Source organism: Leptolyngbya sp. CALU 1928 (assembly GCF_056784215.1).
Genome location: NZ_JBXBCE010000002.1, coordinates 337006 through 452348, shown reverse-complemented (window position 1 = coordinate 452348; position 115343 = coordinate 337006). Strand labels below are relative to the sequence as shown.

Annotated in this window: 108 protein-coding genes and 6 pseudogenes (2 of these 114 only partly in view); 48 read left to right on the top strand and 66 right to left on the bottom strand. The window is 48.6% G+C overall.

The features are described 5' to 3' along the window. The 5 genes from AC1S5B_RS17960 to AC1S5B_RS17940 form a co-directional block, all read right to left on the bottom strand. Window positions 1-129: the 5' portion of a hypothetical protein gene (locus AC1S5B_RS17960; protein ID WP_482037069.1), read on the bottom strand. 108 nt of this gene lie to the left of the window's left edge; 129 of the gene's 237 nt are visible here — the first part of the coding sequence; it begins with the start codon at window positions 127-129; the stop codon falls past the left edge of the window. Window positions 130-611: 482 nt separating this feature from the next. Next, window positions 612-1805, bottom strand: a complete 1194-nt coding sequence (locus tag AC1S5B_RS17955) for a YeeE/YedE family protein (RefSeq protein ID WP_482037068.1) — start codon at window positions 1803-1805, stop codon at window positions 612-614. A gap of 4 nt (window positions 1806-1809) precedes the next feature. Beyond that, entirely contained in the window at window positions 1810-1953 is a 144-nt protein-coding gene (locus AC1S5B_RS17950; protein WP_482037067.1) for a hypothetical protein, read from the bottom strand. A gap of 23 nt (window positions 1954-1976) precedes the next feature. Next, window positions 1977-2963, bottom strand: a complete 987-nt coding sequence (locus AC1S5B_RS17945; RefSeq protein WP_482037066.1) for a sulfurtransferase — start codon at window positions 2961-2963, stop codon at window positions 1977-1979. A 116-nt stretch (window positions 2964-3079) separates the two neighbouring features. Further along, window positions 3080-3667 carry a Crp/Fnr family transcriptional regulator gene (locus AC1S5B_RS17940; RefSeq protein ID WP_482037065.1) on the bottom strand — a complete coding sequence of 196 codons (588 nt, stop codon included), beginning with the start codon at window positions 3665-3667 and terminating at the stop codon, window positions 3080-3082. Window positions 3668-3893: 226 nt separating this feature from the next. On the opposite strand from AC1S5B_RS17940, the gene AC1S5B_RS17935 reads away from it, so the two are divergent. From AC1S5B_RS17935 to AC1S5B_RS17925, 3 genes are all read left to right on the top strand, one after another. Further along, on the top strand, window positions 3894-4382 hold the full coding sequence (locus AC1S5B_RS17935) for an RrF2 family transcriptional regulator (protein WP_482037064.1): 489 nt from the start codon (window positions 3894-3896) through the stop codon (window positions 4380-4382). A gap of 70 nt (window positions 4383-4452) precedes the next feature. Further along, entirely contained in the window at window positions 4453-5424 is a 972-nt protein-coding gene (gene cysK, locus AC1S5B_RS17930) for a cysteine synthase A (protein WP_482037063.1), read from the top strand. Window positions 5425-5538: 114 nt separating this feature from the next. Further along, entirely contained in the window at window positions 5539-6543 is a 1005-nt protein-coding gene (locus tag AC1S5B_RS17925; protein WP_482037062.1) for a sulfate/molybdate ABC transporter ATP-binding protein, read from the top strand. Window positions 6544-6634: 91 nt separating this feature from the next. Here AC1S5B_RS17925 and AC1S5B_RS17920 read toward each other — a convergent pair whose 3' ends face one another. Then, a complete protein-coding gene (locus tag AC1S5B_RS17920) occupies window positions 6635-7057 on the bottom strand; it encodes a YidH family protein (protein WP_482037061.1) in 423 nt (140 codons plus the stop codon). Between the two features lie 466 nt (window positions 7058-7523). On the opposite strand from AC1S5B_RS17920, the gene AC1S5B_RS17915 reads away from it, so the two are divergent. Then, a complete protein-coding gene (locus tag AC1S5B_RS17915; protein ID WP_482037060.1) occupies window positions 7524-8084 on the top strand; it encodes a cupin domain-containing protein in 561 nt (186 codons plus the stop codon). Here the strand turns inward: AC1S5B_RS17915 and AC1S5B_RS17910 are convergent. Further along, window positions 8072-8323 carry a hypothetical protein gene (locus AC1S5B_RS17910; protein WP_482037059.1) on the bottom strand — a complete coding sequence of 84 codons (252 nt, stop codon included), beginning with the start codon at window positions 8321-8323 and terminating at the stop codon, window positions 8072-8074. The two genes, AC1S5B_RS17915 and AC1S5B_RS17910, sit on opposite strands and share 13 nt — an antisense overlap. 268 nt (window positions 8324-8591) lie before the next feature. Between AC1S5B_RS17910 and AC1S5B_RS17905 the strand changes: the two genes are divergently transcribed. From AC1S5B_RS17905 to pstB, 6 genes are all read left to right on the top strand, one after another. After that, window positions 8592-9137 carry a Crp/Fnr family transcriptional regulator gene (locus AC1S5B_RS17905; RefSeq protein ID WP_482037058.1) on the top strand — a complete coding sequence of 182 codons (546 nt, stop codon included), beginning with the start codon at window positions 8592-8594 and terminating at the stop codon, window positions 9135-9137. 301 nt (window positions 9138-9438) lie between these two features. After that, window positions 9439-10599: a sulfate ABC transporter substrate-binding protein gene (locus AC1S5B_RS17900; RefSeq protein WP_482037057.1), complete on the top strand. Its 1161-nt coding sequence runs from the start codon at window positions 9439-9441 to the stop codon at window positions 10597-10599. Window positions 10600-10640: 41 nt separating this feature from the next. Then, window positions 10641-11633, top strand: a complete 993-nt coding sequence (locus AC1S5B_RS17895) for a phosphate ABC transporter substrate-binding protein PstS family protein (RefSeq protein WP_482037056.1) — start codon at window positions 10641-10643, stop codon at window positions 11631-11633. An 18-nt stretch (window positions 11634-11651) separates the two neighbouring features. Beyond that, the gene (pstC, locus tag AC1S5B_RS17890; protein WP_482037055.1) at window positions 11652-12596 is read left to right on the top strand and encodes a phosphate ABC transporter permease subunit PstC; all 945 of its coding nucleotides are present in this window, start codon (window positions 11652-11654) and stop codon (window positions 12594-12596) included. Between the two features lie 5 nt (window positions 12597-12601). Next, entirely contained in the window at window positions 12602-13501 is a 900-nt protein-coding gene (pstA, locus tag AC1S5B_RS17885; RefSeq protein WP_482037054.1) for a phosphate ABC transporter permease PstA, read from the top strand. A 39-nt stretch (window positions 13502-13540) separates the two neighbouring features. Next, a complete protein-coding gene (gene pstB / locus AC1S5B_RS17880) occupies window positions 13541-14347 on the top strand; it encodes a phosphate ABC transporter ATP-binding protein PstB (RefSeq protein ID WP_482037053.1) in 807 nt (268 codons plus the stop codon). Between the two features lie 372 nt (window positions 14348-14719). Here pstB and AC1S5B_RS17875 read toward each other — a convergent pair whose 3' ends face one another. Further along, window positions 14720-15361: an MgtC/SapB family protein gene (locus AC1S5B_RS17875; RefSeq protein ID WP_482037052.1), complete on the bottom strand. Its 642-nt coding sequence runs from the start codon at window positions 15359-15361 to the stop codon at window positions 14720-14722. 197 nt (window positions 15362-15558) lie between these two features. On the opposite strand from AC1S5B_RS17875, the gene AC1S5B_RS17870 reads away from it, so the two are divergent. From AC1S5B_RS17870 to AC1S5B_RS17860, 3 genes are read left to right on the top strand one after another with little or no spacing between them, the layout of a single operon-like run. Next, window positions 15559-16059 carry a DUF7980 family protein gene (locus tag AC1S5B_RS17870; protein ID WP_482037051.1) on the top strand — a complete coding sequence of 167 codons (501 nt, stop codon included), beginning with the start codon at window positions 15559-15561 and terminating at the stop codon, window positions 16057-16059. 13 nt (window positions 16060-16072) lie between these two features. Then, window positions 16073-16870 (top strand): sulfite exporter TauE/SafE family protein, encoded by a 798-nt coding sequence (locus AC1S5B_RS17865; RefSeq protein ID WP_482037050.1) that lies wholly within the window; start codon window positions 16073-16075, stop codon window positions 16868-16870. Next, window positions 16846-17526, top strand: coding sequence for a phosphatase PAP2 family protein (locus AC1S5B_RS17860; RefSeq protein ID WP_482037049.1), 681 nt, complete (start codon window positions 16846-16848; stop codon window positions 17524-17526). The genes AC1S5B_RS17865 and AC1S5B_RS17860 overlap by 25 nt, the downstream gene beginning before the upstream one ends. On the opposite strand, the gene AC1S5B_RS17855 is transcribed toward AC1S5B_RS17860, so the two are convergent. The 4 genes from AC1S5B_RS17855 to AC1S5B_RS17840 all read right to left on the bottom strand — a co-directional run bounded on the left by AC1S5B_RS17855 (window position 17475) and on the right by AC1S5B_RS17840 (window position 20208). After that, a complete protein-coding gene (locus tag AC1S5B_RS17855; RefSeq protein ID WP_482037048.1) occupies window positions 17475-17897 on the bottom strand; it encodes a YidH family protein in 423 nt (140 codons plus the stop codon). The genes AC1S5B_RS17860 and AC1S5B_RS17855 overlap by 52 nt on opposite strands. 176 nt (window positions 17898-18073) lie before the next feature. Beyond that, complete coding sequence (locus AC1S5B_RS17850) at window positions 18074-18691, bottom strand: hypothetical protein (protein ID WP_482037047.1); 618 nt, start codon at window positions 18689-18691, stop codon at window positions 18074-18076. A 13-nt stretch (window positions 18692-18704) separates the two neighbouring features. Further along, window positions 18705-19400, bottom strand: a complete 696-nt coding sequence (locus AC1S5B_RS17845; RefSeq protein ID WP_482037046.1) for a cadmium resistance transporter — start codon at window positions 19398-19400, stop codon at window positions 18705-18707. Window positions 19401-19482: 82 nt separating this feature from the next. After that, window positions 19483-20208: a cadmium resistance transporter gene (locus AC1S5B_RS17840; protein ID WP_482037045.1), complete on the bottom strand. Its 726-nt coding sequence runs from the start codon at window positions 20206-20208 to the stop codon at window positions 19483-19485. Between the two features lie 561 nt (window positions 20209-20769). Between AC1S5B_RS17840 and AC1S5B_RS17835 the strand changes: the two genes are divergently transcribed. Further along, window positions 20770-21438: a cadmium resistance transporter gene (locus tag AC1S5B_RS17835; protein WP_482037044.1), complete on the top strand. Its 669-nt coding sequence runs from the start codon at window positions 20770-20772 to the stop codon at window positions 21436-21438. A 35-nt stretch (window positions 21439-21473) separates the two neighbouring features. After that, window positions 21474-22427 carry a LysR substrate-binding domain-containing protein gene (locus AC1S5B_RS17830; RefSeq protein ID WP_482037043.1) on the top strand — a complete coding sequence of 318 codons (954 nt, stop codon included), beginning with the start codon at window positions 21474-21476 and terminating at the stop codon, window positions 22425-22427. A 27-nt stretch (window positions 22428-22454) separates the two neighbouring features. On the opposite strand, the gene AC1S5B_RS17825 is transcribed toward AC1S5B_RS17830, so the two are convergent. From AC1S5B_RS17825 to AC1S5B_RS17805, 5 genes are all read right to left on the bottom strand, one after another. Next, window positions 22455-23318, bottom strand: a complete 864-nt coding sequence (locus tag AC1S5B_RS17825) for a prohibitin family protein (protein ID WP_482037042.1) — start codon at window positions 23316-23318, stop codon at window positions 22455-22457. Window positions 23319-23390: 72 nt separating this feature from the next. Further along, window positions 23391-23708 (bottom strand): 2Fe-2S iron-sulfur cluster-binding protein, encoded by a 318-nt coding sequence (locus tag AC1S5B_RS17820; protein WP_482037041.1) that lies wholly within the window; start codon window positions 23706-23708, stop codon window positions 23391-23393. 2 nt (window positions 23709-23710) lie between these two features. Then, window positions 23711-25060 (bottom strand): selenium-binding family protein, encoded by a 1350-nt coding sequence (locus AC1S5B_RS17815; RefSeq protein ID WP_482037040.1) that lies wholly within the window; start codon window positions 25058-25060, stop codon window positions 23711-23713. 29 nt (window positions 25061-25089) lie between these two features. Further along, complete coding sequence (locus tag AC1S5B_RS17810) at window positions 25090-25683, bottom strand: beta-class carbonic anhydrase (RefSeq protein WP_482037039.1); 594 nt, start codon at window positions 25681-25683, stop codon at window positions 25090-25092. Window positions 25684-25822: 139 nt separating this feature from the next. Continuing rightward, window positions 25823-26269 (bottom strand): protein tyrosine phosphatase family protein, encoded by a 447-nt coding sequence (locus tag AC1S5B_RS17805; RefSeq protein WP_482037038.1) that lies wholly within the window; start codon window positions 26267-26269, stop codon window positions 25823-25825. Between the two features lie 121 nt (window positions 26270-26390). On the opposite strand from AC1S5B_RS17805, the gene AC1S5B_RS17800 reads away from it, so the two are divergent. Then, window positions 26391-26666 carry a hypothetical protein gene (locus AC1S5B_RS17800; RefSeq protein WP_482037037.1) on the top strand — a complete coding sequence of 92 codons (276 nt, stop codon included), beginning with the start codon at window positions 26391-26393 and terminating at the stop codon, window positions 26664-26666. Further along, window positions 26603-27478, top strand: coding sequence for a PhnD/SsuA/transferrin family substrate-binding protein (locus AC1S5B_RS17795; protein ID WP_482037036.1), 876 nt, complete (start codon window positions 26603-26605; stop codon window positions 27476-27478). The genes AC1S5B_RS17800 and AC1S5B_RS17795 overlap by 64 nt, the downstream gene beginning before the upstream one ends. Window positions 27479-27489: 11 nt before the next feature. On the opposite strand, the gene AC1S5B_RS17790 is transcribed toward AC1S5B_RS17795, so the two are convergent. The 4 genes and pseudogenes from AC1S5B_RS17790 to AC1S5B_RS17775 all read right to left on the bottom strand — a co-directional run bounded on the left by AC1S5B_RS17790 (window position 27490) and on the right by AC1S5B_RS17775 (window position 30490). Next, window positions 27490-28791, bottom strand: coding sequence for a tetratricopeptide repeat protein (locus AC1S5B_RS17790; RefSeq protein ID WP_482037035.1), 1302 nt, complete (start codon window positions 28789-28791; stop codon window positions 27490-27492). Between the two features lie 163 nt (window positions 28792-28954). Then, window positions 28955-29356: pseudogene (locus AC1S5B_RS17785) on the bottom strand (IS1 family transposase); the annotation flags it as partial. A 360-nt stretch (window positions 29357-29716) separates the two neighbouring features. After that, window positions 29717-29947, bottom strand: a complete 231-nt coding sequence (locus AC1S5B_RS17780; RefSeq protein ID WP_482037034.1) for an IS1 family transposase — start codon at window positions 29945-29947, stop codon at window positions 29717-29719. After that, window positions 29899-30490, bottom strand: a pseudogene (locus AC1S5B_RS17775) (IS1 family transposase). The gene AC1S5B_RS17780 and the pseudogene AC1S5B_RS17775 overlap by 49 nt, the downstream one beginning before the upstream one ends. A gap of 346 nt (window positions 30491-30836) precedes the next feature. On the opposite strand from AC1S5B_RS17775, the pseudogene AC1S5B_RS17770 reads away from it, so the two are divergent. After that, a pseudogene (locus tag AC1S5B_RS17770) lies at window positions 30837-31602 on the top strand (IS1 family transposase). Between the two features lie 45 nt (window positions 31603-31647). Beyond that, window positions 31648-32010 (top strand): transposase, encoded by a 363-nt coding sequence (locus AC1S5B_RS17765; RefSeq protein ID WP_482037033.1) that lies wholly within the window; start codon window positions 31648-31650, stop codon window positions 32008-32010. A gap of 74 nt (window positions 32011-32084) precedes the next feature. On the opposite strand, the gene AC1S5B_RS17760 is transcribed toward AC1S5B_RS17765, so the two are convergent. Both AC1S5B_RS17760 and AC1S5B_RS17755 read right to left on the bottom strand, forming a co-directional pair. Beyond that, entirely contained in the window at window positions 32085-32519 is a 435-nt protein-coding gene (locus AC1S5B_RS17760) for a PDDEXK nuclease domain-containing protein (RefSeq protein ID WP_482037032.1), read from the bottom strand. After that, a complete protein-coding gene (locus AC1S5B_RS17755; RefSeq protein ID WP_482037031.1) occupies window positions 32519-33148 on the bottom strand; it encodes a DUF1016 N-terminal domain-containing protein in 630 nt (209 codons plus the stop codon). The genes AC1S5B_RS17760 and AC1S5B_RS17755 overlap by 1 nt, the downstream gene beginning before the upstream one ends. Before the next feature lie 236 nt (window positions 33149-33384). Here AC1S5B_RS17755 and AC1S5B_RS17750 point away from each other — a divergent pair, with 236 nt between their 5' ends. Together AC1S5B_RS17750 and AC1S5B_RS17745 are read left to right on the top strand one after the other, a co-directional pair. Next, window positions 33385-33993, top strand: coding sequence for a nucleotide-binding protein (locus tag AC1S5B_RS17750; protein ID WP_482037030.1), 609 nt, complete (start codon window positions 33385-33387; stop codon window positions 33991-33993). Continuing rightward, the gene (locus AC1S5B_RS17745) at window positions 33986-34993 is read left to right on the top strand and encodes a ParB/RepB/Spo0J family partition protein (RefSeq protein ID WP_482037029.1); all 1008 of its coding nucleotides are present in this window, start codon (window positions 33986-33988) and stop codon (window positions 34991-34993) included. The genes AC1S5B_RS17750 and AC1S5B_RS17745 overlap by 8 nt, the downstream gene beginning before the upstream one ends. A 147-nt stretch (window positions 34994-35140) precedes the next feature. Here AC1S5B_RS17745 and AC1S5B_RS17740 read toward each other — a convergent pair whose 3' ends face one another. Beyond that, window positions 35141-35473, bottom strand: a complete 333-nt coding sequence (locus AC1S5B_RS17740) for a hypothetical protein (protein WP_482037028.1) — start codon at window positions 35471-35473, stop codon at window positions 35141-35143. A gap of 400 nt (window positions 35474-35873) precedes the next feature. Between AC1S5B_RS17740 and AC1S5B_RS17735 the strand changes: the two genes are divergently transcribed. Together AC1S5B_RS17735 and AC1S5B_RS17730 are read left to right on the top strand one after the other, a co-directional pair. Continuing rightward, complete coding sequence (locus tag AC1S5B_RS17735) at window positions 35874-42629, top strand: HAMP domain-containing protein (RefSeq protein WP_482037027.1); 6756 nt, start codon at window positions 35874-35876, stop codon at window positions 42627-42629. 94 nt (window positions 42630-42723) lie between these two features. Next, entirely contained in the window at window positions 42724-44421 is a 1698-nt protein-coding gene (locus AC1S5B_RS17730; RefSeq protein ID WP_482037026.1) for a response regulator, read from the top strand. A 388-nt stretch (window positions 44422-44809) separates the two neighbouring features. Here the strand turns inward: AC1S5B_RS17730 and AC1S5B_RS17725 are convergent, their stop codons facing one another. The 5 genes and pseudogenes from AC1S5B_RS17725 to AC1S5B_RS17705 form a co-directional block, all read right to left on the bottom strand. After that, window positions 44810-45022 (bottom strand): hypothetical protein, encoded by a 213-nt coding sequence (locus tag AC1S5B_RS17725; protein WP_482037025.1) that lies wholly within the window; start codon window positions 45020-45022, stop codon window positions 44810-44812. A 197-nt stretch (window positions 45023-45219) separates the two neighbouring features. Then, window positions 45220-46297 (bottom strand): annotated as a pseudogene (locus AC1S5B_RS17720) (ISAs1 family transposase). Between the two features lie 277 nt (window positions 46298-46574). Beyond that, window positions 46575-46955 (bottom strand): tyrosine-type recombinase/integrase, encoded by a 381-nt coding sequence (locus AC1S5B_RS17715; protein WP_482037024.1) that lies wholly within the window; start codon window positions 46953-46955, stop codon window positions 46575-46577. Beyond that, window positions 46952-47781 (bottom strand): IS1 family transposase gene (locus AC1S5B_RS17710; protein WP_482037023.1). Its coding sequence is split into 2 segments (ribosomal slippage): window positions 46952-47424 and window positions 47424-47781, totalling 831 coding nucleotides; the frame shifts between segments, so codons are not numbered across the junction. Before AC1S5B_RS17710 ends, AC1S5B_RS17715 begins: the two co-directional genes overlap by 4 nt. 295 nt (window positions 47782-48076) lie before the next feature. Continuing rightward, window positions 48077-48733, bottom strand: coding sequence for a LysR family transcriptional regulator (locus tag AC1S5B_RS17705; RefSeq protein ID WP_482037022.1), 657 nt, complete (start codon window positions 48731-48733; stop codon window positions 48077-48079). 188 nt (window positions 48734-48921) lie between these two features. Between AC1S5B_RS17705 and AC1S5B_RS17700 the strand changes: the two genes are divergently transcribed. The 4 genes from AC1S5B_RS17700 to AC1S5B_RS17685 all read left to right on the top strand — a co-directional run bounded on the left by AC1S5B_RS17700 (window position 48922) and on the right by AC1S5B_RS17685 (window position 51001). Beyond that, entirely contained in the window at window positions 48922-49269 is a 348-nt protein-coding gene (locus tag AC1S5B_RS17700; RefSeq protein WP_482037021.1) for a glutathione S-transferase N-terminal domain-containing protein, read from the top strand. A 61-nt stretch (window positions 49270-49330) separates the two neighbouring features. Then, window positions 49331-50095 carry an IS1 family transposase gene (locus AC1S5B_RS17695; RefSeq protein ID WP_482037020.1) on the top strand — a complete coding sequence of 255 codons (765 nt, stop codon included), beginning with the start codon at window positions 49331-49333 and terminating at the stop codon, window positions 50093-50095. 31 nt (window positions 50096-50126) lie between these two features. Beyond that, window positions 50127-50459 carry a glutathione binding-like protein gene (locus AC1S5B_RS17690; protein ID WP_482037019.1) on the top strand — a complete coding sequence of 111 codons (333 nt, stop codon included), beginning with the start codon at window positions 50127-50129 and terminating at the stop codon, window positions 50457-50459. Between the two features lie 125 nt (window positions 50460-50584). After that, window positions 50585-51001: a glutathione S-transferase family protein gene (locus AC1S5B_RS17685; protein WP_482037018.1), complete on the top strand. Its 417-nt coding sequence runs from the start codon at window positions 50585-50587 to the stop codon at window positions 50999-51001. A 64-nt stretch (window positions 51002-51065) separates the two neighbouring features. Here the strand turns inward: AC1S5B_RS17685 and AC1S5B_RS17680 are convergent. Beyond that, a protein-coding gene (locus AC1S5B_RS17680; protein WP_482037017.1) for an IS630 family transposase occupies window positions 51066-51949 on the bottom strand; the annotation gives its coding sequence in 2 pieces (ribosomal slippage) (window positions 51066-51620 and window positions 51623-51949; 882 coding nt in all). Window positions 51950-52213: 264 nt separating this feature from the next. Between AC1S5B_RS17680 and AC1S5B_RS17675 the strand changes: the two genes are divergently transcribed. From AC1S5B_RS17675 to AC1S5B_RS17665, 3 genes and pseudogenes are all read left to right on the top strand, one after another. Further along, window positions 52214-52486 (top strand): NAD(P)-binding domain-containing protein, encoded by a 273-nt coding sequence (locus tag AC1S5B_RS17675; protein ID WP_482037016.1) that lies wholly within the window; start codon window positions 52214-52216, stop codon window positions 52484-52486. A 46-nt stretch (window positions 52487-52532) separates the two neighbouring features. Further along, window positions 52533-52796, top strand: a pseudogene (locus AC1S5B_RS17670) (IS1-like element transposase); the annotation flags it as partial. A gap of 134 nt (window positions 52797-52930) precedes the next feature. Next, window positions 52931-54145 (top strand): annotated as a pseudogene (locus tag AC1S5B_RS17665) (ISNCY family transposase); the annotation flags it as partial. 351 nt (window positions 54146-54496) lie between these two features. Here the strand turns inward: AC1S5B_RS17665 and rppB are convergent. From rppB to AC1S5B_RS17635, 6 genes are all read right to left on the bottom strand, one after another. After that, window positions 54497-55864 (bottom strand): two-component system sensor histidine kinase RppB, encoded by a 1368-nt coding sequence (gene rppB, locus AC1S5B_RS17660; protein ID WP_482037015.1) that lies wholly within the window; start codon window positions 55862-55864, stop codon window positions 54497-54499. Then, the gene (gene rppA / locus AC1S5B_RS17655) at window positions 55851-56591 is read right to left on the bottom strand and encodes a two-component system response regulator RppA (protein ID WP_482037014.1); all 741 of its coding nucleotides are present in this window, start codon (window positions 56589-56591) and stop codon (window positions 55851-55853) included. Before rppA ends, rppB begins: the two co-directional genes overlap by 14 nt. A gap of 360 nt (window positions 56592-56951) precedes the next feature. After that, complete coding sequence (locus AC1S5B_RS17650) at window positions 56952-57446, bottom strand: hypothetical protein (RefSeq protein ID WP_482037013.1); 495 nt, start codon at window positions 57444-57446, stop codon at window positions 56952-56954. 46 nt (window positions 57447-57492) lie between these two features. After that, entirely contained in the window at window positions 57493-60627 is a 3135-nt protein-coding gene (locus tag AC1S5B_RS17645; protein ID WP_482037012.1) for an efflux RND transporter permease subunit, read from the bottom strand. A gap of 10 nt (window positions 60628-60637) precedes the next feature. Next, on the bottom strand, window positions 60638-62302 hold the full coding sequence (locus AC1S5B_RS17640; protein ID WP_482037011.1) for an efflux RND transporter periplasmic adaptor subunit: 1665 nt from the start codon (window positions 62300-62302) through the stop codon (window positions 60638-60640). A gap of 79 nt (window positions 62303-62381) precedes the next feature. Continuing rightward, a complete protein-coding gene (locus AC1S5B_RS17635) occupies window positions 62382-63074 on the bottom strand; it encodes a DUF305 domain-containing protein (protein WP_482037010.1) in 693 nt (230 codons plus the stop codon). A 417-nt stretch (window positions 63075-63491) separates the two neighbouring features. Between AC1S5B_RS17635 and AC1S5B_RS17630 the strand changes: the two genes are divergently transcribed. From AC1S5B_RS17630 to AC1S5B_RS17615, 4 genes are all read left to right on the top strand, one after another. Then, the gene (locus AC1S5B_RS17630; RefSeq protein WP_482037009.1) at window positions 63492-63971 is read left to right on the top strand and encodes a heavy metal-responsive transcriptional regulator; all 480 of its coding nucleotides are present in this window, start codon (window positions 63492-63494) and stop codon (window positions 63969-63971) included. Window positions 63972-64064: 93 nt separating this feature from the next. Further along, window positions 64065-64262: a heavy-metal-associated domain-containing protein gene (locus AC1S5B_RS17625; RefSeq protein WP_482037008.1), complete on the top strand. Its 198-nt coding sequence runs from the start codon at window positions 64065-64067 to the stop codon at window positions 64260-64262. An 11-nt stretch (window positions 64263-64273) separates the two neighbouring features. Further along, a complete protein-coding gene (locus AC1S5B_RS17620; RefSeq protein WP_482037007.1) occupies window positions 64274-66535 on the top strand; it encodes a heavy metal translocating P-type ATPase in 2262 nt (753 codons plus the stop codon). A 27-nt stretch (window positions 66536-66562) separates the two neighbouring features. Further along, a complete protein-coding gene (locus AC1S5B_RS17615; protein WP_482037006.1) occupies window positions 66563-67072 on the top strand; it encodes a cupredoxin domain-containing protein in 510 nt (169 codons plus the stop codon). A gap of 561 nt (window positions 67073-67633) precedes the next feature. Here AC1S5B_RS17615 and AC1S5B_RS17610 read toward each other — a convergent pair. The 11 genes from AC1S5B_RS17610 to AC1S5B_RS17560 all read right to left on the bottom strand — a co-directional run bounded on the left by AC1S5B_RS17610 (window position 67634) and on the right by AC1S5B_RS17560 (window position 80757). Beyond that, window positions 67634-68476 carry a DUF4388 domain-containing protein gene (locus AC1S5B_RS17610; protein WP_482037005.1) on the bottom strand — a complete coding sequence of 281 codons (843 nt, stop codon included), beginning with the start codon at window positions 68474-68476 and terminating at the stop codon, window positions 67634-67636. Window positions 68477-68538: 62 nt separating this feature from the next. Next, window positions 68539-69078 (bottom strand): GTP-binding protein, encoded by a 540-nt coding sequence (locus AC1S5B_RS17605; RefSeq protein WP_482037004.1) that lies wholly within the window; start codon window positions 69076-69078, stop codon window positions 68539-68541. Window positions 69079-69199: 121 nt separating this feature from the next. Further along, window positions 69200-69571 carry a roadblock/LC7 domain-containing protein gene (locus AC1S5B_RS17600; protein ID WP_482037003.1) on the bottom strand — a complete coding sequence of 124 codons (372 nt, stop codon included), beginning with the start codon at window positions 69569-69571 and terminating at the stop codon, window positions 69200-69202. 61 nt (window positions 69572-69632) lie between these two features. Further along, a complete protein-coding gene (locus tag AC1S5B_RS17595; RefSeq protein WP_482037002.1) occupies window positions 69633-70124 on the bottom strand; it encodes a hypothetical protein in 492 nt (163 codons plus the stop codon). 192 nt (window positions 70125-70316) lie between these two features. Beyond that, entirely contained in the window at window positions 70317-70469 is a 153-nt protein-coding gene (locus AC1S5B_RS17590; protein ID WP_482037001.1) for a hypothetical protein, read from the bottom strand. A 71-nt stretch (window positions 70470-70540) separates the two neighbouring features. Further along, entirely contained in the window at window positions 70541-71095 is a 555-nt protein-coding gene (locus tag AC1S5B_RS17585) for a protoglobin domain-containing protein (protein WP_482037000.1), read from the bottom strand. A 1258-nt stretch (window positions 71096-72353) separates the two neighbouring features. Next, on the bottom strand, window positions 72354-74924 hold the full coding sequence (locus AC1S5B_RS17580) for a GAF domain-containing protein (protein WP_482036999.1): 2571 nt from the start codon (window positions 74922-74924) through the stop codon (window positions 72354-72356). A 53-nt stretch (window positions 74925-74977) separates the two neighbouring features. Further along, window positions 74978-75379 (bottom strand): response regulator, encoded by a 402-nt coding sequence (locus tag AC1S5B_RS17575; RefSeq protein ID WP_482036998.1) that lies wholly within the window; start codon window positions 75377-75379, stop codon window positions 74978-74980. Window positions 75380-75466: 87 nt separating this feature from the next. Continuing rightward, a complete protein-coding gene (locus tag AC1S5B_RS17570) occupies window positions 75467-75847 on the bottom strand; it encodes a response regulator (protein ID WP_482036997.1) in 381 nt (126 codons plus the stop codon). Then, window positions 75823-78912 (bottom strand): PAS domain S-box protein, encoded by a 3090-nt coding sequence (locus tag AC1S5B_RS17565; RefSeq protein ID WP_482036996.1) that lies wholly within the window; start codon window positions 78910-78912, stop codon window positions 75823-75825. The genes AC1S5B_RS17570 and AC1S5B_RS17565 overlap by 25 nt, the downstream gene beginning before the upstream one ends. Before the next feature lie 15 nt (window positions 78913-78927). Continuing rightward, complete coding sequence (locus AC1S5B_RS17560; protein ID WP_482036995.1) at window positions 78928-80757, bottom strand: response regulator; 1830 nt, start codon at window positions 80755-80757, stop codon at window positions 78928-78930. Between the two features lie 600 nt (window positions 80758-81357). Here AC1S5B_RS17560 and AC1S5B_RS17555 point away from each other — a divergent pair. The 3 genes from AC1S5B_RS17555 (at window position 81358) to AC1S5B_RS17545 (ending at window position 83096) form a co-directional block, all read left to right on the top strand. Next, window positions 81358-82123 (top strand): IS1 family transposase gene (locus AC1S5B_RS17555; protein WP_482036994.1). Its coding sequence is split into 2 segments (ribosomal slippage): window positions 81358-81615 and window positions 81617-82123, totalling 765 coding nucleotides; the frame shifts between segments, so codons are not numbered across the junction. Between the two features lie 5 nt (window positions 82124-82128). Beyond that, window positions 82129-82647 carry a WD40 repeat domain-containing protein gene (locus AC1S5B_RS17550; RefSeq protein WP_482037107.1) on the top strand — a complete coding sequence of 173 codons (519 nt, stop codon included), beginning with the start codon at window positions 82129-82131 and terminating at the stop codon, window positions 82645-82647. A gap of 59 nt (window positions 82648-82706) precedes the next feature. Next, the gene (locus tag AC1S5B_RS17545; RefSeq protein WP_482036993.1) at window positions 82707-83096 is read left to right on the top strand and encodes a hypothetical protein; all 390 of its coding nucleotides are present in this window, start codon (window positions 82707-82709) and stop codon (window positions 83094-83096) included. Window positions 83097-83191: 95 nt separating this feature from the next. Here AC1S5B_RS17545 and AC1S5B_RS17540 read toward each other — a convergent pair whose 3' ends face one another. Next, entirely contained in the window at window positions 83192-83653 is a 462-nt protein-coding gene (locus tag AC1S5B_RS17540; protein WP_482036992.1) for a hypothetical protein, read from the bottom strand. A 132-nt stretch (window positions 83654-83785) separates the two neighbouring features. Then, window positions 83786-84205 (bottom strand): hypothetical protein, encoded by a 420-nt coding sequence (locus AC1S5B_RS17535; protein ID WP_482036991.1) that lies wholly within the window; start codon window positions 84203-84205, stop codon window positions 83786-83788. Window positions 84206-84635: 430 nt separating this feature from the next. Between AC1S5B_RS17535 and AC1S5B_RS17530 the strand changes: the two genes are divergently transcribed. Beyond that, on the top strand, window positions 84636-86303 hold the full coding sequence (locus AC1S5B_RS17530) for a hypothetical protein (RefSeq protein WP_482036990.1): 1668 nt from the start codon (window positions 84636-84638) through the stop codon (window positions 86301-86303). Here the strand turns inward: AC1S5B_RS17530 and AC1S5B_RS17525 are convergent. From AC1S5B_RS17525 to AC1S5B_RS17510, 4 genes are all read right to left on the bottom strand, one after another. Further along, window positions 86280-86843 carry a Uma2 family endonuclease gene (locus AC1S5B_RS17525; protein ID WP_482036989.1) on the bottom strand — a complete coding sequence of 188 codons (564 nt, stop codon included), beginning with the start codon at window positions 86841-86843 and terminating at the stop codon, window positions 86280-86282. The genes AC1S5B_RS17530 and AC1S5B_RS17525 overlap by 24 nt on opposite strands. Before the next feature lie 110 nt (window positions 86844-86953). Beyond that, the gene (locus AC1S5B_RS17520) at window positions 86954-87889 is read right to left on the bottom strand and encodes an Rpn family recombination-promoting nuclease/putative transposase (RefSeq protein WP_482036988.1); all 936 of its coding nucleotides are present in this window, start codon (window positions 87887-87889) and stop codon (window positions 86954-86956) included. Between the two features lie 120 nt (window positions 87890-88009). Then, window positions 88010-89104, bottom strand: a complete 1095-nt coding sequence (locus AC1S5B_RS17515; protein WP_482036987.1) for a sensor histidine kinase — start codon at window positions 89102-89104, stop codon at window positions 88010-88012. Window positions 89105-89121: 17 nt separating this feature from the next. Continuing rightward, entirely contained in the window at window positions 89122-89826 is a 705-nt protein-coding gene (locus tag AC1S5B_RS17510; RefSeq protein ID WP_482036986.1) for a response regulator, read from the bottom strand. 128 nt (window positions 89827-89954) lie between these two features. Here AC1S5B_RS17510 and AC1S5B_RS17505 point away from each other — a divergent pair, with 128 nt between their 5' ends. Together AC1S5B_RS17505 and AC1S5B_RS17500 are read left to right on the top strand one after the other, a co-directional pair. Further along, window positions 89955-91826, top strand: coding sequence for a hypothetical protein (locus AC1S5B_RS17505; protein ID WP_482036985.1), 1872 nt, complete (start codon window positions 89955-89957; stop codon window positions 91824-91826). Between the two features lie 45 nt (window positions 91827-91871). Further along, the gene (locus AC1S5B_RS17500) at window positions 91872-92159 is read left to right on the top strand and encodes an MSMEG_0570 family nitrogen starvation response protein (RefSeq protein WP_482036984.1); all 288 of its coding nucleotides are present in this window, start codon (window positions 91872-91874) and stop codon (window positions 92157-92159) included. Here AC1S5B_RS17500 and AC1S5B_RS17495 read toward each other — a convergent pair. From AC1S5B_RS17495 to hpxO, 3 genes are read right to left on the bottom strand one after another with little or no spacing between them, the layout of a single operon-like run. Next, window positions 92140-92595, bottom strand: coding sequence for a GFA family protein (locus AC1S5B_RS17495; RefSeq protein WP_482036983.1), 456 nt, complete (start codon window positions 92593-92595; stop codon window positions 92140-92142). The genes AC1S5B_RS17500 and AC1S5B_RS17495 overlap by 20 nt on opposite strands. A gap of 3 nt (window positions 92596-92598) precedes the next feature. Next, a complete protein-coding gene (gene uraH / locus AC1S5B_RS17490; RefSeq protein ID WP_482036982.1) occupies window positions 92599-92961 on the bottom strand; it encodes a hydroxyisourate hydrolase in 363 nt (120 codons plus the stop codon). Window position 92962: 1 nt separating this feature from the next. Continuing rightward, on the bottom strand, window positions 92963-94123 hold the full coding sequence (gene hpxO / locus AC1S5B_RS17485) for an FAD-dependent urate hydroxylase HpxO (protein WP_482036981.1): 1161 nt from the start codon (window positions 94121-94123) through the stop codon (window positions 92963-92965). Window positions 94124-94304: 181 nt separating this feature from the next. Between hpxO and AC1S5B_RS17480 the strand changes: the two genes are divergently transcribed. Next, window positions 94305-94733 carry a YidH family protein gene (locus tag AC1S5B_RS17480; protein WP_482036980.1) on the top strand — a complete coding sequence of 143 codons (429 nt, stop codon included), beginning with the start codon at window positions 94305-94307 and terminating at the stop codon, window positions 94731-94733. Between the two features lie 264 nt (window positions 94734-94997). Beyond that, window positions 94998-95624, top strand: a complete 627-nt coding sequence (locus tag AC1S5B_RS17475) for a DUF922 domain-containing Zn-dependent protease (protein WP_482036979.1) — start codon at window positions 94998-95000, stop codon at window positions 95622-95624. Window positions 95625-95873: 249 nt separating this feature from the next. Here AC1S5B_RS17475 and AC1S5B_RS17470 read toward each other — a convergent pair whose 3' ends face one another. Further along, the gene (locus tag AC1S5B_RS17470; protein ID WP_482036978.1) at window positions 95874-96731 is read right to left on the bottom strand and encodes a hypothetical protein; all 858 of its coding nucleotides are present in this window, start codon (window positions 96729-96731) and stop codon (window positions 95874-95876) included. Between the two features lie 260 nt (window positions 96732-96991). On the opposite strand from AC1S5B_RS17470, the gene AC1S5B_RS17465 reads away from it, so the two are divergent. Together AC1S5B_RS17465 and leuS are read left to right on the top strand one after the other, a co-directional pair. Continuing rightward, a complete protein-coding gene (locus AC1S5B_RS17465) occupies window positions 96992-97336 on the top strand; it encodes a hypothetical protein (protein WP_482036977.1) in 345 nt (114 codons plus the stop codon). A gap of 91 nt (window positions 97337-97427) precedes the next feature. Next, a complete protein-coding gene (leuS, locus tag AC1S5B_RS17460; RefSeq protein ID WP_482036976.1) occupies window positions 97428-100013 on the top strand; it encodes a leucine--tRNA ligase in 2586 nt (861 codons plus the stop codon). Between the two features lie 16 nt (window positions 100014-100029). On the opposite strand, the gene AC1S5B_RS17455 is transcribed toward leuS, so the two are convergent. The 3 genes from AC1S5B_RS17455 to AC1S5B_RS17445 all read right to left on the bottom strand — a co-directional run bounded on the left by AC1S5B_RS17455 (window position 100030) and on the right by AC1S5B_RS17445 (window position 103816). Beyond that, window positions 100030-100473: a DUF1622 domain-containing protein gene (locus AC1S5B_RS17455; protein ID WP_482036975.1), complete on the bottom strand. Its 444-nt coding sequence runs from the start codon at window positions 100471-100473 to the stop codon at window positions 100030-100032. Between the two features lie 162 nt (window positions 100474-100635). Further along, entirely contained in the window at window positions 100636-102036 is a 1401-nt protein-coding gene (locus tag AC1S5B_RS17450; RefSeq protein WP_482036974.1) for a chloride channel protein, read from the bottom strand. A 268-nt stretch (window positions 102037-102304) separates the two neighbouring features. Further along, complete coding sequence (locus AC1S5B_RS17445; RefSeq protein WP_482036973.1) at window positions 102305-103816, bottom strand: NarK family nitrate/nitrite MFS transporter; 1512 nt, start codon at window positions 103814-103816, stop codon at window positions 102305-102307. A 919-nt stretch (window positions 103817-104735) separates the two neighbouring features. Between AC1S5B_RS17445 and AC1S5B_RS17440 the strand changes: the two genes are divergently transcribed. Both AC1S5B_RS17440 and AC1S5B_RS17435 read left to right on the top strand, forming a co-directional pair. Then, entirely contained in the window at window positions 104736-105146 is a 411-nt protein-coding gene (locus AC1S5B_RS17440; RefSeq protein WP_482036972.1) for a hypothetical protein, read from the top strand. Window positions 105147-105413: 267 nt separating this feature from the next. After that, window positions 105414-106145: a hypothetical protein gene (locus tag AC1S5B_RS17435; protein ID WP_482036971.1), complete on the top strand. Its 732-nt coding sequence runs from the start codon at window positions 105414-105416 to the stop codon at window positions 106143-106145. Window positions 106146-106264: 119 nt separating this feature from the next. Here AC1S5B_RS17435 and AC1S5B_RS17430 read toward each other — a convergent pair whose 3' ends face one another. From AC1S5B_RS17430 to AC1S5B_RS17420, 3 genes are all read right to left on the bottom strand, one after another. Next, window positions 106265-109336 carry a right-handed parallel beta-helix repeat-containing protein gene (locus tag AC1S5B_RS17430; RefSeq protein WP_482036970.1) on the bottom strand — a complete coding sequence of 1024 codons (3072 nt, stop codon included), beginning with the start codon at window positions 109334-109336 and terminating at the stop codon, window positions 106265-106267. A 128-nt stretch (window positions 109337-109464) separates the two neighbouring features. Beyond that, the gene (trpE, locus tag AC1S5B_RS17425) at window positions 109465-110994 is read right to left on the bottom strand and encodes an anthranilate synthase component I (protein WP_482036969.1); all 1530 of its coding nucleotides are present in this window, start codon (window positions 110992-110994) and stop codon (window positions 109465-109467) included. A 122-nt stretch (window positions 110995-111116) separates the two neighbouring features. Next, complete coding sequence (locus AC1S5B_RS17420; protein WP_482036968.1) at window positions 111117-111422, bottom strand: DUF6464 family protein; 306 nt, start codon at window positions 111420-111422, stop codon at window positions 111117-111119. A 264-nt stretch (window positions 111423-111686) separates the two neighbouring features. Here AC1S5B_RS17420 and AC1S5B_RS17415 point away from each other — a divergent pair, with 264 nt between their 5' ends. Then, window positions 111687-111908, top strand: coding sequence for a hypothetical protein (locus AC1S5B_RS17415; protein ID WP_482036967.1), 222 nt, complete (start codon window positions 111687-111689; stop codon window positions 111906-111908). A 187-nt stretch (window positions 111909-112095) separates the two neighbouring features. After that, the gene (locus tag AC1S5B_RS17410) at window positions 112096-113253 is read left to right on the top strand and encodes a hypothetical protein (RefSeq protein ID WP_482036966.1); all 1158 of its coding nucleotides are present in this window, start codon (window positions 112096-112098) and stop codon (window positions 113251-113253) included. 61 nt (window positions 113254-113314) lie between these two features. On the opposite strand, the gene AC1S5B_RS17405 is transcribed toward AC1S5B_RS17410, so the two are convergent. The 3 genes from AC1S5B_RS17405 to AC1S5B_RS17395 form a co-directional block, all read right to left on the bottom strand. Then, the gene (locus AC1S5B_RS17405) at window positions 113315-113614 is read right to left on the bottom strand and encodes a hypothetical protein (RefSeq protein ID WP_482036965.1); all 300 of its coding nucleotides are present in this window, start codon (window positions 113612-113614) and stop codon (window positions 113315-113317) included. A 539-nt stretch (window positions 113615-114153) separates the two neighbouring features. Then, on the bottom strand, window positions 114154-115287 hold the full coding sequence (locus tag AC1S5B_RS17400) for a glycosyltransferase family 4 protein (protein ID WP_482036964.1): 1134 nt from the start codon (window positions 115285-115287) through the stop codon (window positions 114154-114156). Window positions 115288-115316: 29 nt separating this feature from the next. Further along, window positions 115317-115343: the 3' portion of a hypothetical protein gene (locus tag AC1S5B_RS17395; RefSeq protein WP_482036963.1), read on the bottom strand. 261 nt of this gene lie beyond the right edge of the window; the window shows 27 of its 288 coding nt (coding positions 262-288); its start codon lies beyond the right edge, outside the window — the gene reads right to left on this strand; the stop codon is at window positions 115317-115319.

Here is a 115343-nt window from a genome sequence, read left to right as displayed (position 1 = left end):
TGCTTTCTGATACCCAATCCGTACTGTCGTCGCACTTGCAGGCGCACTCACGGAGGAACTAGCCGCTGGAGCCGCTGAGGGAGAATTTGCCGTATTAGTGGGTGATTGGGGGGTACAAGATGCAATCACTAAACTCGCACTAAACGCGATTGCGCACAGCAATGCAAACGTTTTTGAAGACCGTTTTAATGAATTAAAAAATAATCTTAGACTTGCCGAAAACACACTTATCTTAGCTTGAATAGACATGATTAACTCCTAAAAAATCACCAATATTTCAATCAGAAAAGTATGATTATCAATAAAGCAAACTGATCTTTCAACTTTCAGGGAACGTAAAGCCTCCTTAAAGGAATAGTTGTGAACCAACTTGACTCAGTACTTTCCTTCATTGAGCCTAGAACTGTTGCTTAATTCCTGGCTCATGTCCACTACTTAAAATGCTTGGTGCCAAATGATTGAATGCAAACTGTATTTCGCTGCAAAATACTAATTATCAATCGATAAACCGTAGATTAACTGTATGAGAGTTGAGTCATCCTGTCAAGACAAAGACGCTGACGTTTATAACCCTTTTGAACCGATGGTGTGGTGGTTGCAGCTATCTACGCTTAATTGGGCAGTCGAAACAGCCATCGCAGCCGTACGCCGATGATAGTTCCGAGCAGGGCAGAACCGAGCCACACCCAACCGTGCAAACTGGTTGAGGCGATCGCGCCAAAGAATCCACTGACGTTGCATCCATACGCAAGAAAAGCACTGTAGCCCATTAGCAACCCGCCAATTGTGGCAGCCGCCAGCGTCAGTTTGGATAGTTTGAAGGTCGGCGTTAATCGTCCTGCCAACGCGGAAGCGAGCAACGCCCCCAAAATAATGCCCACATTCATCACCGAACTCGCATCCGCCCACACTCCATTCTTCAAGGCTGTTTGTGCCGTAGGAGTATTCCAAAAAGGGCTACTAGCAGGATTCCAGCCTAAAGATGCCGCAACTTGGGCTGACCACAAGGCAAATCCCCAGGTGATGCGCCAAGGCTGCCCGGAAAGCAGGAGAGTCAACCCATTTAAAACTGCTAACGCGATCGCGCCTGCCCACAGCGACCAAGGACCGCGAATCACTTGGGTAAAGGTGATTGGAAATGGGATAGAACGGTCGGAAGCATTCACTTGATGGGGTTTCAGCTTTTGCAACGCCCAGATTAAAAGTGCGATCACGGTAAGTTGAAGAACAACTGCCCAAAACCAACCTAAACTGTTACCCAAAGAAATTGCAGGCAAAGCAGGCAAACCGCTCCACAGTTGGCGCGTCAGACTTGCCCCAAAAGCACCTAAGCAAAAGGTCACTAGGGTAATGAGTAAGGTGAGACTACCAGAGCCAACGGTGTAAAGTGTGCCGCATCCACAAGCACCCCCAAGCTGCATTCCAATGCCAAATAGAAATGCCCCGATCGCACCCTGCACTCCAATCGGTGAAATAGATCCGCGCACGTCTTGACCAAAGGCTGTCCCGTTCGCCAAAATCGGTGCAAATAGTAGAGTGGCGATCGCGATCATCACCAGTTGTGCAACCAACCCGCGACTATCACGGTACAGAATCAGCTTACGGTAGCTGCTGGCAAACCCAAAACTGGAGTGATAAAGCGTGATTCCTAACAATCCACCAATCAGAAACAAACCGCTTTGTCGCCAACCATAAGGCATCAGCAGGATCATGCCACACGCAAACAGCGCAAGGGCGATCGCCACCGCTAACCGCTGTGGGCGCAGAGGCGAAAACACTGGGTCAGAAGATATTGACGGACTCATAACTCTACTTCTTAGGTGGTTTTTTAGGCTGTTCTGGCGGCGGATCGCAACTGTCTAAATGAGGCTGAGTTGCCTGTGCAATGTTGCTCCCAAACGATATGCTTAACACCGCAAATAAACTCAACCCCAACCAAAAAATGTACTTCATTTGAAAAACCTGTAATAGATAAGTTAAGCCTTTTCAGGACCTGTTTCAACAGGCAGATCTGTCGTGCTGTACTCTGTCCAAGAGCCTTCATATACGCGCACTTTTGGATAACCCAACAAATGTTTTAGCACAATGTATTGGAGTGTCGCTTCACGCCCCGTACTGCACGTTACAATCACATCATCAGACGGTTTAATATTTTTGTCTGCCAATATCTTACGAATCGCATCCAAAGACTTTAACTTGTGAGGATTCTTGAGATCTTCTTGAGGATTTTCAGCCTCAGTAAAGGTTGGCCAGGGGATATTTTTTGCACCTGGAATATGCCCATTCCGCACCCAAATATTCTTTTCGCCTCGAAACAAATCACCGGGTCTCGGATCAACAAACGTAACGCCCGGTTTGCCAATTAAAGTTTTTACTTGATTTAACGAAACACGAATTGAAGGGTTATCTTGCAGAGAAAACTGCGTGAATTTGTACTGAGGATATTCCTTTGTGATGGGCTGCCCAGACGCTTTGTATCCTGCAAATCCACCATCTAGAACAGAGACATCTTTCACGCCCGATCGCTCTAATAAATAGGCGACCATGGTTGCACCCAAAACATCTCGTGCATCGGAATAGACCAATACCCGACTTTTGCTATCTACACCAGATTTTGAAAAAAGCGAAGATAACTTTTGGGTATCCCAATATTGCACCGGTAAAAATCCATTGGGACCCCGGAATGCAGTATCGGCAATGTTTACGGCTCCTGGTATATGTCCTGCAATATATTCCAGGGGTGCAGTTCGCACATCTAAAATTCGCAGCGTTGAACTATTGACATTCGCTGCCACCCAATTGGGGGCAACAAACTTGATGCTAGCGGTTTGGGCGATTGAGGGTGCTGCTGTGAGTGAAAGAATTGAAATTAGAGTGGCGATCGCTACAGTCACCAAAGCGATCGGTTTAGATGGACGAAACTGAAATCTTCCTAAGCGCGTCCTAAAAAAGCTTAAGTTCATGGTGGAAAAGCTCCTAATTATCATGAATTGATTGAACATGAACCTCAATATTTATCGCTAAATACACGGCAAACTTTAAGGCTCTGAAAACACATGAAAACACCGCAGAAAAATCGTTAAATCTCGTAGTGCCAGAGTTCTTCATCCTTCACCACAATCCGGTGCAATGGTAAACGCTGAATTAAGCCCTGTTGTTCTAACTGGCTTAATGTGCGCGTAATCGTGACGCGAGTCGTGTTAAGAATTTCGGCAATATCTTGATGAGTCAAGCGAACATCAATCAGCAATCCAGTTTCTACCGTTTGACCAAACTTTTTGGCTGTCCAAGCCAGAAACTTCAGCAACATGAGATCGATCTTGCGATAGCTGCGAATCAACAAAAACTCTTCCGATTGACGAATATGGCTGAGTAAATCATCGGTCTGTTGCATCCAGCGATCGCCCGATAGTAGAGAAGCTTCTACCCTAGTCAAACACTCCACTTGATAAGGATTGATGTTCGATAACGGTTGACCCACAATATCGCCTGCGCCCCATAAACCGAGGGTAATCATCGTGCCATCCTCTAACCCAGTCACACTTCGCGCAACTCCCGCCTCAACTTTCCAAAGACAGTTGGACTTGGAAGGCAAAATCGCACGAGGCTCAAACCGTAGTTCATTTGCAATCCCAGCGAGGGATAAGGCTAATAAGGTAACGGACATGATTATAGAAAGAACGGTATTTCGGTAGACTATACGTAATTTGGCGCAGTGTCAATGTGCAATTATCCAAATAAAGTCAATAAAAGTGATGTGGGGGGATAGGAACAGGAAAAACTGTATTATAAAGTACGATAAAACGGTAAGAATACCGTACTTTAATTGGTATCACTGCTTGTCGCTCGGTTCTTCCATGTTTTGCGAGAAACCCTCATTCAAGGATTGCTTTATGCCTGGTGCAGATCTAAACGGCAATAATAATGGAGACACCCACAGCCACGCGCTGTTTTACCTCTCTTCTAAAGTGGAATACGCACTGTTGGCGTTGTTGGAATTAGCCAGTTCTTCTACGGGTCAGCAACCGTTAACAATTAGCCAAATTGCCGCAAAGCAACCAGTACCTGAACGATATTTAGAGCAAATCTTGACGAATCTCCGGCGTGGCGGTGTAGTTCATAGTCAACGCGGGGCACGGGGCGGATACACCTTAGTGCGTGAGCCTTGGCAAATCACATTGCTTGAAATCGTGCAATTAGTGCAGGGCGATCGCCGCGAGAAGAATTCCAGTGACTCTTGTACGGTCGAACAGGAATTGATCCATGAGGTCTGGCATCAATCTAGCGGGGCATTTGAAGCTATTTTGAACCAGTGTACGCTTCAAGATCTTTGTCAAAAGCGAGATGCTCAAAAACAAAAATATCCGATGTATTACATCTAAAAGAGAGGCAAATGGCAAGGGGCAAATACCAAACTCAAAAACTCAAAACTTAAAACTAGAGGTTAGATTCATGCGGATTGCAAAAGACATTACTCAATTAGTGGGGCGGACTCCTCTAGTTCAGTTAAATCAGATTCCTTTAGCGGAAGGGGCAGTTGCCAGAGTGGTGGTGAAACTAGAGGGAATGAACCCGGCAAGTTCAGTAAAAGACCGCATTGGGGTCAGCATGGTGGCAACAGCGGAAGCTGCGGGATTGATTCATCCAGAAAAAACAATTTTGGTTGAGCCAACCTCTGGCAACACGGGGATTTCACTGGCAATGGTGGCAGCCGCAAAAGGCTATCGCTTGATTTTGACCATGCCCGATACCATGAGCCTAGAGCGGCGTTCGATGCTGAAGGCATATGGTGCCCAGTTGGAGCTAACGCCTGGTGCGGAAGGCATGCGAGGGGCGATCGCCCGTGCCCAGCAAATTGTTGGACATACGCCCAATGCCTATATGTTGCAACAATTTCGTAACCCGGCGAACCCCAAAGTGCATCGAGAAACCACGGCTGAGGAAATTTGGCAAGACACGGATGGTCAAGTTGATATTTTGATTGCAGGTGTTGGCACGGGTGGCACGATTACCGGGATTGCAGAAGCGATTAAGCCGCGTAAGCCCAGCTTTCAGGCGATCGCGGTGGAACCTGAAAATAGCCCAGTGCTGGCGGGTGGCAATTCGGGTGCCCATCGAATTCAAGGGATTGGAGCAGGGTTTGTGCCGGATAACTATCGTGCCGATCTGGTAGACGAGGTGATTGCTGTTTCCGATGATGACGCGATCATCTTTGGACGGCGACTCGCACGAGAAGAAGGGTTGCTGTCTGGGATTTCCACCGGGGCTGCAATCTGCGCGGCCATGCAAGTGGCAAAACGCCCAGAAAATGCTGGCAAGCTGATTGTGGTGATTCAACCCAGCTTTGGAGAACGCTACCTGAGCACGCCCATGTTCAAAGACTTGGAGTTCATTGAGCAATCTATGTTTAGCCAGGTGCGCTAACTAAAAGATTGATTTTCGTCTAGCCTAATAGGCTTAAAACTAAGTACTGTACTTTGATCGACTAACCGTATATTCTGGACATATTTACACTAGCTATCTTGGAGAATCAATAGCGTGGGGATCACAGTCGATAATGTCTCAAAGAAATTCGGCAGCTTTCAAGCTGTTGATCAGGTCAGCGTTGATATCGAAACTGGATCACTGGTTGCCTTATTGGGACCATCGGGTTCGGGTAAATCTACCCTGCTACGCCTGATTGCGGGATTAGAAAACCCCGATTCGGGCAGAATTTTTCTGACCGGTAGAGATGCAACCTATGAAAGTGTGCAAAACCGTCGTATTGGCTTTGTGTTTCAACACTATGCTTTGTTCAAACACTTGACCATTCGGCAAAATGTGGCATTTGGCATGGAGGTCGCAAAATGGCAAAAACCCCGCATCCGAAATCGCACCGAAGAACTATTGGGCTTGGTGCAGTTGGTGGGATTAGGCGATCGCTATCCTTCTCAACTATCCGGTGGACAACGCCAGCGGGTTGCTTTGGCAAGAGCGCTTGCTTTAGAACCGCAAGTGTTGCTGCTAGACGAACCCTTTGGCGCACTGGATGCCAAGGTGAGAAAGGAGTTACGAAGCTGGTTGCGCCATTTGCACGATGAAGTGAATGTCACCACAGTATTTGTCACCCATGACCAAGAAGAGGCAATGGAAGTCTCTGATCAATTAGTCGTGATGAATAAAGGAAAAGTAGAGCAAATTGGCAGTGCCGCAGACTTGTATGACAATCCAGCATCGCCCTTTGTGATGGGTTTTATTGGTCCTGTGAATGTGTTGCCTAGTGATGCTTCTATTTTTCAGGCAACTGGATTAGAGGCGGTTAATCCGAATGTGTTTTTGCGTCCCCATGATATTTCGGTGTCCCATTCTCCTGATGCTTCTGCCGCACCTGCGACCGTGGATCGGTTAATTCATTTGGGCTGGGAACTGCAAGCTGAATTGCGGTTTGCAGATGGACGACTAGTCAATGTAAATTTGACGCGAGAAGAGGGCGATCGCCTCAACTTGCAGCCAAAACAACAAGTGTTTGTGAAGCCCAAAAAAGCCAAGTCCTTCGCAATGTAATTTCATTTCCAGTCCATAACCTCTAACCAAGTTTTTTCAGTGTTTTCTTCACGAGAAGGCACTGTTTTTATTTGAGTTTTTATTGAAGTAATTACTCAAGCAAAAACTGACTGGATAGTTCAGGAATTGCAAAGACATAATAAATGACTGCACCTCCTAATAGCAGCACTACCATGCTAAAAGCAACAATCCAAAAATCAGGTGGTTGATAGGTGTCATCTTCAATCCTGTTGCGAACCGCAAAATAATGAGGTGCTGATAATAATATGGTCAGCAATCCAACTAGGGAAAACAGCAGCCCAAGCTTCCAACCATTACCCGGCATTTGAGGGAGATCCAGTCGAAGCATTCGCAGTCGGACAATCACAACCCCAAACCCTAACAAAGCGATCGCGCTTCGCATCCAAGCTAGATAAGTTCTCTCGTTGGCTAAATGCTCCCGAATACGATTTGGGTTTAAAGCAGTGAGATTGTTTGGGCTTGTTTTCGTAAACTTGGAAAATAGCTGCGTCATAAAATGCATCAGGTGACTGATCAAAACTGTTATTAGAGAAAATGATAGAGAAAAAATTCTCAATGCTTGAGTCAGTTTCCGAGCACTATTCTGACTAAAACTAGGAAGTCTTTTGTCTAAATTACGATAGTGCATTTGTAATTCAAATAATGTAGTCATCAGAACGTCTGAAGTAACAACACTTTATGCACTTTGACTGATAGGAGCAACTGTTATTTATTGTCTAAACGATAAGGTGCAGTGATTAATCACTGCACGATTAACAGCTTGTCAGATGAAAACTAAATCTTGCAACCCGCTTAACTGGTGGCTGTATCGATAGGCGGATCAATAGAAGGCAATCGTTACTATTTTTAGTAATACTACGGTATCTTTACCGACTTTTAGTATTTTAGAGTATTCTTATAAGAAATGCTGGTTCAGTTTCTGCTTTTGACCAACTGTCATTTTAGGCTTGAGAAATGCCATGGCTATTCTTAAACTCGGTAACGGTAAGGTTTACAGCGATCGCCTGATGATCGCTCAAACATTGGCTTCTCTCAAAACTGACATCAAGCACTATCCCCTTAACTCGCCAACTTGGTTAGTTGATTTACTAGATCTAGACATTTTAGAAGCGCATCAAAAACAGCAGCTTCTCGCAATGCATAAAAAACAATTGATCGCTCAATCGCGAGAAGAAAGGTACGCTTGGTGTGATTTACTGCTGATTCATCCAGGGTTACCCAGCCTACAATCGCTTATTTTTAACTATGGTCGCTATCACGTTCACGCCGCTTCGGAGGCTTGGTATGTCTTATCGGGAAGCGCAATTTTTGGGTTAAAGCGATCGGATGATAGCCAGGTAGAAGTTCTTGTGCAGCCAGGGGATTACATCCATATTCCTAGTCAAGTAGAGCATTGGTTTAGCCCCTCTGGCTTGCTAAACTTCAAAGCAATTCGCTATTTTGTGACCGCTGATAGTTGGATTCCCTACTATAGCGAAACAGAGATAACTGACGTTCTGCAAAGTCATCAAGATGAGTAAGATTCCACCTCGTTCATGTGAAAGTAAAACAGCATTTCTTCGCCTGACTCATCTTGATATTCCACGAATGTTTGAGGATTGTATAAGTGGAGAACAATCCCTACAACTTCAGATTGACCTACTTTTGATAATGCTTGAATGAGTCCAATGATAATCCCACAGTGATATTCTTCGGAACTATATAAATTGGGTCTAAAAGGCTGTTTTAAGCGCACGCGATCGCCTTCTTGGAACGGCACTCTCTCTGGTTCCAATTGATGAATGTTCTCGTTAATGGTAGATTCAGCCTCAGTAATCAGTTTTTTCCTTGACGGTCATTTGCCAATTTCTAAATCCTTATTTTTACATTGAATTTAGCTCAATCCAAGCATGACTCAAAGTGCGGATGTTGAAAGGAATCGATTCTCTAAGAAAGCAGGTGATTTGCATTTTGACAAAGAGTTACGATAAGTCTATCAAGTTAAAGTACATTTTTAGAATAGCCGCTTCGTAGCTTGCTGCCTCCAAATGACCCAACGAAAATTTGCCAGACGGACTTTTTTGCCAAACATCCAAACCTGCATTTGGAAAATTGAGTCGGGAGTCGTCCGAACACTCACTTGGCTAGAAGATGGAACCGCGATCGGGTTGGGGCTATGGGGGATAGGAGACATCGTTGGGGCAATGCCGCATATTAATGCTCATCAAATTGAATGTTTAAGCAATGTTATTGTCAGTGGTCTTCCTCAAGATTACTGGGAGCAAAATCCCCAAGCGCTCTTTACCCACATTCAACAAACTCAAGAATTGCTGGTAATACGGAGCCACAGACGCGCCGAAACCATGATTGCGGAATTGCTGTCGTGGATCGCAAAAAAGTTTGGGCAACAGAGTGATGCTGGACAAGTATTAGACTTGCATATGACTCATCAAGACATTGCCGAAATGGTCGGTAGTACACGAGTCACCGTCACCCGAATCCTGAGCCAGTTTGAACAGCAAGGGTTGATCTTACGTGTTTCTAAGCGCCGGATTGTGCTGAGCGAAGTAGATTTTTGGCACTACGAAATCTGAGTCAGGTTGGCGGAGAGACATTCTCTTCAACAATACCTAATGCTTCATTTACTTGCATTTAATGATTGAGCATGATAATTTTCTGTTCTAGCAACTAATCTACTTAATCCAGATCGATTTACCGTATTAAATACTAAGGTGATTTGGATTCAGTTATTTTGTTGACCATCCCCTTTACTGGATTGCTTGTTTGGTTTTACGGTTTTAAGCCCAAATGCTGAGCTTGACTGTGCTTTGCAATCCATGCTCAATCGTTTGTGATGATCCATAAATCAATTTACGCAATTTCGCTAGAAGTACCGTGACTATTGAGAAGAGCTTCGTGAATCAACAGCAGTTTTTGCCGAAATTATCAAATTCAATCATTCAATCCATTAAACGTGCGATCGCCTCTTCTTCTCAGTGGCTGCGATCGCTGAATGAGTCTTTGGGGCGATCGGGGCAACTATTTATTAGTTTATTTTTGCTGGGGGCAATCTTAACGACATCCTTGGCGGCTTGCTCAGGAGTCAGTGCAGCGAACCAAGGCGATGTCAAGATTAAACTCGTCTCTTTTTCAGTAACGAAAGCGGCTCATGACGCAATTATTCCCAAGTTTATTGAAAAATGGAAAAAAGAATATAACGAAGATGTCGTGATTGAACGCACTTATGGCGGGTCGCTGGCACAAACCGACGAAGTCCTTGCGGGCAAACAAGAAGCCGATGTGGTTCATCTTGCCCTACCCTTGGATGTGCTTAGATTGGCAGAAGCCGGGTTGGTTAATCGAGATTGGCAAGACCGATTTCCCAGACGGGGCGTGTTGAGCCAGTCGGTCGCGACCATCGTTACCCGTGCAGGCAATCCCAAAAAGATTAAAGATTGGGCAGATTTAGCGAGAGAGGATGTAAAGGTTGTTTCAGCCGATCCACAAACCTCCGGTATTGCCGTCTGGCAGTTTTTAGGGCTATGGGGATCGATAACCCAAGCTGGAGGTGAACCAGAAGCAGCTAAGGAGTTTGTCAGCAAAGTCTACAAAAACATCCCGACTCTCGTTAAAGATGCACGGGCAGCCAGTGACTTATTCTTCAAAGAGAAGCAGGGCGATGTCCTGGTTACTTACGAAAATGAGTTGATTTTGGCGGGGGCGGATCGACCCGATACTGACTTTTTTATTCCACCCCTGAATATTTCGATCGACAATCCCGTAGCGGTGGTGAGTAAAAACGTGGATAAGCACCGAAACCGAAAAGTTGTCGAAGCCTTTATGGATTTTCTTTACTCGCAAGAGGCTCAAGAAGAATTTACTAAATTCGGCTACCGTTCGGTTAATCCCTTTGTTGCTACCACCACAGAGTCAAAATTTCCGCCCATTAAAACCCTGTTCAATGCTCAAGATTTAGGCGGTTGGCAATTGATCAAAAAGGAGTTTTTTGACAAAGGGGCTATTTTTGACCAAATCAGAGCGAACCCTCCTGCCTAAGCTCTTCATTATCTACATTTTTCTCAATTCACCTCAAGTCTATGAAACTGTCCCGTTTTTTCAACTTTATTCCCCTCCTGATTCTGGCTCATCTCCTGATCAGTTGCGGCACCTCTGGCAATGAGGAACAGCAAGTCAGTGTGGATGGCGGGGCTGTGGGCTTTTCCCTATCTCTTGCCGTCGCTGAAGAATACCAAAAAGTGAATCCCAACGCCAAGTTAGGTGTGGCGGGTAGTGGCACTGGCGGGGGTTTTGCGCGGCTTTGCAATGGCGCGATTGATATCGCAGGTGCCTCCCGCGTGATCCGAGAGTCAGAAACCAAAGCTTGTAAAAAGAGTGGCATTGAATATATTGAACTACCCATGGCTCTTGATGGTTTGGCGCTCGTCGCCAACCGGGAAAATAAGTTTGCCAAATGCCTCACCCTGAAAGAGCTTAAAAAAGTCTGGGAGGCTGGCGCGGAAGGCAAAATCACCAGTTGGAAACAAGTCAACTCCTCCTTTCCGGACGAGAGGCTTTTGTTGTTTGCGCCTCCAGTAGATTCGGGTACGACGGATTATTTTACCCAGTCCATTACCAAGAAAAGAGGCAATATTCGCAGTGACTTTACCCCCAGCTATAACCAAAACACCCTAATTCAAGGGGTGATTGGTAATAAGTTTGGCTTTGCCTTTGCGGGGATTGCCTTTTTTATCCAAAGCCAAGACAAGGTGAATGGGGTGGGGCTAGAAAATTTAGAAGGGACAGGATGTGTTAAACCGGTTCCCCTAGAGAATGTCAAGCGCAATATCTATAGCCCCCTCACTCGTCCGCTGTTTATCTACGTCAGTAAAAAAGCCCTGGATACCAAGCCTTCTGTAGGACGATTCGTGCAGTTTTATCTGGAAAATTCCTGGAAATATGTCGATGGCGTGGGCTATGTGCCGTTACCTGACATTGCCTATGTCAAGACTCTGCAACGATTTGAGCAGCGCAAAACCGGATCGACCTTCAAGGATGCGAAGCCCGGTGAACCGATTACGAACTTTCTTTAAGGAGGAACCCTTCAGATCATGACTCTAAGTCCTAGTTCCTTGGATGATGCTCTTTTTGTTGGGGATGATTCCCTGCTCAAGCAGGCATCGGATGATGTTCCTGAAAAGATTATTGGGGCGATCTTGTTTGCCTGTGCTTTTGTGTCTGTGGTCACGACCTTTGGCATTGTCGCCATTATTTTCACAGAAACCCTTTCTTTTTTCCAAGAGGTGACCCTAGCACAGTTCTTTTTGGATACCCAATGGACACCTCTGTTTGCCACTCCCCGGTTTGGCATCTGGCCCCTGATTAACGGAACGTTGTTAACCTCGGCGATCGCGATGGCGGTTGCAGTGCCGTTGGGGTTGTCTTCCGCCATTTACTTGGCTGAATATGCCACCCCAAAAGTAGCCTCAATTCTGCGCCCAGGCGTGGAAGTCTTAGCGGGAATTCCGACCGTGGTGTATGGCTACTTCGCCTTACTGTTTATCACGCCGGTGCTACGGAACGTTTTCTCGATCGAAGTTTTTAACGCCCTCAGCGCTGGATTAATGATGGGAATTATGATCACGCCGACGGTGGGTTCGATCAGCTTAGATGCGATTAAAGCGGTGCCCCGTTCTCTGCGGGAAGGTTCCTTTGCCTTAGGAATTACCAAGTTAGAAACCATCTTTAAGGTGGTTCTGCCCGCAGCCCTATCTGGGATTATGGCTTCGATTATCTTAGGCGTTTCCCGCGCCGTCGGAGAGACGATGACCGTTCTGATTGCGGCTGGCGCTCAACCACGGCTGACCCTCAATCCACTGGAATCGATCGCGACGATGACTGCTTTTATGGCACAGGTTTCGGGGGGAGATGCGCCCAGGGGCAGTTTCAATTTCAAGTCCTTGTATGCAGTAGGAGCGGTTCTCTTCGTGATTACCTTAACGCTGAATATTGCCAGCTATTTGATCTCTAATCGCTTTAAGGAAAAATACGATTAAATACCATGGTTAGATCTGCTCCAACGGATAATTCCGTCAATTATTTTGAATTTAATGACCGCCTAGAACGGCGAGAGGCGATCGGCAAAGTCTTTGAGTATCTCTTCTTGATTGGGTTACTCGTCGGTCTGTTTGTCCTGGCTTTGCTGATGTTGAATATTCTCCATGATGGGCTGGGTCGCTTGTTAACCCCAGGATTTCTCACCGAAACGCCTTCCCGTTTTCCCGACCGAGGCGGTATCCGCCCTGCGATTATGGGCAGTCTTTATCTGGGACTGATTGTGATTCTGGTGGCAGTGCCGATTGGGGTAGGGGCGGCTTTATACCTGGAGGAGTATGCCCCCAAAACTTGGTGGACGGCACTGATTGAGATTAACATTGGCAACCTGGCAGGGATTCCTTCGATTGTCTATGGGTTACTCGGTTTAGGCGTTTTTAATTATTTACTCAATTTTGGGGCGACCTTAATTTCGGGAGCCTTGACCCTGGCTCTGCTTTCTTTGCCTGTGATTATTGTCACCGCGAGGGAGGCAATTCGGGCGGTTCCCGATTCCCTGCGGCAGGCTTCCTATGGATTAGGCAGTACCAAGTGGCAAACCATTCGACACCATGTGTTGCCCTATGCCATTCCAGGGATTCTGACCGGAGTGATTATTTCTGTGTCGCGGGCGATTGGGGATGCTGCCAGTTTGGTGGTGGTGGGAGCGGTTAGCTTTCTCACCTTTAACCCTGGTCTATTTCAACGCTTTATGGCGTTGCCGATTCAAATTTTTAGCTATATCTCTCGTCCTGAGCCAGGGTTTGCTAGTGCTGCCGCTGCCGCGATTATTGTGCTGATTCTGTTGATTTCAGTCCTAAATGCGATCGCCATCTATCTGCGCCAGCGCTTTTCCAATCCAGTTTAATTTGCTTTTTATTGAGATTCACTGAAGGAGATTCAACCGATGACGAACGCAAGTAGTCACCTCAGCACCGATGATAGTGTGTTTGATGTCGAAGGGGTCAGGGTGCTTTACAACGACTTTTTAGCCCTAGTCGATGTTTATATCAAAATCCCCAGACAGAAAATTGTGGCTTTTATTGGACCTTCCGGCTGCGGCAAAAGTACGTTACTGCGGTGCTTTAATCGGATGAATGATTTGATTCCGGGCGCAAAAGTTGAGGGAAAACTGATTTATCGCAACCAAAATATCTATGATTCCCAGGTGAATTCGGTCAAATTGCGCCGACAAGTCGGCATGGTTTTTCAACGACCGAACCCGTTTCCTAAATCAATCTATGAAAATATTGCCTACGCTCCCAGAACCAATGGCTATCAGGGCAATCTGGATGAATTAGTGGAATCGTCCCTGAAACAGGCTGCGATCTGGGATGAGGTTAAGGACAAATTACAAGAGAAAGGAACCGCTTTGTCTGGAGGACAACAACAACGACTTTGCATTGCGCGGGCGATCGCCATGAAGCCTGATGTGTTGCTGATGGATGAGCCTTGCTCTGCGCTTGACCCTATTTCTACTCGACAAGTTGAAGCCCTCTGCCTAGATCTGAAGGAGCGCTACACCATTATTACGGTGACCCACAATATGCAGCAGGCAACCAGAATTGCTGACTGGACAGCCTTTTTTAATACCGAAACAGACGAACAGGGCAAACGACGGGGCAAGTTAGTGGAGTTTGGACCAACTGAACAAATTTTCCAAGCTTCCCAATCGCAAGAAACCCAAGCTTACGTGAGTGGGCGTTTTGGTTAAATACGCATTCGTTAAAAAATAGGTTTAGTCGCTTCACTCAGGTTTTCTGCCTTTTCCTTCCATAACCAGATCAGTCTGCCCTGGCAAAAAATGGTTGCCAGGGCATTTCCTTGCTTGTTTACTGTCGGCTTGAGTTTAAGTCTGATATTTTCGGTGCTTGACTTGCTATAACCCAATGCGGCAGTCGGCAAAGCTCCTAGAGCGATCGCCCAAGGAAGAGTGCTGCGGATTGAGCATCAGAAATTTGGTTCTCTGACGTTGGTTAAAAACAGAGGCAATTTGGAAGCGAGACTTAAGCCCTTTTTTCCTCAAAGCCTTAAACTCCGTTAAACAAGAATTTTTTAATCTACTTGCTATCCATGTAGATTCATATCAGTCCTCTAAATCGAATTCATCGGCTACAGAGTCTTGCAGTTGAACGCCTTCCAACACAGACTGATTTTTACGAAACAGTGGCGACTTCTGGACTCGCTTCATGCCACTCAAGGTGCCCAACGTGAGTAATGCTCCCAAGATGCCCATCTGCCAAAGCCCACACCCGATCGCTGCGCCCAGAGCCGCTGAAATCCAAATTGTCGCAGCCGTCGTCAATCCCCGGACTGTAGGAGGCTCAGATTTTTTGCCTCCTTGCTGCAAAATTAATCCGGCTCCCAAAAACCCTACTCCTGTCGTGACTCCTTGAATCGTGCGGCTGAGGGCGTTGGTTGCCGCAAACGAGCTATCTCCTTCAGCCTGAAGCGGAATCATCACAAATAGAGCAGACCCCATACTCACCAGCATAAAAGTTCGCATTCCAGCGGGTCTGCCTCCACGCTGGCGATTATATCCAATCAAGCAGCCAACAATCATAGCTAAACTGAGACGAAAAGCAATGTGCATCCAGTCATTAGAATCCAAAAACATTCTTTCCATCAGATTGGCTCCTGCTGTAGGACTATCGGAAAATTCACAGCCTAAAATTAATTGCCGCAAATCTCGATAGATTAAGTTTAGATTAAGAATAGGTAAAGTCAAGCATTTTAGAATCGCGATGTGAAGCTGCTAGCACGTCTTTATAGACCTAGCAGCAAGGCTTCGCGCCACAATTCGCAACATTCACCTGAACCTAATTTGCTGTATTTGTATCAAAAGGCATAAATCCATCGGTTTTTTGTACAGACTGTGATCCCCAACTGATAAAATACGGTAAATATATCAAGAAACCGTATTTTATGACTAACTTGGAAAATATTGGAGAAGTAGAGGAGTCGGTTGTGGATTTACAGGGGTCTCCTCAGATCTCTGAAGTCGCCCAACGCTTTACGGTTAGGCGATTGCGCGGTGGATTGCTTGTGATAATTGGCTATTTGCTCTCCCCCTTGTGCTGGTGGAACGATTTGATCATTAATCTGCCGATCGCCTATGGATTTGGTTATTTGTGCAGTTTAGTAGTTGCAGATTGGCTGATACCAGGCGCGATCGCGGGATACTGGCTTTCCAATATTGTTGGCATCTTGTTTATGCAATTTGGTGTCGTTAATGTCTGGCAAGGACAGTCTAAAACTCACAACTTGAAACGAGAACTACTTACGGGAGTCATTTCATCAACCGCTTATACAATCCTCATTGTGGCTCTGGTGAAGTTTCACATCTTGAATCTATCAGGCTTGTTTTCACCAGAAGGCACGCTTAATTTGAGCGCTTTGCTGCCTGTTTTCACAATCGGGCGGTAAGCCAGCAAACATCATGGATTACTTACTGCTGCCTGCATTTAGCTTTGGCATTGGCATTTTGGTGGGCTTAACTGGCATTGGCGGCGCTTCGCTGATTACACCGCTGTTGATTTTCGGGTTTAATGTGCCCCCGGCTGTGGCAATCAGTTCCGATGTCATGGCTGCCACTTTAATGAAAGTGGTTGGTGGTATTAAGCATTGGCGACAGCAAACCGTGGACTTAGCCGCAGTCAAATGGTTAGCGTTTGGCAGTGTGCCTGGTTCCTTTTTAGGGGTGGGATTGCTGCATCTTTTGAGGCAGTCTCAGGATGTGAATTTAGACTTCGTGCTGTTGAAACTGTTGGGCATCTCAATTTTGCTCGTCACCCTAATGGCACTGGTGCATTTAGTGTTGTTGACGATCTCGCCCACTCTAACGCTGCCCTCTCTGCCCAAAATCAACTTAGAAACCGGTGTAGGTCGCGGTTGGGCGATCGCGATCGGGGCGGTTCTCGGCTGCATCGTCGGTATGACCAGCGTGTCTTCTGGCTCACTGTTTGCCTTGGTGTTAGTGGCTCTTTTTCAACTGGATGCCCGGAAACTCGTGGGCACCGATCTGGTGCAGGCAGCGATCTTGTTGAGTTTCACTGCCTTAGCCCATTTGAGCCTGGGAACCGTTGATTGGAGCTTGGTGATTCCCATCTGGATTGGATCGGTGCCAGGGGTGCTTTTAGGTGCAAAGCTTTGCCAAGTTGCCCCACAAAAGATATTGCGGTTTATGATTTATGTAATCTTAATTTCAGTCAGTTGGAAACTCGCTTATTCCGCTTAAGTCGATTATCGTTGACCGCGATCTTGGGGATTGCGGTTCCTCTAATCATTTTTACCCTGTTGGCGATCGCAATCAGATCTGCACCTGGTGGAATTGCCTGGGACGAGCCGGTTTTACTGGCAATTCATGGAACTGTTCAATCTCAGCTAGATAGATTTGCAGCGGTCTTAACTGAACTTGGAGTTTACTGGGGAGTCGTTCCAGCCATCATCGTGATTGGAATAGCATTGTTGATCACCCAACAATGGAAAGCGCTCGCCTATTTACTGATCACCTCCTCTGGCAGCGGTCTGCTTAATCATGTCTTCAAATTGCTCATGCATCGATCGCGTCCGCATTTGTGGGAAACCAACTATTCTGTAACGGCTGGTTTTGCCTTTCCCAGTGGTCATGCGATGTCTAGCGCAACGCTTGTGGTGATTCTAGTGATTTTAAGCTGGGAAACCCGCTGGTGCTGGTGGATTTTGATGCTTGGCAGCGGCTTCGTGTTGGGCGTGAGTTGGTCGCGCTTATATCTAGGGGTTCATTACCCCAGCGATATTCTGGCTGGCTGGATGTTGGCGATCGCGTGGGCATTCATCACCCATTGGCTGATCGATAAACTCTATTCAATTAGGAGTGCTTCCATCGATTCCAGCGGAATTGAAAAGACATAATAAATCACGCCAATCGCTAATAGGATGATCATCAAGCTCGACAAAATCACCCAGCGATCGGGCGGCTCATAGGTATCTTCTTCAATGTCATCCCGCACAGCAAAATATTGCCAGGTAGACAGCAGCACTGTTAGCAGTCCTGCGATGGAAAACGCCAGACCCAGTTTCCAGCCGTTGCCTGGAGGTTGAGGTGCCAAAGGGGGGCGCAAAATTCGCAGGCGGACAATCAACACGCCAAACCCCATCAGAGCGATCGCGCTCCGCATCCATGACAGATAGGTGCGTTCATTCGCCAAATGATCCCGAATCCGATTCGGATTACGTCTGGGTGGTTTTTCGGTTGGTATTTCAGTAATTTCTAAAGGTTTCACAGTTACAGATTTGAATAACACCGTCGTGAATGGGGCTGTGAAATTTTTCGATTGGAATCCAATTCTAGAGCGCAAATTTTTTTATCAGATGATCTTTGTAGGGGCAGGTTTCGTAGGAAAATCTCTTCATTGTGAACTAATCTTTTAGCTAAACCTGCCCCTACCTCAACTGGGGTTTAATCAGTCGGAGCGTTAGGTGTTTGGGCATCAATATCCGCTTGGGTCAGTGCCGGAATTGACCAGCCTGGTTCACCCGTTTTGACGAGAGTGGTTAGTGCTAAAGGCGTGTTTAAAGCAATCTCCCCCGTGTCTGGATCTGCCGTTGCCACCAGTTGAGCGCCATCGAATACTTTCAGGGCAACTGCTTCACCGACAGGCAAATTAAACCCGGCAATTTTTGCATCACTCGGCAAATAAATTCCGGTGCATTTATACTCATCATCTAACTCTTGACCTGCCGCCAAATAGTAAAGCGTGTTTATAGTTTGCTTAGGCTTGCTGGCATAAATCGCTAGGGTTTTACCCGTTTCGTTGCGGCAAGTTCCCCAATCTTCAGCGCTTTCTAGAATGTATTTTTGCAGTCTAAAGTCAGAAATTTTTTGCTGAAGTTCATCTGCCTTGTACTGAGTTTGGTCAGGATCTTTTTGGAGTGTGAGCAAATCGGTCAAAGCTTGAGTAATCACTGGATAGTCGGGGCTTTTTTTGGAAAGAGGATCGGCGATCGCAGGTTGCGCGATCGCCAAACTCAACACCAACGCTAACAGTACTGATAAAACTTTTAACACCTTCATCATGGTCTCCAATAGATTATTTCAAAACTGGAATGGGTAAAAGCTGATAGCTTCTACTGTCAATCAAAATATAGAGTCCTAAGACTATCAACACGAAAGGGACAATTGCCTCTCCATGATTGGTTAAAACATGAGCAATCTTGGGATGCTTACTGAGCATGTAAGCAACCAAGCACCAAACTCCAATCAACAGAAAGAATACTGCAAGCACCACTAATAAACCAGATAAATCAAGACTGGCAAACAGTGGAAGATAGATACTAATATTATCACCGCCATTGGCGATCGTGACTAGTGAAACGTGATACATCTGAGCCGGAAACAATTGAATTAATGAGCCAATAATTGGCAACTTATGAAGAAATGAAACACTCACTTCTGAAGAAACAGTTTGAACCTCTAAATCATCATTTTCTTCACGGTTGAGCAACTGATGAATCCCGATCGCAATTGGAAAAATCCCTAACAAACCGATCCACTGTTCAGGGATCATTTGTCCCCCTAAAAAACCAGGCAAGCTAGCGGCAATCAGCACGCAGAAACCTAAGTATTGACCTAGAACAATGTGCCAAGGGCGAAACTGAGGGCTGACCTGAGAGAAGAACACCATTAAGATCACAATGTCATCAATATTGGTTGCGATAAAGGCTGTAGCTCCAGCCACGATTCCTACGGGAATCGTTTCACGAATCGCCTGCAAAATCCAGTCCACAATTCTCAACTCCCATCATGCGATAGCACTCTATCCATCATGAACTATGCCTAATGAAAGAAGTTATCGCCCTCAAGCCTGGTCAGGTCTTTTCTCCTTCTGTTGCAAGCGGCACCACTCGCGCCGATAAATTGCTCAATAGCGACAGAATCCAGGAGCCGCTGATCACCAAGGTCAACACAGCTAATCCACGATTTTCTAGGGTGTGACTATCAATCAAAATCAAAACGCCTAACCCGATCAACACAAATGGAATCAAATAGTTGCCATAACGGGTCAGGCTGTCGGCGATCGCGGGCACCTGTATTAACCGATTTGCCGCATAGCACCATATGCCCACCAGCACCAGAAACGTCCCGATGATAATCCCCAATTGCTCCACGGTGCAGCTTGCAAACAACGGCATGTAAATACCGATGTTGTCGCCCCCATTGGCAAAGGTAACGGCTGCCACGCTGTAAGTTTGAGGCGACAAAAAACCAGCAAACCAGGCGTTTTCTGAAGGCTTGATTGCTTCTTCCGTTTGGGCATCATCAGTCGCATCGAACAGGCGGCTAAACCCAATGGCGATCGGCAGAATTCCCAGTAAGCCAATGTAGGGACGCGGTAGTAACAGGCTACCAAAAAAGCTCGGCAAACTGGCAAGCACCAAGGCACTGAATCCTAAATATTGCCCAATGACAATATGCCGTTTGCGGAAGATCGCATTCACCTGAGAGAAAAATAACAACAAGATTAAGATGTCATCTAAATTGGTTGCAGTAAAGGCAGTGATCCCAGTGGAAATAGCGGTGAGTACATTGTTCATATCTGACCACTTTGACGAATTGAAATTTCATGACCTTAACTTAAGCGGTGCAATCAATAAAATCAAATACTCTTTGTTGTTGAATTAATAGTCTGAAGTTATCGAGCGCTTAATCAATTCCTGAATTCCAGCCTTTGCATTGAATGATAGCGATAATCAGTACTCTCACAACTCCTGGTAATACGACGATCCCAGCGTCATCCAAAAAACTAGCTCCGTAGAAAGATACAAAAGCACATCAGCTTATGAGGGTTTTTAAAGATGTCAAAGTTTTCTGATAAATTAGTTTATATGAATAGATTTTTGCTCTAAAAATAACTAAAAGCACATCAGTTTGTGTGCCTTTTAACTACCTATCAATCACGCTTCTATTGCCTTAAATATAGTTGATAAGGACTCATTCTAGTAGCGATAAATACATAATATAGAATTACCTAAAATTCTTTTTACAATGTGCTTGTAGAGTCATCACTTCAAACTATCAATTCAACAAGAAAGAGTGTTTGCTCTTATCAATAGAGGCGAATAGAGTGTCCTCATGCACTTGAAGAGGAAGGAATTATGAGTTGGTTAGAAGGAACTTTAGCAACGGGTATGGCAGCCGCAATTGCAACCACGTTTGATGACAACTTATATCTGACCCTGTTTTTTGGCAAAGTCAATCGAACCTTTCGTCCCCGCCATGTGGTGATTGGAGAATACTTGGGATTTACCGCATTAGTGGGAGTCAGCCTGGTTGGGTTTCTCGGAGGATTAGTGATTCCAGAGATTTGGATTGGATTATTAGGTTTTCTGCCAGTCATGATTGGCATCCGTCAATTAATCAGCCGAGAAAGTCATGATGATAAGGACGTGATTCATACCGTATCGGATACGTTGAAAGCAAATCCTGAGCGATCGCGACCCCGACAAAAATCACTCTGGGCAACCGTGCGCGATCCCCAAACTTATCGCGTTTCTGCGGTGACGGTTGCCAATGGCGGCAACAATATTGGCATCTATGTGCCGTTGTTTGCCAGCAGCACACTCCCCAGCTTAGGAGTGATTGTGGCAGTGTGTTATGCAACGGTTGGACTCTGGTGCTTTGCGTCCTATAACCTGACTCGTCAACCCGCGATCGCCTTCATCATTGCTCGCTATGCCCGAAAAGTATTCCCTTTTGTCTTGATTTGGTTGGGATTGCGAATCGTGATTAGCAGCGAATCTTATCGACTTCTATTCCCTTTTTAAGAGAGCTAGTTTTATAATTGCGAGATAAATTGATCATGGCTACTGTTCATGAATCAAAACGATATGTTTTACCCATGACGCTTGAGCAACTTCGCATTTTCCTCGCTGTTGCCGAACATCTCCACTTCACTCGCGCAGCCGAGGCCCTCTACATCACTCAACCTGCGGTTAGCGCAGCCATTCAGAGTTTAGAGGAGGAGTATAGCGTCAAGTTGTTTCATCGAATTGGTCGGCGCACTGAAATTACTGATGCCGGTCAATTGTTGCAGGTAGAAGCACAGAAGATTTTGGATCAGGTATTTTTAACAGAACGCGGGCTGCGAGAACTGAATAATCTGCAACAAGGAGAGTTGAAACTGGGAGCCAGCTTGACCATTGGTAACTATTGGCTACCTGATCGCATCAGTCAGTTCAAGCGCCAGCATCCCGGCATCTCAGTAATTTGTACCCTAGCCAATGCAGAAGAAATTTGTGAAGGTACTGCCACCGGATTGTTTGATGTGGGCATTGTATCTGGAGACGTTAAACCCTCGTTGAAAGCTGCGTTGTCCGCGGTAGAAGTGGGACGCGATCGCCTGCAAATTGTGGTGGGCAAATCTCACCCTTGGTTTAGCCGTACGGCCATTGCCGTGGAAGAACTGGGACAAACCGATTGGGTGGTGCGCGAGTCTGGTTCTGGTGCCCAGCAAGTATTTGAGCAAGCGCTTCAAAAGTGGGGTGTTAATCCTACAAAATTGACCGTCCCACTGATCTTAAGCAGTAGCGAAATGGTGAAAGCAATCGTTGAAAGTGGGGGCGGTGCTTCTGCCATCCCAGAGTTGATGATCAGCAAAGAAATTCAGTTGGGAACACTGCGATCGCTCCAGGTGATTGATAGCAGTTCAGGAAAACCGCTGGCGATTGAACAGCCAGTATTGTTGCTCAAACATCCACAGCGATTTCAAACTCAAATCGCGATCGCCTTTGAAAAGATGGTGGTTAATTCCTGAAAGTAGAAGGCTTTGTCAGTTTTCCGACTACGGCGATTTCATTTGACTGGCTTTCATCAACTGTTTGATATCGAGCAGTTTAGGATTCTCTCCACCCACGATCAGCGGTAGAGTGCCATTCCATTTTTCAATCATCTGTCGCTGCAAGAGATCCGGGGTAAGGTTCTCCCGCAAGAGGCGATCGGCTTCCGCCTCTCCTCGCGCCAAATTCACCCTGGCTTCCGCATCTTTAACTGCTTTTTGTGCCACAAACTCGGCTCGTTTTGCTTCTTGCTCTGCCACCTGCTTTGCCTCCACCGCATCACTAAATCGCTTGGTGAAATGCACATGCACCAGGGAAATATCATCCACTGCAATATGGTAAGGCTGAAGCCGCGTCACCAAGGCATGATCAACTTCCGCTTTCACCTCATCTCGTCGGGTAATGATTTCTTCAGCGGTATATTGTGCCATCACGGCTTTCAGCACCTCTTCCACAGCCGGATTGATGATGCTATTCACAACCGCTTGTTCATCGCCAATTTGCTGAAATAGAATGTTTGCCTCATTGGGGATAATATGCCAGTTCAGCGCCACATCCGTATAAACATCTTGTAAGTCTCGTGAAGAAGCCTCAGCGCTACTCTGCTGATTTTGCACCCGCACACTCAGTTTTTGCACCGTGTTAACAATCGGAATAATAGGATGAATTCCTTCATCTAAAACTTGTGCTTGCACTTCACCAAACCACATTAAAACACCGCGCTCACCTGCATTTACAATCACAAAAAAAGTGGATAGCAATGCTAATACCAGCAATATTCCCAGAAATTTAAGGATGACAGCACCGTCCTGAGGCGCTTTTTTAAGCGTCTTGAGAGGTTCAGCGCTACTACTAGTCTCTAGATTCATACTCAAGTAAATATCAGTCCCACTGAAAGCCTTGGCATGATCATAGCTGAATACATTGAAGCAAATTCACGTTTATTGTCCTTGAAATGGATTGATGTAAAGCTCAGTTTGAGCCTCAACCCCCACTTCAAATTGACAATCGGCACGCGGGTAGGCGATGCATAGGAGAACGTACCCTGCTGCGATCTGCTTTGGTTTAAGACATTTGGCTTGAGATTGATTAACGTTGCCATGAATCAATCGGGCAGCACAAGTGATACAGGCTCCAAAGCGACATCCTACAGGCAACTTCAACCCTGCTTGTTCTGCGGCATCGAGAATCGTTTGCTGCTCTGACACCTCAAACATGATGCTATCGCGATTGATCAACTCAACCCGATGAGTGTTCATCGTTAGACCCAAATATCCGAGGTGCAATCACCGCCGGGATACCGCATTTCGTGGGCACGAGACGGCCCTTTTGGTTCTGCACCAAAGTCCACGTAAAAGTTGGGATTAACAGACAGTCCGCCCTTTTCGGTATCGCAATCGATTTGCAGCAGGTAAGACCCGGTATTCGCTAGTTCAGGATAGAACTGTGCGTCCCATGTGCTAAACAGGGAATTGGTGACGTAAAGCCGTTTGCCATCCAAACTAAGTTGCAGCATTTGAGGTCCACCGTTTAGCTTGCGTCCGTTGACCTCACCCGTGTTGCCTAGTAAGCCACCGACCCAAACCTGCCCCACTAATTTAGGATTAGCGGGGTCGCTGATATCGTATTGGCGCAGGTCGCCGTGTAGCCAGTTGGAGAAGTAGAGGTAGCGATCGTCCAGTGACAGGAGTAAATCGGTAATCAGCGATGGCACCGGAATCGGGAAGCCTGCCAAATCTACTGACGGAACATCGATCACTTTATTGACCTGCCAGGAGCCGTTTTTCTCCCAGTGCCAGATATTGCTGCTCAGAGCTGCTCCAACGAATCCATGAGTGCTGTCGGGATTGTGGTGAAAGCGCAACTCCAACGGAATCAAGCCGTCGCTGCCCAAGTCAACGCTATGGGTAATGGTGCGCTGCTCCCAATCCCAAAAGTGTAGATGTTGACCATATTTTCCGGCCGGCACATCGTCTAGATCAAAACCGGGATAAAAGGTTTTGGGTGCGCCCCATTCGCTGCTAACCATGATGTTATGGCGCGGCTGATACCAGAAGTCGTAGTTATACTTCATCGCATCTGCCTGTTGCTCCCATCGCCCTAGAATGTTGAAGTTGTCATCCAACAATAAAAAGCCACCAGGCGCATTGCCTTCACTATCTCCTAGCATTGAGATCATGATTTGACCATTCGCCAGACAGTGAACTGTGTGCGGTGCAGTTAGATTAGTCTTCGCTTTAATCTCATCTGGCTCAATGATTTTGTGCAGTTTAGCAGCCGTTGGATCACTGGTGTCTACGATATAAATCCGGCTGGAGCGGATGCCGGGAATCACCAAAAAGCGGCGGGATTTATTGGCATCGCCATGACAAGAACTACAGGTATTCCAACCAAAGTGATGTAGTTCATCGCCTAGGTAGGGCATGGGTAGACGGTGAATCACCTGAGAATAGGTCGGCGACTCTGGGTCAACGTCTACGGTCGCCAGGTAATCGGGTTCTTCAATCCCTGATCCCGTGTAAAGCGCGATCGCATAAAGGTGCTTTTCTCGATCGCCCTGCATTGCGGCTTCGGGGGATGCATAACCGGGTCCACAACAGGCTTGTGACATAAGCTTCACCTTGATTAACTTAACTAGACTTACACGACTGCGATCTCTTCCACCTTGCCAGCCACAGTCGTTGGAACTTCAATTAATTGTCCAGTTTTTACGTCATAAATGAAACCGTAGATCGGAATGCTACTCGGCACAAGTGGATGGTTGCGAATTCGCTGCACGTCAACATGGACACTCTCTGCCAAGTCTTTGAACGTCAGCCAATCGATAAATTCGCCTTCAGTAGAACCAGGACTTTGCCCCACATCTTGCCAGCCTGTTTCATCTGCGATCGCCGTTTCCAAACTATTTCCCAGTAAACGGCGAATAATTTCATCGGTAAACAACTGCATTCCACAATCCGTGTGGTGAATCACAAACCATTCGCGAGTGCCCAACAGCTTATAGGAAATCACTAGGGAGCGAATAGCATCATCGCTAGCGCGCCCACCCGCATTCCGAATCACATGGGCATCGCCTTCACTCAAGCCTGCATATTGAGCCGGATCAAGGCGGGCATCCATACAGGTCAAAATGGCAAATCGACGACCTGGTGGCAGTGGCAGATCCCCTTTTTTGCCAAAGGTTTCAGCATACTGTTGATTGGCAGACAGAACTTCTTGCAAGACTTGACTCATCAGGGTGACCTCAGTACGGGAAAAACAGTATTAGTTGAACTATTGATCTATTGATCTATGAGCTTGACAACGAATCTGTCGCATATGCCTCGATAAACAGACGATCGCTTGCCAGAAAGGGGGGAAGCGTAACAGAAACTTAGACAATTTGCCCTGACTTTTCGCCGATTTGCTGGATGAACTGTTGTAGATGAGGCTGTTCTAGCGTTAATCCAATTTCACGAGCTTTTTCAGTGAGTTGCTCCAGCGCCCATCCCTGTTCCTTAGCAGTGGCAATCAGCGCGATCGCTCCAGCCCATAGTCCGGCTCCACAGTGAATCAATACAGGCTTCGGCAATCCCTCAAGTTGATGTAACGCTTCATTGACTAAAGCCTCATCTGGTAAGCCGGAAGACAAAGGCACGTTGACATAGGCTAACTCAACAGACTCCGCTTCCTGCTGCTCGTTGGCAAGCGCTGTCGCTTCATTTGTCACCCTTAAATTGAGGACTGATTGAAATCCCTGTTGTGCTATCTTCTGCAAATCCTCTGAGGTGGGTTGCCCAGATACACTAATTTGATCACTCACCTTTTTGATGTCAGACATACCGGATTTGTCCTCTTTTCGTTCCTGTGCCATACTATATCAAATAATCTACTATATTCCGATTGATTTATAGATGATTAAATGAATTATAGTGATACCCCATTGCAATTAGGAGATTGATATGACGATCGCGCCCCATCCCCCCACTTCTCTGACTATCAAACGCCCTGGTTCTTCAATAGGGCACGATCGCCTGCTCAAGTTAGCTCGTTTGCCGGGGCTAATCGTTACAAAGTTTTGGTGGCATGGCAAAGCCTACAGCGTAATTATTATGATTGTGGGATTAACCATCCTCAGTTTGATGTATTTATGGATTGAAGCAGCATCTCGCAAATGGGCGATCGGCTGGATGGCAAAAGATCGCTCAAAACAGCGGCAGAACCTGCCAACTCATTGATGTCTCAACTACAATCGCTCAAAGCAGTCTCTTATCTGGCTCCAAACTGGTTCTGTTTTTATGCAGCAGTCACCGCTTATTTGCAGCGAATGTTGCCGATTGAGATTGAGCTAATCCAAGCCGATTATGATCCCTTAGATGATCCATTGTTATTGAATGATCAGCTTGATTTAGCTTTCATTTGTGGTTTGCCATTCATCCGTCATCACTATCTTGAACCGGGTAAACTACAGGCGATCGCGGCTCCAGTGATGATGGCTCCGCGCTATTTAGGACAACCCATTTATTTTGCTGATGTCATTGTCAATGCAGCTAGCGATCTGATGCACTTTGCCGAGTTGGCAGAAAAGAGCGTGTGCTACAACGACCCTGGTTCCAACAGTGGTTATAATCTATTGCATTGGCAGTTGCTCAACAGTGGACAGCCACCAGGGTTAAGCAGATTTTTCAGAGTAGCAATTCCTTCAGGCTCACATCAGCGATCAATTCAATGGGTCGCCAATGAAATCGTGGATTGTGCCGCGATCGACAGTACGGTGCTAGAGCAAGCGCAACAGGCTGACCCCGCACTCGCTCAACAGGTACGAGTGATTTGCACGATTGGTCCAGCCCCTATGCCGCCAATTGCTGTAGCCCAGCATCTTGGGGTTGAAATGATTCATGCGATCCAAACTTATTTACTGAATCCTGACTCGATTTTGCAATCAGCAATGACTCAGGCTGGAGTAGAGAAATATTCACGAGTGCAATCACAAGATTATCGAATTTTATCTGAAATATACGACGCGATCGCAGCTTCCAAAACTTCCTAAACAATTGGAACTTAGCTAGCAACACCCATTACTTTAAAGCGTTTTTGAAAGGACTGATCGCACAATCCTAGACTAGATTTTTGAGAAAATATCGTGGAATTTTGTAATGATGCTTGGTAGATCTGCTTAAAAAGGGCGCGTTGAGTGCGGCTACCGCCAATTTCGGCGAGGCGAGGCAGAATAGGCTGTAATAAGGCAGTAGCAGTGGCGCGATCGTCGTTGGCAAAGGCTTTAATTCCTTTTGCTGCGGGTATAGCAACCTCTACCCAGGTTTGGCGTTGAGATCCAGTCACCGTGTCAGCATAGGCTTTCATGCTGTACAGCATTTCAGTTGTATAACTTTGATATGCGGCACGTTCAAGCGCATAAATGTAGTGTACATCTTGAAACGGAAGGGCATGTTCATGAATTCGAGGCAGCAGATAGGGTGTTAAATCGTGCCAGCGGGAACCAACCTGAATTCCTCGTAGTTCTAGCCGCAGCAAAATTGCGATCGCATTCACCTGGTCTTTTGAAGCCTCCTTATCAGCATGTCCCCAAATCTGCGTGTCGTATAAATCCAGCACTTTCTCAAAGTTGCCCAGAGAGAGATAGTAGAGGGCAACATGCCACCAGTTATGGGTGTAAAGCATAGAGTTGCATGATTTCCAGGTATCTGCCAAACTCTCCATCCAATCAATTCCTTCCTCACTCCGCCCTTGAGTGTCTAGCACGTGAGCCACCGCATGTTGCGCCCAAGGATCGTGACGATTCAACGCAACCGCACGACGACCCAAGACTTCTGCTTCGGCAAAGTTTCCAACTTGCTCTAGTCCAAATGCCAACATGCCGTACAAGTAGTGATTTTCTTGATGATGAGGCAAGACCTTTTCAGCAATCCGCAGCAACTTTGCAAAATTTCCTTGATAAAAGTAGTGGTATTGCCCCTGTTGAACGGAGATCAGATCTTGAGGATATCGATCCGTTAGGGTTTCATGCAGTTCGATCGCGTGATCAATTGCCCCATTTGCCCAAGCCGCGATTGCCTGAACAAAGAGTCGTTCACGTTCAGTAATCTCCGCCAATCGCCCCTGAGCCGCTTTCAAATGAGGAATGGCGCTTTTTCGCGATGCCATCGCTTCTTGAGAAAGATAATAAGCTGCAAGATAGGCGTGGATGAGAACGCATTCGCGATCGGCAATGTTTCCTTGCAAGAGAACAGTTTCTGTCTCACAACCATATCCCAATGCTTGATCGATAAAGCGATTGATCGCTGCGATCGCAACAGGTGAGTCAGTAGAAACCTGCAATCCTTGATTATCTTTCAACATCATGAAATACTTGATTATTAAAATACTGTAAGTTTATCGTGATGCCGTACTTTACTAGCATGTCATGAGATCTTGGTTTATGCAACTGGTCGGTAGGGCTTAGCCCTCTTAAATCACTCTAGCTAGAAATTATTTAGAAGGTCATGTTCTAGACCTGTGGCTAACTCTAAACCAGCAAGCCAAATTCATAGCGATTGCTGAACAGCCCAATGACTACATCGTGCAACCAAATGGACTTAGAAAAGCAAATGGTTTTGCGAGCTAACCGCTTGATCCGAGTTCGTAAGGTTAAGTGTTTCCGCTCAATTTTTTGGGTGTTCCACTTGCCAACTTGATGCTGATTTTCATCCAGCAACCGAGCATAGGCTCCCCAGCCGTCGGTGTAAAACGTTTGAATGCAAAATGGCTCCAACAATGACTTCAGTTCGAGAAAAGCTGTGTCTTGATGGTTCGACAATACCTATGCCAATACTTCGCCTGTTGCATGATCAATGGCATGTCATAACCAACGTTGCTGTTGCTTAGAGAGGACAAAACGACCCATCTCATCCGCTTGCGCCTCTACATCCACCACCTCAACCGGGCGGTTGGTTCCTTTAAATTGTGATGGGTCGGGGGCAAGTTCTCTATCAACCTGGTCATACCTGCGACAACACGCCACTGCGTCTGAGTGACTGGATAGCGTCCCAACAAAAACTACGGGAGTGTTAATCGATGCTGGGGCGTTCGCGATCTTTGCTTTCCGGTTCCACTTCCGGTGCGCCCACCCTAAATTCACCTGCCGGAATCTGCATCAGCGTCAGCGATACCCCAGATCTAAATCTGTTGATAAGTTGTGTAATCCACAACGGAATGGTTCAGTTGCTTGAAGGTTGTGCAAATGTCAGTCCTTGAAAGAGGAGGTGGTGGACTAGACCTGTTGATCGAGTCAGATAGCTAAACCAAATTCGTAGCGGTTGATGAATAAACCAATGACTACATCATGCATCCACACTGACTTGGAAAAGCAAATCGTTTTGCGAACTAACCGTTTAATTCTTGTGCGTAAGGTTAGATGCTTACGTTCAATCCTCTGAGTATGACGTTTGCCAACGGTATGAAAAGTAGGTTCTAGATGTCGTAATGCCTCCGGCAGGCTACGCCAACATAAGCTCCCCAATCATCGGTGTAGAACTGCATAATGCCAAACGGTTCTAACAAGGCTTTAAGCTGCAAGAAGGCATGATCTTTATGGTCGGACAACACATAGGCAAGCACTTCACCTGTAGCATGGTCTATGGCATGCCATAGCCATCGTTGCTGCCTCTTGGAACCGACATAACTCCACATTTCGTCAGCTTCAGCCTCCAGATCTTCCCACTGACACAGTTTCACTATCGTTTGAGTTGGTTCAAGTTCTGCCAAACGAGCTTCATTGATTGCTTTAAGATGACGGTCTTTTTTTTAATGTTTCAATCACCGTCGTGCGGCTAATCTTGAGAACACGCGCAGTATCTCGTATCCCACTCCCGTTGACTGCCATATCTGCAATTTGCCGTTTCACCTCTGGTAGGTATCCACGATACCGATAGTCGCGAATAAAAGTAGAGCGAGAACATTGGGAGTTGCGACATTTGTAGCGTTGCTTGCCTTCACCCGATTGACCATGCTTGACGACATCACTACTTCCACAACTTGGACAAACAACGGGTTCAAGTACCATGGCAGAAACTTTAGGCAAACGACCTTTTTAGTTTCTCTCATTTCCACAGGTCTAGTCCACTACCGAAAGAGGAATGGCAACACTCGCTACCTACTATAAAACGAAAGGGTCAACCCTGGCTTGTTCGATTCCCTGCTGTTCCAGGTGACGCAGTTTGTCGGATTCTAAGGTCCAGTGGGTCTCAAGCGAAGTTCAGCAAAGCAGGCTTTGGAGTGAGTGCTTAAGGCAATACAATTAGGGGTTCTTTGCACAACCCCTCAAAAAGGTGGTGGTGTTCTAGACAAGGGGATGAGAATTAGGGAGAATCAGAGAACTCAAATAAGTTAGATGAACCGAAAAAACTGCGATGGTACTTGAACCCGTACATTGTCCTGCATGCAACAGCACGAACATCGTTAAACACGGCAAGACGGCTGAAGGCAAACAACGCTATAAATGCCGCAACTCCGAATGCCCTCGTCACAGTTTTGTTTTGGAGTATTCTTACCGAGGCTACTTACCCAGCGTGAAGCAACAGATTTGCGATATGGCGATGAACGGCAGTGGAATTCGAGATACGGCGCGTGTGCTCAAGATTAGCCCCACTACGGTGATTGAAGCATTAAAAAAAAGATCGTCATCTTGAACAGGTGAATCAAGCACTATTAGAACAACTCAAGCCAACGGCTGTGACCATGGTCAAACAGGTTGAAGAAGCTGAAGCAGACGAGATGTGGAGTTTTATCCAATCCAAAAAACAGCAGCGCTGGTTGTGGCACGCGATTGATCATGAAACTGGGCAAGTATTGGCATAGGTATTGTCGAACCATCAAGACACAGCTTTTCTCGAACTGAAGTCATTGTTAGAGCCATTTGGCATTCAAACGTTTTACACCGACGGCTGGGGAGCCTATGCTCGGTTGCTGGATGAAAATCAGCATCAAGTTGGCAAGTGGAACACCCAAAAAATTGAGCGGAAACACTTCACCTTACGAACTCGAATCAAGCGTACGCCCTTGGCGGAGCGAAGCTCTATAGCTCGCAAGACGATTTGCTTCTCTAAGTCCGAGTGGCTGCATGATGTGGTGATTGGATTGTTTATCAATTGCTATGAATTTGGACGTGCGGTTTGACCATAGTGCCCCCATGTCTAGAACACTACCGGAGAATCTTTTTTCTTGCAATTCTCTCATGTGGATACGGCGTGTTATCAATGCTTCCTCGATGAGTTCTCCCAGACTTATCCCGATAGTCTCAACCTCCTGCAAGTGGATAATGGACGGTTTCACACCAGCAAAGCGTTGGTTGTGCCAGAGAATATCATTTTGGTGTTTCAGCCGCCTTACTGCCCGGAGTTAAACCCCATTGAAAGGGTGTGGGAACATCTCAAGGCGGATCTCAAGTGGGCTTCGTTCAAGACTATAGATCAACTACAGGACAAGGTTGATCAACTCTTATCTCAGTTAACCCCTCAACTCATTGCTTCCCTTAAGGGCTACCCATTCATACTCAATGCACTATCTGTCATTCACACCATTTAAATTGGTATGAAAACCTTTGATTGCCATCAGGCGAGGTACACCAACGTTCTTAGCGCGAAGAGGAGAGGAGCCATTTAATCATCTGACTTGGAGTCTTTTTCCTCAACTTGTGCTACGGCTATTTGCAGTTCCATCTCCAGTTGCTCAATGGAAGGAAGGCTATCTTTGAGTGGTTCCGGCAGGTCTTCTTTCAATTGATAGGTTGCCACTCCTATTGGTTTATGAATGTCTTGTAAGGCATATTCTACAGTGATGTCACTTTTTGATCGGCAAAGAATGAGGCCAATCGTGCGTCGATCCTCCGGAGAGCGTAAGAGGTTGTCAACGGCTGATACGTAGAAATTGAGTTGTCCACTGTAGAAGGGGAGGAACTCTCCAACCTTTAACTCGATCACAACATAGCAGTGCAATTTTGCATGGTAGAAGAGCATGTCAATGAAATACTCCTTGTTGTCTACCACCAGTGAATATTGACTGCCGAGAAAGGCAAATCCAACACCTAATTCCATCAGAAAGTCTCGAATATGTGCGATGGTGCTTTTTCTAACTCTCGCTCTTGGCTTCCTTGAGTAAGTGATAGAAAATCAAAGTTATAGGGGTCTTTGAGAAGCTGAATAGCTAGGTCAGAATCAGTTTTGGGGAGGGTTCGCTCAAAATTAGTAATGGCACTTCCTTGTCGCTCAAGCAGCCGAGTTTCAATCTGCATCACGAGAATGTCTCGGCTCCATCCATTCTCTAAAGTCTTTTGTGCATACCAAAGCCGCTCCTCACCTGACTTAAGCTTCTCAAGTAGGGCAATATTATGTCGCCACGGCAGTTGTGCAACGCTGCATTGCACAACTGTCTTGTCTGGATAAGCCTCAGCAAAAGCCCTCATGTATTTGAGGTTTCGGGCTGAGAAACCAGTCAGTCCAGGAAACTCTTTTTTAAGGTCTTTGGCAAGCTGGTCAACAACTTTCGTGCCGTATCCCTGCTGCTGTTGTCGGCTGAGAATTTCTCGACCAATTTCCCAATACAGCGTGATCATCTCTTCATTAACAGCAACGGCTGCCTTAATCTGCGCTCTCCGAATCCGGCTCTTTAAGTTGCTCAAGAAGCTGTTGTAATCGTCTGGAAAAAGGGAGGATTGTTTGGGCACGAGGGAAACTCCACAGTCCAAAATAAATAACTATTGTTAAGCCCACTGCTTCTAGCGAATGGGCGGGTGTGCATTAACTATAAGTTTTCCCCGGTACTAAAAGGCGCAAAGCTTGGAAATTTGTAGAGGGGAGGCGATCGCCCAGATTTCAGCCCGTTGGTGCAAAGTGTTTTTCTTATCATTGGATTGCTTACAACATGTCCATATAAACTAATAGAGTCGCTTTTACGGACACCATGATTATTACGACTGCCTCATTTAAAGGTGGCGTTGCGAAAACCACTACAGCCATTCATTTGGCGGCTTATTTGCAAACCAAAGGGCAAACTCTTCTGATTGATGGTGACAATAATCGTTCGGCAACTCGCTGGGCAGAACGGAGTCTAGAGCGGGGAGGATTGCCTTTCAAAGTCGTTGGAGTTAACCAATCTGCTAAGTACAGCAAAGGGTGTGAGCATTTTGTCATCGATACGGAAGCCAGCGCTGAAGAAGAAGAATTGAGAGAAATTATAGATGGTTGTGATTTGTTGATTCTGCCTACAACTCCTGACACGATGTCTCTCGATGCTCTTATTCAAACAGTTGAATTGCTTAGAGCTTTGGGTATTGATAAATATCGAGTCCTCCTCACCAGAGTCCCCCCGCCCCCTCGACGAGAAGGAGAGGAAGCCAGAGAATTTCTAACTGAAGCTGGCTTTCCTTTGTTCAAAGGAAAAATTAGAGAAGCCGTGGCGTTCCAGAAGGCGGCGAATGAAGGTTTATTGGTTCACCAGGTGAGCGATCGCCGTGCTCGAACCGCCTGGAGTGAATATAGCGCGATTGGTAAGGAGGTGTTTGGTGACTAATCCAAAACAAAACCGCTTCAAAGGGTTAATGCAGGTCATTCGCCAGGAAAGCGCTGCACCAAATGCCCAGGAAGATGAAACAGATAGTCTGGAAGATAAGAAGGAGCAATCCAACGCTGAGAGTTTCCAGGAGCAACCCACTGTAACCTGGGTGCCTCACAAAAAAATTCATCGTGATTTAGGACAGTCACGTCGCTATTTTGATCCTGATGAATTGAATAATATGGCAGCTTCTATGAAAGCTGTCGGAGTGATCGATCCGCTTTCGGTGCGTCTTCGTCCCGGCACATTGGATGAGTACGATTTGCTAGCAGGGGAGAAGCGTCACCGATCGGCGGAAATCGCGGGTTTAGAAAAAGTCCCAGTTAGATCTTTTGAGGTGGATGATGAGATCGCTGAAGACATTAAGGCAATCAGTAACCTTCAGCGAAGCGACCTGAATAAATGGGAAGAGACAAATGCCATTATGGGGATGCTATGCCGTAATTTGGGAAAGACACAGGCAGAGGTCATTAGCCTACTTAATCAGGCTGCAAACCAGAAACGTGGGCTTACGGACAACGTTGTCCGTAGTGAAGATTGGATAGCTGTTGAAGAAATTTTTACGGTTGTGGGTCGCTTGACACCAGAGAGTTTTCGCAAGCATCGGGTTCCGTTGATTAAGCTTCCCGATCACATTCAAGCTGTTTTACAACAAGGTAAACTGCATTACACCAAAGTCAACGAAGTCCTAAAAGTGAAAGATGCAAACCAACAGCGTCAGCTATTAGAACTGGCGATCGCCCAGGAGCTTTCGGTTAGTGAAATTCAGGCGGAGGTTAAAACCCTGCGTCAGGCTAAAGCACCATTGGATGTTGCTGAACCCGATGAAATTCCTTTACCTCAACGCCTGACGATTGTGACTCAGCAACTTAAAAAGGCAAAAGTCTGGAATGATCCTAAGAAGAAAAGAAAGCTTGAAAAGTTATTAGCTGAACTTGGTTCCCTACTCACCGAGTAGAGCCGGAACAAACAACGATTAAATGCAGTTTTATGAAAGATTTGCAGTCCAATTAACGTTTGAAGACCACCGCAGTGGCTAAAAGAATTGATAGCTTGAGCTGCAAAAGGTATAGCTTGGAAAGTTTGTATTAATTTATAGAAAAAGTCATTTTTGCTGCGATCGCAAATCTGCCATCAATACATTTATTCGCTCGGCAACATCAGCTTTTGCATCCGGATCAGCATCATACAAAAACACATCTAGCACAAACCAACGACACAGCAATGGATCAACAAAAATCAGTCTTAGAATCAGTTGGTTCAAAACCTCTGTCACTAGATCGTTCGGTAAGCGCCGAATTTCATCTCGAATGGCTAAGGCAGTCTCCAAATTTCGACTCTCACCAACTTTGGTTACAGCTTGAACTACAGCCTCAACCAGTTGGGGTAAATTGATTCCCGACTGACTCGATTCATTAGGTAAGGATTGATCGTCCAAGGGAATTGCAGGTTAGAAGGTGAGATAGTAGCAGGGCTAGTAATAGGCAATAGGTAACTAGCAGCCGGGAATGCCATCACATCCATTGCCAATTACTTGCTATCTAGTCTACAAACAATTGTTATCTAGCAGACAAACAACTTTTGTGTAAACTTAAGCACAGCAGCCAACTTACATAAGTTGAGCTAAAACGGCTATTTTGACATCTCTCTTTAGACGGATCTATGAAAAACAGGTCTTCTATCCAAGGTATGAAGCCGATCCTGTCCTTTGCGGTACAAGATCCGTAGGGGAGTATGTTTGTCCTTCGGAAAATCTTACGCCGTGGAAACTGACTCGCTCACTGTCTCAAGCGTCATCCTTTAATCACCATCCTCATCAAAGGCAGCCGTAGAAGTTTATGACAACTGCTCCAACTCTCGCTGAAGCCGATAGCCTTGACCTGAAGCAACTGCTTAAAGTTTTGACCGAAGTGAAGAAAGGAAACTTCTCAGTGCGAATGCCGTTTGACCAGACGGGTGTCGCAGGAAAAGTTGCCGATACGCTCAACGACATCATTGACAGGAACGAGCAGATAGCAACGGAGCTAGAGCGGATTAGTACCGTGGTGGGGAAAGAGGGCAAGACGAATGAACGGGCTTCGTTGGGTGGAGCAAAGGGATCGTGGAAAGCCTGTGAGGGGTCAATCAATACGCTGATTGTGGATCTCGTGCAGCCCATGGCGGCGATTACGCGGGTGATCCGATCCGTAGCCAATGGCGATCTATCCCAGGCGATCGCAACGGAGATTGAAGGGCGATCGCTGCAAGGGGAGTTTCTGCAAACGGCGCAGATCGTCAACACGATGGTCGATCAGCTTCAGTCCTTTGCTTCAGAAGTAACGCGGGTGGCGCGGGAAGTAGGAACCGAAGGCAAGTTGGGCGTGCAGGCGGAAGTAAAAGGGGTTGCCGGAACCTGGAAAGATTTGACCGATAACGTCAACTCAATGGCGGGAAATCTGACGGCACAAGTACGGAACATTGCCGAAGTGACGACTGCGGTGGCGAACGGCGATCTCTCTAAGAAAATCACTGTGGATGTCAAGGGCGAAATTCTCGACCTGAAAAGCACCATTAATATCATGGTGGATCAGTTAAACTCCTTTGCTTCAGAAGTAACGCGGGTCGCACGGGAAGTGGGAACCGAAGGAAAACTGGGCGTACAGGCGCAAGTTCCTGGTGTGGCTGGCACCTGGAAAGATTTGACGGATTCTGTGAACTCCATGGCAGGCAACTTAACCGCACAGGTACGGAATATTGCCGAAGTGACGACGGCGGTGGCAAATGGCGATCTGTCCAAGAAAATCACGGTGGATGTCAAAGGCGAAATTCTCGACCTGAAAAGCACCATTAACACCATGGTGGATCAACTCAACTCCTTTGCTTCGGAAGTAACACGGGTGGCGCGGGAAGTCGGCGCAGAAGGAAAACTAGGTGGTCAGGCAGAGGTGCGGGGCGTGGCAGGCACCTGGAAAGACCTGACGGACTCTGTAAACTTTATGGCAGGGAACTTGACCGGACAGGTGCGAAACATTGCCGAAGTGGCAACGGCGATCGCGAATGGCGACTTGTCCCGCAAAATTACGGTGGATGTCAAAGGTGAAATTCTGGAACTGAAAAACACCGTCAACACCATGGTGGATCAGTTGAACTCCTTTGCTTCAGAAGTAACGCGGGTGGCGCGGGAAGTAGGAACCGAAGGAAAACTGGGCGTGCAGGCACAAGTTCCTGGCGTGGCTGGCACCTGGAAAGACCTGACGGACAATGTGAACCTGATGGCGGGAAATTTGACCGGGCAGGTGCGAAATATTGCTGAGGTGGCAACGGCGATCGCGAATGGCGACTTGTCCCGCAAAATCACGGTGGATGTCAAAGGTGAAATTCTGGAACTGAAAAACACCGTCAACACCATGGTGGATCAGTTGAACTCCTTTGCCTCTGAAGTGACACGGGTGGCGCGGGAAGTGGGTGCTGACGGGAAGTTGGGCGGGCAGGCGCAAGTGCGCGGCGTTGCCGGAACCTGGAAGGATTTGACTGACTCGGTAAACTTCATGGCGGGTAGTTTGACTGCACAGGTACGAAACATTGCCGAAGTGACCACGGCGGTGGCGAACGGTGACCTGTCCAAGAAGATTACGGTGGATGTGAAAGGCGAAATTCTCGACCTGAAAAGCACGATCAACATCATGGTGGATCAACTCAACTCCTTCGCCTCTGAGGTAACGCGGGTGGCGCGAGAAGTGGGCACCGAAGGAAAACTGGGAGTACAAGCCGAAGTGCGCGGCGTTGCCGGAACCTGGAAAGACTTGACCGATTCCGTGAACTCAATGGCGGGCAACCTGACGGCGCAAGTGCGGAACATTGCCGATGTGACCACCGCTGTGGCAAACGGCGATTTGTCCAAGAAAATCACGGTGGATGTGAAAGGTGAAATTCTGGAACTGAAGAACACGATCAATACGATGGTGGATCAACTCAGTTCCTTTGCCTCAGAGGTAACACGGGTAGCACGCGAGGTGGGAACGGAAGGAAAACTGGGCGTACAGGCGCAAGTTCCTGGCGTGGCAGGCACCTGGAAAGACCTGACCGACAATGTCAACTCGATGGCAGGCAACCTGACTGGACAGGTGCGAAACATTGCGGAAGTGGCAACGGCGATCGCCAACGGTGACCTGTCCAAGAAGATTACCGTGCAGGTGAAAGGTGAAATTTTTGAACTGAAAAACACCATCAACATCATGGTGGATCAACTCAGTTCCTTTGCCTCTGAGGTGACGCGGGTGGCGCGAGAAGTGGGAGCCGAAGGAAAGCTGGGTGTGCAAGCGGATGTACGCGGCGTGGCTGGCACCTGGAAAGATTTGACCGATTCCGTGAACTTCATGGCAGGCAGCTTGACGGCGCAGGTGCGGAACATTGCGGCAGTGACGACGGCGGTGGCGAACGGTGACCTGTCCAAGAAAATTACCGTGGATGTCAAGGGTGAAATTTTGGAACTGAAAAACACCGTCAATACGATGGTGGATCAGTTGAATTCCTTTGCTTCTGAGGTGACGCGGGTGGCACGAGAAGTGGGGGCTGAAGGGAAGTTGGGCGTACAGGCAGAAGTGGGCGGCGTGGCTGGCACCTGGAAGGATTTGACCGACTCTGTAAACTTCATGGCAGGTAGCTTAACGGCACAGGTGCGAAACATTGCCGAAGTGACCACGGCGGTGGCGAACGGTGACTTGTCTAAGAAGATCACGGTGGATGTGAAAGGCGAAATTCTGGATCTGAAAAGCACCATCAACATCATGGTGGATCAGTTGAACTCCTTTGCCTCTGAGGTGACGCGGGTCGCACGAGAAGTGGGAACCGAAGGGAAACTGGGCGTACAGGCGCAGGTGTCTGGTGTTGCCGGAACCTGGAAGGATTTGACTGATTCGGTTAACTCGATGGCGGGTAACTTGACGGCACAGGTGCGGAACATTGCCGAAGTCTCCACCGCGATCGCCAACGGCGACCTGTCCAAGAAAATTACCGTGGATGTGCGCGGCGAGATTTTTGAACTGAAAAACACCGTCAACACGATGGTGGATCAACTGAGTTCCTTTGCCTCCGAGGTAACGCGGGTGGCGCGGGAAGTAGGAACCGAAGGAAAGTTGGGCGGTCAAGCACAGGTGATTGGCGTAGCCGGCATCTGGAAAGATTTGACCGATAACGTAAACTCAATGGCTGGCAACCTGACGGCGCAAGTCCGAGGTATCGCCAAAGTCGTGACTGCCGTAGCCAACGGCAACCTGAAACAGAAGTTGATGCTGGATGCCAAAGGGGAAATTGAAACCCTGGCAGACACGATCAACGAGATGATCGACACTCTGGCAACCTTCGCCGACCAGGTAACAACCGTCGCGCGGGAAGTGGGGATCGAAGGAAAACTAGGCGGTCAGGCGAAAGTGCCGGGTGCATCAGGAACCTGGCGTGACCTGACCGACAACGTAAACGAATTGGCAGCCAACTTGACGACCCAGGTACGAGCGATCGCCGAAGTGGCAACTGCCGTGACCAAGGGCGATCTGACGCGGGTCATTGCAGTTGAGGCGCAGGGCGAAGTTGCTATCCTCAAAGATAACGTCAACCAGATGATCGCCAACCTGCGCGAAACCACCCAGAAAAACATCGAGCAAGACTGGCTCAAAACCAACCTGGCAAAATTCACCCGCATGTTGCAGGGACAGCGCGACCTGGAAACGGTTTCCAAGCTGATCTTGTCCGAACTGGCTCCTCTGGTATCTGCCCAACACGGCGTATTCTACCTGCTGGAAACCAGCGAGATACATCCACCCTTCCTAAAACTGCTCAGTACCTACGCCTATCGAGAGCGCAAGAGTCTAGCCAATCGCTTTTATCTCGGCGAAGGATTGGTCGGACAATGCGCCCTGGAGAAAGAGCGAATTCTGGTCACTGAAGTTCCTCAGGATTACATCAAAATCAACTCTGGGTTGGGTGAGGCTCCACCGATGAACGTCGTCGTCTTGCCCGTTCTGTTTGAGGGGCAAGTGACGGCAGTAGTCGAACTGGCTTCCTTTAACCGCTTTAATGACATTCACCTGACTTTCTTTGACCAACTGACGGAGAGTATCGCGATCGTTCTCAACACGATCGCCGCCAGTATGCGAACCGAGGAACTGCTGAAACAGTCCCAATCCCTGGCAGAAGAAATGCAAGGTCAACAAACTGAACTCACCGATACCAACCGTCGTTTGGAGCAACAGGCGCAATCCTTAAAAGCATCGGAAGACTTACTCAAGAGTCAGCAAGAGCAACTGCAACAGACCAATGAGGAACTGCAAGAAAAAGCCGAACTATTGGCGACGCAAAACAGCGAAGTAGAGCGCAAAAACAGCGAAATCGAGCAGGCGAGATTGTCTTTGGAAGAAAAAGCTGAACAGCTAGCGCTGACTTCTAAATACAAATCTGAGTTTCTGGCAAACATGTCTCACGAACTCCGAACTCCGCTCAACAGTTTGCTAATCTTGGCGCGGCTCCTGTCCGATAACACTGAGAGCAACTTGACCCACAAACAGGTGGAATACTCCCAGACGATTTACTCTGCCGGAAATGACTTGCTGGGGCTGATTAACGACATCCTCGATCTGGCGAAGATCGAATCTGGCACAATTTCAGTGGATGCCGAGCCTATCCTGTTTGCCGATCTGCAAGTGCATTTAGAGCGTACCTTCCGTCAGGTTGCCATCGATCGCAAACTTGAGTTCCAAATGCACTTCAACGAGCGACTGCCTCGCACCCTTTACACCGATGTCAAGCGGCTGCAACAGGTATTAAAAAACCTGTTGGCGAACGCCTTTAAGTTCACAGAGCGGGGACAAGTACAGTTAGACATCAATGTAGTCACCCAAGGCTGGAGTTCAGAGAATGCCCGATTAAATCGGGCAGATCAGGTAATTGCCTTTGCAGTTACCGATACAGGCATTGGCATCGCTCCAGAGAAACAGCAGATCATCTTTGAAGCGTTTCAGCAAGAAGACGGAACCACGAGCCGTCGCTATGGTGGCACCGGTTTAGGCTTGTCGATCAGCCGAGAAATTGCCCAACTCTTGGGCGGCGAAATCCGCCTAATGAGTGAATTGGGGCAGGGCAGTACGTTTACTCTATATTTGCCATTGACCTATGTAGAGCGCCAAGAGAACGGAGAACCAGGGCGAAGGGAAGACATGGGCACGCGGAGAATAATTCCGGTAGAAAACCACAGAGCGCCAACTCCAAATGGCTCCAAGGCTCAATCAGTTAGCCCGACGATCGCCCTGCGTCCCACAGAAGTCGTGCCATCCAGCCCGTCGCCAGGAATCCGAGTAGCCACTCCTGTGACCGCCATCCAAGGGGGGACATTTTCAGTGGATCCAATGCTAGAAGACGATCGCGTTTCAATCCAACCCGATGATCGCTCTTTGCTAATCATTGAAGATGACCTTAACTTCGCGCGCATCCTGCTCGACCTTTCGCGGGAACATGGCTTCAAAGGCTTAGTTGCCACACGGGGAGATGTAGGGCTACAGATGGCGCGAGAATTTCAACCCTCTGCCATCATGCTAGACATCCGGTTGCCAATTTTGGACGGTTGGACCGTGTTGAACTACCTCAAGCACGACCCTGCCACTCGCCACATTCCGGTTCACATTATGACCGTGGAAGATGGACAAGATCGCAGCTTGCGGCAAGGCGCGATCGCCTACCTGCAAAAACCCGTCAGCAGTGAATCTCTGCTGAATGCCTTGGCAAGCATGAAAGAGTTTGTAGAACGGTTGGTCAAGAGCTTGTTAGTAGTCGAAGACGACGACCAGCAGCGTCAAAGCATCATCGAGTTGATTGGAGATAGCGATGTCAGCATCACGGCGGTTGCCACCGCCGCCGAAACCCTAACGGCTATTCGCGCCCAGCAGTTTGACTGTGTAGTACTCGATTTGTTGCTGCCCGATGCCAAGGATTTTGAGCTACTTGAACAAATCAAACGCGAACCGAACTTAGGTCGCCTGCCAATCATCGTCTACACGGGCAAAGAGCTAACCCCTCAGGAAGAAACCGAACTGCGTCACCTGTCCGACACCTTGATCCTAAAGGATGCGCGATCGCCCGATCGCCTGCTCGACGAAACCAGCTTATTCCTCCATCGGATTCAGGCAAACCTACCCGATCGCCAACGGTTGATACTAGAACAGCTACGGCGCAACGATCCGATTTTGGCGGACAAAAAAGTGCTGATTGTAGATGATGACGTTCGCAACATCTTTGCCCTCACCAGCCTGTTAGAACGTCAGCAAATGCAGATCCTCTACGCCGAAAACGGCAGAGATGGCATTAATATTTTGCAAGCAAATCCTGATATTGATGTGGTATTGATGGATATCATGATGCCTGGAATGGACGGTTACGAAACCATGCAGGCAATCCGACAGATGGGTCAGTTTGCTGATCTACCCATGATCGCCCTCACTGCCAAAGCCATGAAAGGCGATCGCGAAAAATGTCTGGAAGCAGGTGCAACCGATTACATCACTAAACCTGTTGAAATGGAGCAACTGCTTTCACTGTTACGAGTCTGGCTCTCACAATCTAGAGACTAGGTGCTAGAGGATTAGAGAGCAGCCCAGTTCTCACCCTCAATTCACACTTTGCTTGGCAGACGTTCATCCTCTCCACCCTTCAATTCCTCACACCATGTCTTCTGAACTCAAAGCCAACATTCTTCTGATTGACGATCGTGCAGAAAACTTGATCGCCCTAGAAGCCGTCTTGTGCAAATTGGGGCAGAACCTAGTGACAGCCCAATCTGGAAAAGAAGCGCTTCGATGTCTACTGAATCAGGATTTTGCCGCAATTCTGTTAGACGTGCAAATGCCAGGAATGGATGGATTTGAAACCGCATCCATCATTCGGCAGCGAGGGAGATCGCAGCATACACCCATCATCTTCGTCACCGCTTTTAATACCGACGATCAGTTGCAGATGAAGGGCTACGCACTGGGAGCAGTGGATTACCTACTCAAACCGATTAATCCCGAAATTCTCATTTCTAAAGTCGCTGTATTTGTTGAGTTGTTCAAAAAGAACCAGGAGATCCAGCGGCAATCAGCAGAATTAGCGATGCAGAAGGTCGAGATTATCCAAGAACAGCTTGCTCGTCAACAGGCAGAATCTGCCAACCGAATGAAAGATGAATTCATGGCGATCGTCTCCCATGAACTGCGAACCCCGCTCAACGCGATCTTGGGCTGGTCAAAACTGTTGGTAACCGACAAACTTGATGAGACCGCCGCTCGTCGTGCGCTCGAAACTATTAATCGCAATGCCCAATCTCAGGCGCAACTGATTGATGACATTATGGATGTCGCCCGCCTGACCAGCGGCAAAGTGGAAATTTGCCAACAGCCGGTCAATTTACTCACCTTGATTTCAGACGAACTGGAGTCCATCCGTCCTGCCGCAGACGAAAAAGGGATTCAACTGATCGGGGATTGTACGTCTGATCCCTGCATTGTCAGCGGCAACATTCAGCGTCTACAGCAAATCCTCCGCAACTTACTCTCCAATGCTATTAAATTCACGCCAGAAAGTGGGCGGGTTGAGGTGAGGTTAGAGAGCGTTCAGTTCTCAATGTTGAGTGCTCAGTTGAAGAATTCAACTCACCACTCACACGCGCCAAGCGCCGCTTCACAGCAATTTGCTCAAATCACCGTGACCGACACCGGAATTGGCATTGCCCCTGATTTTCTACCTCAAATTTTTGAATATTTTCGCCAAGCCGATTCATCTACTACCCGTTCTCATGATGGGTTAGGGCTAGGATTGGCGATCGTCCGCCAACTGGTTGAGCTTCACGGCGGCAAAATTGAGGCTGCAAGCGAAGGCAAGGACAAAGGCACAACTTTCACTATTTTTCTGCCGTTGCAGACCTCCCCATTCACCCCAGCCTCTCAGATATCAAACCCGGAGTCATTGCATAGCGATTTAGCCCTAGAGAATATCTCTGTTCTGGTGGTAGATGATAATTTTGATAATCGGAACTATCTTGTGACCGTGCTGGAGCTTGCGGGTGCTCAAGTGACTGCGGTTGCGAGTGGGCAAGAGGTGATAGATTGCTTACAACACTCGCACCCTGATGTGTTGTTAAGTGACATTGCGATGCCCAACGAAGATGGTTACGACCTACTGCACCGAGTTCGGGCAGTTGAACAAAAACGGGGGAGGACAATCCCAGCGATCGCCCTAACTGCTTATGCCAAGCAAGAAGATCGAAATCAAGCACTCTCAGGCGGCTTCCAACAATTCCTCTCCAAACCCATTGATCCAACTAAATTGATTGAAGCCGTGGCAGAAGCAGTTGGAGTAAAAGTCGGAAAGCTGACAGCCCTCTAAACACACGTAAAAGATGGGGGCTATGGGGGACGGTAAGGATTCTGGTAAAAAACACACAGATCACGGAAAGCAATCTGGAATGGGCGGCAACCCGATGTTTATATAATGTTCCAACGGTTCCGGCAATCGACCCTTGTTGATCGCATAACTCCCTGCGCGAAGATGGGCAAAAACTACTTGCTGGAAAACGAACCTGAGCACCGAAAAAGCGAGAACACTTAACAGAGACGATTAATCTGATTATTGTAATCTTTTCGGGGATATCCGTTTTTATCGAGATGATTTAACTTCAAACACTCAAACAGAACTAGTTGGCACTGGCTGTTTTTGACTGCTTTCGGTGATCTGTATTTTTTTACCAGAATCCTTACCGTCCCCCATTAACCGTCTACTCAAACCCCTTTGAGTTCTGCTGCATCCAACCAAAAAATACCTCCGCCTCCGCCACCAGAATGGCATCCCCCGACTCCAACCACCGCCGCATCTTGTCCACATGAGCCGGAGAAGGATGAGAAACCTGCCCCCCCTGTTGCCCATACTGCTGCCAAGTCTCTAACTGAGCCGCCCGTTTATACGCCTGCACCTCTTCAATCTCCGCCAACTTGTGCCTGACAAACTTAACTCCCTCCCGTTTCTCTTGAGTATTACTACTTATTACTTGAGCATTCGAGTCTCTCGCACCGCTCAAATGCCTGTCAGATCGCGCATTACTGGACTTAGGTGCTAATAAGTTTGGACACTTTGGCGCGCCTCCTTCGCGCTCAATGTTCAAACCTGGGGGGTGCGGGCAGGGCTGATCTATTGAAGAAAGGAAAAGAGAGCAGGGATATCATGCGCGAGACGACGTAACCCTTGAGTGATGGAGTCAAAGCCATGCTGCCGAAAAAGATTGAGCGCCATTGTGCGAACGATGGCGAAGTTGAGGGGGGCATTGCCATCGCACAAGGGAGAGCAGTCTTCTTGGAGGACGACATCTTTAACCCAATGGAGGCGGTTTTCAATGTGCCAATGTTGGCCAATGCGTTGAGCAAATCCAGCGGCATCTGAGGTTAGAGAACTGATATAGAACAGCGTTTCGCTAAAGGGTCTGTTGGCTCTTGTCCCCACTCGTTCGACTCGAATTAAGCGCTGTATGCCCACCCACTGTGGGTCAATCCCTGTAACCATATCCACCACCGTCACGGTTCGTTTCGTCTGGCGGTCACGCGTCTGTTCGGTTTGGATATTGACGTTAGGGGTTAGAGCTTGCTCAACCTGGGTCTTCACCTGCTCAAATAACTTGGGTTGATTGCCTTTGACCGCAAGGAGATAGTCATTGCCACTGTGGATAATTTGCTCGACTGTTTTTTTGGGTGTGTAAGGCATCAAGGCTAAAGCAGACTCCCTTGAGTTGCAGCGTCTCCAACAACACCTCAACCGTCTTAATCTCACTGGTTTGACGGTTCCGCATCGTCTCTAAGCCCACTACGACTCCTTGAACCACACTGAATGCCGACACGACACTGACAAAATCCTGATAAGACTGGTCGTAGTCGCTCACACTGGCTTTGATGCTTTTGCCATCGGTCGCTAGTTGTTCATGGGGTGCAGGGGCAAAGTGCTCTTGTGCCCAAGCATTGAAGGCTTGAGTAAACGACACAAAGTCCACCCGCACCATGATCCGACGCAGAGTCGATAAACTCGGTAGTCGCTGCCTCGGCAAGTCCAACACGGTTAACAACTCCGATTGATGGCGGGAAACAAAGTCGGCGAGTGGGCGGTATCCTGTGCAGCCACTCATCGTCCCCATCAGGACTAGCAGCAACACCACCCACAACGGATAGTTAGGTTGCGTGCGGAAGTCGCGAATCTGTTGAAGATGTTCAATCAAGCTCATTTGACCCAAGGGCAACGACTTCTCTATTCGGCTCAGTTATAGCAGCGGACAAAAAATGGTCGTTAAGGCTGAAAGGCTCATGAATTAAAGCTTTCAGCGATTACTTTGCTTGAGTACTTGTTGGCTTGAACTGTCCCATCTTTAGCCAAAAATGGGACAGTTCAAGTCATAAGCAACGGTTTTACGCCATTACAGGCTTCTCAGCAGTGGTTGACCAGACCTCGTAAATGGGACAGTTTACTCCAACCGCTCACTAACGACCAGAATTTTTCCGCTGCTATAACTGAGCCGACCAGAATTCCTTAAACCGCCCTGGTGACAGTTCGGTATAGCGTACCGTGTGCCGAATATTCTTATGTCCCAGATATGCCTGAATTGCCCGTGTGTCCTGACCATTGGCTGCCAGGTAATATCCCGTCGTATGACGCAGCATATGGGGATGCACTGGAAATGAAAGTCCTGCTACCTCTCCGGCGCGGGCGATAGTGACATATACAATAACGATCAAGATAAGCGGCGGCAGACAACTATTATGGTAACCCCACCAAGATTTCTCAACCATCCGCTTCATCGACTGGTTAGCTTGCAGCAATAATGAGAGGACTCTGACTGGCATATCAAGTTTTAGTCGAGCCTGAAATTGACAATTGTGCGTCAAAAGGTTGTGGGGTAAATGGCAATATCATGCCAAGCCCAAGAGCGATCAGTTAAACCTGCTCGTTGCGCTGCGGTTGTCTTGAAGCGACTATGCTGCCAAATCCAATTGAAATAGCTCACGACTAAACGGGTCGTGATTTTTGATTGCTGCCACACTTTGCCAAATTTGTTCTGCCGTCGATGCCATCGACCCGTTTGCTGTCTGACAACGCCATTGGTGCGCTCTAACCTCTGAGTTCTATCTTTACCGATGTAATGGAGGATTTCAGGAGGCAGCACCCGTTCATATCCACCCCAATCATCGCTGTTCCAGCGCTTGCAATCGGTTTTTCCTTCTGTACTCACGATCAATTCCTCAATCAGTTCATCGGTATGTTTTCCGACTCGCGCCGCTAAGATCAATCCACTCGAATTGGCTAAACTCAACGTGATCCAACAATCACCCACTTCTAATTCACCGGGGAGACATTACTTCTGTTTTTTTGCACAAACGACCACATCTCATCAGCAGACACCTCTGGGGTTTTTACTGTTTGCACCTGGGCATTATGAACCTGTTGTGCCCGTTGACTAGCAGCACGAACGATGCTGACAACCGTGTTGTATGCCAGTCCACTGGTGCGACTGATGCCTTGCAAACTGCTGCCTTCACTGTGAGCTTGCAAGACTTGGCGAATTTGCTCTGGGCTAACGTGCCGATGATAGTAGAGGGTATCAAAGCGTTCGTTGAAGGTTTGAGTGCAACTAGGGCAAAAATACCGTTGGACTCCACTGGGCATCTTGCCATGCTTATGCACCTTCAAGTGTCTACACAATGGGCATTCCATAGGTTGAGCAATGAAGTAACTTTCCTTCTACTTTATCTGACCCACAGAAATTTGACGCACGATCAAATTGACTTCCTGATGAACTCAATAAACACCCGAACTTTAAGCGGAACGTAGGCACGAGAAGGATAAACGAGCCAAGCTGCTGTGCTAAAATCCGTTGCTGTTACAGCATGGTCTGGAAACACGTCAATGAGAGTACCAGCTTATAGATCTGCGTCGATTAACCAGTTAGGAAGCAGTGCTAAACCCATGCCAGCGATCGCACATTGCTGAAGGGCGATCGCGCTGGAAATCATGGTGCGCCCAGCAACAGGATTTCGCTCAGTTCTCCCTCTCGGTTCTTAAAGATCCATCTTGATCGAAAGCCTGCCAGTGGAAATAGCAGGCAATTATGGTGCTCCAAATCATGTGGGTGCTGGATTTGTCCTGATCGCTTGAGATACCCTGGGCTGGCGCAAACTGAATAGTGCGTTCGCATTAATTGTTGAGCAATCAGGGTCGAGTCTGCGAGGAGTCCTAGTCGTACCGCAACATCAATTCTTTCGGAGAACAAATCGACAACGGCATCGGTGAGTAGGAGGTCAAGGGTGAGATCTGGATACAACTGCTCAAACTCAGGCAAGAGCGGCACAATACATTTGAGCCCGAAAGATGCAGAAGCGGTGACGCGCAGTGTTCCCTTTAGTTGTCCAGAAACATCTGTGGCAATATTTGTAGCTTGCTGGATTTCCTCAACCAGTGGTTCGATGCGCTCAAAGTAGGTCGTCCCGGCTTCGGTCAAGGACAATTGGCGCGTTGTTCGCTGAAACAATCTGATACCCAGTTCTTCCTCCAGTCTTGCAATCGCCCGCGAAACTGAAGAAGGATCGATGTTGCGATCGCGGGCAACCGCGGTAAAACTGCCCTGCCTCATGATCTCCACAAAGAGTTGCAGCACTGATATGTCCATAAATGAATTGCTTGATCGAGTTACGTCCTTGGTGTCTGAACAAAATCTTACCCAATCACTTGTGATTCATGCAAAACCTGCACGATAGTCGTTCATCAGTCTGACTTTATTACTTTTACGACAGCAACTACAATTCCATATAGTTTGACAGCCGCATCAGTCTTGTATAACGAGATAACAGCAGCAGCATGATCGATTTATATTTTTGGGCAACACCCAATGGGTATAAGCCATTAATTTTGCTGGAGGAAACCAAGCTAGATTACACACTCAAGCTCGTCAATATTTTTCGAGGTGAGCAGTTCGATCCAACGTTTCTGGCGATTGCGCCCAATAATCGCATTCCCGCTCTCGTGGATCACAATCCAAAAGATACAGAGAATTCCATTGCTGTCTTTGAATCAGGGGCGATGTTGCTGTACTTAGCAGAGAAAACAGGTCTGTTTTATCCAACCACGTTACCCGACCGTTACGATGCTTTGCAATGGTTGATGTGGCAAATGGCTGGACTTGGACCAATGGCAGGGCAAGGGTAGTGCTTTTTCGTAAAGGGTGAGGGAAAATAGAGCCAACGGCTTAAGTAAACCGAGATCAACCATGAAACCATACTTAATCTGTCCGAATTGTGGATCGGATGACATCATGAAAAACGGGACAACTCGCCGGGGCAAGCAAAACCATAAATGCCGAGACTGTGGTCGTCAGTTTGTCGAAGATCCCCAGTGGAAGCCCAAGGATCAAGATACCAAGGCTCTAATTGATCGGTTATTGCTAGAGCGGATTCCTTTAGCGGGGATTGCTAGAGTCCTGAAGCTGTCGGAAAGTTGGTTGCAACAGTACGTCAATCAGACCTATGAGCAGGTGCGCCAACAAGCTGAGGTGCTGCCCAAAACAACCGCAAGGTTGACGGTTCAGATGGATGAGTTGTGGTCTTTGGTGGATGACAAAGGCAATAAACAATGGGTTTGGTTAGCAATGGATGTAGCGACCCGCAAAATCATTGGGTGTCATGTCGGTGATCGTTCTGCCGAGTCAGCGCAAGCCCTATGGGATAGCCTGCCGCGCCGCTATCGACAATATGCCCGGATCTACACCGACCACTGGGAAGCCTATGCCTGTGTGCTACCGAGCAAACGACATTTTGCAGTAGACAAGGATTCTGGGTTAACCAGCTATATTGAGCGGTTGAATAACACGTTACGACAACGCATTTCACGCTTAGTGCGCCAAACTTTATCGTTCTCGAAGAAGTTAGAGAATCACATTGGAACGATTTGGAATTTCATTCATCACTACAATCAAAAGATTCGAGAGCAATTGCGACGGGAGCAGATGGTTTCTTTTTCTCCATCCTTTACATAATGACACTACCCAAGGGCAAGCAAATCACTTCATGCGATATGCGCCAAAAGCAGTGCCCTACGCGAAACAACGGTACGTCGATGAGACTAGGCGACTCCTCCGTGTCATGGACAAGCGCCTGTCTAATCGGGAGTATTTAGCAGGCAGTTATTCGATTGCCGATATGGCTGCTTACCCCTGGGTCAAGATTGTTGACTTAATTGAAATTGATTTAGGTCGAGAGTTTGATCACGTTGCAAATTGGGCACAACGAATTGCTGCTCGATCGGCGGTGCAGCGAGCTTACGAGATTGGAGAACCCACTAAAGAAAATCAAACGCTTGATGAAGAAGCGCGTCAGCATCTGTTTGGTCAAACTTCATAACTAGAGGACTATCAACGAAAGTTAGAGATTGTCACCAGAGTGGGTGACTAAACATTTCAGCCGCTCTCAAACGTCTCCGCTAAAGCTAGTGACATAAAAAAGTAAACCAAATAGGAGAAGAAAGCATGCCTAAGTTACTTGTATATGGAACACCGTTAAGCACCTATGTCCGAACAGTGCGATTACTGTTAGAGGAAACTGGCATAGACTACGAAATCAAGTCAGTTGATTTCCTCAAGGGCGAAAATCAGTCAGCAGAATACTTGGCGATCAATCCGTTTGGTAAGTTGCCTACGCTGGCAGTTGATGCAGAGTTTATTTACGAAACTGCTGCCATCACGGATTATCTCAATACTGTTTTTGCAAGTCACCAATTTAGCCCTGCCGACCCATTGCTCAAGGCTCGCATGTATCAAATTACCAGAATCATTGATCACTACCTCTATTCTGCATTTGCGACGCTTTTGGGGCAGCGATTTTGCCCCTATGCAGGGCGGTCAACCGGATCAGGAAAGGGTGAACGCCACGCTTCCACCCATTAAAAAAGCAATGGCAGCGATCGAGTCCTTGATGATTGGTAATCCCTATCTCTTGGGTAGTATAGCACTACGCATATACGTTAGGACAATACTTAAACGCGGCATCGACACACTCACGAAAGGTGTCAAACTCATCCCATCGTTGCCGCATCCAATTTTTGAGCACAAACCACCATCGCTCAATCTTGTTCAAGTCAGGAGAATAGGCGGGAAGATACCAGAGTTCACATCCTGCCTTTGCCACAATTTCATTGATGTATTGAGAGCGGTGAAAACTGGCATTGTCAATCACAATCGCATTCCCGGGTTGCAATTGAGGCAGGAGGCAGTGCTCTAACCACATCTCGAACAAGTCTCGGTTGCAAGACCCTTCAAAGGTCAAAGGCGCAATCAGGTTTCCCTCGCACAAAGCGGCAATCCAACTGACTCGTTCGGTACGTTTGCCCGCCTTGAGGGCACAAAAGCGTTGACCCACCTCGCAGTAGCCATAGGGATACTCCTCTCGGTTATCAATGCCTGCTTCATCCACATACACCAACCCAGTGACAGACCTTGTCTTCAACTGCTCTTGAAAGGCTTGACGCTTCTGCTCATCGCGCTCTCGGTAGCCGTACGTCTTTTTTTTCGACTCAAACCCAGTTTTCGCAGCGCGTGACTGATGTTCTGCTGCGTGACCCCTTCGCCCCATAACTTCGCCATCTCCCCTTGAGTCTTGCCTCCATGGGCTTGGGCAAACTCACGAAACCGTTGCCAGTCCGTGATTTTATGTCTATTTCCCCGCTGATAATGGGTGATCGCTTGGCAGGTGCCAGTTTGTTCCTGTCGCTTCAGCCACAGGTCGAGCGTGTTGCGGCTGATGTTCAGCATTCGGCTCACTTCGCTTTTGCGGACTCCACGCTCAACCGCAGCAGTTGCTTTTTGGCGTAGGTCTTCACTATAGGGGGCAGGCATTGATATTGTTTGATGGGTTTCTTTCCTCTAGTATAAGTCCTAATATAAATGTTTAGGGCTATAGTCTGAGCATTGCGAATTTTTATCTAATTCCCGTCTTCGTCTACCTCGCGCTAACACCAGAATTTGAGGACGTGACGGCTCAGGTTCCGAAACTACGAACTTGGTGGAATTTGGTCAACCAGTTACCTAACGTCCAGAAGGTCTGTGCCTAATTAGGTGAGATAGTGACCGATCGCTCAATCAATTTAGAGGCTATTTACGATGGTTACCCAAAAAATTGCAGTGTTAGGACTGGGTGCGATGGGATTGCGGATCGCACAAAATCTGCTCAGTGCCAATTACCCAGTCGTTGTCTATAATCGCACGGCTGAAAAGGCAAAGCCACTGGTCGATCTCGGAGCTATTGTGGCTGCAACTCCACGTGCCGCAGCGGAGCAAGCGGATGTAATAATCAGTATGGTAACTGACAATGATGCTTCAAGAGCGGTCTGGCTCGACTCAGAGGTAATGTTTCAAACTTGTTGTTTTCGATAATAAAGACTACCTTGATAAAAGACTCAAAGATTGCGGAGACTCAAGCATGGTTTTAGAGCCGATTGACTGCCCTCAATGTGATGGAGTCGAAGTGATCAAACACGGCACCACTCCAGACGGCAAACAGCGCTATTTTTGTCAAAACACCCAGTGCCATCGGCGCACCTTTATTTTGCGGTATGAGTATCAAGGATATGTGCCGGAAGTCAAGCAACAAATTAGCGATATGGCGATCAATGGTAGCGGCATCCGAGATACTGCCCGTGTGCTTCATATTAGTCCGACTACCGTGATTAAGGAGTTAAAAAAAAGAGTGTCAACTCAAAGCGGTGAATCAGCAATTCCAAATTCAAAACTTTGACAACTCGCTGAATCAGACTGGAGGATAAGGAAACACCTCGTGGGAGCACGGTGATGGAATCATTGCCTTTAAGTTTTGGGGTGTTGTTAGGCTATCTGCATCAAGCCATCAGTCGGATTGAAGACCCAAGGCAAGCGAGTAACGGCACCCGCTACAGCGTGAGTGACGCAATCTTGGCAGCGTTTAGCGTGTTTTTCATGCAGTGCGAGTCTTTCCTGGAGCACCAACGGCAAATGCAGAGTCGGCAGGGCAAGGATAACGCTCAAACATTGTTTGGGTTAGCTCAAATTCCGAGTACACCGCAAATCCGCAATATTTTGGATCACCTGGCTGCACCTGTCCTAACGGGTGTGTTTGAGCAGGTGTATCGAGGTTTGAGGCAAGGGGGATACTTGCAGGCATACCACTGCTTGGGAGGGCATTTGTTAGTCACCTTAGACGGGACGCAATATTTCAGTTCGCAGAAAATTCAGTGTCAGCAGTGTTCAACTCGAACGCATAAAAATGGGCGTGTGACCTATTTTCATAGCGCGATTCTACCCGTGATTGTCGCTCCTGGTCAGTCGCAGGTGATTGCCTTAGTCCCCGAATTTATCAGTCCGCAAGATGGGTCTGTGAAACAAGACTGCGAAGTGGTGGCGGCTAAACGCTGGATGCAGACCCATGCGGGGCAATTTGCCCAACACCCAATAACGCTGCTTGGGGATGACCTCTATAGTCGTCAACCGATGGTTCAGCAGTGTATAGAGCTTGGCATAAACTTCATTTTTACCGCTCTACCCGACTCTCACCCTGCCCTGTACGAGCGCTTGCACGTGCTTGAGGTTTTGGGGGCGCTCGAGACCCTAGAAATCCGGCAATGCCACCAGCGCACTCCAGCGATTTATCACTACCGCTATGCCAATCTCGTGCCGATTCGGGACACTCAACCCGCCTTGCTGGTCAATTGGTGCGAACTGGTCGTTACCCGGGAACACGACGCTCAGGTGCTCTACCACAATGCCTTCATCACCCACCATCGCTTGGGTCATACCACCGTTGCCTCAGTGGTCGCTGCTGGTAGAAGTCGGTGGAAGACCGAAAACGAAAATCACAATGTCCTCAAAACCAAGGGGTACCATCTCGAACACAACTTTGGGCATGGGCAACAGCATTTAGCCAACTTTTTGCTCACGCTCAATCTCCTGGCTTTCCTGTTCCATACAGTGCTTCATCTAGTGGACACGTCTTATCAGAAAATTCGCCACCAACGGGGCACTCGCAAGGGTTTCTTTCAAGACATCCTCAGCCTGACTAAGTATTTGCTATTCAATAGTTGGCAGCATCTAATTGACTTTATGCTCTCCGATGCAGACCCCTCTCCTATCACTGATTCCTCTTAAATTTTTGAATTTGGAATTGCTGTTCGAGAAGGAGCGTAACCTATACGTTGTAGCCAAAGTAGTGCGGTCTCATTGACTTGACTAATTGCCGTCTGCGCAATAGTTCAGATTCTGAACCTGACTTTAATAAATTCCATAAAACCCAATCTAGCTCAGGCTTTCCAGTCTATCTTGCACTTTTTTGCCCGTATCTCGGCTCAACCCCTTGAAGGGTAAGAAGGCGCAATTGCGGGGACTTGAGAAACACAGTCCTACGTGTAACCGTCCTCACTTCACTCCCTGAATTGAAGGCAAATGTACAGTGAATGTGCTGCCCTTGCCAAACTCGCTCTCGACTGTAATGCTGCCATGATGCGATTGGGCGATCGCCTTCGCAATTGCCAACCCCAACCCGGCTCCTCCGGTATGGCGAGAGCGATCGCTGTTGACCCGGTAGAAGCGATCGAAAATACGGGACTGGTCTGATAGAGCAATTCCAATGCCAGTATCCTCAACCTGGATCAAAGCGTGAGTTTCATCACGCTCTAAAGTCACTGTGACAATGCCACCAGGAGGCGTGTATTGCAGAGCGTTAACAATGAGATTAGAGAATAAGCGAACCAGTTGATTTTCATCACCCGTAATCCACAATGGTGCTTTAACTGGAAAGTGCGTTAACAGCTTGATAGAGGCAGCAATTTCTAAGACTGACAAACTTTCTACTAGATCCTGAATCAGGTCATTGAGGCAGCAGGATTGTTGTTTTTCCGTCAGCACCTTTTGTTCGCGCAGCGTCTCTGTAGGAGATTCCATGCGGGAGAGTAGCAAAAGATCTTGCACTAGGTGCGCCAGTCGATTATTTTGACGAGCGACTGCCCCTAACGTTTCTTGCATTTCTTGCTTTGACGGATCATCAACACCCTGAACTGATTCGACATTGGCGCGGATGGCAGCGATCGGGGTGCGGAGTTCGTGAGCCGCATCAGCCGTGAACTGTTGCATCTGTCGATAAGACTGGTAGACGGGACGCATTGCTAGTCCAGCCAGCCACCAACTTGCACCTGCAACTGCCAGCATCGAGAGCGGCAATCCAATTGCCAGCAGTAACCGCACGGTGGCAAGGTGATCATCATATTCTTTGAGCGATCGCCCAATCTGCATATAGCCCCAGGGGGAACTTGTAGCCGTTTTCAGCAACAGAGTAATTTGGTGATAGCGCGTACCCCGCTGATCTTGCAGCGTCCTCCACCCTTCTTTCGGTTCTGAAGGTGGGAATCCTGCTGGTTGGTTGCCTAAGCTTGCTATGAGTTCTCCGGATTGAGCGAAAAAGCGCACGTAGTAGTTGCCTTGTTGCACAATGCCCAGAATATGCCGATCTTGATCGCCATTTGAGCAATCCGTTTGGGCAACACATAAGCCTGGTAGAGCTTGATTGATTGCAGGCTCAATGCGGTTGGGTTGCTTGAGCTTCGGTTCCAGGGTGTCATGCAAGGTTCCTGAAATGGATTCTAGTTCCTGTTCAACCGCCTGCCAGTGGGTGATCGCGAGCATCTGATGAATCGTTAGCCCACTCAGGATGAGAATGACTCCCATGACTGCGGCATAGCAGCCTGCAAGTTGGGCACGAGTGCGGTTGAACAGCTTATTCTGATGCATAAGGCATGTTGAATCGATAGCCGATGCCATGAACCGTTTCAATGAATCCATCACACCCGACTTCTGCCAGCTTACGTCGCAGCAATCGAATTTGAGCAGCAACCACATTGCTGGTGGGTTCTGCACCCACTTCCCACAATTGATTCATGAGTTGCTCGCTCGTTACGATCCGGCTGGAATGTTTCATGAAGTATTCCAAGGTCTGAAATTCCTTTGTGGTCAGAGGAATAGCGACTTGCTGCCCATTGAGTTCTTGCGAACAAACGGTGTATCCGTTGTAGTCAAGCGTCAACTTGCCCGCCTGGAGTTGTTTGGGGTGAAGGTCGGGCGATCGCCGTTGCAGCGCCCGCATTCTTGCCAACAGTTCTGCCATGCCAAACGGCTTAACCAGGTAATCATCGGCTCCGGCATCGAGTCCAGCGACTTTATCTTCCATCCGATCTCTTGCAGTCAGCAGCAGAATGGGAAGCGGATTGTTCTGAGTGCGGAGTCGTTGGCACAACTCTACACCAGTCAAACCGGGTAGCATCCAGTCCAGAATGGCTAAAGTATAGTGAACGCTGGAGTGATCGAGGTAAGCCCAAGCTTCGCTGCCATCCTGTACCCAGTCCACCACATACTTTTCTCGGTTCAGAACCCGATGAATCGCAGTTCCCAAATCAAGTTCATCTTCCACCAGCAACACTCGCATACGATCGCTTGATAAACAGCCGTACCTGTCTGGCAACGCTGTACTCTGAACCAGAAGTATTGATTGAAACACCTCCGATGGTTAGGAAAAGCTCAATCAATCAGTTTAAGGAGACTAACGATACCTACTTTCCTACTGGTGCTGAGTGATCCATTCCAGGCATTTTGTTCTGACTATCGTTCATCTTTTTCTCCATCATTTTCTTGCAGCACTCACAGCCGTGAGCATTGCAATGGATAGTAGGGCGATCGCGCCAGCAGCAACCTTAATCCCGTGCAATTTGTTCATGTTTGCTCCTCATTGAATCATTAAACAGACTGATAAAGGCTCTTTCAGAGCAGCCTCACTTTCAGCTTAAGGCTAAGAAATGAAATCAGAATGAAATGCGAATCAGTGTTATTGCTTAAAGCTGAAGCGTCCATTCACTTTCTCGCCCTTGATGTCTGACAGAATGGCAACTTTGTACTCTCCTGCGGCAGCACTGGGCAGAATTGCCGTGTAATGCTTATCACCTGCGTCATACTTCATCGCCAACGCTTTCTGGCTACCATCGGGTAACTGCACTTGAGCTGTCACCTTTGCGTTGGAAATCGATTCGTGGTTATCTCCTTTCTGCAAGAAGAAGTCGATGTGAGTTCCCGTTGATTCTTTTGCAGTCACCAACTCCAAGTGGTAGGGACCAGATTCAATCACCTGTCCACCTTGTCCACCATGATTTTCACCAGTTTCAGCTTTAGCAGCAGGAGTCGCAGCAGTAGAAGGTTGAGTTGCCGCAGGCGTAGAAGTCATAGGGCTACTGGTAGGAGCAGTCGATTGGTTGCCACTGCTGCAAGCGCCCAAGAAGAGCAATCCGATCGCCGTCATTGTCATCACATTCATTTTTAATTGCACGATTTTTCTCCTGATATGAATGAACAAAACTGTTTGACTCAAACGGTCAAGCTTTCTCTGGCAGGCGTTCCATTCCTGGCTGAGAGACTTTGCCGTTCTCAACGATTGACCGTTTGGGAAACAAGTACTTGCCGAATCTGGCATAGAGCGCGGGTAAAATCAGCAGCGTCAGAGCCGTAGAGGTGAAAAGTCCCCCTAAAACCACGATCGACAGGGGTTGCAGCAGTTCTTTCCCAGGTCCACCTGCAATCACTAGCGGCGCTAAACCCAAAGCTGAGGTAAAGGCTGTCATCAGAATCGCGTTGAGCCGTTCCATCGACCCTTGTATTAGGAGATCTTTCAACGGCATTCCGGCGGCAAATTTGGTGTTGTAGTTATCTACCAGCAGCAAACCGTTGCGGGTAGCAACGCCAAACAGCGTGACAAAGCCGACGAGTGAGGCGATCGACAAGATGCCCCCTGTCAGTGCGACCGCAATCACACCCCCGACCAACGCTAGGGGCAGATTAATCATGATCATGACGGTGGAGGCAACCGATTTCACTGAGAGATACATGATGATCGTGATCACGATGAAGGCGATCGCGCTAAAGAGCACAATGTTTTGGCTGGCGCGTTCCTCCGCTTCAAACTGCCCTGCGTACTGGATGTAGTAACCAGCAGGAAGCTGCACTCGTTGTTTCACGTTAGTTTGAATGTCATTCACGACCGATCGCAAGTCTCTACCCTGGGCGTTGGCTGCGACCACCAGCAAGCGAGAGACATTTTCACGATTAATCGTGTTGGGTCCCGTGCCCTCCTGAACTTTTGCCACCTGTGCCAGCGGAATTTTGTTGCCACTGGGCGTATCGACCATGAGATTGCCAATGGTGTCTAAGCTTTGACGGGCTTCTGGCTTGAGCCACACTACGAGATCAAAGGTTTGCTGTTGCTCTAATACTTGCGAAACCACTCGTCCATTCAGCGCTGTCTCAATCGTTTCTGACAGTTGCCCAATCGTTAAACCATACCGAGCAGCAGCCACGCGATCGAACTGAATCTGAATCTGCTCGACCGGAATTTGTGGTTCAAGCTGGAGATCAACAACGCTTTCGACTGACTGCATGACATCATTCACCTGCTGTCCGAGGGTGCGGAGTTGCTCCAATTCAGGACCAAAGATTTTGACAGCGATCGCGCTACGTACTCCTGACAGCACTTCATCCATCCGGTGAGAAATAAAGCCGCCTACGTTGGGCGCTGCCCCTGGCACTTTGGCAAATTCTTGTCGCAACAGTTCCACGCTGGCTTTGCGGTCTTTCATGCCTGCCTCGCTCAACTCCACATCCAAGTGAGCCAAGTTCACGCCTGCGGCATCGGCATCGCCTGCCGCCCGACCTGATCGCACTTGAATGCTTTGAAAGCTGGGATTGTCTTTCAGTTTATGTTCCAGTACCGATGCCGCACTGTTTGTTGCTTCCAGCGATGAGCCGGGATAGAGCAGCAGCGTATTGACCAGCGATTGTTCCTGAAACTCTGGAAGAAAGATCCGTCCAAACGATGGCACCACAATCGCTGCTGCTACTAAACTTGCTACCGCAATGCCTAAAATAACGGTCGATCGCCGCATCGAAAAGTTCAGCAGTGGCAAATAAATTCCTTTGAAAAACCGAGCAACCCAGGGTTCTTGTCCAGGTAGGCGACCGTAGGGCAGCAAAATCGCGCACAAGGCAGGTGTGACGGTGAGGGCAACAACGCTGGAAGCCAGTACTGCTGCCAGGTAGCCCAACCCCATAGGGATGAAAATACTGCCTTCTACACCCGTCAGCGCAAAGATCGGCGAGAAGACAACGATCGTAATGATAGTGGCTCCAAAGACCGAATCGCGTACTTCCTGACACCCCTCAAATACCACCTCTAGAACAGGGCGAGGATTAGAAGAGTACTTGTTCTCCCGCAGGCAGCGATAGACATTCTCAGCATCCACGATCGCGTCATCCACCGCAGAGCCGATCGCAACCGCCAAACCTCCCAGAGTCATGGTGTTTAAGCCCTGTCCGAGCCAATTGAGCGCTAGCACCCCGATCAATAAGGACAGAGGCAGAGCTGCCAAACAGACTGCTAGATTGCGCCAATTCATTAAGAACGGAATCAGGATCAGAGCAACGATGATGCTGCCTTCGATTAATGCCTCTCGGACGTTGTAGATCGAGGCATCAATGTATGTCTCCTGGCGAAACGTCGTGGCAACCTGGATATCTTCTGGCAATCCTGCTTTCACCTCGGTCATCGCGGCTTCAACGGCGCGGGTGACGGTAGGTGTATCGGCTTGGGGCTGTTTGTTGACGATCGCTACAACCGCTTTTTGAGCGTTGACGCTGGCATCGCCTCGTTTTACGGCTGCCCCAATTTGCACATCAGCTACGTCTGTAATTCTGACAGGTGTGCCATTCCGGGCAACAATCACCGATTGCTTTAGAGCTTCGATGTCTTCAATCCGCCCAATGCCTCGGATCAGCTTCTCGCGATCAGGCGTGATCAAATAGCCACCCGGTGCATTCACATTTGCCGCTACCACTGCGTCTGATACGTCTTGGAGGGAGACGTTAAACGCCTGAAGTTTTTCAGGCGTAACTAGCACTTGATATTGCCGCACATCGCCGCCAAAGACTATCACTTGCGTGACTCCCGGCACCGCCAGCAAACGATTCGTGACTTGCCAATCGACGATGCGCCGTACTTCCATCAGGTCAGTGGTTTTAGAAGTGAAAGCGTAGGTAACGATCGTGCCAATTGGCGAACTGATGGGCGCAATCTGTGGAGTTTCAATGCCTGCTGGCAGTTTGCTTTGAGCCGACTGTAATCGTTCCGTTACAAGCTGTCTTGCCTGATAAATATCAGTGCCCCAGTTGAACACGACTCGCACCACTGAAATACTGGCTGCACTAGAAGACCGCACTGCACTTACGCCTGGTGTGCCGTTGATTGCGCTCTCGATCTGTAACGTCACCAGCGATTCCACTTCTTCGGGAGCCAGTCCTGGCGCTTCGGTTTGAATTTCCACTTGCGGTGGTGCAAAGGTGGGAAACACATCCAACGGCATCTGGCTAATGGTGCGAAAAATCCAGATAGTCAGGATCATTGCGCCCAGAATGACTAGCCAGCGTCGGGCGATCGCCCATTGAATAATGGAACTCAGCATAACGATTTGCCTAGCGCGGTTGATGAGGATGACAATCAGACGCTGATTTTAAGGAGGGCGATGTTAGTGAACTGTGAGCCTCATAATCACTCATGCTTAAGTCACCAAAAGATTCATGGGGTTTATGACCATTGGGCACTGGAATAAACGTCTTGCGGTGACGACGCTTTGCCCACGCCATTCCAGCCCAAAACGCACCTGCCATAATTGCGCCCCCAACCGGAATACCAACCCACCAGGGAATGGTAGTTTGTGAGGTAGAAGCTGGGGCAGCACTTGTTTCCCCATGATCATCGGCTGGCTTGCTACCACCGCGTAGCGACTGAGCATACAACTGGTTCGCACGCTGAGTCACAATGCGATCGCCATCAAACAATCCGTTTTTAACTTCAACCAACTCGCCTGCTTCTCTGCCCAATGTGACTTCTGTCGGTTGAAACGCAGTGCCGTTCTGCACAAAGACGATTGTCTTTTTATCGCTGGTTGTCACCAGTGCCGATTTAGGAATTGTTAATAGTGCAACGGGAGTGCGGTCTGTTAACACTTCCAACGTCGCAAACATGCCTGGTTTCAGCACCCCATTCGGATTGTCCAGTTGTGCTTTCACAGGCATCACGCGGGTTTCGCCCTGGACAACGGAACCAATGACGCTAATTTGTCCTGTGAAGGTACGGCTCGGTAAACTGGCAACTCTGATCTGGACTCGTTGCCCGGTTTGAAGTCGATCGACGTCTTTTTCATAGATGTTGGCGCTGACCTGAACACTGCTGCCGTTGATGATGGTCATCACCTTTTTGCCTGCGTCCTCACCCGATTCGCCAGCCGTAGTTTCCCGATCAGCAACGATGCCTGCAATGGGAGCCGCGATCGTGATTGTGCCATCCTCGTTGGCACTTGCGCCCAGTTGTCGTAGCCGCGTTTGATAGGTTTCGGCACTAAGTTTCACTCGTGATTGAGCCACTTGTACGGATGCTTCAGCCCGTCGCAATTGTGCGGCTGCTTCGGAAACCTCTAAACGACTGGCAGCTTTGGTGAGTGCCGCTTTTGCTTCTGCTAGTTTGGTTTCCGATTCTAGAAAGGTGCGTCGAGGAATACCACCATTGGCAGCCAGTTCTCTGTCCTTGTCAAAGCGCTCCTGAGCAAAGCTGAATTGTGTCTGGGCTTGAGCCACGTCCGTTGCGGCAATTTTCTGTTGTTGAGCAAAGTTTTGCTGTGCCAGCCGCAAATCGGCTTGTGCCTGTTGGGTAGAGCCGATCGCCTCCGTCTGGCGATCTAAGGCAGTCGTTCGCAGTTCTGCTAGTTCTGGACTAGTCATGATTGCCACTGCCTGACCTGCACTCACTGCATCTCCGGGCTGCACCAAGAGCCGCGTTACGGTTCCCCTGACTGGAGTGGTCACTTCAACCTGCTGGTTTGGCAGTGATTCAATTTGTCCCGTGGTTTTGATGCCAAACGCCAAGCGTTGACGCGAGATAGGTTCGACCTTCAAACCCAGCCGCTTTGTTGTTTCCGTATCGACCTGGATCGCATCTGCTGACTGAGCCGCGTGGCTCCCGCTTTGAAACTCATTGCCGTGTCCCGCATGAGCCAAAACGCGCAGCGGCGTTGACAGTAACAGTAATGTCAGCAGAGTCGTAGAGATTCGAGCAGTAGAGCGTTTTGGAGGGTGAATCATTGACGGGTTCCTTGGCACAGCACTCAATCACCAGTGTTTCAGGCAGGAATGAAATCAGCATGAAATCTTGCAGCCAGAACTATTGCTTGTACCAGGCTCGTTTCCACTGCTGCATCTGATCAATCTCGGCTTTTTGAGAAGTAATGATCTCTTGAGCCATTTTTTGGATTTCAGGACGCTTAGATTTAGCCAAAGCATCATTCGCCATGACGACTGCGCCTTCGTGATGCGGAATCATGGCATTGAGAAAGCGGAGATCGAACTCGGCATCAGCTTTTCCCAAATCCATCGTCATCATCATGCTTGTCTTTTGCTCCTCAGACATGGACATGGAGTGCCCCATTTTGGCGTGCCATGCCATTGGCGTAGCATCCACGTTGGGATACCAGGTTGTTCGCCACTGGTTCATCTGAGCCTTTTCTTTGTTTTGGGCAGTGATAATAGCTTGGGCTAATTTTTTGATCTCAGGACGCTGAGATTTCTGCAAAGCCTCCTGTGCCATGACGACCGCTCCTTCATGGTGGGGAGTCATCCCATCGATAAAACGCAGGTCAAACTCAGCGTTAGCAGGACCTAGATCCATGTCATGATTCATGCCGCCCATCTTGCTGTGATCCATGCCCTGCATCGCTCCAGCATCAGTAGCAGCAGGACTAGGGGCTTGAACTTGGTTTTGAGCGGAAGTAGAGCAAGCGTTCAAGACGCTACTGCTGGAGATCGCTCCTAGGGTTAGAACTAGAAAACTCGTTTTTGCGAAGAAGTTGTGCGACATAAATTTCGTTGTGCCTTAGATAAGGCTTGTAAAGGGTATGTTGTTAGTCTGAATGCTCCAGTTAACTAGAGAGTCAACTACTTAATTCCCAGATTCAAAGTCCATTTGAAGACATCCAAAATGGAGACACCTCTTCAGGGTTGCAGAGAGTTATGAAATTAGAATGAAATCACTGTCGCTCCAAAGTGCGAGTTCATCTCCCAATTACGGGAAAGAGATGGCAGCAGTAATGGCGTAGCAACCAGGAAGCGTTCAATTTTGATGCTGGCTAATTTGCTGATGCTTTAATAAACCCGACAGCACAGCTCTTTCAAGCACTGGCACCCTTTTTTCACTGCACCCTTGACTCTCTAGCGAACTGGAGACTCCAAGATAGAAATAGAAAGTGATTGAAGTTGTCAGAGGCGAGATTGGAACATGGTTACAACTGAAATGAACGGCTTGTTGAAGATTGGCGAAGTGGCTGCTGTTAGCCATTTGCCAATCAAAACAATTCGCTACTACGAAGAAATTGGCTTGCTTACACCAGCGGTGCGTCGCTCAGAAGCAAACTATCGGCTTTTTGAGCCAAACGTGCTGGGGCGGCTAGCCTTTATCAAGCGATCGCAGTCGTTGGGTCTGAGTCTACGGGAGGTTCAAGAGATTCTGGCAGTGCATGATCAAGGGCAACTGCCTTGCGATGATGTGAAGCAGAATCTCCAGCAGAAAGTACAACAAATCACCGAGCAGATTGAATCATTGCAACTCTTGCGCTCTGAACTGCAAGGGTTGTTATCAGGTTGGCAAGATCACCCGCCAGCAGAGCTTGCAGCCCGAACCATTTGTCCCAACTTGGAGACTAAGGCAGAGACTGAACGCCTTCCGTTCGTGCGTAAACGAGCAGCAGTCGGTGTGTAATACAAGCAGGTTTCTCCCACATCGTTGATCTATGCACTTGACTTTCTAGTGCAGAGGAGACTCCAAGATTAATGTAGTGATTCAAGGATTGACATGATGACACTCGAATTCAACGTTCCGAATATGGCGTGTTCTGCCTGTGCTACCACGATTACGAATGCGGTAACTTCAATCGATTCAACTGCAACGGTGGATGCAGATCTGAAAACAAAACAAGTCAAAATCGACACTCAACAGCCTGAAGCGACAGTGAAAGAGGCGATCGTTGCCGCAGGCTATACCGTTACTTAGGCTTTATTAACATGGACACTACTACATTGAAACTGCGAGGCATGAGTTGTGCCTCCTGTGCCAACAATATTGAGCAAGCGATTCAGACTGTGCCAGGGGTGACGATCGCGAACGTCAACTTCGGTGCCGAACAAGCAACCGTCACGTATGATCCACAGCGCACAGATTTAGAGGCAATTCAAGAGGCTGTTAGCGAAGCTGGTTATGCTGCGTTCTCTCTGCAAGAGTCGGCGATGGTAACGGGCGAAGACGATGCCGAAAAAGCGGCACGGTTGACAGAATCGCGAGATTTAACTCGCAAGGTTTGGGTGGGAGCCATCATCAGTACAGTATTGCTGTTTGGGTCACTGCCGATGATGACCGGGCTAGATTTACCCTTCATTCCAGCATGGCTGCACAACTTCTGGTTCCAGGCGATTCTCACAGCCCCAGTGCAGTTTTGGTGCGGTCGATCGTTTTACACCAACGGCTGGAAAGCTCTCAAGCGCCACACTGCCACAATGGATACGTTGATTGCCTTGGGTACCAGTGCAGCTTACTTTTACTCGCTGTTTGTCACCATTAACCCTGGCTTTCTCACGTCGCAGGGGTTGATGCCCAGTGTTTATTACGAGACCGCAGCGATCGTCATCACGCTAATTCTACTCGGACGCTTATTTGAGAATCGAGCACGAGGACAAACCTCTGATGCAATCCGCAAACTGATGGGGCTACAAGCGAGAGATGCACGGATTATTCGCAACGGACAAGAGATGGAAGTCCCGATTGCAGAAGTACAGCTAGGGGATATTGTCGTCGTGCGTCCTGGTGAAAAAATACCCGTCGATGGCAAAGTGATTGAAGGCACTTCAACCATTGATGAGGCAATGGTGACGGGCGAGAGTATGCCAGTCAAGAAGCAGGCGGGCGATGAGGTCATTGGAGCCACAATCAACACAACTGGCAGCTTCAAGTTTCAGGCAACGCGAGTTGGTCGAGATACTTTTCTGGCACAAATCGTCAAGTTGGTGCAGCAGGCGCAAGGCTCAAAAGCTCCGATTCAGCGACTGGCGGATCAGGTGACAGCCTGGTTTGTGCCTGCCGTGATTGCTATTGCGATCGCCACCTTTGTCCTTTGGTTCACCATCATGGGCAACTTCAGCTTGGCATTGATCACGATGGTGGAAGTGTTGATTATTGCCTGTCCCTGCGCGTTAGGACTGGCAACCCCCACTTCAGTCATGGTGGGCACGGGCAAAGGAGCAGAGCATGGCATCTTGATTAAAGGGGCAGAAAGCTTGGAGCTTGCCCATAAGATCCAGACGATCGTGCTGGATAAGACTGGAACCCTGACGCAAGGTCAGCCTACGGTCACAGACTTCATCACGACCATTGGAACAGCAAACGGTAACGAACTTAAACTCTTGCAACTGGCAGCCTCGGTGGAGCGTAATTCTGAACACCCCTTGGCAGAAGCTGTAGTTCGCTATGCCCAGTCTCAAGAAGTCGCACTAAAAGACGTTCAGGAGTTTGAGGCAATTGCGGGCAGCGGCGTACAAGGCAGGATCTCAGATCAGTTGATTCAAATTGGCACCAGGCGTTGGATGCAAGAGCTGGGCATTGACACTCAAGCATTGCAACAGAACAAGGATCGATTGGAATCTTCAGGCAAAACTGCCATTTTGATTGCCGTTAATGGCGAACTTCAAGGATTGATGGGCATTGCCGATGCTCTCAAGCCCTCGTCGGCTCAAGCCATTCGTGCTTTACAACGGATGGGCTTAGAAGTGGTGATGATGACTGGAGATAATCATCAGACCGCAGAAACGATCGCTCGTGAAGTTGGCATTGGGCGTGTGTTTGCGGAAGTGCGACCCGACCAGAAAGCGGCTCAGGTTTACAAGCTCCAATCGGAAGGCAAAATTGTGGCAATGGTTGGGGATGGCATTAACGATGCTCCAGCGTTGGCTCAAGCTCAAGTCGGGATTGCGCTCGGCACTGGCACTGACGTGGCGATCGCGGCCAGTGACATCACTCTCATTTCTGGTGATCTACAAGGCATCATCACTGCGATTCAACTGAGCCACGCCACCATGCGGAACATTCGCCAAAATCTCTTCTTTGCCTTCATCTATAACGTGGCTGGAATTCCGATCGCGGCTGGAATTTTATACCCCATATTCGGCTGGCTGCTCAGCCCCATCATTGCCGGAGCCGCAATGGCGTTCAGTTCTGTTTCAGTCGTAACAAACGCGTTGCGGTTACGCAACTTCCAGCCCAAGACGTTGACATAGCTTGTCTCAAGCTAAAGGAGTTTATCAATGTTGAGCAAACGCAAGATTCTAGGTGGTTTAGCTGGCTTAGGGCTACTTCTAGGAACGACATCCAGGATAGAAGCGGCTGAAATGCCAGGGTCACATTCAACATCTCAAGGGCAATTTGAACGGCTTGAGCAACCTTTAGGGGTCAAGCTCGGTGTAGCCGCAGCAGGACTGTCCCTGATTGGATTGGAGCTTTGGTGGTTTCTGCTGAGCAAACCCAAAGCCAAGCAATCCACTCTAGACCAAGGAGTGCAGAAATTAACCATTCAAGTCGATGGCGGCTATGAACCCAGTCAAGTGGTGGTGAAAGCTGGACAGCCTGTACAACTTAATTTCTTCCGCCGAGATCCCAGCAGTTGCCTGGAGAAAGTGCTGCTACCCGATTTTCGGATTGCCGCTGATCTGGCTTTGAATCAAGTAACAGCGATCGAATTCACGCCTGCTAAACCTGGTGAATACATTTTTACCTGCGGTATGAATATGTTTCGTGGGGTTGTAAAGGCAAAGTAATTTTACCTGACCCTAGCGAAGTTACGTTTCGAGGCTAATTTAGTCCTGGGTTGGCATTTTAGTACTAGGTTGGCATTGATGTAGCGATAGTAAATCGGACGACTAATACCCAGATGTGCATAAATTGAGATCGTAGTAAAGGCGGTACTAAAAACGGGAGGATTGAGAAGCGCAGCCATTAGGCCCTGGAAGACCCACGCGCCGAGCATTTGTTAGAGCATGAGCTACTCGACATCATCGGACTAGTGGAGCGTCATCTGCGGAGCGGATACCTGGGTAGACTGTGCAGTTTGGTCTTACCGTTTGCCAACACAGTCATAATGAATCTGTTTTTGGAGCATCTGAATTGAGCAAGATAGCATCGAGCCAAGTGCTGACAGATTTCAGAAAACATTCGATTACTGCCACAACCTGCTTATAGCCAAGAGGTGATGCCCAACAGGCATCTCTGGGAAGAGATTCGAGAAAAGCACTTCTACAACCGAATCTTCCACTCACTTGATAAGGAATTTAGCTTTAGAATTGATTTCTGTTTCGTTGCTAGGTAAAAGTGAGATACGGCTAAACTTTGCCTTTGAGAAACCCGACCAGATGGTGTAGAAAAGAGTGGCTGACCGTCGTTGTTTCCATCGCCGCCGTCTCCACCGCCAGCACGTCTGGTTTTGTCGCCGGTCTCGCTGTAACTAACGGGACTTCCTCCACTAACCCTGCGGTCACCAACCGAAACGCGATTTGTTGCACCTTCTCCAACGGTAATTGCAGTTGTTGAGCAATCTCCTTGCAAGCGATCGTCCCATTCGCAAACTCCCAAAGTTGCCACTCCGTTTGGTTTAGTTTCTGTTGCGGTTTACCCTCAATAATGCTCATCACGGCTGAAGTTGGTTCCGGTAGTTTGCTCGCCAGCGCACTCCAATCCTTCAGCACACGCAGAGCCGCCAAAGTCACTTCTGAAGCTGGCGCATTTAAGCCTGTCATCTCAGCAAACGGGAGCGGCGCTTTGCCATCAAATTGAAACCAGGCATCCTTGAGCGCAAATAACGTACAGACCTGCCGCATCACCTGGGTGTAAAACAGCAGCTTGAGTTGCTCCACGGTCAACAAGCCTTGGGTCTTCAGGCTCAGACCGATGGGCGTGGTCGCTGCACAGGTCTGAGCGACGCGCAAGGCGGTATGTTCACCCAGCCAACCCCGTTGCCCAATCATGTAAGCTAACCCATGCTGGTCGAGCCGATTGGCCGCTGCCACAATCCGCCCTTGATTGAACCAAATGTAGTGATTCTCGCGATCCTTAGGCTGCGCGTCGGAGAGCGTACAGAGGGTGAGTAAGCCTGTTTTGTTACCCTGATCCAAAAAATTGAAGAGTTCTGCCAGGGAGAACTCGGATAAATAGCCAGTCACTGCCATACTGTTTTTCCTTACCAGGTTCAACGTTGTGGGTTTCAGAAGTTGGGGGTTTCAGCGGGTTGCTACACCAAGCACTCTTGCATGGAATGTTGCACTAGGGTGATGACGGCTTGTGCTACCGAGGCGCTTTGGGTGGGGTCTACGGCGATGATCGGGGGTCGTCTGTTCGGATTTAAATAACCGAGCGCGATCGCTGCATCTTCAAGATCCCATGCCTCTGGTGCATCCATGTGGGTTAACCCAATCATCATGGGGGCGGAAGATCGCTGGCGCATAAAGGCTCGAATGCGACGGGCATCAATAAATTCACTCGGTCGATGGGCGGCGACTAAGAGAATATAAGCGTGCGCTTTTTGAATCAGAATGTCCCACATGAAATCAAATCGGGCTTGTCCGGGGGTGCCATAGAGATGCAATGCCATTTCAGGTCCAAAGGACAACCGCCCAAAATCAAAGGCCACGGTCGTTTTTTGCTTTAGCAGAGCGGTCTCATCGGTCGCCCGTCGGTCTGTATCGACCACGGCGATTTCACTTACAGAACGAATAAAGGTGGACTTGCCAGCACCCACTGGACCCGTCACCACCAGACGCATAATCTCCATGAAGTTTCCTTAGCCTGAAAACGAGATGTGTAGCCATTTACAGAGAAAGGTTGAGAGAAGTGGGCAGGTGCTTCATTGCGGTTGATGATAACACTCGCCCGTCACTTGTATTACGCGATCGCTAGGCGAGAATCAGTTTTAATTCGCCTAATGCTCGCTTAATTTCCAGCATGAGCAACCCCTGTTTTGCAGACTGACTCGCAAGAACCAGAAAGACGGCATCGGTTCCGCAACTCGTCAGGATGCCATAGCCTTTGTTGCCTTCGACAAAGATGCGATCCACTTCCCCTCGGGCAAATTCACTACTAATGCGTTCGCCGAGTGAGAGCATGGCAGCAGACATCGCGGCTGCCCGTTCTTCGTCGATTGCTCTTGGTAAGCTTGTTGCCAGGGGCAAGCCGTCGGGGGTGACAATAGCTGCCCCTTCGACATCGCTCGTTGAACTGACAAAGTTTTGGAGGACGCTGCTGAGTTTTTCAATGTTGATCGCCATGATGATTTTCCTTGTTGAAGTGTAAGTGATGGTGTGTAAAGTGAAGATTTAATTGAACCCGTTAGCCCAGAGTCACAAATTCCAGGACATCGTGACTGCCACCGCGCAGCACAGACTCGGTTTGCTTGCCCCGTAACCGCTTGCCAGTAATTTTCTCTAGAACGCCTTGAATCGCCCCTAGTGTGAAGGTCAGATGGCGATTCGAGCCTTGAGGCTCACCAGCAGAGCAGACTGTTTCGCGACAGAAGACGTGAATGACCTCTCCATCCTGGCTAACCTTATCGACCAGACAAAGACGAGTCCCATCCTTTCCTAAGGCTTTCTGCATCAGAGCAGTGATGGCTTCTGGATCAAGGTTGCTGCCAGAGAAGCCTAAATTATTCACTAGCTCTTTGCCGCGTGCGCGTCCGGCTGAGATGAGAGAAATCGCCGCTGCTTTTTCTCCTAATGCTTCTTCAACACCCACGACAACCGCTTTGAAACAAATAATACTGCTAACGTCACCCAGATCAGAACGCAATTGATTAGAAACAGGAATATCAACAGTAGGCATAATAAACACCTGAGAGATTTTCAGAATGGACAATTTGGAGCGACAACGTTAATGCTTCTAATGGGCAAAAAGCAGGTGGTTTTAGAGATATAAATCCAAATACTGAGCGATCTCTATTTCGCTGCTTGGATTAACAATGATGTCTCTCTGGCTATCAAGCTGGATGATTTGCTTGAGCCTAGATCAAAGTTTTTAATCAGATTGGGTGACCAGCAACGCTAAGGTCAGGTCACATAAATCGCCTGCTGATTCTGCCTTCCTTTGGCTTGCCGCAAGCATACAAGGTTCAGAGAGTCGTGCTGGAATGGGTGCTTTGTTGACCGAGCTAAACTGCAAACAAGTCATGTGGCAAAAACTGCGGAATTGTGAGCAGGATTGGTTCGGTTGAGAGCGCTTCTGATCTATGAGCATTGTGCTTACATTGCGCCTGCGCCAGATGTAATTAATCGTCTGAATAGACCTTCAGTCCAGCCTGTTTCTTTCAGTACGGCGGCGGCAGCTACTTCAACGTAAGCCTGCTCAATAAATGCGAGATCAATCATGCAAATCTTGCTCAGAGATTCTTGCAGTGCCGCAGACTTACCTTCCGCACGTAATCGCTCACCCACGGCTTGCACCACCACCGCCATTGCCGGAACAACATGTTGTGGACCAATCCCAATGCGGACATGGATTAAACCAATACGCCAGCGGCGATCGGCATAGCTATTACCCCAATTATCCATCCCTGTAAACATTTCGCCAAACCAATCAACAAAGGTTTCTCGTAAGCGATGAACGCGACCTTCGGAAGCATTCAGAATGGCATTCATCTCTTCGTCGCGCCCCATGAACGCGTAGAAATGATCAGCCATATCAGGGGCAATTTCAGCACCCCAGCTAGCACTTGATTTCAACAATTCTCGATCAGTAGTAGTAAAGCTGATGCGATCGGACATCTTGCTCATAAAATCGTGCGGATCTAAAGCCATCACTCGCAGTCCTTTCAGGTTTTAGTGTTCATTTAATAACCCATTTATAACAAGCAAAATAATGTGGAACAACAGAGTTAACACGTAGAATTTGATTGAAAAAATATCTTTAAATCCGACTAAAAATCCTGCATCTACTGGCTAGTTAAAAGAAGTATAAAGTCACCTCAACAGTTGATCTAAAAGCACCAAGTATTAATTTTATTTACGGAGTGTAAACCTAGATTTAAGCCTTAAAACGTCTGTTCTATTAAGGTCTTGGCTTTCAGATTTAACAACAAACTCATTGTTTATATACTTTGCCTAATCAGCACTCTACAGGAACATTAAGTTTTGTGAAATAATGATAGTAATGAGCTAAAAAACTGAATACCAATCTGATTTTAGATTAAAAATATGTGCAAATCTGTAATGTCTTAGTCAGTGGAGCAGTCAATAAAGTTAAGCTTTTATATCGGAGCCATATGTAATTTTACCGATCCGGTTCCTTAATATTTTTCTAGAATTTAGGATGAAAGTATAGACATGAGCAAAACTCATTTTTTTGATCTTAGTTTAACTAGAAAAATTGGTGATATAAGGGCATCAAAACTTTTATATAAAAAAGGATAAGTATCACGCTGATATTCATCCTTTTAATTCAATTATATTTGGCTCTATTTAGCTTAGTAAATAAGACTATTATGGTGCGTATCCTTTAAAGTTATGTCTGCAATTTATGCCTTATTAAGTCTCCCAGGGTATATGAAATTAACGAGGCTGATCAATTAAACTCCTGGCAAATATATGCTGATATGGATAGAGGTAAAATCCGAAAAAGCAAGAAATAAAGAAGCTTACTTTTGCAATTCAAGCGACCTACCTTGTGAGAAGTAAGCTCCATTTTCAATCTCTTTTCTCAAGCTGGCAGAAGGAGAAGTGAAATCGATATTTCTACACAACTGGAAAGAGCCTACGGAATCACGTAGTGATGGAGCGACTGGGTTCTGGTAGGGAGTCTCTATTAGGGCGGGCATTTCTTGCCAGCAATGGCGGCAAAACCAATACATCTGTTGTTGACGAATGTGACGCCGCAAGGGGGTGAGAGCAACACAGGCAGAGAGGCATGATTTGATCGCTTCCGCAAAGCGAGGCAGTGAATAGAGAAACGATCGCTGGGAGCAACCGCTTTTCCATGCCTCCAAGTTAGAGAAAAAGTTTGAGGAAACTTTGAAGTCAGGCATCTCTGTGCACAATACTTTTTGATCCAAAATCGGTCTCAAGCCTTGAGTTGCTGCTGTAGGACAAGGAGTAACTCTGGGGCAGTAAAAGGCTTTAACAAGCAGTGATCAACCTGAAGCCCCATCTCGGCAAGGGCTTCACGGGTGGTTAACCCACTGGTAGCGACAATTTTAAGCTGCGGATTGATGGCTTGCAGAGTGCGAATTGCGGTGGCTCCATCCATGGTAGGCATCATGATGTTCATGAGCGCGAGCTGGATATCATCTTGATGCTGAGTGTAGAGGGCGATCGCTTCAATCCCATTACTCGCGGTGAACACTTGATACCCATGGGCTTCTAGCATCGTTTTGGTTGCCTCCCGAATAGCGTCTTCATCATCTGCCAGCAAAATCCACTCTCCTGACCCATGGAGAGGTGCTGCGATGAACGATGACTGCTGTTCGCTGGCTGGTACTGCTGGCAAATACACTTTGAACTGAGTGCCGCTCCCTACATGGCTGGCGACCGTCATAAACCCATGATGGTTTTTGACAATCGTCATCACGGTAGACAACCCCAAACCTGTACCCTGACCCACTGCTTTGGTGGTGAAGAAAGGGTCAAAGATCCGATCGAGAACGTCTGACGCTATGCCTGAGCCTGTATCAGTAATCGTGAGCATGATACAAGCGCCTGCCTGCGCGCCCCAATTAAGGCGGGCATCCTGTGCTTCAAGCTCACAATTCTCAGCGCTGATGCGGAGTAGCCCCCCGTTGGGCATAGCATCACGGGCATTGACACACAGATTCATGAGAACTTGATGCATCTGGGTCACATCGCCCCAAATCGTCCATAGCTCATTCGGCACATCGGTCATGACATTGATGGCTTTCGGAAAGGTTTCCTCAGCAATGTGTTTGATTTCATGAATGAGATGTTTCATTTCTAGAAGCGATCGCTCGCCTTCGGTGCCGCGGGCAAAGGTCAGCACTTGCTTCACCAAACTTGCGCCCCGTCTGGCACTGACATCAATCACCTCCAGCCATTGCTGGCGTTTAGCACTTTCCGGCTGCATTTCTAACAGTGGTACCGCCATCAGGATGGGTGCCAGCACATTATTCAAATCATGGGCAATCCCACTTGCCAGGGTGCCAATGCTTTCCAAGCGCTGAGTGCGGAGAAACTGCCGTTCCAGCAGCGTTTTCTGCGTAATGTCCGTGTTCACAATCAAAAAGGCTTTGGGTTGCCCATTGGGGTGGCGTACCAGGCTCCAACGGCTGGCAACAATCACTTCCTGCTGAGCCTTTGTGAGTTGGGTCAATTCGCCCTGCCAAGCTCCGTGGAAAAGGACGATCTGGTAGATGTCTTCCAACTGGGAGGATGGCTCTCGATACAACACTTCAGTCGCAGATCGACCAGACACTTCTTCGCTTGACCAGCCGTATAACCGTTCTGCCCCGTGATTCCAGAAGGTAATCTGATGGTTGAGATCCCGCACGACGATAGCATCAGTCGCGACATCCAGCAGCATTGCCTGCTCCCGCAGTTGGGCTTGCGTGTGGATGCGGTCTGCGAGTTCAGTTTGCACTTGTTGATAGAGGGAGGCTTGGTGAAGGGCGATCGCCACCTGATCTGCCAGTAGTTTCAGCAATTGAATTTCGTCTTCAGACCATTGGCGCGGCTGGGCGCATTGATGGGCAATCAACAAGCCCCACAGATGCCCCGTTTGAAGAATGGGCACGACCAGATTTGCCCGCACATCGAACTGTTTAAGATACTCGGCATAGCAGGGCTGAATGCTACCGTCGTTGATATCGGCAACGGCACTGATGCGCCCCTCAAAATATTTCTGGATATAGTTGGCTTGGAAACAGGGATCAACCAAATTTCTTCCTAGAATCGCCTGCCAGTGGGTATCGACCGACTCTTGCACCACGTATCCTGAACCATCTGACTTGAGTTGAAACAGCAACACCCGATCGGTCTGCAACACTTGACGGATTTCCGTGACAGTCGTGGCCAGGATCGTGTCAAGATCGAGAGATTGGCGAATGCGTTCCGTCACCACTCGCACTAACTTTTCTTGCTGAACTTTTTGCTGTAAGTGACGTTCGCTTGCTTGCAATACCGCCAAATGGCGACGAAACTCCAACTGGCTAACCACTTGGCGACTGAGCACTTGCAGTGCTTGCATTTGTTCAGAGCTGAGTTGACGAGATACTCGATCAATCACGCAGAGCGTACCGATGCGATAGTGGTCTGGGGTCGTTAACGGGATGCCCGCATAAAACCGGATGTTGGGGTCGCCAGTTACCAGCGGGTTGGTCGCAAAGCGCTCATCCAGGAGCGTATCTTGCACAACCAGGGGGTCTGCCTGCAAAATTGTGTGACTGCAAAAAGCGATCGCGAGCGGTGTTTCCGAGACCGTTAAGCCGACTCTCGACTTAAACCATTGTCGATCGCGATCGATGAGAGAAACCAGGGCGATTGGAGTCCCGCAAAGTTGAGCCGCCAACTGGGTTAAATCGTCATAAGCAGCTTCAGCGGCTGTATCTAGAATCTGATAACGGGCGAGTGCTTCTAATCTGGCAAGGTCATGGGCGCTGTACTCAGATGGTTGCAGACTCATAGGGACCCTTAAATGCTCGTCTTCCAATGGTTGTACCTGAGTCCTATAGAAATTCACAGACCGTCCTCTTGTTGCTCTAACGCCCAACCGAGCAAGTCGGCTACTTGCTCAACCAAATCAAATGGATCAAAGGGTTTGGCGATAGCGCCTACAGCTCCCAAAGCAACACAACCACCGGGGTCAGTAAAGTCACTCGCGATCGTCAGCAGCACGACAGGAATCGCTTCTGTGGTCGGATCTACTTTCAACTGGCGCAGCAGCGTAATGCCATCGATATCAGGCATCAGCACATCCAACACGATCGCATCGGGCTTTTTTGCCAGAGCTTGCTCTAAGCCTGCTTTGCCAGAATTAGCCGTGATCACTGTCCACCCAGCCAACTCCTCAAAGCAGCTTTGAACCACTTCCTGCACTGCCGCTTCATCGTCAATGACTAAAATTTGTTTGGTGGACACTCGCTGACTCTTTGAGATGAATTTGACTTCATCCTAGAGAAAGAGTTTGAAGAAACTTTGAAGTCCGTCATGAATCATGGCTGACCGTCACAGCGTCCACTCAAACACTGCTGCTACTTGATCTGCCAGAGCGATCGGGTCAAAGGGCTTCAAAATCACCCCTGCAACACCTGTTTGAGCAAAGGCCGCCCGGTCTTCTGGTTGCACTCTAGCAGTTAGCAGCACGACAGGAATCTTCTGCGTCATGGCATTTGCTTGCAACTGCCGCAGTACCGTGAACCCATCCATACCGGGCATCGAAACATCCAACAAAATTCCATCAGGCAGGGCAGTCTGAGCCACCTGCAAGCCCTCGATGCCTGATGCTGCTATGAGGACTTCCATGTCGCCCAACTCTTCCAGGCAACCCTGAATGACTTCTAGAATGACTGTCTCATCATCAATTACGAGTATCCGTTTGGCTGGCATTGTGTCCCCTTTGCTCCTGCGTCCTCTTCTACCATCGGCCATGTGAAGTAAAACGTACTTCCTTCTCCTAAACGGCTCTCGACCCAAATGCGTCCGTTGTGCTGCTCAATCATTTTGCGACAGATCGCCAGACCGAGTCCGGTGCCGCCCTTATCACGAGAATCAGACGCATCAACTTGCTGAAAACGCTCAAAAACAGTTTCTAGCTTGTCTGAAGGAATCCCCCGCCCCAGATCTTTGACGGCGAACCGGACGGAGGGATAAGAGTCGGGTGCTTCTCTCATCCCTGTGCCCTCCGCTTGAAGCACTGGCTCTACGCTTAACCAAATTTGTCCACAGATCGGCGAGAATTTGATGGCGTTGCTCAACAAGTTGGTGAGAATCTGGATCATGGCATCGGGGGCTGCCCAAACGGCGATCGGTAGGGGCGCAACGTTGAGGTGAACCTGGTGCTCTTCGGCATAGGTTCGCATCGCGTCAGCCGCTTGCTGCATCAGGGCAGCGGCATCGCAGGCTTGCAGGGCTAGTTTCATGCTGCCGGATTCTAGCCGTTGCAGGTCGAGGATGTCGTTGACCAGGCGCACCAGGCGATCGCTCTGTTCAGCGGCAATTTCAATCATGCGGTGTTTTTTGTCGGGCTTTTTATCATAGACTCCCCGCAGAATTAAGCCCAGCGAGCCGCGAATGGCAGTGAGCGGGGTGCGGAGTTCGTGACTCACGATGGAGATAAATTCATTCTTCATCCGATCGAGCGTGCGTTGCTGGGTGATATCACGAGCAATTTTGGACGCACCGACAATGGTGCCTTTGGCATCTCTTACGGGTGAAAGCGTGAGCGCAATGTCAATTATTGTGCCGTCTTTGCGCCGCCGCACAGTTTCGTATTGCTGAATCGACTCTCCCTGGCGGACCTGGGTTAAGAGCTGTACTTCTTCACCCAGTCGATCTGCGGGAATGATCAACCCAATGGATTGACCGATCGCCTCTGCGGCTGAGTAGCCAAACAGTCTCTCGGCGCTGGCATTCCAGCTTACGACCACGCCATCCAGCGTTTTGCTGATGATGGCATCTTGGGAGGAGGCAATAATAGCGGCTAAGCGAGCTTGAGCGGCTTCGGCTTGTTTGCGATCGCTGATGTCTCGCAGAATAGCCGTAAAAATTCGTTCGTTGCCCAGCGTCAAGCGAGAAATTGAGGCTTCGGCAGGAAACTCACTGCCGTCTTTGCGGCGACCGGAAAGCTCACTGCGCTCTCCCATTGGTCGAGCAACGTCAGGTGCTTCCGTAAAACCGCTGACATGACGCGGATGGCTTTGAGCAAAACGTTCTGGTAAAAGCAGGCTCAACGGCTGACCCATGACTGCTGCTGCTGCATAGCCAAAAATCTTCTCAGCTCCTTTGTTAAATAAGGTGATTTGTTGCTGTGCATCAATCGAGATAATGGCATCATTCGCAATGTCTACAATACCAGCGAACCTTGACTGGGATGCGATTAAGGCTGCCTCAGTGCGTTTGCGATCGCTGATTTCCACCACAATCACGCCGATCGCTCTGACTGCATTGGTTTCATCCAAAATCGGAAAGTAAGAGGCTAACCAATGCCGCATGAGTCCAGGTTGACTCGGTACGTCGCCAGAAACTTCTAAATTGAGAATGGGCTGTCCCGTGGCAAGGACGCGGTGAAATAAGGGTTCAACAATGGGTGCCAGTTGGGGCAAAATCTCGGCAACGGTGCGACCAAGATGCTTTTCTACAGGCTGCCCATTAATGGCAGCAAGGGTTTCATTGATTTGCAGAAAGCGCAGATCGTGGTCATGAATGCAGAGACCGATCGCCGCCGAAGACGCAGCGTCGAAAAAGCTGTTGAGGAGCGTATTTGATTGTTGGAGTTCAAAGGTACGTTCCGCAACCCGTTTTTCCAGATCAGCATTGAGCTGCTTGATTTCTGCTGCTGCTCGCTTCTGCTCAGTAATATCGCGTGTGATGGCGAGCACCTGCGTGGTTGCTTCACCAGGAAAGTGTAACGGCACAGCATGGGACTCTAACCAACAGTGAGTGCCCCGGAAGCCAATCATTTCAAACTCTAAGGTGCCTGGTTTGCCCTCAGCGACCTGACGGATGAACGCTAGAAATGACTGTTGGTGGGCAGGGGCAATGAGTGGACAGACATTCTGCCCACGTACTTGCTCTAGACGATCGGCTTCGATCATGGCAAGTCCCGCAGGATTCATCTGCTCTAACACACCGTCGGCTGAGACAATCTTGACGCATTCGGGTTCAGCCTCAAAAATGGCGCGGAGTTGCTGTTCACTGCGAGTAAGCGCCATTTCCGACTGTTTCCGCTGGTCAATATTCATCATCGTGCCGGACATTTGCACCGCTTGACCGGCTTCGTTATAGGTTGCCTGCCCTCTACCTTCCAGCCAATGCACGCTGCCATCTGCCCAGATCACGCGATACTCATGCTGATAAAGGGTATGGTGCTGCAGCGCTTGCTGGATTGCCTCGCTGACCTTGGTGCGATCGTCTGGATGCAGCCGAGCCTCAAAGGTTTCATATCGACCGTCGAAGCTGCCGAGAGCGAAGCCAAACAATTGTTCATGCTCTGGCGACCAAGCAATGTCCCCGGTGACAAGATCCCAATCCCATAACCCCATCTGGGCAGCGGCTAATGCCATTTGCAGGCGATCGCGGCTCTCCTGGATTGACTGCTGACTGAGTTGCTTAATCGTGGCTTTGCTTTGCTGTAAATTGCTGTTGAGCAGGTTGAGGACAAAGGACACCAGCGCAAAGACTCCCAGTCGGATGATATCGGTAGGATCAGCCGTTGTGAGCTGGTAAAGGGGCGGTATGAAAAAATAGTTGATGGCTAGAGTCGAGAGGACGATCGTCACCATGCCTGGTCGAAAGCCACCATACAAGGTAGTTACCATCACAGCAATATAAAAGAATGCGCCAATAGTGCGCTCCAGGAAGGGCTGTAGCCACAAGGAAAGTAGGATCGCGACCACTGTAGAAGCAATCGCTACCCCATAAGGAGCCAATCGACGGTCGATCGTAGAACGCATAGATATTCCCCGCTGCTACTCAGTTTGAAACCCGCTGCGCTTTAAGCGGTGGATGATGCGCGTGGCTAGCTCTGTAGCCGTCATGGCTTTACTCAGGTAGTCGTCAGCCCCAGCGGTGAAGGCGCGATCGATCGCCGCCGCTGCGGTATGTGCAGAGAGAAACAAAATCGGCAACCGCTGCCACTGAGGGTCACTCCGCACTGCCTGACATAGCTCCACGCCATGGAAATCTGGCATTTCTAAATCTAGCAACAGTAGGTTAGGAGTAGTGGTTGTCAGCACCTGCCAGAACTGGTGAGGGTCACTCAAGCCAGTGACCTCTACCCCAAAGGGTTGCAGTAAGTGCGTCAGGTTGGCTGCGATCGCGTCATCATCATCCACCACCAACACCCGGTTGGAATGCGGCACCTGCGTTTGATGCAACACATCCGTCACGGCTTTCAGAATTTCATAGATTGGCAGTGGTTTTTGTAAGAAGACACAGCCTCCCAACCGTACCACCTCTAAGCGGCTGGCTAAATCGCCCTGCCCCGTGAATGCCAGTACTGGAATTTTGGGCGATCGCTGCATCAATTCCCGCAGCAGCATCAACCCATTCTCCGCACCCGGAAAATTCAAGTCCAGCAGAATCACATTGGGGGGAGACTGGGCGATCGCTTTGCGGGCAACGGTTAAATCTGTCGCAACTTCGACTCGCAGCCCCCAGGCGATCGCTTCTATCCTGACCCGTTCTGCCAACATCAGGTCATCATCAATGATTAAAATTAACGGCGCGTAGGCGCTTGACTCTACCGTTGAAGGGGTCGGCTGAGGCTGCTCCAGCATCTGCCGCAACGATGCCGACAGCTTGGCGATGTGCTGCACCTGTACATCCGTCAATGTCACCGTTGGTTGCAGCAACACCTCCAACGCTTGCGCCAACTGCGACCCAGCCATGAAACCAAAGATACCGAGCGATCCAGCTAATTTATGCGCCTCCTGTTGGGCATGTTGTCGCTCTTTTGGGCTGAGTTGAGCGATCGTTAAGGCTTGTGCCGCTGTCTCTATGACGATGACCTGTGCCAAAATCTTGTCCCGATACTTGTCCCAGACTCTAGAAGTTATTGTCACAGCCGTTTGAAGAGCGACTTCCCGTTGCTTCCCCGTGAAGGTTAAAGCGGGGGGGGGTACCGACTGAGCGGGCGTTCTGAGTCGATAGCCCAAGCCGTAAACCGTCTCAATTAAGTCTGCGGCACCTGCCGCTTTCAGTTTTTGGCGCAAACATTTAATATGAGTGCTGACGGTTTCTTCTCCCGGCGGTTCGGCAAAATCCCACAGGCGATCGAGCAGCGCACTACGGCTAAAAATGCGTTTGGGATTGAGCAAGAATAGTTCCAGCAGACAATATTCTTTGTGGGTGAGCCTCACTGACTCGCCATTACAGGTGACTTCGTTACTGACCGTATCAAGCTGCACATTTTCCCAGGTCAAAACCGAGATGGTAGCAGCGTCCCGTCGTAATAAGGCACGCACACGCGCCAGTAGCTCTGGTGGATCGAAGGGCTTGACTACATAATCATTGGCTCCTGCATCTAGCCCCATAACGCGCTCATGACTACTAGCGTTAGCCGTCAACAGTAAAATTGGGCACTGGTCACCCTCTGCCCGTAACTGCTTGCAGACACTCAATCCATCCAATTTGGGCAGTGTTACATCTAGCAGAATTAAGTCATAAGTAAATTCTCTGGCTAACTCTAGCCCCATTTGTCCATCCGTTGCCCGGTTAACCAAGTAATGTTGAGCAATCAGCAGCTCAGCCAGCATTGAACTTGTAGGTTGGTCGTCTTCAATTAGCAGGATTTTCATAGACGATCGTGGGTTTCGGAAGCTAGCACGGCCTTATGACGTACTACTTAGATCTCAAGTATTCCCGCCTGGATGGGCGATCGTCCATCCAGGCTTAGTTTAGCAGTGGAAAAGCAGCCTCTAGGCTAAAAACTCTATTACATAAGGTTTTTTAGCAGTTTTTTCGTTTGAGTCTCCGTAGGTTTGGACTGTCCACTTTTAACCCTCATTGGGGTATGACACCGTTCATGGCAATTAATTACCACATTGGCTGAAACCTTCTTCTAGGGACAGTTTCAGACTGTGATTTTGGCTATCTTAGACAACGTTGATAAACAAAAGCATCTGTGAGGGAAGGGTAACGGTACTTGATTGATAACTTCTGCTCATCTTCTTTTTGACAGTACCTCATTGCGAACCCAGCAATGAGTCAACGATAAGATCTGACTTTGGAGTCTTTAAAGCTTATGAGATTACGCTTGTAGTATAGGATTTTGAATTGAATCATACTACAGTTGTAGATCCTCGTCTCAGAATTAGTTGGTAGTGTTCTAGACAAGGGGATGAGAATTAGGGAGAATCAGAGAACTCAAATAAGTTAGATGAACCGAAAAAACTGCGATGGTACTTGAACCTGTACATTGTCCTGCATGCAACAGCACGAACATCGTTAAACACGGCAAGACGGCTGAAGGCAAACAACGCTATAAATGCCGCAACTCCGAATGCCCTCGTCACAGTTTTGTTTTGGAGTATTCTTACCGAGGCTACTTACCCAGCGTGAAGCAACAGATTTGCGATATGGCGATGAACGGCAGTGGAATTCGAGATACGGCGCGTGTGCTCAAGATTAGCCCCACTACGGTGATTGAAGCATTAAAAAAAAGATCGTCATCTTGAACAGGTGAATCAAGCACTATTAGAACAACTCAAGCCAACGGCTGTGACCATGGTCAAACAGGTTGAAGAAGCTGAAGCAGACGAGATGTGGAGTTTTATCCAATCCAAAAAACAGCAGCGCTGGTTGTGGCACGCGATTGATCATGAAACTGGGCAAGTATTGGCGTATGTGTTGGCAGACCACAAAGACCAAGCGTTGGTGGAGTTGAAAGCCTTGTTAGAGCCATTTGGCATTCAAACGTTTTACACCGACGGCTGGGGAGCCTATGCTCGGTTGCTGGATGAAAATCAGCATCAAGTTGGCAAGTGGAACACCCAAAAAATTGAGCGGAAACACTTAACCTTACGAACTCGAATCAAGCGTACGCCCTTGGCGGAGCGAAGCTCTATAGCTCGCAAGACGATTTGCTTCTCTAAGTCCGAGTGGCTGCATGATGTCGTGATTGGATTGTTTATCAATCGCTATGAATTTGGACGTGCGGTTTGACCATAGTGCCCCCATGTCTAGAACACTACCTGCAAACCTTAGCAGGGCATTGCAGTCTCATCTGGTGTGTGGCATTTAATGGGAAGGGTTCCCTGTTGGCAAGCAGCAGTGCCGATACCACTGTGCGCCTGTGGGATGGAACCACCGGAGAAGCTTTGCAAACCCTGAAAGGTCATACCAATGCAGTCTGGTCGGTGGCATTCAGCCCCACTGCACCGCTGCTGGCAAGCACGGGCACTGATCGCACCGTCCGTCTGTGGGATCTGCAAACGGGAGAGTGTCTGGCGGTGATGGAGGGTCACACGGAACTAGTCTGGTCGGTGGCATTCAGCCCCGATGGGCAGACGATCGCCACCAGCAGTAGTGACGAAACCCTGCGCCTATGGTCGGTGGAAACGATGCAATGTGTTGCAACCCTGCGCTGCGATCGTCCTTATGAACGCATGAACATCACCGATGTCACGGGCATCAGTGAGGCACAAAAATCGGTTCTAAAAACTTTGGGTGCTATTGAAACGGTCTGAGCCTATGTCCTGCATTGATGTCCTGTTAATCCATCCGCCTTACCATCGTCGGGCAGGGAGTGGGATTATTCCCCCGATCGGGCTTGCCTACATTGCTGCTGCCCTGGAACAGCACGGCTTTTCCGTCGCCATTCTGGACTGTGCTCTCGATTGTAGCTCCCAATCTTCAGCAGGATTGGCTCAGTTTCGTCGCGATCGCCCACACGTCCCTCACTTTTGTTTCCAAAGCGGCACTCAAAAAAGGCATTCCTGATCAACTGGGCTTGCAGAAAACAGCGATCGCCGTCTCCCATATCCGCCAACTGACCAAGCGCGACATGAAGCTCAACGATGCCCTACCCCACATGGAAGTAGCCTCCGAAACCTACGAAGTCCGCGCCGATGGGGAGTTCCTCACCTGTGAACCCGCCACCGTCCTGCCCATGGCTCAACGCTACTTCCTGTTCTAGTCACTGTGGAAGCACAACCGAAGGATCACGAAATGGGCTGAAGCCAACCGCCAATAGCTTACGTGCTTTGTTCGTAGACTTGGGGATACTTCTTGCTAGTTGCAGCCCAATGTGGAGACTGTGTAAGTGTTGCCAATCGCCCGCAACCCACCAACGCTCACATTCACCTGATAAGGAGTAGCGCTTCTTCTCGCGGCACCTTGAATGTTGTAAGGCTTCCCTTCGACTAATTTGATCGTCCGGGTGAAAGCGTTATCTGCCGTGTCGTTATTGTATTTTAGAGACATGGCAACATCATATTCGCCACCATTTTTGGGGACAATTCGGGCAACATACCGCCTAAAACTTTGGCTACTGGGCACCACAAAATCAGTACTCCAATTGCTGCGAGTAATTCCAGTGCCGGGAGGAGAAACTGATTTCTGTACTAGAGTACTGGTGCCGTCCACAACAGGCAAAGCGGTACAGCTTTGGGCTTTAGCGGGAATATCGGAAAAGATTACCCCACCCAACAGACTGGCAACGCCAGCGATCGCAATTGTTTTCAACTGACTCATTTGGGTCGCCTCCGCGAATCTTATGCTTCTCTAATATTCTCAGTGCTGATTTAATTTACATCCCTAAAAAGAGAGAGATTTCGCCATTCATCCGTTTTAGGGTGTTGTCAGAAACTTTCAATCTAATTAAAGTTATGCATTAACTGAACGCATCAAGAATTCGGGCAAGTCGTACAGGTGATCTACATCAAGTAATCCCTCATTAAGTAATCCCTCATTTGTTACTTTAGAGAGAGAATTTGAGATGAGGACGGTCACGTCTGCGGGAGAGGGATTGGAGCGATTCGGAACGTATTCATCCAGTCCATTAACTGATGTAACCCGCGCTTGAGTCCAGGAACGGTAAAACACCTGCAACCAGCCTTCTAACCATCCCCAACACCAATACGGTTGAAGCAGTAGTCGTAAATTGTTCAACGCACTCTTCCAGTGAGTTCCTGGTTCCGACTGCGAGTGCTGAGTGAACCGCAGTGGCTGTGCTGTGGCATCGGCAACGATTGTGTTTACGGTGTTTCGCTGTGGATGCTTGAATTGACCCGTATGAATACTCACGAGCAAATACGCACTGAACACTCACTCCCACCATCGCTCAATGCTGGTGTAGCCAGTCAAGAGGTATCCACAGGTCTAGATCATCACCGCCAATCGCAGGCGGAAGAATGTTTCTGCGGCGATCGATCAAGCTGAGCGATATGCTAAGGGTTTTCAGGCGGGTGCTGGGGTTGAGTCGATTGGCGGCTCATGGGGTGGGTTCCATGCCTCCTTTGTTCTTGCCACGAATGAGCGACCTTATCTCAAACAGAGTGAAACGGAAAGCGGCATCTGGTTTCGGGATGTGCGTAGACCCACCAGCCACCATCGCGCCTTAGATGGCTGGAAAACGCCCGATGGGTTTTTCTTCTTAACCTTTCACAACTGGGTGTTGGGTATCAGGTAGCGGGTGTCAGGTGTTAAATGGCTGGTGATTACGGAGGATAATTTGATGGCTAGGTCGGTTGGCACGATTCAGTTTGATACGACGATCGCCCAGGCTCAGGAGATTCTGCTTGGTTCTGGCGAGGCTGATCTAATAATTCTGGATCAATTGGGCGATCGCGTCGGGTCTATCTCTCGCCGCGATCTGGATACCGCTGCTCACTATGGCTTTGGTCATGCAGCCGTTATTGAACATAGGACAGTTTGGTATCAATCCGAGCCACAGGCTGGTAACGTGACGCATTTCCGCTCTTTTCTACAGTCGCGCCTAGCTCCTGATCTGTGGCATCTGTTAAAGAGTGCGACAACCGCCGCAGAGGAGCGGGGATGGCGGCTTTTTTTGGTGGGTGGTGCAGTCCGAGATTTGCTGCTTGATTCACGGATTAATGTGAACACTCTGTTGATTGAGGATATTGATCTCGTGGTAGATGGCGGTGATCAAATTGCTGAAGCGGGGGCGGGTGTGGAACTAGCGAGATCGCTCCAAGTTCAGTATCCGCAAGCGCGGCTAGAAATTCACACCAAATTTCAAACGGCGGCGTTGCTTTGGCAAAATGATCCGGTTTTCAACTCGTTGGGGGTGGATGTTGCGACTGCGCGGACGGAGGTTTATCCTTATCCGGCGGCAAACCCTGTCGTCAAGGCGGGTTCCATTCAACAAGATTTGTATCGACGGGATTTTACGATGAACGCGCTGGCAATTTGTTTAACTCAGTCGCGGGACGAGGATTTGCTAGATTTTTTTGGTGGCAGGCTTGATTTGCAGACTCGACAAATTCGGGTGCTTCATGCCAACAGCTTTATTGAAGACCCCACCCGGATTTATCGAGCCGTTCGGTTTGCCGTGCGGCTGGACTTTACGATCGAACCACAAACGGAGCAGTTAATTCGCTATGCGATCGCCAGTGGCATCTTTCAGCAAGTTCGTGATCCTGCCAATCCTAACTTTCACGCTGCTACCCCTGCTTTGCAAACTCGCCTCAAAGCTGAACTGAAGTATATTTTGCAAGCTCCCTACTGGCTCCCCGCTTTACATCAACTAGCGGATCTAGGGGCGCTGACCTGTATTCATCCCAGCTTGAAAGCCGACGCGAACTTGTGGCGACAACTGCGGCGACAACTGCGGCGCGGGGAAACCGCAATAAAAATGTTGAATGTCGAATGCGGAATATCGAATTCTAATCCTCTACCTGCTTGGCTATTTCGGTTAGAAATTCTGTTGGCTCACTTGCCGCTTGAGCATCGAGCAGAGGTTGCGGCAGAGTTGCAGTTGCCTGTGGAAACCTGCGATCGCCTAAAAAACTTGGCGGCGGCTGAAGTGCATCTTTCAACCGCGTTATCCAACGGTTCGCTCCCGAGTCAAATTGTGCAGGTGCTAAAGCTTTATGATGTGCCAATGCTAGTGCTATTGGCAGTTCGCAGCGTAGGCGAAGACCTCCAAAGGACTCACGTCCTGCGGAAAACTATCTGGCGCTACTTAAGTGACTGGTCACTGATCAAGCCGCCGCTTAATGGTAAGGAACTAAAGGCACTGGGCTATGAACCCGGCAGTCAGTTTAAGCAAATTTTAGAGGCGCTAACCCATGCCACGTTAGATGGAGAAATTCGCGATCGCGCTGAGGCAGAAGTGTTTTTACAACAAAACTTCCCTCTATTCCTCAAGCCAACTGAATAGTTGACCAATCGTGAGTATAGAGGGTTCGGCAAAAGCTGGAACAGGGATGCGCTCACTTGTTTCTTCAAAGACGGCAATAGTGCGATCGGCAAAATAGACAAACACCAGTTCTTCCTCTGGGTCAATCAACCAGCCCATCTGAGTACCGTGGGCAAGACAATGAAGAATGTTGCGAACGACTTTAGTTTGGCTTTGGTCGGGGGAAAGAATTTCAATTGTCCAGTCAGGTGCAATTAGAAAGGCGTTGGATACTTTGCCATCGTCATCGCGGGGAATGCGTTCCCAGGTAAACACCGCAACATCGGGGACGACGGATCTACCACCAAAAGTACAGCGCAGTTCAGTATAGGCACGGGCGATCCGCTGGGGTTTGAGCGCCAAGTTAATGCTTGCACCCAGGTCAAGCTGAACTGAACTATGTTTTCCTTGAGGCATGGGCTTCTGGATGATTTGACCATCGATGAACTCGCTGGCAGGTTTGGTTTCTGGCAGCTTTAGGAATTCATCCAAAGTGACTGGTTTAGCAGGAGTTTGAACCATTGCTGTAAAGATTAAAGATGGGTTTATTGCACTGCGCTGGCTAGGAAGTTGATTTTAAGGGAACATGGGGGCTAGGACAGAGGGTCAGGGTGCAACTACCGCGATCGCGCCTACTGATTTTCTTGTAGCCAAATGCCTAAGTCAGTGATTTCCCTAAAATCTAGCAAGACTTCGCCCAGTGCTTCGAGTTGAAGAACTGACAATACTTCGATTTGCGATCGCATCGTATCGGGAATCTCACCCAGTTTCCGAGTTAGAAGGCGGAGAATCAGCGATCGCGCTCCCTGCTCAATTCCCTGCTCAATTCCCTGCTCAATTCCCTGCTCAATTCCCTGCTCCATCCAACTGGTAACAATTTGCATTACGCCCTCCCGTTCGCCTACTTCTAGCTTACCAAGCTCCTCCTGAAACCTAGCCTCTTCTTGCTGATTCAGCCGTAGGTATGCATCCACAAATCCTGAAATCAATCGTATTCTAGCTGGGTCTAACCGCAACGTTGCCAGCAAGCGGAGGCATTCCGCCTTCACCTTGGCACGATCTCCCGGTGCAATCTGCATCTTGCTCATTAATGCCGCTGCTACTGGATTTGGTTGATCAAGAAAGTCACGCCAATTCAAGCGATTCAGTTGAATTGACCGAAAGCGAAACTCTAGCACTCTTAAATTTGGGAACTCAACCTGGTAAGTATCCTGTTCAGCTCGATAAGGCTGCTCAAACGAAAACACCACGATTGGATAGATATCCTTGAGATGCCGCTGATGCAGCCGTGCAAAGTAATGAAACATCCTGCGATTAAAATTGGCTTGACTGGATGCTTGGGCTTCAACGTGAACAAGAAAGGTCGCGTCTCGACCTGCCTGCTTCACCTCAACTAATAGATCAATGACTTTCTCCTCACCCTCGACTAAATCTGCAAAATACTCCTGTTGCAGAAAGACAATCGAATTAGGATCAATCGTGCTGGCAATTTCGGGAATGAATAGCTCTAGAAAGTCAATGAAAAAGGTGGAGAGCAACTCTTTAAACAGGCGGTCATGGTCAATCATAAGCAGGACATAAAATAGTTCACACGTCCTATAGGAAGGAGATCGCGCGTTTAGATATTTTTTCTTAGGTAGTCACCCTGATAGCGATCGCGGCTTTTGAGTGCAGAAAAATCAGACGCTTCAGGCGATCGGCAACGAGAATCGAAAGCTACTGCCTTTTCCAAGTTCACTGGTTGCTTCGATCGTGCCGCCTTGTAGTTCAACTAGCCGCTTTGAAATGGCAAGTCCAATGCCGCTACCGCCAGAAGCGCGATCGCGCGATCGATCTGCCCGCCAAAAGCGCTCAAAGACATGGGGCAAATCATTTTCTGCAATGCCCAGCCCGGTATCTTCCACTGCCACCCAAACCTTCTTCGCCTCGCTCCAAGCGCGCACTGTAATAAAACCGTCGGTTGTATAGCGCAAAGCGTTTCCCAGCAAGTTCACCAGAATTTGTTCTACTCGTTCTGAGTCAGCTTTGACTAGAGGAAGATTATCGGCACAATCGAGCGTCAGCAAAGGACCCTCCTCCAGCAGTTGATCCGAAAATTTTTCCACCATCGCCACTAGCAAGGGGCGGAGATTGAGCTTTTCAGGTTGAATCGGCAAGTATCCAGCTTCAGCTTGAGACAGTTCTTGCAGCGCATTCACCAAGCGGCGCAGTCGGGCGGTTTCTTTGGCAAGCCGCTGATACATATCCACTGTGGGGTCAACCGTGCCATCTGCCAGCCCTTCCAGATAGCCTTCCAAGACCGTCAGGGGTGTGCGGAGTTCGTGGGTTAGGTCACCTACCAGATCTCGACGGCGCTGCTCCACGCCTTCCAGGTTTGCCGCCATGTGGTTAAAACTCAGTGCCAAACGGCTCAACTCAGGAATTTCGCTGTCGGGCAGGCGTTCTTCCAGTTTGCCAGCTGCAACTTGCTGAGTCACCTGCTCCATTTGAATTAGCGGCTTTGTAATCCGTCTGGCAACTAGATAACTCAAGCCTCCGGCTGTGGATGCTCCGACTAGGACTGACCAAAACGCCCCTTTGCTCCAAGCAACTTCAAAGCCATCTACTAATTTTTGCCGACCTCGCACCAAGTTGACTCCGCCGCCAAGTTGTATCGTCTCCAGTTGGATTACAAAGAACTTGAGAGAGTAGAGCTTGCCCACGGCTACCAGGGTGCTTAAGCCCACAATCATGACAACGAGATGGGAGAGAAAAAGGCGCGATCGCAGCCCAAGTTTATCCATTGGTTTAGCCATAGATTTTAGGACGCACCGTCTTCAAATTTATACCCCACACCAATCACCGTTTTGACAAAGGTTGGATTTGCTGGATCGGGTTCAATCTTTTTTCGTAGACGGGCAATGTGCGTATCCACCACGCGCTCATCCCCAAAAAAGTCACTGCCCCACAGTTTATCGATCAATTGGGTGCGGTTCCATACGCGCCCCGGATAGCTCATGAACGTGGTGAGCAAATCAAATTCCAGCGTGGTCAAATCTAAGGGTTCTAGAGTTCCCTCTAAGCTACGCTGTGCCGATCGCTGATCCACATCCACTACAAAATGCGACGTTCGATAAGACTCAGTTTGCCCCCCTTGGCGCAAGGTTCGCCTGAGCAATGCCCGCACTCGTGCCACTAGCTCCTTGGGGCTAAACGGCTTCACCATATAATCATCGGCTCCCGTAGATAAGCCAATAATGCGATCGAGTTCTTCTCCCCGTGCCGTCAACATCAAAATATAGGGATCTTTGACACCCGGTTTTTGGCGAATTCGGGCGCACACTTCCAAGCCATCCAATCCTGGAATCATTAAATCCAAAATGATTAAATCTGGTCTTTGCTCTTGAAACACTTGCAGCGCATTGATCCCATCACGACAAACGCGACAGCTAAATCCCTCTTTTTCTAAATAAAGCTGGATCAATTGAGCAATTTCAGGCTCGTCTTCAACAATCAGGATTTCCATAAGAAGTGCGGGTTTCGGGTTTTGGGTTTCGGGTTTCGGGTTTTGGATTTCGGGTTCTTCTCTGATATCTGACCCCTGACACCTAGCCCCTGTTTCACCCATTTTGCCTTGATACAGATAACGATTCTGTGACGGGTCTGTTAATTAACGATGACTGGGACGGATTAGCGATTAGGATAGAAGCCACAGATTTATTTGAGTGTTGCATGGACGCTGGGTTGCAGCAAGATAGATTGAAGCGAATTGCCCAAACGCTGCAAGAGCAGTTACAACCGCGATCGCCATCGATTCCCTTGCAAGTACAATGTGCGCTGAAGGATAGCTTGATGGTGCTGGTGCAGCATCCACCCGGCAACACGCCCAATCCGCAGCAGGTATTTGAAACGCTGGAGCAATCTATTTTAGAGTTGCCGAACGAGTTGACTGCGCCCATCGTGGAGGCAAAAGGTGGCAAGGTCAAGCTATTTTTGCGGGTGTTGGGACAACAAAAACCTTATGCCTATCACACGATTGAGTTTGTGCCAGGGTTGCTTCAGTTTGACCCCGAAGCGCTGTTTAAACCGTCAGAGTTTAGCGCAACTCCTGTAGGAGTGGACACAACTAAACTTGTTGCAGAAGAACCGGAATTGGTTGAAGAGAGTCCTGATGAGCTAGGCACATTAGCGGTGTACGAGGGAGCCTTTGACTTAGAGGATAGCAGTCTTCTCGTTGAAAATGATGCGAATGAACGGGCAGACAGGCGGCAAAGCGATCGCCGATTTGCCCTTCCGCCTTGGTTTTGGTTGAGTATTGGGGGAGTCGCGACGGTCATATTAGTTGGGGGCAGTGTATTTGCGCTGACTCGCCCTTGTGTGATTGGAAGTTGTCCCTCGCTGCAACAGGCTCAAACGTTGGTTCAGCGATCGGCTCAAACGACGCGATCGGGTGGATCATCGCAACAATCGACAGCAGATCTACTGGAAGCACAGCGGTTGGCGAGTGCAATTCCGCCTTGGTCTAGCTATTACGGGGAAGCGCAGGCATTTAAACAGCGCTTGAATCAGGTCTTGGCGGCAGAAACCAAGGCAGCAACCGCAACTCAGAAGGCGGAATCTGCGGCTCAACCGATCGCCGAGTGGCAGTTGACTCAATCCTTGTGGAAAGACGCGATCGCCCAGATGTCAGCCGTTCCTAAAGATAGTCCTGTCTATGCGTTTTCTCAGGAACGATTGATCACCTATCGCGCCAACTTGCTATTTGCCGATCAGCGGATTAAAGCGGAACAAGATGCCCAGCAGCGATTAGCTACGGCGAAGAAGACCGCAGGACTAGCGGAAGTGCGGCAAAACACAGCCCAGCAGCTAGCCGAGTGGCAATTAGCGCAATCAACCTGGCAAGTGGCGCTCAACAACTTGACGCAGATTCCCCAAGGCACCATGAGCCAGCCGGAAGCCCAGCAGTTAATGGAAAGCTATACCCAAAAGCTGAAAGCAGTAGGCGATCGCGCCACCAAAGAGCAGCTAGCCGCCAAAGTTTACGCCCAAGCCCAGAGTGCCGCGCAACGGGCTAAAACTCTACAGCAGCAAAATCAATGGTCGCAAGCCGTCTCCGCTTGGCAATCAGCCCTAGCTGCCGCCAAACAGATTCCCAATGACAGCTTGTTGACGGATGAAGCGCAAACCTTGATGACAACCTATACCGGATCTTTAAAACAAGCTGAAAGTGTGGCACGAGTGCGATCAGATTTAGAAAGAATTTGCACATCGGAGGAGAAAATTTGCGATTATACAATTACCAACACCGTCATTGATGTCCGCTTTAGTCCCAGCTATGAGCGTCGGGTTCGCACTTTGGGAGGACTCAGCAGCTTTTCGGGGGATGCAGAAGCGCTCTACAAAATCGACAAGCATCTAGCGTCTTTGCGAACTGCGCTTCAAACCGTCTGCACAAACTCCGGGGTACCGATGGCGGTCTACAACTCGGATAATGAGCAGATTGGCTCTTTAATACCGGGAGGATAAGGGCTATGGAAAGTTTTAAGTTTTGAATTTTAAGTCTCTACTGTTATGCCAGAAATTCGTTTTCAAATTCAATGGTCAGATGGTTCCCAAGATGTTTGCTATTCGCCATCACTGATTGTCAAAGAGTACTTTACGCCCAATACAGAATATCCGCTGGAGGATTTTGTGCAGCGATCGCAAACAGCGTTGAAGATTGCCAGCGATCGGGTTCAGGCAAAATATGGAATGCCCTGTAGTTTGGCGTTAAATCAACTGCACCAAATTGAAACGAAAGCGGCACAGTATCGAAATTTGCCGCAGCCAATCGTTCAGTTCATCCAATTTCTGGAGTGAACCGTTGGAAAAACTCAGCGAAGTTTGCGGGCTGTCGTGTTTCTTGTAAGGTGTCTTCAGGAATTAGGAACCAAGGCTGAGCGCTACGAGTCCAGACATGTCCAACGGGTTGCAGCCAGCTTGTGTCATCTAATGTTCCAGGTTTCAAGTTGGTAATCTGCGGATTGCGCTCTGGCTGATGAAATAATCGGGTGCCACAGTCGCCACAAAAGAAGCAAATTACCTCGCGATCGCTGTCTCCTTTTCGTCGCCATTCTTTAGGTTGTCCTTGCGTAACACTTAATGCTTCACGAGGAACGGTCATAGACATACCAAAGGCACTGGATGATTGCTTCTGACATTCAGTGCAGTGACAGACGTACAGCGTAAGCGGCTCTGCTAAAAGCTCATATCGAATCTGTCCACATTGACATCCTCCAGAGTAGGGCTGAGGCATTTCTTAACTGCCTCGATAGGTGCTGTATGCCCAAGGCGAAACTAGGAGCGGCACATGATAGTGAGCCTCAATGTTGGCAATGCCAAATTGAATTGGCACTCGGTTTAAAAATGGTGGCGTAGTTGTTTCAACGGGTTGATTTGTGAAGTAGTTACCGACCGCAAAAATGAGTTCATAGACTCCTATCTTTAGTTCGCTATCTGTTAATAAAGGAGAATCGGTTCGTCCATCGCTGTTGGTTGCTATCGCTTTTAAAAGCACTCTTTGATCCGATTCAAGATCAATTGACCAAAGCTCGATCGCCAGGTTTGCCGCAGGTTTCCCTTGAGCCGTATCTAAAACGTGAGTCGTGAGTTTTCCAGCCATATTATTTCATCGGTCCCCGCAAGATGATTTTGGCGATCGCGTCGGTGACATCGGACGGTTTTTCGTGTTGCAGTTGGTCATACCATTGTTGTGTGGCAGTTGGATCTTTCCCGTGAATTTGTTCAGCCCGACTGCGCGCCTTCGTGACAATTGCGCCCGTGCGTTCCTTACGTTCTGTTTCGTAGCGCTTGAGGGCATCTGTAACGCTGATGTTGGTCGTCGCTAGGTAATGGGCTAACACAAAGCCATCTTCTAATGCCTGACAGCCGCCCTGCCCCAAATCGGGACAGGTTGCATGGGCGGAGTCTCCTAACAGTGCAACTCGACCCTGCACTAGCCCATTCAGTGGTCCCACATCGTGAATCAATACTCGGTTAGTTTTTTCGGGGTCGAGGCGTTGAATTAGGGTCTGCACTGGGTCTGCCCAACCCGCAAAAAATCGAGTCAAATCCTCGCGAATATCCCCCCCAGTCGCGGCTGATTCCTTAGACATAGGCATATCAAAGAAAAAATAAAAGCGATCGCCGGATACAGGCATCAGCGAAGCGCGTTTAAATTCACCCACATAAATTGCCCACATATTTTTGGGTGCCAAGTCATCACTCATGGGCACCAATCCATTCCAGTTAACATAGCCACCATATTGCGGTTCTACCGCTTCACCCAACACATATTTTCGGGCAATAGAACGCACTCCATCAGCGGCGATTAGTAGATCACCCGTTGCGGTATGCCCGTTTTCAAACAGGGCGGTAACGCTATGGTCATCCTGCTCTAGCCCAATAAAGTTGCACCCCAGTTTGATCTCACCGGGATAAGCCTTCATCAACATTGACTGCAAATCGGCACGGGAAACCGGATAGGGACGCTGCCCCACCTCTGCCACTAAGGGTGCCAAATCAATGTTGCTGATCAATTCACCCGTATGACAGCAATATTGCATCACGTCCATCTGTCCGCCAATTTCCGCGATTTCTTTGCCCAAGCCCAAGCGATTCAATACTTTGACCCCATTCGACCAGAGAGAAATCCCGGCTCCAACGGGGCGTAACTCACTCACCCGATCATAGACTTCGACCTCATAGCCTGCTTGCTTCAGGGCGATCGCCGATCCTAAGCCGCCCATGCCTGCCCCAATCACGATCGCCTTCAGATTGTCCATGCCATTTCTCCAAGCACAACGCCGATCTTTTTACCTAACCTTATCAGGATTCAATTCTACGTCACTGACCGAACCGATACCGAATGCTTGTAGCGTAGATCGGCTGAATCGATAGAATTGGGTAGGTTAGAAGCCAATGCTTTTTTGTAAAACTTTTCTTCAAATACCCCAGGGGATGCTGATGACCAAAGGATCTAAGGTAGATCGACAGCGAGAACATCAGGCAAATGAACGGACGTTTCTGGCATGGCTGAGAACGTCGCTGGCATTGATTGGGTTTGGATTTGCGATCGCCCGATTTAGCCTCTTTCTGCATCAGCTTCAGACCACAATGAACCCACAAGTCGTTGCCGCGCCTTCCTTCTTTAACTCCGAAACGTTGGGAGTGAGTTTAGTCATCATCGGCATTGGGGTGATTGCCCTAGCGGTTTGGCGTTATAACCAAGTTTTTTGGCAAATTGAGCGGGGAGACTATCAACCCAATCGACTTTTAGTTTGGCTCCTAGCCGGAGTGGTGATCCTTTTAGGCACCTTAAGTCTGCCCTTAGTGCTGTGGCGAGATCGCGGCAATGGCGCACCGACCGCTCCTCCCAAAAGCTCTCATTTCTAGTCGTTAGTAGTCCTTAATTCCATCAGTCGGTAACTTGAGCAGTAGGATGGCTTGATTGAATTTAGAGGAGCTATGTCTACCCTGCTGGTCAAAAATATCCAGGCGTTTCTGATTTGAGAAATGAATTTTTCCTTACCCTAGCCCTAACGCGTGGGGAGAGGGAACAATAATTCTAAGCCTTTCTCCTTGGGGAGAAGAGTTCGGGATGAGGGTAGTTCATTCCCGTATTGAGCAATGCCCAAAAGACTTTTGATAGGCATCTTTATGCGCTTGAAACCTTTTGTTATTTTTGTTATCACTGCTATGGCAACCGCGATCGCCACTAGCACATCTTGGCTGCCTCTGCCCTTCAACCAAGCGCGCGCGGTTCAACCAGCCAATCCTCAAATCATCCTGACCACGAATTATTACGCCATCAACGGTACCACCGCTGATCAACTGCGCCGCCAAATGAACCAGGTTGGGGTGTTAGATCCTCGCTCAAACCGTCGCTTTGACGGCTACACTAGCTGGCAGATCCGCTGGCAATATAGGTACATCACAAGCGATAACACTTGCCGCATCCACAAAGCCACAGTCAAAACTAATATAACCATGACATTGCCTAGATGGAATCCTTCCAGAAGTGCTTCCAGAAAGGTTATCGACCGATGGAAAACCTACAGCAAAGCTCTGAAAACCCATGAAGATGGGCATAAACAAAATGGCATCAATGCTGGCAACGAAGTTTTGCAAACGCTGCAAAGTTTACCCGGTTACACATCCTGCAATCAGTTAGGTAAAGCAGCCAATACACTGGGCGATCGCCTGATCCAAAAGCATATCCAACGGGACATTGACTATGATAAAGCCACCGGACACGGAGTAAGCCAAGGGGCAATTTTCCCCTAAATAATAATCGTGATGTAGTGTCATTAGCACTTATTACAGCGAGTGTGATTAGCAGCTAACTAACGGTCAACCACTGCCGATCTTCTCCATCACCTTATCAAGATTCAATCCTACGTCCCTGACTGACTTGATACCGAAACTTTGTCAAAAAAAGCGCAGATCATGATCTTTAGGTTCATGATCTGCCATTTCGTTGATCACTAGGATCACGGTGTCAATGATCACTATGCCAATGACGCTATTAGATGCTTACTTGAAAATAGTGTACGTCGCGCCAGTGACCTGCCCATTTCTACTGTTGATGTTGCAGTTGTAATTAAACCGATGCGACATGAAAGTTCTTTGAGAAAAGTTCCCTTCCCCTCGAATGCTTTCGACTCCGTTAGAAACAACATAGCGCCGGGTCGTTTCTGGAAGAAAATTGAGCGACTGAACCCCTGCAAAACTGTTGCGAATTTTGTTGGACACAAAAGTCTGACATCTGCGGGCAGTAGGGTCATTGGGTGGAACCGGACGACCACCAGCAGGTGGCAGGGTCGGCGGAATAGGCTGGGGCGGTCTGGGTTGAGGAGATGTCGTGACGGAGATAACAGTGGCGGTGAACGTATTCACTCGACATTCTGCCGTTTGCCCAGTGACACGATTGCGAAGAAACACCGTTCTTACTCCACTTTCGGCATCGATTGGACCTGCATTTATCACGTCAATATCTCTGACTTGCACCACCATTTCCTCAGCAGTCCGCTGAAGGCAAGCCCTTTTTGAGGCTTCAGGCAGGGGAGCAGGCGGGGGAGTTACCTGCGGTGGTCGAGGGGCGGGGGAAGTCGTGACTGATAAAACCTTGCTGTCAATGGTGTTTACTGTACATTGGGATGTCTGCCCGGTGGTGCGGTTCCGCATGGACAGCGTTCTGACTCCGGTTGTGGCTTCGATAGGACCTGCACTGACAAATTCGATATCTCTCGTTTGCACGACCATGTCTTCGGCAACCCGTTGAGTGCAGGCATTGATTGAACCAGGAGGAACGGTTTGGGCTGTAGCAGGATGGGCGATCGCGATCGATGCCACTGTCATCATGCCAATTCCTAAAAGTGCCTTAATTTTCATAATTTAAACTCCTCTCATCACGGTATTGAGTGCGTCTATGTGAATACAAATCATCTAGACATATTTCAGTATCTTTTAAAAAAGTAAAAAAGAAATAGTAAACTCTCCACATTTTTAAGTTGCGACAAAAGAATGAAGGCAAAATAATTAGCTTACTCAAGGATGATTAGCTGAGCAATTTGTTTCTTCTGATAGAGTTCTAACCGTAAAAGACTTGCCATACTTTCTGTATCGAGTAGAAAGTAGTGAGAGCATCGATCATGCGCCCAGCATTTGTTCCGCTTAGTACTATTGCAATGTTGTTTAGCCTGATCAGCCTTGTTCAGGCTGTGCCAATGGGTTCTGCAAACTCTTTGAGTGGATTGCAGGAGCGTTCTGTTCGGCGATCGCCTGCTCCATCCCCTAGTACATCTTTCCCCAATCAAACCGTTCAGCAAAACTCAGATACCGTAGGGCTGAGGCTGAACCAAAATCTCCAGTTAAGGGTTACACCAGAGCGCGATAAAAACTTATCGGGCATATATCCCGAAGATAGTACTGCCAGCGGAAATAGGATTCAGCTTCTCTATCAAATTGACCAAACTGACCCAATTGAACAAAAGTAGTTGACTCACACTCCTAAGCAATGAAAGGATAATTAATTTGCCCTAACCTGACTAGAATGAGTTAGGCAAGTTATTGGCAGGAGTTGAGTTTGTGGATCGTTACACCCCGGCAGAGATTGAGGAAAAGTGGCAAAAGGCATGGGCTGAACAAGGGCTGAACAAGACTTCAAATGACCTCAGCAAGCCTAAGTTCTATGCGCTGTCTATGTTTCCCTATCCATCGGGCGATTTGCACATGGGGCATGTGCGGAACTATACGATCGCCGATGTCATTGCGCGGGTGCGACGGATGCAAGGGTTTCGGGTGCTGAATCCCATGGGTTGGGATGCCTTTGGCTTGCCTGCGGAAAATGCGGCGATCGCCCGCAATATTCATCCGGCTAAATGGACGAATCAAAACATTGCTCAAATGCGATCGCAGTTCAATCAACTGGGCATTTCCTTCGATTGGGATCGGGAACTTGCCACTTGTTCGCCCGATTATTACCGCTGGACACAGTGGATTTTTCTAGAGTTTTTCAAGGCAGGATTGGCATATCAAAAAGAGGCAACAGTCAACTGGGACCCCATTGACCAGACCGTTTTGGCGAATGAGCAAGTGGATAGTGCCGGAAAATCCTGGCGATCGGGCGCGGTGGTCGAACGCAAACTGCTACGTCAATGGTTCTTCAAAATCACCGACTACGCCGAGCAGCTTTTGACCGACCTGAACCAACTCACGGGTTGGCCCGAAAAGGTGCGGTTAATGCAGGCAAACTGGATTGGCAAATCCACGGGTGCACAGGTGACTTTCACCACCGAGGGCGGCGATGATTTGGTGGTCTTCACCACACGCCCGGATACGTTGTGGGGAGCGACGTTTATGGTGTTGTCGCCAGAGCATCCCTTAGTCGAGAAGCTAACCATACCGGAACAGGCAAGCGCGATCGCAACCTATCAAGCCGCTGCCGCCAAAAAAAGCGACCTCGATCGCATGGCAGACGGGCAAGAAAAAACAGGCGTGTGGACAGGCAGCTATGCCATTAATCCCGTAAATGGGGAACAGGTGCCCATCTGGATCGCTGACTATGTGCTGGTGGATTATGGCACCGGAGCGATTATGGCAGTTCCCGCCCACGATCCCCGCGACTTTGAGTTTGCCAAAAAATTCAACCTGCCGATTAAAGTTGTGGTGCAGCCAGAAGGCGAAGCCCTAGAGGGTGAGACGATGACCGCTGCTCATGTGGGGGGTGGCGCGATCGTCAATTCGGGTGCATTGAACGGCATCCCCGCAGGTAAAGAAGCGGGACAAAGCGTGGAAGCCGCTGTGCAATGGTTAGAGGCAAACCGTAAAGGTAAGGGGACGAATAACTATCGGCTGCGAGACTGGTTGATTTCTCGCCAGCGCTATTGGGGCGCACCGATTCCGATTATCCATTGCCCAACCTGCGGTGCGGTGCCTGTGCCGGATGCTGATCTGCCCGTAAAACTGCCGGAAGATGTAGCGTTTTCAGGACGGGGAGCCTCTCCCTTGGCGCAGTTAGCATCCTGGATTAACGTGCCCTGTCCGACTTGTGGAACTCCTGCCCAGCGGGAAACCGACACGATGGATACCTTCATTGATTCCTCCTGGTACTTTTTGCGCTATCCCGATGCGAAGAATGATCAACAGGCATTTGATCCCGCGATCGCTAATGATTGGCTACCTGTGGATCAATATGTCGGCGGCATTGAACACGCGATTTTGCACTTGCTGTATTCGCGCTTTTTCACCAAGGTATTGCGCGATCGCGGCTTGCTCAACTTCGACGAACCCTTCAAGCGCCTGCTGACCCAAGGGATGGTGCAGGGCAAAACCTACAAAAATTCCCAGACAGGCAAGTATGTCCTGGCGATCAACATTGCCGACTTGACCAATCCCATTGATCCCGAAACGGGCGACGCGCTGGAAGTCGTCTACGAAAAAATGTCCAAATCAAAATACAACGGCGTAGCTCCCGGCGATGTCATAGATAAATATGGCGCAGATACGGCACGGATGTTCATCCTGTTCAAAGCTCCCCCCGAAAAAGATTTGGAATGGGAAGACGCAGACGTAGAAGGACAATTCCGCTTCCTCAATCGCGTCTGGCGACTCGTAACAGAATGGAAAATAGGCAAAGAAACAGTAGGGAACTCCGAACTCCCAACTCCGAACTCCCAACTCTCTAAGCCTGAAAAAGAATTGCGTCGTGCGATTCACTTTGCCATCCAGGCGATTACTGAGGATTTGGCAGACGAATATCAGTTCAACACGGCGATATCGGAAATGATGAAGCTGAGCAATGCATTGACGGATGCGCCTTGCAAAGAGTCGCCTGTGTATACCGAAGGCATTGAGGCGCTGATCAAGTTGCTAGCTCCGTTTGCACCTCATATGGCAGAAGAGCTTTGGCACCATTTGGGACATGCCGATTCGGTGCATACTCAACCTTGGCTGGGGGTGGATGAGTCGGCGTTGATTGCCGATGAAATTACGCTAGTGATTCAGGTTTTGGGTAAAACGAAGGGCACGATTCAGGTTCCCGCCCAGGCGACCAAGGAAGAGTTGGAACAGTACGCTCGGTCATCTGATTTGGCAAAGCGGTATCTGGACGGCAAGGAGATTAAAAAAGTGATTGTGGTGCCTGGGAAACTAGTGAACTTTGTTGTCATATGATTTTGGGTGAGGGAATTTATGACTCGATGTTCTCTCGAATTTGCTGATTCATTGCTTCTAGTTCGCGCACTTCTTTTTGTAAGAAAAAGTTGAGAAACGTGCGAATTCCAGTAATCGCCGCTAACCGGGCGATCGCGTCCCAGCTTGGCGAAACCGCAGTAGCAACAACATCCGCAGCCAAAAGAAACTCTAACGCTAAAGCTAAAGACAACCCCAACTCTAGGCGAATCACTTGTTGAGCATCTTTCAGTCGTCGTCGTCTTGCTTTCTGCCATAGCTGTTGCAAAGCAATGATCAATGAGATTGCAATGATTGAAATTGCAATAAACTCCAAAATGATTTTTAAAAACAAGGCAAACTCTTGCAGCAGTGATTCTATAAGCCGAGTTAGCTCAAACGATGGGGTTTGATTCGCTAACTCAACGGCTGAGCTTGCCACACTATTTACATCAACTATCATCAATAAACCGCTTTCAATGTTCGACTCAATTCATTCACGGTATCAGCAGCAGCAACCATCTCTTTGTGCTTAGGCAAACTTTTGAAGCTTACCATCATCACAAACTACAGAGTCCTCTTGCGCTTTGCTCTACAATCCACTGAAGAGAGTCTGAAGAGATAATTAGGTTTGTTCAGCTACCCCAAAACTGATCGCGGGGCGATCGCGGATTGCAGGTTGATAGTCGCCTTCTGACACCGTGCGCGATCTTTGAGTGCTAATCAACGACACTTGAGTGGTGAGCAAAAAGCTAGTAAAGCTGGCAATCACGATCACCGGAACCATGGAAGTATCGGCAATCACACTAAGAATCACCGTGGTGCTAACGGGCGTTTTGGTGATCGCCACATTCACCGCTGCCATCAAACACACTATGGCGATCGTCGGATGAATCTGGGGAAAGCCCAGGGAAATTGCCAAGCCCACTACCGAGCCAATATAGAACAGTGGAAAAATAAAGCCTCCCCGAAAGCCAGAATGCAGAGTGCAGCTAATTGCCAACATTTTTGCCAGACCAATCATCAGTAATAACGCAATCCCGTAAGTTGCGCCCTGCTCAATCACCGTGTCAATTTGCTTTTCGCCAAAAAACAACGTTTGGGGAAACACTAACGCAATCAGCCCGATTGATAAGCCGCCCAACGTCGCCAACAAAATCGTCTGATGATGCAATGGCTCCGTTAAATAGCCCACCACGCGAAATATCAACACAAACAGCAGCGCCACCGCCGCGCCCACGGCTCCCAAAATCGCCCCTTCCAGCAGATTCAGCAACGTCATGGTGGGAATCGACTCGAAGTGATACATGCCGCCAATGGAAAGCCCCGTCGTCGTGCGAAACACCGTGAAGCTCATAATTGCCGATAGAACTGCCGGAATGATGGCTTCGTAATATTCCAAGCCGCGCCGATGGGGAAGTTCCAATGCAAACAGCGCCCCGCCTAAAGGTGCCCCAAAGAAGGCTCCTAGCGCTGCACTCATGCCGCAAAAGGTGAGAATGCGAACGGTGGGCAGTGATAAGTTAAGTTTTGTGCCAACCCAGCCGCCAATACTGCCATTCACCTGCACCAAGGGCGCTTCGGGTCCGGCGCTGCCACCTGCGACGATCGAAAACAGGGATGCCACAATCATGGCGGGAGTCTGTTTCATGTCGATGCGTCCGGGGTCATGCACCTTATCAACCACAAAGGCAACTTCTCCAGGCAGTCCCATAAAGTAGAGCGATAATCCCACGAGCAATCCGCCCATTGTGGCAGCAATCCACACATAGTTTTTAGCGAGAAACTCACTAGCAAACTGGGCTTGCAACATCTCTGGCACCTGCTGCCAAACGAGATGCATCGAGCTTTCTAGTAGGTAATAGTAGGCAGTGGCAACCAGTCCTCCGGCAACGCCGATCGCCGCTGCCCAAAAGATAATTTGAGCATAGGTTAAGTCACACACCACGGGAGCCATAACTCCATTCGTAGATAAATCTTCAGTGGGCTTGTCGATCATGGATGGATCTTGGGAAGTCAATGACATAAAGCATTCCTGAAATTGGGCAAAGGATAAAAAGAAGACAATTCACCGTACTCATGATCAGGTAGCTGATGCCGATCGCGGCTAAGAGCAGCGTTGGCGGGTTGCAACAGCGCAATTGCATGAACTCACGGTGGTCAGTGGCAAGGACTCAGCTTGTGCAGGATGGGTGAGGCACTAGCTAGCATCCATTTATCTCTAGGACAGAGACGGGGCGGCTCATAGCGGCAGCCCATCCTACATCTGCCGAATCAATCCAAACGTGTTCCGACTAGGGTCTGTAGCGATCGTCTGGCATTGCCGAAATCATCACGTCTGAGACTGCTTCGACAGGCTCTTCGTCGTGAGATCCAGTGGGTTCTTTTAAGAAGAAGGCATTGATAAACGCCACCATCAACGCCACGACTCCCAACATGTTGAAGAATGTGCGATCGCTGGCTGCTCCCGCAGGCAAAAGGCTGTAAATCGTTAGATAAATCACAGCACCCACATTGCCATAAGCGCCGACATTCCCAGCAATTTGTCCCGTCACCCGACTCTTAATCAACGGCACAATCCCAAAGGTTGCTCCTTCTGCCGCCATGACAAAAAAGGATGCCAACATCGTCGCTGCAACCACAACTGGCAACGGCACCCCTTGTCCTAAACTTGAGAAAATCAGATAGCCAATTCCGGTGCCCATTAACGTTGCCACCAGTGCCCATTTACGGCTACCCACCTTGTCTGAAATCCACCCACCACCGGGACGGGCTGGAATATTCATAAAGGCATAGGTGCTGGCGACTGCGCCAGCTAGGGCAGCAGGCAGACCATAACCTCGTTCAAAGAATGAAGGCAGCATGGAGACGACAGCCAATTCTGAACCAAAACAAGCAACATAGGAGAGTTCCAGATTTGCCACTTGAGAAAAGCGATAGCGATCGTCCGCTTCATACTTTTTCATGCCTGTCATCAAGGGCTTGTTCGCTTGGTAAGCGTTGTAAGCCTGAAATGCATACAGCGCCACAAGAAAAATACAAACGATCGCAAAGGTGTTGGCATTAATGAACTTCACCCTGTTCAAGCGCCAAGCAATCACCCCTAAACCCGCCACCAGTGGAATATTCATCAACAGCATAAACCAGAAATCCCGTTTGCTGGTGACTTCCATCCCCGCACTGCTGGGTGGACGCTGGTAAACTTTCCCTGGCGGCGTATCCGATACATTCAGAAAATAGACGACCCCATAGCACGCCGCAACAACGCCTGTAAGTGCGATCGCAAACCGCCAGTTGAGTTGACCCGCCGCCATAAATGCAGTGACAGTGGCGATCGCGGGCAAGGTAAATGCCGCAGCCGACGAGCCAAAATTACCCCAACCCCCATAGATTCCCTCTGCCAGACCAATTTCACTGGATGGAAACCACTCTGCCACCATCCGAATCCCAATCACAAAGCCACAGCCGACAATACTCAGCGCCAAACGGCTGAACACCAATTGTTCAAAGTTCTGCGCCATCGCAAACGCAAAGCAGGGCAGCGCCGCATAAATCAGTAAGCACGAATAGGTAATGCGTGGACCAAACCGATCCAACACCATCCCCACAATGATTCGTGCTGGAATCGTCAGGGCAACGTTGCAGATTGCCAGAGTCCGCATTTGCGCTTCCGATAGACCCATTTCAGTCTTCACTGCCGTAGCAAACGGGGCAAAGTTAAACCAAATCACGAACGTTAGAAAAAAAGCAAACCAAGTGAAATGCAAGATGCGATTCCGCCCAGTGAATGACCAAATTCCAGCCATAGATTTCAGGTTTCCTAAAAAATTGTACGAGAAACATTTTCTGCACCCGAAAAGGCAATTGCGCTCAATAAGCAACGCCAGTCAGATCCAAAAAGATGCTGAAATATCAGGACATGCTCACAGCTATCTCTGAAGGAGAATCGTGCTGCTATCCCAACCTGCTTGATATGAAAAATTTAATCAGACCCGTATTTCTTCACCGATTCAATTCAAACTTCAACAGTAATAGAGGGGTGTGAAGTTACTACTAATAGAGCTGACTCAAAAACATGGGCACTACTTTCCTTAACTATCCTGCTAACCTTTCCTAACAAAAAATTACAGAAACTAATCGTTTTTACTGGGGCACTCGTGAGATATAAATTTTCGTGAGCCACCTTGACGAAAGGAAACCACACGTCAAACGGTATGAAAAATGCGAACCAATCAAAGTTCAAGATCAAGTGTGGATCTCGAAATGACAATAATCCTCGAAGCATATTAAGATGTTCCTAGAAAACAAAAAGACCGACCTTGCTGTAGTTTGCTTCAGAGCAATAGCCGCAAGGTTTTTTTAATGACTGCGGACTGATAGTGCAGAGCGAGGTATTGAAACTTCGATCGGAGCTATCAGCACGAAATTGATCTGTCATAGATGGCACTCAATCAATCTCACACTAAGTTATAAATTTCATTAGGTCGGATAGATGTATTGGTAGTAACGATTTAAGACAGAAGGTTGCTGAGTTGGCATAAGATGCATATCGATTCCGCATTAATCGCCAAAAAACTTAGGTATCGAATCTATAAAGCTGCCCAGTTAAACCTATTCCATAGGATTTGAGGAAGGTGCTCATTTTTTAGCTCACACTAGAAAAATCAGATTATTTCGTGTAAAATTGTATTGTTCAATACAGATTTTAGTCGAAGAGCTAAGGAAATGAACATTCAACGCCTCACCCCTGTTTTGTGTGGACTGCTGCTATCTGGCGGGCTGATCACCTCTGCCGCCGCAGCGCAACCAGTCAACGCTACAAAACAAAACTCGCAAGTGCAACATTTAACCTGTGTCAAAGACACGCGAGGGTTGATGTGTACGGTTGATGAGGCATTGAATACATCATCGAGCGGTGTGGAGCAGAAAACTGCTGAGAAAGTGGTTTTAACACCGTCAGAATTAGCCGTCAATCAGCAGCTAGGGCAAATGTCAAATATCTTGCTGGGAATTATCTACTTTGGGCTACCGATCGCCCTCATTTTTGCCATCTTGCGCCACGATAAACGAGAGGCAAAACGGACTCAATGTATTGAAGGGTTAGAACGGATTTGGAATCAAAGCCCGCAGTCTTAATTTCTTCCACATCCGTAAAATTGGTCAGCCTATCCGAGAAATACCTCTTCCTAAGCCACTCTTTGAAAGGTTCTCTTCTAAGCGGTCTTGTCGTTATGACAAGACCGCTTTTTGCGTGGGATTGAATGGATCTCAATGTAGCGAGATTATCCTCAAACTGCATCATTGTTCCGCATCATTACAAACTAAAGAGTCTTCTTGCACTTTGCTCTACAATCCGCGAAATTGAGTTTATCAAAAGCTTATTTGTGTGAGGGGTTTTACGACATGCTGACTCAACGGTTCAAGGCGGTTCGCGCGATCGCCTTATGTACTCTGGCGATCTCAGCCGCAGAAGGGCTGATCACCTCTGCTCACGCCAATCCAACCCCATCTGCGCCATTTTTAATTGCCCAATCTCTTCCTCTAGTGGAGTTTCCTGCCGATAATGATGTGTGTCGCGGCAGTGGCAGTGTCCCTTTGCCCGTGTTCACTACCTCAACGTTAACCGTGCCTGTTGGTTCACCGCTTCCTCCCAATACCGCCGTTAAATTGACCGGAGTATTTAGACCCGGACGCAACCCGGCTCAAATCAAACAGCCTGTTTTAGGCTGGGTCAACTCTGGCACCCTCCAAACCCAATGCCCTGGCACCAATCCACCGCCTGCTAGACCTCCCGTTCCTTTCAATGAATTGACTACCAATTCTCCCTCTTGCCGTCGCTTGCGGCTGCCTGGAGAAATCCCCCCCGGTCCAGTCGATGGCTTAGTTGCCCGCGATACCCCTAGCCTCAACAGCCCTGCCCAAGTTGCCACCAACGGAATGCTAGATGGTCCAGCCGCAGGAGCGCGGGTGCAAACCACCGGCACCAACGGTAGCGCCATTACTCAAGTGGCTGACAATCGAGTTTGGATGGATATTTGGTATGTGGGGCGCTTGGGTAGAGTTCGCAAGGGTTGGGTCGTCGCGACTCCTGCTGGGTTTACCTCCGGTTCGCAATACATTTCCAATTGCCAATAGTATTTTTAGCTGCCCTTATCCAACTTTGGTCTACGTTTCAAAGTCCCTCTCTCGCTGGGAGAGGGATTTAGGGTAAGGGGAGTTGGGAAAATCGCCCTTCTCTTTTGGGGTCGCTTGGCTTAGGGGCACGCGATACCCCCAGCCGTGGTATTAACTTGGTTTACGGCTCCGGTGTTTGTGCCCAAAATCACTTGCAGTTGAGAGCCTATCAATGCAGGATTATTCGCTAGTGTGTAGCCTCCCACTAAGCTGGTGTTGCCATTTAAATTGACGCATAAAGTTTGGGGAACAGGCACATTAAAAGGAGCATCGGGGTCACGCCCCGTTAATGCACGGAAACCAGGATTGCCTGTTCCAGTGAGGATATTAAACCGAACATTGGCAGAAATCAGCGGGTTGCTACCACCGACTGGAGCCGCAAGGAATGGGTTAAGACCGAAAGTTTGTAGGTTAATCGCTTGAGCCGCAGGATTATTGGCATTGACGGTGTTATTTTCAATTGTGACTCTTGCTTGTGTGGTGCCCCGCGCTGCTACTTGAATCCCGGCAAACGCATTGGCAAAAGCAGGTAGTGCGTTGATGGTCACGGTGTTGTTACGAATGGTTCCGGTGACTTGAGCATTGGCAGCACCTAAAGGAAAGAGGGAGCCAAGCCGGAGATCAATGCCATCGTCGCCGTTGTTTTGAACTAGGTTATTTTCTATGATCAGGTTGCTGATGATAGCGTTTTGCTCAGCAGAGATCGCAATCCCATCGCCTCGAATGGGTGCAGGCGCGGGCAAAACGCCATTATTTTCAATCGTGTTCCCGCGAATCGTCACCGTGGCGGTTGCCGTGTTAGAAAAGGTCATGAATACGCCATCGTTGAAATTATTCCGAATTTGGTTGTCGCTCAGGGTGAGATCAAGCTGTCCAGAAAAGTTGTCCAGCACTAGCCCCTGTCCACCGGGCGGAATCGGCAAAACATTCATGGGCACGCTCCCCTGCACATTTTCGATGATGTTGTTAGAAATATTCAGGGTGCCCGTTGCGCCTGCCACAAACATGCCTTGACCCGTGGCAATATTGAGCGCGCCTAAAGGGGCGATAGGAGGGGTTGTGATTAGGCGAGTGCCCACATTGGAGATGCGGTTATTAGTAATCGATACGGTTGCCGCTGTGCCTGTTAGAGTCAGCCCTCGATCAAGCGTTTGCGTCAAGGTGTTATTGGCGATCTCCACTGTTCCAGCGGCTCCGGTTAGGGTCAGCCCCTGTCCACGGGTATTGCTGATGATATTGTCAGAAATATTGGTGGTGCCATTCACGCCACCGACCACAATGCCCTGCCCAGAGGGAACATTCAGAGTGCCGATTGTGGGAAGGGTGACGGGTGTATCTGCGCCAATCGTATTGGCAATGGAGTTATTGGCGATCGTCAAATTTCCCGTTGCATTCAGCACTACAAGCCCTTGAGTTGCGGTATTGGCGATCGCATTGTCCAGAATGTTCGTGGTGCCATTGGCTGAAACTATGACAATCCCTTGACCGCTAGGTAGAGGAATAATACTGCCAGGGTTAGGAATCGTAATCACGCCCCCGCCTAAGGGATTATTGAACGAGATATCGTTTGTGATGGGGTTCGCAATTGTGGTCGTGCCGCCCACGGTGTCGCTCACCTGATTATTCAGCACATTCACCGTGCCGCTGGCATTTTGGATGTAGATTCCCTGGTTAGTAGCCCGACTAATCTGATTTCGCAGCAACAGTAAGTTATCTACTCCATTCCCCAAAATGCTGCTATCGGCGGTGTTGGAGATCGCATTATCCCGAATCTCCACATTGCGAACATTGCTAAAAGTAACTCCGGCTCCGGTGGCGCTGGTGATGTTAAAGCCAGATAATACGGTATCGCTTCCCATCGTGATCGTGCCGTTCACCGTCGGGCGGATGGCACCAACTCCTGATAAATCCAGGCGAATATCCGCAATCCGCTGTCCTTGAAAAGCCGCAGGGATAATCTGTGTGGGAAAGGTAGACAATACTTGGACGCGATCGCGAATCGTAAACGCTGGAATACCTGGATTGCTACCTGCCTGGACATACACGATCGCGTTCCCATCCGATTGCGTCGCATCTAGAGCCGATTGCACGACTCCAAAAGGATTTTCAAAGGTGCCATTCCCGCCGCCTACCCCCAAAGTCACATGTTGAAACACATAGGGCTGTCCGGTTGCCGGGTTTTCGATCGCGACATCGCTGAAAGGAATACTAATACTGGTAGTCTCGCGCTGATGATCGATCGCGATCGTGCCAATCCGCGTAGGAGATTCTGCCATGCGCGCCAGTAGGGTTTTGGGTGCGGCACCCTTGGGGCGGACTCCCGGTAACGTCAGGGCGATCGTCCCAAACACGTTCGTGCCAAACAGCCCATCATGCTGCACCGCCACGCCCAGCAGCAAGTTATCGGTTACCCGTGCTTCCAGTCTTCCCCGCACCCCCACCACACTGGGACTACCCGCCGCACTCAGGTAATACAATCCGCCATAGCCTCGCAGATCGCCGCCATCATCGGGAAACTTGACCAGTCTGCCGCCAATTTCAGCATCAAATCCCGCCATTGCCGCTTCCAAATCGCGGATAGTCACCTGTTGGCGGGTGCCCGATGCCAGCAGAAAGTTGGTTTGAAAGCGAGTGCTGCTGACTGAATAATTGTTGGATGCGATCGCGGTTTCTCGCACGGTTTGACGAGTGTTGCCAGCAGGAATATAGCCATTGATCCGCGCATCCCAGCCTTCACCCAAGGTTTCTAGTCCCAAGCCCACCTGAGAAAACACATTGGAGCCAGTGTCACGGTTATCGTAGGCAAGGTATGCGCCATAAATTCGATTTGCGCTAGCTTGATAAGCACGATAGCCCACAACCAAACTACCGCCGGGATTGGCTTCATTATCGAGCAGAAATCGCCCTTCCAAAAATAGTAAATCTTTGCCGGGAGTTTGCATCAGAGGAATGAATCCCTGGATATTAGCAAACCCGTCGTAGCCACCACCGGGAGTGGTGTAGCCGACCCCAACTCGTGGCGTAATGACCAGATCAGCGGCTTTAGTGCTGGTGGGAATGGGAGCAACTTCGTCGGGCTGTGCCTTGGCAGACTGGGCGATCGCGATCGTCAATAACAAACAACCGCAGACGTATCGCAATCGTCCTTTCATTTTTAGCCCTCACAAACACACTCCCCGTATTTCTAACTGAAACGGTCGTGGGATGTCAATTCAGTAACAGGGGCAAAGCTCTCCATACTTAAGCCCCGACACCCGACACCTGATACCTAATACCTCTCTTATCCCAAACACCGAATCGCTTCCAACATGCCCTTTGCTTTATTCAGCGTTTCTTCGTATTCCTTTGCAGGAACAGAATCGGCAACTAATCCGGCTCCAGCTTGAACACTGACGCTGTGCTTCCCATTTCCTTGATTGCGAACCACCATCGTGCGAATGGAGATCGCGGTATTTAACTGGCCATCAAAATCATAGTAGCCATAGGCACCAGAGTAAGGTCCTCGGCGGCAGGGTTCTAAATCATGAATGATTTCCATCGCGCGAATTTTGGGTGCACCGCTGACGGTTCCTGCCGGAAAACCCGCTTTCAGCAAATCCCATGCCGTTTTATCCGGTGCCAGTTTGCCTACCACATTGCTAACAATATGCATCACATGGGAGTAGCGCTCAATCATCATCAATTCATCCACCTTGACCGATCCATGAATGCAGACCCGCCCTAGATCATTCCGTCCCAAATCCACCAGCATCACATGTTCAGCAATTTCTTTGGGGTCAGCCAGCAAATCTGCGGCAAGGGCTGCATCTTCTTGGGCTGTTTTGCCACGGGGGCGAGTGCCAGCGATCGGGCGCACCGTGGCAATCATTGGATCATCGTCTGCAATTCCCCGATCAACCTTCACCAAAACTTCTGGACTAGAACCAATGATCTGCCAGTCGCGAAAGTTGAAAAACGCCATGTAGGGAGAAGGGTTTACCTGCCGCAGCGATCGATAGAGCGCAAACGGATCGCCCACATACTCTGTGGAAAGCCGCTGAGAAATAACGACCTGAAAAATATCGCCGGCTCGAATGTGGTCTTTTGCGGTTTCCACATTGGCACAAAATTGGGCTTGAGTGGTGTTGCTAGTGAAGGCAATCGGGGCAGGAGCTTGGGACGATGGAGTCCATTCCAGCAGGTGAGCTTGTTCTGCAAGGGGAGACTGGAGTTTATGAATGAGTTGAGTTGCGCGATCGCAGGCTTGTTCGTAAGCAACAGCAAGATCAGTATTAGGGTCGCGCAAATCAGCATAGGCGATCGCCCAAACTTTCCGTTTCACCTGGTCAAAGATCAGCAAATTATCAACCTGCATCCATAAACCATCTGGCAAATCACCTGCCGCCGCCGGATAAATGGGGACGCGAGATTCAATCCAATGAATCAGTTCATACCCCCAAAAACCAAATAGCCCGCCAATTCCGGGCGGCAGCGCAGGCAATTTCACTGGATGGTAGGGTTCTAAGCAGGTTGCCAAGGTTGCAAACGGATCTCCTTCAAACGTCTGAGTAGACCCGTCCCGATAAGTTTGGGTGGTGTGTGTCCCTCGTGATTCCAACACCCAGAGCGGATCGCACCCTAAAAAACTGTAGCGCCCAATTCGCTCACCCCCCTCCACCGATTCCAGCAAAAAACTATAAGGTTGCCCCGAACAAACCCGATACCACGCTGAAACTGGCGTATCTAGATCGGCAACCCACTCCTGATAGACCGGTACAAAATTGCCTTGCTTCGCCAGTTCCACAAACTCAGAAAAATTGGGAGACAACATAACGGGAGAGATGATAGGGATGAGGGAATAGAAGAAAGTTTTGAGTTCTAAGCTTTAAGAGTTGAGTTCGTCATCTCTCCTACGGAGACGCTACGCGAACGTCATTGGTCACTCAGTCTTGCCTAGTCCAATTTAATTGATTCGTAGTGAGGGCATTCTTTACAAGGACCTGATGGATTGACAGTGCAGCGTAAATAAGGCGATCGCGCGTTAAATTGGCAAGTAATATCGCCCACCATGTAGCCAAGACCTTCCACGTAGCGATAATCCATTGCCTCCGAGTAAGGATGAGGACGATACAGCCTCCCTGGAGACATCATCGCAGTATAAGTATGCTGTCTCATCCGAATTTGTACTTTTCGCACAAACACACAAGACAAAAAACCAGGGATAAACCCAACTAAAAAAATGGCGATCGCTTCAAACATAACCCTAAAAACACAGAAACAGACCAGAACCGCCCTAGGCACACTTGTAAAGTTTATAGCGAACCTAGCCTATGGATCTACGATAGGCAGCAGTTCAGTCGGGTGATCTCAATCACCCAGATTTCATCACTCCATCACTCAGAACCTAGACTAGCTATCACTAATCTAACTCAGGACTATCACACAACTCTAGGCTTTAGCGTCACTGAGGTCGCGGCTTGAAAGCTTCATAGTATTCCTAGAACTTTTGAGAGCTGTGCATCTATGACTATGACCCTGATTGCTCAAGTAGTAAAAGAAACCCTCACCATTGGCTACCTCACAGAAAAAGCTGAACGGCGCATTCAGCGACTATTTGAACGAACTTGTGATTTAGAAGATATCAACGCTTTAGAACAATTGCAGCACGCATTAATGATGGGACAAGTTAAACGTCAAACGGAGCAGGACAAGTTGGTTGGGGCAGACCGCACATCGTTCAGGTAGAACTCAGAAAGTTGCGAATCGTGAAGAAATTCAGGATCGTGAAACCAAGCGTGTGAACTAATAGAGTCTGCTGACTTAATTTCTACCGTTTCACTCTGATACTATGTTTGCCAGAATTCGTCGTCTTTTAGCCCAGTTTTTTAGCAAGTCTGGAACGGTCAATGACGAACCACTCAATAAGGTTAGCTTGCTCGTCATTGTCTTAATCGATATTTTTATCTTAGTCAATGTTTTTGCTGGACTAGACGATATTAGTCGATGGCATCTCAGTCCGTCGGAAGCCTATCCCTGTTATTCCGACTGGAAAACTTATCAAACACAACCAGAAGGAAAGCGGGACTATAACGCTCTGCGATCGTCTTTAACCTATTCGGCAAACAGGGATTTTAGTTTTCAATCAAACTATCAATCGGCTGAAGTAGGACACTTGGGTAAAGTCTCTGAAACTTGCTTAAACTTTGCTAGTTCTAAAGACAAAATCAATACCTCAGCCAATCAAGCACTTCTCAAAACAATTGATCAAAAAAATAACAACATTGAAGTGCTTGTACAAAAAAATCGTGCCATTCAAGCTCAATACGATTCAACGTTACTCGAAAAAATTGCAGGTCAGCCTCGTGAGCAGTCAATTAATTTAGTAGGTGCCGAAAAATCAAAGCAGGAAATAGATAGCAATAATATTAAAATTGCTGACCTTAAAAAAGAGGTTTCTCTCCTCAAAAATCAACTGCTTGAACAGCCTGAAAGTACTAGCTTCCTGAAGCTGCTTAACGATAAAAAAAGTTTTGAAGAAGTTGAAAAAGGTCATAAAGAGGCATCTTTTTGGTATCCCACTATTCAATTTGCTTTTCAAGCTCTATTCTTACTGCCGTTAATTTTGAGCGCTTTATTTATTCATAGATTTGCCCAACGCAAAAGCTATGGATTAGCGGCTCTAATGAGTTGGCATCTGTTGGTTATTTTTTGCATTCCACTGCTGTTTAAACTCTTTGAGTTTTTGCAAGTTGGAATTCTCTTCCAATTTCTTGCTGATATTGTTCGCGCTCTTTTTGGCGGATTACTTTTCCTAGTTAGCTATCTCTATATTTTGCTGATTCCACTGTTTGGGTTTGGAATTATCAAGTTTTTTCAGAAATTTGTTTTTAATGCAAAACTTCAGGCAGCTAACAGGGTTCAAAAATCGCGATGTGTGAGGTGTGCTAAGAAGATTCGACCTCAAGACCCCTACTGTCCTCACTGTGGTTATTATCAATATAGTGAATGTCCAAACTGTCACGAATTTACTTACAAACACCTGCCGCACTGTAAGCACTGTGGATATGCTCAAGATCCCGCCTGTCTATGATGCACTCGCGTTCAAAGTGACGATAAGAACCTACTTTGATGAACTCTATTAACGCGGAAATCTAATGCCTCGGTGGGTTCTTTTTGGGAATGATTAACAGAGGCAAGGTTGGGCGAGCGGCAACCGACGGTAAGGCATGCACTGGGGCACGATTTGCAACGATGATTGGCTTACGGGTGCGAAGTTGCCACCACCGTAGCGCGATCGCGACACTAACAATTCCTAAACCTAGGGACATCAATCCCCAATGGGCACTGACCCCACCCATGGCAGCGTTGACTGCGCCAACCGTTGCTGCGAAGCTAAGCACAGGTTCTCGGCGATATTTTGACTTAAAGCTTCGAGTCCACGAGCTATCCATGCAAAGTACTCTACTCAGATCTCAAATGGTTAGATGTAATTTTAGTCTTTCTAAAAAAGTTCGTGTATCGCACGATTGAAACCCCGTTTAAAAAACTATCCGCTCCCATCCAAGTAGGATAGGAGCGGTGTAGCGGGTCATCGGACTGAACCTAACTGCCGGAAGAAACTTTTGCGTAACTTATAGTTAAGTTGACTTTGGAGCCTTCCGAAACATTAAATTATGGGCTAGAGAACGGCTCCGGCGCACAGTTGGCTTTTTCCAGTCTGACGACCCACGGTTTTACTACTATCTGGCATGGGCATCACCTCCTTATTCCTGAACGGTTAAGTTTCAAGGTTTACAACTTTGGTGTCTCTAAGAACACCTGAACTTAAGATAGCACATCTTGCAAAATCTGATCGCTATGAGTGCGACTTTTGGTTTGAACCTATTTGAATGACGATTTTTGCTTATTAGACCTGTTTTTTCTGGTCACAGTCGGGCGATCGCACCTGGAGTGAAGAAAACTCCATTTGAAGCGGAAATACTTTAAATGACTAAGCAGCGGCAGAATAACCCTGAGCATCGATTACCGCTTGGTAATAGTTGTACAGTTGGTGAGTTGCGGCTGACCAACTCCAACATTCTGCTTCTCGACGAGCATTGTGGCGCAGCATGGCTTGTTCCTGAGGATTGGCTAGAAGCCGCTGAGTTGCCGCGATCGCCCCTTGATCATCGGTTGGATCAAACAAAAAGCCATTCACACCATCGTCCACAATGTCGGGAATGCCGCCCGATCGCGCTGCCACCACAGGACATCCGGCTGCCATTGCTTCTAACAACACTAATCCCAGGGTTTCTGTGCGGGAGGGAAAGACAAACGCATCCGCAGAGGCAAATGCAGCACCGAGGTCTAACCCTTGCAGGTAGCCAACAAAATACGTAGCGGTTCCTTCAAAGTGCTTTTCTAGCGTCTGTCGATGGGGTCCATCGCCGACCAGCGCCAATCGTGCATTGGGAATCGAGTCTAAAACGGGTTTAATTTGCTCAATTTCTTTTTCGGCAGAGAGACGACCGACGTACAGCAGTAAGGGCGAATCGGGATTGCCTTGAGTTAAGCGCGATCGCATCTCTCGGCTGACCATATCAGGTTGAAACATTTCTGTATCAACGCCCCGCTGCCACAAATCCACCCGTTCAATGCCATGGTCTGTCAAAGCCTGCACCATTGCTGTTGAGGTGCAAAGATTCAGTTGCGCCTGGTTATGTCCTGCTTTGAGCAGTTCCCAGACTAAGCCTTCCAGCATTCCCAGCCCATAGTGCTGGAGATATTCTGGGATATGGGTGTGATAGGAAGCAATTAGCGGAATATTCAGGGTTTTGCTATAAAAAATTCCCGCTAACCCCAACACCGCAGGGTTCACCACATGAATGATATCGGGCTTAAATTGGGTCAGTGCTTCCCCGATCGCCGGTCGAGGTAGCGCCATCTTTAGCTCTGGATACAGCGGCATGGCAAAGCCCGAAACGCCGTAGATTTTTGCCCCTTTATATTCCGTCAAGCCGCCATCTGGAGAGATCACCAACACCTGATTGCCCATGCGCTGTAGCTGCTCCACGGTATGCCGCAGGCGGGTAACGATGCCGTCAACTTTGGGCAAAAAAGTCTCGGTGAACAGAGCAATACGCATAAATGAACGCTTCAATTAAAACGGCAGGGCTAACGTCGAGGAAGTTGGCAGAGACC

Coding starts and splice junctions, on each gene's coding strand:
- AC1S5B_RS17955 (WP_482037068.1), bottom strand. CDS start 1,805: ATGAGTCCGTCAATATCTTCTGACCCAGTGTTTTCGCCTCTGCGCCCA.
- AC1S5B_RS17950 (WP_482037067.1), bottom strand. CDS start 1,953: ATGAAGTACATTTTTTGGTTGGGGTTGAGTTTATTTGCGGTGTTAAGC.
- AC1S5B_RS17945 (WP_482037066.1), bottom strand. CDS start 2,963: ATGAACTTAAGCTTTTTTAGGACGCGCTTAGGAAGATTTCAGTTTCGT.
- AC1S5B_RS17940 (WP_482037065.1), bottom strand. CDS start 3,667: ATGTCCGTTACCTTATTAGCCTTATCCCTCGCTGGGATTGCAAATGAA.
- AC1S5B_RS17935 (WP_482037064.1), top strand. CDS start 3,894: ATGCCTGGTGCAGATCTAAACGGCAATAATAATGGAGACACCCACAGC.
- cysK (WP_482037063.1), top strand. CDS start 4,453: ATGCGGATTGCAAAAGACATTACTCAATTAGTGGGGCGGACTCCTCTA.
- AC1S5B_RS17920 (WP_482037061.1), bottom strand. CDS start 7,057: ATGACGCAGCTATTTTCCAAGTTTACGAAAACAAGCCCAAACAATCTC.
- AC1S5B_RS17915 (WP_482037060.1), top strand. CDS start 7,524: ATGGCTATTCTTAAACTCGGTAACGGTAAGGTTTACAGCGATCGCCTG.
- AC1S5B_RS17905 (WP_482037058.1), top strand. CDS start 8,592: ATGACCCAACGAAAATTTGCCAGACGGACTTTTTTGCCAAACATCCAA.
- AC1S5B_RS17895 (WP_482037056.1), top strand. CDS start 10,641: ATGAAACTGTCCCGTTTTTTCAACTTTATTCCCCTCCTGATTCTGGCT.
- pstC (WP_482037055.1), top strand. CDS start 11,652: ATGACTCTAAGTCCTAGTTCCTTGGATGATGCTCTTTTTGTTGGGGAT.
- pstA (WP_482037054.1), top strand. CDS start 12,602: ATGGTTAGATCTGCTCCAACGGATAATTCCGTCAATTATTTTGAATTT.
- pstB (WP_482037053.1), top strand. CDS start 13,541: ATGACGAACGCAAGTAGTCACCTCAGCACCGATGATAGTGTGTTTGAT.
- AC1S5B_RS17870 (WP_482037051.1), top strand. CDS start 15,559: ATGACTAACTTGGAAAATATTGGAGAAGTAGAGGAGTCGGTTGTGGAT.
- AC1S5B_RS17865 (WP_482037050.1), top strand. CDS start 16,073: ATGGATTACTTACTGCTGCCTGCATTTAGCTTTGGCATTGGCATTTTG.
- AC1S5B_RS17850 (WP_482037047.1), bottom strand. CDS start 18,691: ATGATGAAGGTGTTAAAAGTTTTATCAGTACTGTTAGCGTTGGTGTTG.
- AC1S5B_RS17840 (WP_482037045.1), bottom strand. CDS start 20,208: ATGAACAATGTACTCACCGCTATTTCCACTGGGATCACTGCCTTTACT.
- AC1S5B_RS17835 (WP_482037044.1), top strand. CDS start 20,770: ATGAGTTGGTTAGAAGGAACTTTAGCAACGGGTATGGCAGCCGCAATT.
- AC1S5B_RS17830 (WP_482037043.1), top strand. CDS start 21,474: ATGGCTACTGTTCATGAATCAAAACGATATGTTTTACCCATGACGCTT.
- AC1S5B_RS17825 (WP_482037042.1), bottom strand. CDS start 23,318: ATGAATCTAGAGACTAGTAGTAGCGCTGAACCTCTCAAGACGCTTAAA.
- AC1S5B_RS17820 (WP_482037041.1), bottom strand. CDS start 23,708: ATGAACACTCATCGGGTTGAGTTGATCAATCGCGATAGCATCATGTTT.
- AC1S5B_RS17815 (WP_482037040.1), bottom strand. CDS start 25,060: ATGTCACAAGCCTGTTGTGGACCCGGTTATGCATCCCCCGAAGCCGCA.
- AC1S5B_RS17810 (WP_482037039.1), bottom strand. CDS start 25,683: ATGAGTCAAGTCTTGCAAGAAGTTCTGTCTGCCAATCAACAGTATGCT.
- AC1S5B_RS17805 (WP_482037038.1), bottom strand. CDS start 26,269: ATGTCTGACATCAAAAAGGTGAGTGATCAAATTAGTGTATCTGGGCAA.
- AC1S5B_RS17800 (WP_482037037.1), top strand. CDS start 26,391: ATGACGATCGCGCCCCATCCCCCCACTTCTCTGACTATCAAACGCCCT.
- AC1S5B_RS17795 (WP_482037036.1), top strand. CDS start 26,603: ATGGGCGATCGGCTGGATGGCAAAAGATCGCTCAAAACAGCGGCAGAA.
- AC1S5B_RS17790 (WP_482037035.1), bottom strand. CDS start 28,791: ATGATGTTGAAAGATAATCAAGGATTGCAGGTTTCTACTGACTCACCT.
- AC1S5B_RS17760 (WP_482037032.1), bottom strand. CDS start 32,519: ATGGAATTAGGTGTTGGATTTGCCTTTCTCGGCAGTCAATATTCACTG.
- AC1S5B_RS17750 (WP_482037030.1), top strand. CDS start 33,385: ATGATTATTACGACTGCCTCATTTAAAGGTGGCGTTGCGAAAACCACT.
- AC1S5B_RS17735 (WP_482037027.1), top strand. CDS start 35,874: ATGACAACTGCTCCAACTCTCGCTGAAGCCGATAGCCTTGACCTGAAG.
- AC1S5B_RS17730 (WP_482037026.1), top strand. CDS start 42,724: ATGTCTTCTGAACTCAAAGCCAACATTCTTCTGATTGACGATCGTGCA.
- AC1S5B_RS17705 (WP_482037022.1), bottom strand. CDS start 48,733: ATGGACATATCAGTGCTGCAACTCTTTGTGGAGATCATGAGGCAGGGC.
- AC1S5B_RS17700 (WP_482037021.1), top strand. CDS start 48,922: ATGATCGATTTATATTTTTGGGCAACACCCAATGGGTATAAGCCATTA.
- AC1S5B_RS17695 (WP_482037020.1), top strand. CDS start 49,331: ATGAAACCATACTTAATCTGTCCGAATTGTGGATCGGATGACATCATG.
- AC1S5B_RS17690 (WP_482037019.1), top strand. CDS start 50,127: ATGCGATATGCGCCAAAAGCAGTGCCCTACGCGAAACAACGGTACGTC.
- AC1S5B_RS17685 (WP_482037018.1), top strand. CDS start 50,585: ATGCCTAAGTTACTTGTATATGGAACACCGTTAAGCACCTATGTCCGA.
- AC1S5B_RS17675 (WP_482037016.1), top strand. CDS start 52,214: ATGGTTACCCAAAAAATTGCAGTGTTAGGACTGGGTGCGATGGGATTG.
- rppB (WP_482037015.1), bottom strand. CDS start 55,864: ATGCATCAGAATAAGCTGTTCAACCGCACTCGTGCCCAACTTGCAGGC.
- AC1S5B_RS17645 (WP_482037012.1), bottom strand. CDS start 60,627: ATGCTGAGTTCCATTATTCAATGGGCGATCGCCCGACGCTGGCTAGTC.
- AC1S5B_RS17640 (WP_482037011.1), bottom strand. CDS start 62,302: ATGATTCACCCTCCAAAACGCTCTACTGCTCGAATCTCTACGACTCTG.
- AC1S5B_RS17635 (WP_482037010.1), bottom strand. CDS start 63,074: ATGTCGCACAACTTCTTCGCAAAAACGAGTTTTCTAGTTCTAACCCTA.
- AC1S5B_RS17630 (WP_482037009.1), top strand. CDS start 63,492: ATGGTTACAACTGAAATGAACGGCTTGTTGAAGATTGGCGAAGTGGCT.
- AC1S5B_RS17625 (WP_482037008.1), top strand. CDS start 64,065: ATGATGACACTCGAATTCAACGTTCCGAATATGGCGTGTTCTGCCTGT.
- AC1S5B_RS17620 (WP_482037007.1), top strand. CDS start 64,274: ATGGACACTACTACATTGAAACTGCGAGGCATGAGTTGTGCCTCCTGT.
- AC1S5B_RS17615 (WP_482037006.1), top strand. CDS start 66,563: ATGTTGAGCAAACGCAAGATTCTAGGTGGTTTAGCTGGCTTAGGGCTA.
- AC1S5B_RS17610 (WP_482037005.1), bottom strand. CDS start 68,476: ATGGCAGTGACTGGCTATTTATCCGAGTTCTCCCTGGCAGAACTCTTC.
- AC1S5B_RS17605 (WP_482037004.1), bottom strand. CDS start 69,078: ATGGAGATTATGCGTCTGGTGGTGACGGGTCCAGTGGGTGCTGGCAAG.
- AC1S5B_RS17600 (WP_482037003.1), bottom strand. CDS start 69,571: ATGGCGATCAACATTGAAAAACTCAGCAGCGTCCTCCAAAACTTTGTC.
- AC1S5B_RS17595 (WP_482037002.1), bottom strand. CDS start 70,124: ATGCCTACTGTTGATATTCCTGTTTCTAATCAATTGCGTTCTGATCTG.
- AC1S5B_RS17590 (WP_482037001.1), bottom strand. CDS start 70,469: ATGACTTGTTTGCAGTTTAGCTCGGTCAACAAAGCACCCATTCCAGCA.
- AC1S5B_RS17585 (WP_482037000.1), bottom strand. CDS start 71,095: ATGGCTTTAGATCCGCACGATTTTATGAGCAAGATGTCCGATCGCATC.
- AC1S5B_RS17580 (WP_482036999.1), bottom strand. CDS start 74,924: ATGAGTCTGCAACCATCTGAGTACAGCGCCCATGACCTTGCCAGATTA.
- AC1S5B_RS17570 (WP_482036997.1), bottom strand. CDS start 75,847: ATGCCAGCCAAACGGATACTCGTAATTGATGATGAGACAGTCATTCTA.
- AC1S5B_RS17565 (WP_482036996.1), bottom strand. CDS start 78,912: ATGCGTTCTACGATCGACCGTCGATTGGCTCCTTATGGGGTAGCGATT.
- AC1S5B_RS17560 (WP_482036995.1), bottom strand. CDS start 80,757: ATGAAAATCCTGCTAATTGAAGACGACCAACCTACAAGTTCAATGCTG.
- AC1S5B_RS17540 (WP_482036992.1), bottom strand. CDS start 83,653: ATGAGTCAGTTGAAAACAATTGCGATCGCTGGCGTTGCCAGTCTGTTG.
- AC1S5B_RS17530 (WP_482036990.1), top strand. CDS start 84,636: ATGGCTAGGTCGGTTGGCACGATTCAGTTTGATACGACGATCGCCCAG.
- AC1S5B_RS17525 (WP_482036989.1), bottom strand. CDS start 86,843: ATGGTTCAAACTCCTGCTAAACCAGTCACTTTGGATGAATTCCTAAAG.
- AC1S5B_RS17520 (WP_482036988.1), bottom strand. CDS start 87,889: ATGATTGACCATGACCGCCTGTTTAAAGAGTTGCTCTCCACCTTTTTC.
- AC1S5B_RS17515 (WP_482036987.1), bottom strand. CDS start 89,104: ATGGATAAACTTGGGCTGCGATCGCGCCTTTTTCTCTCCCATCTCGTT.
- AC1S5B_RS17510 (WP_482036986.1), bottom strand. CDS start 89,826: ATGGAAATCCTGATTGTTGAAGACGAGCCTGAAATTGCTCAATTGATC.
- AC1S5B_RS17500 (WP_482036984.1), top strand. CDS start 91,872: ATGCCAGAAATTCGTTTTCAAATTCAATGGTCAGATGGTTCCCAAGAT.
- AC1S5B_RS17495 (WP_482036983.1), bottom strand. CDS start 92,595: ATGCCTCAGCCCTACTCTGGAGGATGTCAATGTGGACAGATTCGATAT.
- uraH (WP_482036982.1), bottom strand. CDS start 92,961: ATGGCTGGAAAACTCACGACTCACGTTTTAGATACGGCTCAAGGGAAA.
- hpxO (WP_482036981.1), bottom strand. CDS start 94,123: ATGGACAATCTGAAGGCGATCGTGATTGGGGCAGGCATGGGCGGCTTA.
- AC1S5B_RS17480 (WP_482036980.1), top strand. CDS start 94,305: ATGACCAAAGGATCTAAGGTAGATCGACAGCGAGAACATCAGGCAAAT.
- AC1S5B_RS17475 (WP_482036979.1), top strand. CDS start 94,998: ATGCGCTTGAAACCTTTTGTTATTTTTGTTATCACTGCTATGGCAACC.
- AC1S5B_RS17470 (WP_482036978.1), bottom strand. CDS start 96,731: ATGAAAATTAAGGCACTTTTAGGAATTGGCATGATGACAGTGGCATCG.
- AC1S5B_RS17465 (WP_482036977.1), top strand. CDS start 96,992: ATGCGCCCAGCATTTGTTCCGCTTAGTACTATTGCAATGTTGTTTAGC.
- AC1S5B_RS17455 (WP_482036975.1), bottom strand. CDS start 100,473: ATGATAGTTGATGTAAATAGTGTGGCAAGCTCAGCCGTTGAGTTAGCG.
- AC1S5B_RS17450 (WP_482036974.1), bottom strand. CDS start 102,036: ATGTCATTGACTTCCCAAGATCCATCCATGATCGACAAGCCCACTGAA.
- AC1S5B_RS17445 (WP_482036973.1), bottom strand. CDS start 103,816: ATGGCTGGAATTTGGTCATTCACTGGGCGGAATCGCATCTTGCATTTC.
- AC1S5B_RS17440 (WP_482036972.1), top strand. CDS start 104,736: ATGAACATTCAACGCCTCACCCCTGTTTTGTGTGGACTGCTGCTATCT.
- AC1S5B_RS17435 (WP_482036971.1), top strand. CDS start 105,414: ATGCTGACTCAACGGTTCAAGGCGGTTCGCGCGATCGCCTTATGTACT.
- AC1S5B_RS17430 (WP_482036970.1), bottom strand. CDS start 109,336: ATGAAAGGACGATTGCGATACGTCTGCGGTTGTTTGTTATTGACGATC.
- trpE (WP_482036969.1), bottom strand. CDS start 110,994: ATGTTGTCTCCCAATTTTTCTGAGTTTGTGGAACTGGCGAAGCAAGGC.
- AC1S5B_RS17420 (WP_482036968.1), bottom strand. CDS start 111,422: ATGTTTGAAGCGATCGCCATTTTTTTAGTTGGGTTTATCCCTGGTTTT.
- AC1S5B_RS17415 (WP_482036967.1), top strand. CDS start 111,687: ATGACTATGACCCTGATTGCTCAAGTAGTAAAAGAAACCCTCACCATT.
- AC1S5B_RS17405 (WP_482036965.1), bottom strand. CDS start 113,614: ATGGATAGCTCGTGGACTCGAAGCTTTAAGTCAAAATATCGCCGAGAA.
- AC1S5B_RS17400 (WP_482036964.1), bottom strand. CDS start 115,287: ATGCGTATTGCTCTGTTCACCGAGACTTTTTTGCCCAAAGTTGACGGC.